This is a genomic window from Streptomyces sp. NPDC052043 (assembly GCF_044548235.1).
In the GTDB taxonomy this organism is placed as follows: Bacteria; Actinomycetota; Actinomycetes; order Streptomycetales; family Streptomycetaceae; genus Streptomyces.
This window is the reverse complement of record NZ_JBIUBT010000019.1, coordinates 56,103-139,941: the sequence shown is the minus strand read 5'-3', so window position 1 is coordinate 139,941 and position 83,839 is coordinate 56,103. Positions and strand designations below refer to the sequence as shown.

The 83,839-nt window shown below is 71.1% G+C and carries 67 protein-coding genes and 1 pseudogene (1 of these 68 running past the window's edge); 39 read left to right on the top strand and 29 right to left on the bottom strand.

The window, feature by feature from the left end; all coding sequences use genetic code 11:
• Nucleotides 1–110: 110 nt before the first annotated feature.
• Nucleotides 111–329: a hypothetical protein gene (locus tag ACIHCX_RS34825; RefSeq protein ID WP_400036793.1), complete on the bottom strand. Its 219-nt coding sequence runs from the start codon at nt 327–329 to the stop codon at nt 111–113.
• Between ACIHCX_RS34825 and ACIHCX_RS34820 the strand changes: the two genes are divergently transcribed.
• Nucleotides 328–582 carry a hypothetical protein gene (locus tag ACIHCX_RS34820; protein WP_400036780.1) on the top strand — a complete coding sequence of 85 codons (255 nt, stop codon included), beginning with the start codon at nt 328–330 and terminating at the stop codon, nt 580–582. The two genes, ACIHCX_RS34825 and ACIHCX_RS34820, sit on opposite strands and share 2 nt — an antisense overlap.
• Nucleotides 583–685: 103 nt before the next feature.
• Here the strand turns inward: ACIHCX_RS34820 and ACIHCX_RS34815 are convergent, their stop codons facing one another.
• On the bottom strand, nt 686–1,243 hold the full coding sequence (locus ACIHCX_RS34815; RefSeq protein WP_400036778.1) for a CGNR zinc finger domain-containing protein: 558 nt from the start codon (nt 1,241–1,243) through the stop codon (nt 686–688).
• A gap of 145 nt (nt 1,244–1,388) precedes the next feature.
• Here ACIHCX_RS34815 and ACIHCX_RS34810 point away from each other — a divergent pair, with 145 nt between their 5' ends.
• The gene (locus ACIHCX_RS34810; protein WP_400036776.1) at nt 1,389–2,081 is read left to right on the top strand and encodes a haloacid dehalogenase type II; all 693 of its coding nucleotides are present in this window, start codon (nt 1,389–1,391) and stop codon (nt 2,079–2,081) included.
• 213 nt (nt 2,082–2,294) lie between these two features.
• Here ACIHCX_RS34810 and ACIHCX_RS34805 read toward each other — a convergent pair whose 3' ends face one another.
• On the bottom strand, nt 2,295–2,654 hold the full coding sequence (locus ACIHCX_RS34805; protein WP_400036774.1) for a hypothetical protein: 360 nt from the start codon (nt 2,652–2,654) through the stop codon (nt 2,295–2,297).
• Between the two features lie 91 nt (nt 2,655–2,745).
• Nucleotides 2,746–3,495: a hypothetical protein gene (locus tag ACIHCX_RS34800; RefSeq protein WP_400036772.1), complete on the bottom strand. Its 750-nt coding sequence runs from the start codon at nt 3,493–3,495 to the stop codon at nt 2,746–2,748.
• 135 nt (nt 3,496–3,630) lie between these two features.
• Here ACIHCX_RS34800 and ACIHCX_RS34795 point away from each other — a divergent pair, with 135 nt between their 5' ends.
• Both ACIHCX_RS34795 and ACIHCX_RS34790 read left to right on the top strand, forming a co-directional pair.
• Nucleotides 3,631–4,248 carry an NUDIX hydrolase gene (locus ACIHCX_RS34795; protein WP_400036770.1) on the top strand — a complete coding sequence of 206 codons (618 nt, stop codon included), beginning with the start codon at nt 3,631–3,633 and terminating at the stop codon, nt 4,246–4,248.
• Between the two features lie 319 nt (nt 4,249–4,567).
• A complete protein-coding gene (locus ACIHCX_RS34790; protein WP_400036768.1) occupies nt 4,568–5,257 on the top strand; it encodes a response regulator transcription factor in 690 nt (229 codons plus the stop codon).
• A 265-nt stretch (nt 5,258–5,522) separates the two neighbouring features.
• Here the strand turns inward: ACIHCX_RS34790 and ACIHCX_RS34785 are convergent, their stop codons facing one another.
• A complete protein-coding gene (locus ACIHCX_RS34785; RefSeq protein WP_400036766.1) occupies nt 5,523–6,179 on the bottom strand; it encodes a class I SAM-dependent methyltransferase in 657 nt (218 codons plus the stop codon).
• Between the two features lie 207 nt (nt 6,180–6,386).
• On the opposite strand from ACIHCX_RS34785, the gene ACIHCX_RS34780 reads away from it, so the two are divergent.
• The 4 genes from ACIHCX_RS34780 to ACIHCX_RS34765 all read left to right on the top strand — a co-directional run bounded on the left by ACIHCX_RS34780 (nt 6,387) and on the right by ACIHCX_RS34765 (nt 9,945).
• Complete coding sequence (locus tag ACIHCX_RS34780) at nt 6,387–7,679, top strand: PP2C family protein-serine/threonine phosphatase (protein ID WP_400036764.1); 1,293 nt, start codon at nt 6,387–6,389, stop codon at nt 7,677–7,679.
• 56 nt (nt 7,680–7,735) lie between these two features.
• On the top strand, nt 7,736–7,975 hold the full coding sequence (locus ACIHCX_RS34775) for a hypothetical protein (protein ID WP_400036762.1): 240 nt from the start codon (nt 7,736–7,738) through the stop codon (nt 7,973–7,975).
• The gene (locus ACIHCX_RS34770; RefSeq protein WP_400036760.1) at nt 7,975–8,352 is read left to right on the top strand and encodes a fic family toxin-antitoxin system, toxin component; all 378 of its coding nucleotides are present in this window, start codon (nt 7,975–7,977) and stop codon (nt 8,350–8,352) included. Before ACIHCX_RS34775 ends, ACIHCX_RS34770 begins: the two co-directional genes overlap by 1 nt.
• 261 nt (nt 8,353–8,613) lie before the next feature.
• Nucleotides 8,614–9,945, top strand: a complete 1,332-nt coding sequence (locus tag ACIHCX_RS34765; protein ID WP_400036758.1) for an MFS transporter — start codon at nt 8,614–8,616, stop codon at nt 9,943–9,945.
• 68 nt (nt 9,946–10,013) lie between these two features.
• On the opposite strand, the gene ACIHCX_RS34760 is transcribed toward ACIHCX_RS34765, so the two are convergent.
• Nucleotides 10,014–10,997 (bottom strand): LuxR family transcriptional regulator, encoded by a 984-nt coding sequence (locus ACIHCX_RS34760; RefSeq protein ID WP_400036756.1) that lies wholly within the window; start codon nt 10,995–10,997, stop codon nt 10,014–10,016.
• Between the two features lie 145 nt (nt 10,998–11,142).
• On the opposite strand from ACIHCX_RS34760, the gene ACIHCX_RS34755 reads away from it, so the two are divergent.
• The 7 genes from ACIHCX_RS34755 to ACIHCX_RS34725 all read left to right on the top strand — a co-directional run bounded on the left by ACIHCX_RS34755 (nt 11,143) and on the right by ACIHCX_RS34725 (nt 20,616).
• Nucleotides 11,143–12,555 (top strand): aminopeptidase P family protein, encoded by a 1,413-nt coding sequence (locus ACIHCX_RS34755; protein WP_400036754.1) that lies wholly within the window; start codon nt 11,143–11,145, stop codon nt 12,553–12,555.
• Between the two features lie 233 nt (nt 12,556–12,788).
• The gene (locus tag ACIHCX_RS34750; protein WP_400036752.1) at nt 12,789–14,363 is read left to right on the top strand and encodes an ABC transporter substrate-binding protein; all 1,575 of its coding nucleotides are present in this window, start codon (nt 12,789–12,791) and stop codon (nt 14,361–14,363) included.
• Between the two features lie 2 nt (nt 14,364–14,365).
• Nucleotides 14,366–15,322, top strand: coding sequence for an ABC transporter permease (locus ACIHCX_RS34745; protein WP_400036750.1), 957 nt, complete (start codon nt 14,366–14,368; stop codon nt 15,320–15,322).
• The gene (locus ACIHCX_RS34740) at nt 15,319–16,212 is read left to right on the top strand and encodes an ABC transporter permease (RefSeq protein ID WP_400036748.1); all 894 of its coding nucleotides are present in this window, start codon (nt 15,319–15,321) and stop codon (nt 16,210–16,212) included. Before ACIHCX_RS34745 ends, ACIHCX_RS34740 begins: the two co-directional genes overlap by 4 nt.
• The gene (locus ACIHCX_RS34735) at nt 16,212–17,966 is read left to right on the top strand and encodes a dipeptide ABC transporter ATP-binding protein (protein WP_400036746.1); all 1,755 of its coding nucleotides are present in this window, start codon (nt 16,212–16,214) and stop codon (nt 17,964–17,966) included. Before ACIHCX_RS34740 ends, ACIHCX_RS34735 begins: the two co-directional genes overlap by 1 nt.
• Nucleotides 17,963–19,969: a CocE/NonD family hydrolase gene (locus ACIHCX_RS34730; RefSeq protein WP_400036744.1), complete on the top strand. Its 2,007-nt coding sequence runs from the start codon at nt 17,963–17,965 to the stop codon at nt 19,967–19,969. Before ACIHCX_RS34735 ends, ACIHCX_RS34730 begins: the two co-directional genes overlap by 4 nt.
• On the top strand, nt 19,936–20,616 hold the full coding sequence (locus ACIHCX_RS34725) for a TetR/AcrR family transcriptional regulator (protein ID WP_400036742.1): 681 nt from the start codon (nt 19,936–19,938) through the stop codon (nt 20,614–20,616). The genes ACIHCX_RS34730 and ACIHCX_RS34725 overlap by 34 nt, the downstream gene beginning before the upstream one ends.
• 88 nt (nt 20,617–20,704) lie before the next feature.
• Here the strand turns inward: ACIHCX_RS34725 and ACIHCX_RS34720 are convergent, their stop codons facing one another.
• The 7 genes and pseudogenes from ACIHCX_RS34720 to ACIHCX_RS34690 all read right to left on the bottom strand — a co-directional run bounded on the left by ACIHCX_RS34720 (nt 20,705) and on the right by ACIHCX_RS34690 (nt 26,889).
• Entirely contained in the window at nt 20,705–20,998 is a 294-nt protein-coding gene (locus tag ACIHCX_RS34720; RefSeq protein ID WP_400036740.1) for a hypothetical protein, read from the bottom strand.
• A 67-nt stretch (nt 20,999–21,065) separates the two neighbouring features.
• Nucleotides 21,066–21,176: pseudogene (locus tag ACIHCX_RS34715) on the bottom strand (helix-turn-helix domain-containing protein); the annotation flags it as partial.
• A gap of 10 nt (nt 21,177–21,186) precedes the next feature.
• On the bottom strand, nt 21,187–21,735 hold the full coding sequence (locus ACIHCX_RS34710) for a GNAT family N-acetyltransferase (RefSeq protein ID WP_400036738.1): 549 nt from the start codon (nt 21,733–21,735) through the stop codon (nt 21,187–21,189).
• A gap of 237 nt (nt 21,736–21,972) precedes the next feature.
• Nucleotides 21,973–23,895: a choice-of-anchor P family protein gene (locus ACIHCX_RS34705; protein WP_400036736.1), complete on the bottom strand. Its 1,923-nt coding sequence runs from the start codon at nt 23,893–23,895 to the stop codon at nt 21,973–21,975.
• A 649-nt stretch (nt 23,896–24,544) separates the two neighbouring features.
• Nucleotides 24,545–25,315 (bottom strand): sulfite exporter TauE/SafE family protein, encoded by a 771-nt coding sequence (locus ACIHCX_RS34700; RefSeq protein ID WP_400036734.1) that lies wholly within the window; start codon nt 25,313–25,315, stop codon nt 24,545–24,547.
• 120 nt (nt 25,316–25,435) lie between these two features.
• On the bottom strand, nt 25,436–26,176 hold the full coding sequence (locus tag ACIHCX_RS34695; protein ID WP_400036732.1) for a GntR family transcriptional regulator: 741 nt from the start codon (nt 26,174–26,176) through the stop codon (nt 25,436–25,438).
• 230 nt (nt 26,177–26,406) lie between these two features.
• Nucleotides 26,407–26,889 (bottom strand): GNAT family N-acetyltransferase, encoded by a 483-nt coding sequence (locus ACIHCX_RS34690; RefSeq protein WP_400036729.1) that lies wholly within the window; start codon nt 26,887–26,889, stop codon nt 26,407–26,409.
• A gap of 555 nt (nt 26,890–27,444) precedes the next feature.
• On the opposite strand from ACIHCX_RS34690, the gene ACIHCX_RS34685 reads away from it, so the two are divergent.
• Nucleotides 27,445–27,918, top strand: coding sequence for a hemerythrin domain-containing protein (locus tag ACIHCX_RS34685; RefSeq protein WP_400036727.1), 474 nt, complete (start codon nt 27,445–27,447; stop codon nt 27,916–27,918).
• Between the two features lie 49 nt (nt 27,919–27,967).
• On the opposite strand, the gene ACIHCX_RS34680 is transcribed toward ACIHCX_RS34685, so the two are convergent.
• The 4 genes from ACIHCX_RS34680 to ACIHCX_RS34665 all read right to left on the bottom strand — a co-directional run bounded on the left by ACIHCX_RS34680 (nt 27,968) and on the right by ACIHCX_RS34665 (nt 31,446).
• The gene (locus ACIHCX_RS34680) at nt 27,968–28,762 is read right to left on the bottom strand and encodes an amino acid ABC transporter ATP-binding protein (RefSeq protein WP_400036725.1); all 795 of its coding nucleotides are present in this window, start codon (nt 28,760–28,762) and stop codon (nt 27,968–27,970) included.
• Nucleotides 28,759–29,631: an amino acid ABC transporter permease gene (locus tag ACIHCX_RS34675; protein ID WP_400036722.1), complete on the bottom strand. Its 873-nt coding sequence runs from the start codon at nt 29,629–29,631 to the stop codon at nt 28,759–28,761. Before ACIHCX_RS34675 ends, ACIHCX_RS34680 begins: the two co-directional genes overlap by 4 nt.
• Nucleotides 29,628–30,476 (bottom strand): transporter substrate-binding domain-containing protein, encoded by an 849-nt coding sequence (locus ACIHCX_RS34670; RefSeq protein ID WP_400036790.1) that lies wholly within the window; start codon nt 30,474–30,476, stop codon nt 29,628–29,630. The genes ACIHCX_RS34675 and ACIHCX_RS34670 overlap by 4 nt, the downstream gene beginning before the upstream one ends.
• Nucleotides 30,477–30,591: 115 nt before the next feature.
• Nucleotides 30,592–31,446, bottom strand: coding sequence for a LysR family transcriptional regulator (locus tag ACIHCX_RS34665; RefSeq protein WP_400036720.1), 855 nt, complete (start codon nt 31,444–31,446; stop codon nt 30,592–30,594).
• A gap of 68 nt (nt 31,447–31,514) precedes the next feature.
• Here ACIHCX_RS34665 and ACIHCX_RS34660 point away from each other — a divergent pair, with 68 nt between their 5' ends.
• Entirely contained in the window at nt 31,515–32,417 is a 903-nt protein-coding gene (locus tag ACIHCX_RS34660) for an EamA family transporter (protein ID WP_400036718.1), read from the top strand.
• Nucleotides 32,418–32,542: 125 nt separating this feature from the next.
• Entirely contained in the window at nt 32,543–32,953 is a 411-nt protein-coding gene (locus ACIHCX_RS34655) for a hypothetical protein (protein ID WP_400036716.1), read from the top strand.
• Nucleotides 32,954–33,037: 84 nt separating this feature from the next.
• Here ACIHCX_RS34655 and ACIHCX_RS34650 read toward each other — a convergent pair whose 3' ends face one another.
• From ACIHCX_RS34650 to ACIHCX_RS34635, 4 genes are all read right to left on the bottom strand, one after another.
• The gene (locus tag ACIHCX_RS34650; protein WP_400036714.1) at nt 33,038–33,628 is read right to left on the bottom strand and encodes a TetR/AcrR family transcriptional regulator; all 591 of its coding nucleotides are present in this window, start codon (nt 33,626–33,628) and stop codon (nt 33,038–33,040) included.
• 167 nt (nt 33,629–33,795) lie between these two features.
• The gene (locus ACIHCX_RS34645; RefSeq protein ID WP_400036712.1) at nt 33,796–34,236 is read right to left on the bottom strand and encodes a DUF6010 family protein; all 441 of its coding nucleotides are present in this window, start codon (nt 34,234–34,236) and stop codon (nt 33,796–33,798) included.
• 115 nt (nt 34,237–34,351) lie between these two features.
• Nucleotides 34,352–34,555 (bottom strand): hypothetical protein, encoded by a 204-nt coding sequence (locus ACIHCX_RS34640; RefSeq protein WP_400036710.1) that lies wholly within the window; start codon nt 34,553–34,555, stop codon nt 34,352–34,354.
• 212 nt (nt 34,556–34,767) lie between these two features.
• Complete coding sequence (locus ACIHCX_RS34635; RefSeq protein ID WP_400036708.1) at nt 34,768–37,755, bottom strand: aminotransferase; 2,988 nt, start codon at nt 37,753–37,755, stop codon at nt 34,768–34,770.
• Between the two features lie 504 nt (nt 37,756–38,259).
• On the opposite strand from ACIHCX_RS34635, the gene ACIHCX_RS34630 reads away from it, so the two are divergent.
• Nucleotides 38,260–39,597, top strand: coding sequence for a phosphatase PAP2 family protein (locus tag ACIHCX_RS34630; protein WP_400036706.1), 1,338 nt, complete (start codon nt 38,260–38,262; stop codon nt 39,595–39,597).
• A 184-nt stretch (nt 39,598–39,781) separates the two neighbouring features.
• Here the strand turns inward: ACIHCX_RS34630 and ACIHCX_RS34625 are convergent, their stop codons facing one another.
• Nucleotides 39,782–41,302, bottom strand: coding sequence for an amino acid permease (locus ACIHCX_RS34625; protein ID WP_400036704.1), 1,521 nt, complete (start codon nt 41,300–41,302; stop codon nt 39,782–39,784).
• Between the two features lie 569 nt (nt 41,303–41,871).
• On the opposite strand from ACIHCX_RS34625, the gene ACIHCX_RS34620 reads away from it, so the two are divergent.
• The 9 genes from ACIHCX_RS34620 (at nt 41,872) to ACIHCX_RS34580 (ending at nt 52,822) form a co-directional block, all read left to right on the top strand.
• A complete protein-coding gene (locus ACIHCX_RS34620; RefSeq protein ID WP_400036702.1) occupies nt 41,872–43,503 on the top strand; it encodes an ABC transporter substrate-binding protein in 1,632 nt (543 codons plus the stop codon).
• A gap of 213 nt (nt 43,504–43,716) precedes the next feature.
• Nucleotides 43,717–44,589 (top strand): FAD binding domain-containing protein, encoded by an 873-nt coding sequence (locus tag ACIHCX_RS34615; RefSeq protein ID WP_400036700.1) that lies wholly within the window; start codon nt 43,717–43,719, stop codon nt 44,587–44,589.
• A gap of 1 nt (nt 44,590) precedes the next feature.
• Nucleotides 44,591–45,124: a (2Fe-2S)-binding protein gene (locus tag ACIHCX_RS34610; protein ID WP_400036698.1), complete on the top strand. Its 534-nt coding sequence runs from the start codon at nt 44,591–44,593 to the stop codon at nt 45,122–45,124.
• The gene (locus ACIHCX_RS34605; protein ID WP_400036696.1) at nt 45,121–47,493 is read left to right on the top strand and encodes an aerobic carbon-monoxide dehydrogenase large subunit; all 2,373 of its coding nucleotides are present in this window, start codon (nt 45,121–45,123) and stop codon (nt 47,491–47,493) included. Before ACIHCX_RS34610 ends, ACIHCX_RS34605 begins: the two co-directional genes overlap by 4 nt.
• Nucleotides 47,494–47,503: 10 nt before the next feature.
• Entirely contained in the window at nt 47,504–48,430 is a 927-nt protein-coding gene (locus tag ACIHCX_RS34600; RefSeq protein WP_400036694.1) for an XdhC family protein, read from the top strand.
• On the top strand, nt 48,423–49,331 hold the full coding sequence (locus ACIHCX_RS34595; RefSeq protein ID WP_400036692.1) for an AAA family ATPase: 909 nt from the start codon (nt 48,423–48,425) through the stop codon (nt 49,329–49,331). Before ACIHCX_RS34600 ends, ACIHCX_RS34595 begins: the two co-directional genes overlap by 8 nt.
• Nucleotides 49,324–50,496, top strand: a complete 1,173-nt coding sequence (locus tag ACIHCX_RS34590) for a VWA domain-containing protein (RefSeq protein ID WP_400036690.1) — start codon at nt 49,324–49,326, stop codon at nt 50,494–50,496. The genes ACIHCX_RS34595 and ACIHCX_RS34590 overlap by 8 nt, the downstream gene beginning before the upstream one ends.
• A gap of 171 nt (nt 50,497–50,667) precedes the next feature.
• Nucleotides 50,668–51,390, top strand: a complete 723-nt coding sequence (locus tag ACIHCX_RS34585) for a VOC family protein (RefSeq protein ID WP_400036688.1) — start codon at nt 50,668–50,670, stop codon at nt 51,388–51,390.
• Between the two features lie 154 nt (nt 51,391–51,544).
• Nucleotides 51,545–52,822, top strand: a complete 1,278-nt coding sequence (locus ACIHCX_RS34580; protein WP_400036686.1) for an aromatic acid exporter family protein — start codon at nt 51,545–51,547, stop codon at nt 52,820–52,822.
• Here ACIHCX_RS34580 and ACIHCX_RS34575 read toward each other — a convergent pair.
• On the bottom strand, nt 52,735–53,319 hold the full coding sequence (locus ACIHCX_RS34575; RefSeq protein ID WP_400036684.1) for a PadR family transcriptional regulator: 585 nt from the start codon (nt 53,317–53,319) through the stop codon (nt 52,735–52,737). The two genes, ACIHCX_RS34580 and ACIHCX_RS34575, sit on opposite strands and share 88 nt — an antisense overlap.
• A 111-nt stretch (nt 53,320–53,430) precedes the next feature.
• Here ACIHCX_RS34575 and ACIHCX_RS34570 point away from each other — a divergent pair, with 111 nt between their 5' ends.
• From ACIHCX_RS34570 to ACIHCX_RS34560, 3 genes are read left to right on the top strand one after another with little or no spacing between them, the layout of a single operon-like run.
• The gene (locus tag ACIHCX_RS34570) at nt 53,431–54,573 is read left to right on the top strand and encodes a Rieske 2Fe-2S domain-containing protein (RefSeq protein WP_400036682.1); all 1,143 of its coding nucleotides are present in this window, start codon (nt 53,431–53,433) and stop codon (nt 54,571–54,573) included.
• A gap of 7 nt (nt 54,574–54,580) precedes the next feature.
• On the top strand, nt 54,581–55,579 hold the full coding sequence (locus ACIHCX_RS34565) for a PDR/VanB family oxidoreductase (protein WP_400036680.1): 999 nt from the start codon (nt 54,581–54,583) through the stop codon (nt 55,577–55,579).
• A 48-nt stretch (nt 55,580–55,627) separates the two neighbouring features.
• Complete coding sequence (locus ACIHCX_RS34560) at nt 55,628–56,965, top strand: MFS transporter (RefSeq protein ID WP_400036678.1); 1,338 nt, start codon at nt 55,628–55,630, stop codon at nt 56,963–56,965.
• A 70-nt stretch (nt 56,966–57,035) separates the two neighbouring features.
• On the opposite strand, the gene betT is transcribed toward ACIHCX_RS34560, so the two are convergent.
• Both betT and ACIHCX_RS34550 read right to left on the bottom strand, forming a co-directional pair.
• Entirely contained in the window at nt 57,036–59,348 is a 2,313-nt protein-coding gene (betT, locus tag ACIHCX_RS34555; RefSeq protein WP_400036676.1) for a choline BCCT transporter BetT, read from the bottom strand.
• 463 nt (nt 59,349–59,811) lie between these two features.
• The gene (locus tag ACIHCX_RS34550) at nt 59,812–60,456 is read right to left on the bottom strand and encodes an NAD(P)-dependent oxidoreductase (protein WP_400036674.1); all 645 of its coding nucleotides are present in this window, start codon (nt 60,454–60,456) and stop codon (nt 59,812–59,814) included.
• 173 nt (nt 60,457–60,629) lie between these two features.
• Here ACIHCX_RS34550 and ACIHCX_RS34545 point away from each other — a divergent pair, with 173 nt between their 5' ends.
• A complete protein-coding gene (locus ACIHCX_RS34545) occupies nt 60,630–61,052 on the top strand; it encodes an Rrf2 family transcriptional regulator (protein WP_400036672.1) in 423 nt (140 codons plus the stop codon).
• Between the two features lie 73 nt (nt 61,053–61,125).
• Here the strand turns inward: ACIHCX_RS34545 and asnB are convergent, their stop codons facing one another.
• The 3 genes from asnB to ACIHCX_RS34530 form a co-directional block, all read right to left on the bottom strand.
• Complete coding sequence (gene asnB / locus ACIHCX_RS34540) at nt 61,126–62,979, bottom strand: asparagine synthase (glutamine-hydrolyzing) (RefSeq protein WP_400036669.1); 1,854 nt, start codon at nt 62,977–62,979, stop codon at nt 61,126–61,128.
• 222 nt (nt 62,980–63,201) lie between these two features.
• On the bottom strand, nt 63,202–64,104 hold the full coding sequence (locus ACIHCX_RS34535) for an NAD-dependent protein deacetylase (RefSeq protein WP_400036667.1): 903 nt from the start codon (nt 64,102–64,104) through the stop codon (nt 63,202–63,204).
• A 457-nt stretch (nt 64,105–64,561) separates the two neighbouring features.
• Nucleotides 64,562–65,377, bottom strand: a complete 816-nt coding sequence (locus tag ACIHCX_RS34530) for a class I SAM-dependent methyltransferase (protein ID WP_400036788.1) — start codon at nt 65,375–65,377, stop codon at nt 64,562–64,564.
• 142 nt (nt 65,378–65,519) lie between these two features.
• Between ACIHCX_RS34530 and ACIHCX_RS34525 the strand changes: the two genes are divergently transcribed.
• The 5 genes from ACIHCX_RS34525 (at nt 65,520) to ACIHCX_RS34505 (ending at nt 70,810) form a co-directional block, all read left to right on the top strand.
• Entirely contained in the window at nt 65,520–65,741 is a 222-nt protein-coding gene (locus ACIHCX_RS34525) for a ferredoxin (RefSeq protein WP_400036665.1), read from the top strand.
• A 116-nt stretch (nt 65,742–65,857) separates the two neighbouring features.
• Nucleotides 65,858–67,444 (top strand): ABC transporter substrate-binding protein, encoded by a 1,587-nt coding sequence (locus ACIHCX_RS34520; protein WP_400036663.1) that lies wholly within the window; start codon nt 65,858–65,860, stop codon nt 67,442–67,444.
• A complete protein-coding gene (locus tag ACIHCX_RS34515; protein WP_400036661.1) occupies nt 67,441–68,391 on the top strand; it encodes an ABC transporter permease in 951 nt (316 codons plus the stop codon). The genes ACIHCX_RS34520 and ACIHCX_RS34515 overlap by 4 nt, the downstream gene beginning before the upstream one ends.
• Nucleotides 68,388–69,248: an ABC transporter permease gene (locus ACIHCX_RS34510; protein ID WP_400036659.1), complete on the top strand. Its 861-nt coding sequence runs from the start codon at nt 68,388–68,390 to the stop codon at nt 69,246–69,248. Before ACIHCX_RS34515 ends, ACIHCX_RS34510 begins: the two co-directional genes overlap by 4 nt.
• On the top strand, nt 69,245–70,810 hold the full coding sequence (locus ACIHCX_RS34505) for an ABC transporter ATP-binding protein (RefSeq protein WP_400036657.1): 1,566 nt from the start codon (nt 69,245–69,247) through the stop codon (nt 70,808–70,810). Before ACIHCX_RS34510 ends, ACIHCX_RS34505 begins: the two co-directional genes overlap by 4 nt.
• A gap of 63 nt (nt 70,811–70,873) precedes the next feature.
• Here ACIHCX_RS34505 and ACIHCX_RS34500 read toward each other — a convergent pair whose 3' ends face one another.
• A complete protein-coding gene (locus ACIHCX_RS34500; protein ID WP_400036655.1) occupies nt 70,874–72,511 on the bottom strand; it encodes a (2,3-dihydroxybenzoyl)adenylate synthase in 1,638 nt (545 codons plus the stop codon).
• A 119-nt stretch (nt 72,512–72,630) separates the two neighbouring features.
• Here ACIHCX_RS34500 and ACIHCX_RS34495 point away from each other — a divergent pair, with 119 nt between their 5' ends.
• Both ACIHCX_RS34495 and ACIHCX_RS34490 read left to right on the top strand, forming a co-directional pair.
• Entirely contained in the window at nt 72,631–79,398 is a 6,768-nt protein-coding gene (locus ACIHCX_RS34495) for an amino acid adenylation domain-containing protein (protein ID WP_400036653.1), read from the top strand.
• Nucleotides 79,395–83,839: the 5' portion of an amino acid adenylation domain-containing protein gene (locus ACIHCX_RS34490; RefSeq protein WP_400036651.1), read on the top strand. The gene runs 1,129 nt beyond the window's last position; the window shows 4,445 of its 5,574 coding nt (coding positions 1–4,445); its start codon is at nt 79,395–79,397; its stop codon lies off the right edge, out of view. Before ACIHCX_RS34495 ends, ACIHCX_RS34490 begins: the two co-directional genes overlap by 4 nt.

Sequence of the window (83,839 nt, the reverse complement as noted above, 5' to 3'; positions counted from 1 at the left end):
CGGTCGACGACTTCGACGATCCCACCGCGCCCGAAGGGCCACTGCGTCCGAACGTGCTGTACCGCATCGCCCGTAGCGCGAAGACCTGACGTCTGCGCTGGATCGCCTGATCAGGCTGCGGTGGCGAGGGGGCGTCCGCCCCAGCGGATGCCTTTCTCGCTGCGGATGAGAGGGCGTTCCTTGCGTGGGGCGGCGAGGACGTGGGAGCGGACCGATGTGGTGTGCCCGTCCGCCACCAGCACCAGGTCACCGCACACCTGGCGAGCCGGGAGCGGATTGCCCGCTACGGTGCTCCTGCGGGCGCTGACCTCGGGCGCCATGTCCGGCATGGAGCGCGAGTACATCCGCGATCGCACCCTCGAAGGCCACGAGTCCGCCCGCAAGCGGGGCAAGACCATCGGCGGCGCCGGGGTCACCGACGACGACATGTTGTCCATGGCCCTCCACCTGCGCGACCAGGAGATGAGTCTGCGCGACATCGCCAAGCGCCTCGTCATCACCACCGGCGCGAAGAAGGGGCAACACCCCTCGCCCGCCACCGTCATGCGGATGCTGCGCGAACATGACGAGCAGACGACCTAGGCGCTCAAGATCGTCCCGTTGCCCCTTTGACGCGTGTCTCGGTCACGCCCCTACAGCAAGATCGTTGCGGGTGCCTCGACGCCCGGGGCGTCGAGGCCTGGTTTCAGCTGGGGTTGAGTCCCTGTTCGGCGGCTTGCCTGCGGGCTCGATAGGCCGCGGCTTTTACGCGATTGCCGCAGACCTCCATGCCACACCAGGTGCGGCGTGCACCACGGGAGCGGTCGAGATAGAGGCGGGTGCAGTCCGAACGTCCGCATTCCTTCAAGCACGCGTGGCGGTCGGCAAGCACGGCTATCCCGTTGCGTGCGATGTGAGTCAGCACGGCGCGGAGATCTCCGGACAGACGCAGTCCTGTGTCGCTCAGTTTGACCATGAGCGACGGCCCGGCGGCGGCGTTGTTGGCGATGGCCAGGCTGGTCGGCGTGAAGCGACGATTGCACATGCGTTCGAGCGCCAGTTGGTAGAGCGCCTCGCGGAGTTGCAGCGCAGAGGTGAAGGTCGCGGCATCGGCGGTCACCTGGTCGGGGAGCTCGTCGCATTCGAGGATCCACTGCTCGAGGTTGGCGGGGGCGGCCAGGAGGTCGACGGTCGTGCCTCGACGGGACTCAACGGTACCGACCAGGTCCAGAGCTGGGCTGCCACTCACGAATGCGAATTCCACGTCACCACCTTGACAGGTGATGGGAAGCCGAGCAAGGCTCGTCACCTGTTGAACAGGTGACGTGCATGAGACCTGGGGTTCGCGCACCGCCGGATGATCCGGGCTGTCACGCGTCCGACCGCCATGAACCGGAAGAGGAGACCAGATGCCTGAGGCACGCGACATCGAGGTCGTCGTCTTCGACGTCCTCGGAACCATGGTCGACGAGCCAGGCGGACTGCGGGCGGCTATTCACGACGCGGTGCCCGCGTCCGACGACGCGGCTGTCGACCAGCTGCTCACCGTGTGGCAAGAGCATGTCGAGCACGAGCAGCAACGCATCGAGAAGCACAACCGGACATACGTCAACTCCGAGATCATCGATCGCGAGGCAGCTCAACGTGTAGCCGACCGTGCGGGGCTCACCAGCCCGACGGTCATCAAGCGACTGGCCACCGCGAGCCAACGCCTCAAGCCCTGGAACGACTCCCTGGCCGGACTCACGCGCCTGGCGCGGCGATTTCCTGTGCTGGGCCTTTCCCACGCCAGTCGCGCGACCCTGCTCCGTCTCAACGCATACGCCGGGCTGCGTTGGCACCAAGCTTTGTCCGCCGAAGACGCCCGGGCCTACAAGCCCGCACCGGAGGTCTACCGGCTTGCGGTCGACGCGGCAGGATGCCCACCTGAGCGCGTGCTGATGGTGGCTGCCCATGCCTGGGACCTTCGCGGTGCTCAGACGGTGGGAATGCGGACCGCCTATGTTCAGCGGCCGGGCGGGGACGCTCCGAAGAACTCCGACACCTTCGACTGGCGGTCGAACAGCCTGGACGAGTTGGTCACCATGCTGGCGGCGACGTAGAAGCGCCGAACCGGTGAATGATTCAACTCCAGGGGTCGGGGCGACCCCGCACGGGCCTGCACATGATCACCCCGCTACCTTGCGGCTGGTGTCTGGGCTAGGACTCCGGGGCCAAGAGTCCCGTGGGTTCAGACGAAGTGAAGGACCTTCAACGGGAACCCGCGGGTCGGATCCTGTGCTGTGCGGAGGTGGCCCCGTGAGTTCGCTCCGAACTCACGGCGAGGGATCTGGTGCCGCGTGTGTCGTGACCTCGTGGAGATGCACCTCGACCGGGCCCAGGTGCTGGTCGTAGGCGAGGACGAGCTCGTCGGCGAGGTTGAGAAGGCGGATCTTTCCGCTAGGGAACTGAACGGTGATACCGACGGCGAAGTCCAGGTTCCCGTCCCGATACCCGATCTCTCGGACGGAGAGGACCTGCTCGCCGACGAACGGACTCGTCGGGAAGTCCCGTGGATCGTCCTCGACGGTGGTGCGGCCGTACTCGTCCGTATCGTAGGGGCCGTGGGGCTGGTCGATCTCCAGGGCCAAGCCGTCGCCAGCTGTGTGGAACCGGACGGGGCCAAGACCGTCCATGTGTAGCCACATGTGCAGGAGGGACGGCTCGCTTTCCGGGCAGTGGTGCCAGGACGTTGTCACCTGCAGCAGGCGCCTGCCGGCCAGGTCCTCAGCTTTGATCACCCTTCGATGCTTTCACGTCGTTCAGCGACTCGGAACTGGATTCCAGGAGGCGGCGAGCCGAGTCCGCGTAGCGGATGGCGGTCTTCTCGTCGATGCCGAAGACCAGTGCGAGGTGGAGCGGGTCGGCGCCGTGGGTGAGGGCCTCTTCGAGCTGGCGGTCGACGCGGAGCCGCTCGAGGGTGGCGGTGAGGTTGCGGGTGGCCCGGGTGGTCCAGAGCTTGCCGGCCGGGCCGAGTTCAACGGCGGTCTTCTGGGTGATCAACAGGTGGGGGTTCGCCGTGTTCGGCCAGCGGCTGCGGCGGTGGTCGAGCCAATCCAGGACAGCACGGCGGGTGAGGTCGTCGAGTGGGCGGACGTGGCCGCCCACGGTGATGCGCCGGTTGCCCAGGTCGACGTCGTCCAGCTGCATGGTGCGGATCATCTTTGGTCGTGCCGCGTGGACGGCGGCCAGGGCGACGATGAGTCGGATGTCTGGGGTGGTGGCGGTGGCGATGGCCTCGTCGATGTCCGCCTGGACGAGGGCTTGGAGGACGCTACCGGCCTGTCGGGGGACACGGATGCGGATCGTGGGGTTGCGGAAGATCTGGCCGTTCTTCTTCGCGTGCCGGAACAGCGACCGCAGCGCGACGGTCCGGCTCTCGCGCTGTTTGCCGGTGACAGCGTCCCGGGCCGCGATGATGTCCTCCCGGGTGACCTCTCGCAGGTGGTCGTAGCGGCTGGACCACTCCAGCAGCACCGGCTGGATCCCTCCCAGGTAGGCCCATGCCGCATGCCGGGAGCGAGGTGTCGACGGTCACGCAATTCCCCAGGTGCCCGCGGTGGACGGTGTCCGTGGATCACGGTTGTCAGTGGCTCCTGCCAGCATGCACAGATGACCTCAACTGACCGCCTGCTCACCACCCCTGACGATCGGCCGCGTGCCCGCCTTCTCGAGCTGGTCAGCACCATCGAACCGTGGGACGACCTGGAGCGCACTCATCTGGAGGCCGCCACGCAGTGGGTCGCCAGCGGAGCCCCGCTCTATCGGGTGCGCAAGCCGGATGTTCCGGCGACGCATTTGGTGAGCTACTTCGTCGTCCTCGACGACACGCGCGGGCAGCTGCTGCTCGTCGCGCACCGCAAGGCAGGCCTGTGGCTGCCGGCCGGAGGACACGTCGAGCCAGGTGAGGATCCGTGGGCCGCGGTGGTCCGCGAATGCCGTGAGGAGCTGGGCATCCAGGCCGTCGCATCGCCGGTCACCGGCGAGCGCCCCCTCTTCCTGACCATCACCCGAACGCGGGGACAGCGTGCGCACACCGACGTCTCGCTCTGGTACCTCCTCGAGACCGACGCCCACACGATCACCTCCTACGACCAAGGCGAGTTCAACGCAATCCGGTGGCTGACCGACGAACAGGTGATCGAGGAGTCGGCCGAACTGCTCGACCCCCACATGCACCGCTTCACCCGCAAGCTGCAGCACGCCCGCACCAGGAAGCATCGCGGGTAGCCTCCCCCAGCTGCCCACGGTGCTGCACGACCCCGCCACACCGGGGCCGACACCAGCACCGCTCACGTCCGCCGTTCCCGTGGGGAGCCATGACCGCGAGGGTGGGGAATTACGTGACGCTCGAACAGTCGGAAGTGGGGAATTGTGTGTGCCAGCCCCCAAAGAAGTGCTTTGAGGCAATCAGAGCGCTATCGCACGATGTGACACGGATGTTCCTCAACCGTCTGCTCACCGACGCCCTGCTGAACGGAGGTCTCCTCGCCGCGGAGCTGGAGATAAAGGAATCTCCGGGTCGGGCCTCCCGCATTAGAGTGCGGCCGTGCGCTTACTCCTGGTGGAAGACGACGAGACGGTTGCCGAATCGCTCCTGCGGGCACTGCCGGGCCGCCAGGTGGAACGGGTCACCACGGGCGCGGCGGCGCTGGCTCACCCCGGCCCGTACGACCTTGTACTCCTCGATCTCGACCTGCCGGACGGCGACGGCTTGACTTTGCTCAGGGAGCTGGTGCGACGCGGCGAGGCACCGGTCATCGTGCTGTGCGCGCGCGGCGACCACGCGGTCCAGCAGCTCGCCCACCAACTGGGCGCCGACGACTACGTGTGGAAGCCGATCGAGCTGAGCGAGGTGCTCGCGCGGATCAGGGCGGTGGTGCGGCTGCCCCGTTCGCTGAGGCAACCCGGCGACGGCCCGGAGCGGCATGGCACCCGGCTGACGATCGACCGCGCGACCGCGCGCGTCCTTGTGGACGGCGAGGAGGTCGCGCTCTCGCTCAAGGAGTACGACTTCCTCGCCTGCCTGGCCGAGGCACCCGGGACGGTGAAGACCCGCCGCGGGCTCCTGAAGGAGGTCTGGCGCACGGACTGGTACGGCCCGGCGACGGAGCTGGACGTGTGCGCGGCGCGGCTGCGCCACAAGCTGGCGGGCGCGGTCATGATCGAGCCTGTACGGGACGTCGGGTTCCGCCTGGTGGTTCCCGAAGGCGACGGCCTGCGGGAGTCCGCCGACTGACACCCGTCGAGGTCGCGGGCGACGTCAGGTGACCGAGCGCAGCCCCAGCGGTCCGAAGATCTCACCTACCTGTAACTGAAGGGCTCTGCGGCCCCGTCTGCGGCCGACGGTGCGGCGCCCCGGAATTCCCCTGGCGCTGCTCGTCGACGGTCCTGGATGGCTCCGAGCCGCTTCCGCGGCACGCTCGTCGCCGCGAGAGCCAGTTGGCGTTTTCAAACCGCCTGGCTTTCGCAGAAGTCACGTCCGTGGCCGAAGGAGGAGGTGATCAACGGTGATTCCATACGAGCGTGTAGCGCCAGAACAGCCGACGGCTTAGTCGTGCGCCGGGCAGGATCGAACGGGCCTCGCGGACGATGTCGGGGAAGCTCATGTCCGCTGGTCGGGTCGAGGCTGTCATCGAGACGGGACGAGGTGCCGTGCGGCCGCTGTTCTTGAGCCATCCCGTGGCGGCGTTGAGGGGGATGGCTACGGCTCCGAGCAGGTGGTCGCCTGGGGTCGTCGGACGCGACAGCCCAAGAACCACGAGGGTGCCTCCGGGCGCCAGGTGCCGGCGGAAGACGGTGAGAGCATCGGTGAACGGCAGATGGTGGATCGCGGCGACGCACGTGATGACGTCGTAGGAGTCAGCCGGGACCCCGGTCAGCGCGTCCGCGGTGGTGAAGGTGACAGGAGATGCCGGAGGGGTCAGCGCGCGTGCCTGGGCGATGATCCCCGGGTCGGAGTCGATGCCGTGCACCGTGCTTGCGCGCCTGGCCAAGAGCCTGGCCAGGTCGCCGCTGCCGGAGCCGACGTCCAGGGCGCTGTCGAAGCGGCGGGGGAGCTGCCGCAGGATCCAGGGGTGGTAGTGGGCGTTGTGGTCCCAGGGGTGGGCGGCATTGAACTGTTCAAGAGCTCCGAGGACGCGGTGCGGCAGTGTCGTCATACCGTCACCCCATCAAGATCTTGGTGCGCCTGTCATCCCAATGGCCGAACGACAGGGTTCACCGAGTGGATGTCCTGTCGCGGTGGAGACAGAACGCGGCCGCGCTGCTTCGTTCCGTCCTCGGAGACCGTCACCGAGGTCCCAGCCTGCTCGCGCCCGGGGACGGCTTCCTGTCGTGGCAGGCCGAGGGCGGGGAAGACGTAGGACATGAGCAAGGACGAGGACGGCAAGGCGCGGCTGGACCGTCTGACGTTGCTGGCGGACGCGGAGGCGGCACTGGCCAGCACGCTGAACCTGCTGGACGGGCTGCGGCGAGCGTGCCGCGTGCTGACCGGACGGCTGGGCGACTGGTGCGTGGTCGACCTGCTCGACGAATGCGGCCGGCTGGAGCGGGCCGTCGTCGTCCACCGCACACCCGAGGCGCTGGCTCCGGGCGGCTACGAAGGGCCGCTTCCGGTGGTGCCGCAGGATGCGGGCGGGCCGCTGCCGCGCGTACTGCGCGGGGCGGGTCCGCTGCTGATCGCCGACATGTCCCCGCCGGAGCGGGCGGTGAACCCGCTGCACGCGCGGCAGCTGGAACTGTTCGAGCAGCTGGCCGCGCACAGCGCCGTCGTCACCCCGCTGCGGGCCCGACGGGAGGTCCTCGGCGCCTTGACCGTGGCTCGCACCGACCCCGACCATCCGTTCACCGAGGAGGATCTCCCGCTCATCGAGGACCTCGTCCGGGGCCTGGCGGTGCAAGTGGACAACGCGCGGCTGTACCAGCAGACCCAGCGCATCGCCGAGCGGTTCCAGCGCGCCCTGCTGCCCGAGCTGCCGCACATTCCCGACCTTCGGATCGCCGCCCGCTACGCCTCCGCGCAGGCCGTCGCACAGGTGGGCGGCGACTGGTACGACGCCTTCGTCCTGCCGCAGGGGGACACCGCCCTGGTGATCGGCGACGTCACCGGCCACGACCTGCAAGCGGCCATCGACATGAGCGCCCTGCGCAACATGCTGCGCGGTATCGCCGTGGACCGCCAGGAGCCTCCCGGCGAGGTCCTGCGCCGCCTGGACATCGCCAGTCACACGCTGCAGCACGAGGCGACCGCCACGTGCATCTACGCCCTCGTCAAAGCCCCCCGTGCGGAGAGCGGCCCCTGGGGCCTGCATCACTCCTGCGCCGGACACCTGCCACCGCTGCTGACCACCTCCGACGGCGAAACCCGCTATCTGGAGACCGGCTCGGGACTGCTCATCGGCCTCGACCCCGGTCACCAGCGCCCCACCGCGGTCGACGAGCTGCCGCCGTACTCGACCGTGCTGCTGTACACCGACGGGCTGATCGAGCGCCGCGCCGAATCCCTCGACCGCGGGTTCGCCCGGCTGCGCCAGCACACCGCCGCGCTGTCCCGCGAACCCCTGGACATCTTCTGCGACGAACTGCTCCGTGGACTGGCCGCCGACAGCACCGACGACGCCGCCCTGCTCGCCCTGCGCCCCGCCCCGGCCCACACCTGACAGAGACGCGGCCATTCGGCGGCGCCAGTCTGGTAACAGCTGTTACCATCGGACCCGTGGCGAAGACACAGCTGGGCGTACGCGTCGATGAGAAGATCAAGGAACTGGCCGAAGCGCGCGCGAGGGACCGCGGCCTCAGCCTCGGTGACTACATCGCGGGCCTGGTGCAGGAGGACACCAGCGGGCTGCGGCAGCGGGGCCTGGATGCGGCGCGGCGCTTCCTCGACGAGCACCAGAGTCTCTTCGACGAGGCGGAAGAGGCCGATCGTCACCACCGGGGAGCACACGCCGCGTAATGGAACTGCATGTCGACGTCCCCTGGATCCTGCAGGTCGCCGAACTCGCAGGGGCAGGAGACCCTGCCCCCGACGACTACGGGGTGCCCGTGGCCGCGGTGGCCTGCCACCGCGCCGAACTGCTCGAGCAGCCCGTCTACGACGGCCCCTACGCCCGTGCCGCCGCCCTCGTGCACATACTCGGCCGCTGCCGCTGGCTGGAGCGCTCCAACATGGCCGTGGCCGCCGCGACGGGCGTGATGTATCTGGAGGCCTCCGGCATCGCGGTCAAGCCCACCCGTGAGGACGCCATCGCCCTGCGCGACCTGCTCAGGGATCCCGGCTGCACTGCCAAGGAGATCGCCGCACTGCTGCGCGCCTGGCCGCAAACCACCTGAACGGCGAGGCCCCAGGGCCCGCGCCCCGCCGAGGGGGAGCCAGCACGCGCGCAGCGAGTGACTCACGAGGAGCGAAGACATGGTCGGTCGTCCGAGCACGCGTTGACGTTCGAGGCCGTGAGCGGCCTGTCATCGCGTGCTGCCCTTGACGCGCGGCACAGCGAGCCTTCCTTTCCCGCTGCCTGACCTGGCAGGCGCACCTGTTGTGCGCCTGCTGGCGCCTGTTGGCGGGTCTCGTCTTCGGTCCTTCGAGGGGTCCCTGTGCCGTCCTCTTCCTCCGCTGTATCCGATTCCGGTCGGCCTGTTCCGTCGAGCCTGTGGCGGGACGGCGACTTCCGCAGGCTCTGGGTGGGCCAGACGGCCTCCCAACTGGGCGAACATACAAGTCTGGTGGTTCTGCCGCTCTTCGCCGTCCTGACGCTCGACGCCGGTGCCGGGCAGTTGGGCGCCCTGCGCGCGGTGGGACAGGCGCCGATTCTGCTGCTGTCGCTCTTCGCCGGCGCGTGGGTGGACAGGTGGCGGACGCGCACGCTGATGGTACTGACGGACGCCGGTCGGGCCCTGGCACTGGGCGCCGCCGCGGTGGTCGGCCTCCTCGGCGCGCTCGGCCTGCCGGCGCTGCTTGTGGTTGCCTTCGCCGTCGGGGCTCTGTCCGTGTTCTTCGACGTGGCCTACCAGGCGTCCCTCGTACGGCTGGTGAGACCCGATCAGTTGGTGCGGGGCAACAGTGCGCTCGAGGGCAGTCGGTCCGCCGCGCAGATCGGCGGCCCCGCCCTCGGCGGTGCGCTGGTGTCCGTGCTGTCGGCGCCGATCGCCGTCGCCTCCGGCGCGGCGTTCTTCGCGCTGTCGTTCCTGTCGATCCGACGGATCGGTCGCCGCGAATCCGTCCCGGAACGCTCGCAGCGCTCGCAGTGCTCGGAACGCTCGGAACGTCCTCCTCGGGTCTGGCGGCGGATCCACGAGGGCCTCCGCCATGTCATCGGCGACACCTCGCTGCGGACTGTGTGTCTCGCATCGGCCGCCTTCCAGTTCTTCTTCGCGGCGGTGATGACCGTCTATCTGCTGTTCCTGCCACGGGACCTGCACCTGTCGGGCACCGCCGTGGGGCTGGCCCTCGCGGCGACGGGGCCGGGCGCGCTCCTGGGCTCGCTGCTGGCCGCCCGCCTACCGAGCCGTTTCGGACATGGCGCTGTGCTCGTGTCCGCGGCAGTACTCGGCGACGGCGTGTTCCTGCTCGTGCCCGCACTGCACGGCACCGCTGTGGTGACGGTTCCCGCGCTCCTCACGGTCAACTTCGTCTTCGGGACCTTCAGCCAACTGGTGAACGTCACGGTCATGGCCGTCCGGCAGACCGTCACTCCGGCCGGGATGCAAGGCCGCGCGGCCGCGACGATCACCTTTGTCGGCATGGGCCTGACCCCGCTCGGCTCGCTGCTCGGCGGCTTCCTCGCGGACGTGTGGGGGACACGCACCACCCTCCTGGTAACAGCCGCGGGCATGCTGCTGTCGCCGGCGCTGATGGCCCTGTCCCCACTCGCCCGCCTGGGACGGACGCTTCCCGCCCCGCCGGAGACCGCGTTCCCGTCCGCGTGACGGCTTCTGTCGCCGCGAACAGGTGGTCCGTGTGGGCTCGGGCCGGGGCCGGCCGTCACAGGCAGCCGTCACAACCATCCGTTGCGCTGGGCCTGCAGGGCCAGCTGGAAGCGGTTCGCGGCGCCCAGCCGGGCCATCAGGACCTGCAGACGGCGGAACAGCGTGCGGCGGCTGATCCCCAGCTCGCGGGCGACGACGTCGTCGCTCGTGCCGCCGGCCAGGAGCCACAGCAGACGGCGGTCGGCGGGGTGCAGACCGCCCGGGCGGGTCGTGTCGCCGTGGAAGGGCAGAGCGTGCTGCCACGACTGCTCGAACAGCGCGATCAGGGCGGAGAGCAGACCGCACGGCTGCACGACCAGCATGGTGTTGTGCACGTCGGCCTCTTTGATCGACAGGGACACCAGGGCGAACGCCTCGTCGATGATCAGGAGTTTGACGGGGACGGACGGCAGCACTCTGGCCTGCTCACCGGCGTTGACGCACGGTTCGACGACTTGTCTGAGGTGGTCCGGGCGTTCCAGCGACTCGCGGGAGTACACGACGCGTTGCGTGACCCCGCGGGCCAGCGTGGCCAGGGCGTCGTCGACGGCACCCGCCACAGGGAAGTAGGGAGGCGACTCGAACTGCCGGATCTGGTCACGGGCGCTGGCCCAGGCCTGCCGCATCCTCGGGCCGACGGCGTCGCCGGTGACGATCTCGACGAGGTGGTCGTTGGGGGCCGCGAGCCGCCGGCGCCGGAACGCGTCGAAGGCGCCCGCGACCGCGATGCGGGATTTCTCGACCTCCGCCGCCCGGCGCCGGGCGAGGATCTCGAGCCCGGCCGCCGGAACCACCGGCGCCACCACGTCCTCGTCCCTCTCGGCGGCACCGGCGAGGCCGGCGTCGACGAGCTCGCCGTACGCGGCGGCCAGGCCCGGACCGTCCAGGCCGGCCGCGGCGGCGATCTCGCTCATCGGCGCAGGAGCCAGGTCCAGCAGGGTGAGATAGACCTGGGTCGCCACCCGACCGATACCCAGGAGCCGCAGTGCGTCGCCGAGACTCGCGTTCGTCATGAACCGCATTATCGACGGCCGCGGCCGGCCAGGTGTGGCCGATCTGTGCCAGTGGCACCACTGGGCGCCATACGGGGGCACCGCGGGATAACGTCGCCGAGCCGTCGGCACGCGGCGGTGCTCGACCCCCAGGAAGGCGGACGCAGTGGCGGAAGGCCGCAAGAACGGCGTGTACTCAGGGATCTCCGAGGAACTGTCCGCGTTGATGCGGACGGGGTGGGCGGACACCGAGAGGCGCGAGCTGACGCTCGATGAGCAGGCCCCGTACGCGGCCGCGCGCCGGGCCGCGCTCTCCGCGCGCTTCCCGGGCGAACGGCTCGTGATCCCCTCGGGGAACCTCAAGGTCCGTTCGAACGACGACACCTACCCGTTCCGGCCGTACTCGGGCTATGTGCACATGACCGGCGACCAGGCCCGGGACGGCGCCCTGGTCCTCGAACCCCGTGCGGACGGCGGCCACGACGCCTACTGCTACCAGCTCCCGCGGGACAGCAGGGGCGACAACGAATTCTGGACCGGTGCCACAGCAGAGCTGTGGATGGGCCGGCGCCGCTCCCTCGCCGAGGCGGAGCGCGTACTCGGCCTGGCGTGCCGGGACGTCCGCACGGCGGCCGGCGAGCTGGCGGCCGCCTCCGGCACACCGACCCGCATCGTCCGCGGTGTCGACCCGTCCCTGGAGGCCGCCGTCACCACCGACGCGGAACGCGACGCGGAGCTCGAAGAGGCCCTCAGCGATCTGCGCGTCGTGAAGGACGAGTGGGAGATCAAGGAGATCCGCTCGGCCGTGGACTCCACGGTGCGCGGATTCACGGACGTCGTCGGTGAGCTGTCGCGGGCGATCGCGTCGTCCGAGCGGTGGATCGAGGGCACCTTCTTCCGTCGCGCCCGCCTGGAGGGCAACGCCGTCGGCTATGGCACGATCTGCGCCGCGGGCGACCACGCCACGATCATGCACTGGACCGACAACGACGGACCCGTGCGCCCCGGGGAGCTGCTCCTGCTCGACGCGGGCGTGGAGTCGCGCACCCTGTACACCGCCGACGTCACGCGCACTCTGCCGATCAGCGGCACCTTCACCCCCGTCCAGCGCAGGGTCTACGACGCGGTGTACGAGGCCCAGGAGGCGGGCATGGCGGCCGTCAAGCCGGGCGCCGCGTATCGGGACTTCCACGAGGCGGCCCAGCGTTCCCTGGCGGCACGGCTGGTCGAGTGGGGTTTCATCGAAGGGCCTGCCGACCGCGCGTACGAGCTGGGCCTCCAGCGCCGATTCACGATGGCCGGTACGGGTCACATGCTCGGCCTGGACGTCCACGACTGCGCGCAGGCACGGACCGAGGAGTACGTCGACGGCGTACTGGAGCCGGGCATGGTGCTCACCGTCGAGCCCGGCCTGTACTTCCAGCCGGACGATCTGACCGTGCCTGAGGAATGGCGCGGCATCGGCGTACGCATCGAGGACGACCTGCTCGTCACCGCCGACGGCCACGAGAACCTGTCGGCGGGCCTGCCGAGGTCGGCGGACGAGGTCGAGGCGTGGATGGCCCGCTTCGCGGGCTGAGCGCACAGGGAACCGAACCGAGGACAGGGCCGCCGTTGGGCGGCCCTGTCCTCGTATGTACCGGCCGGGCCGCTGTGCGCGCTGCTGCGCGGCGGCCCGGGGACGCGTAACGACTGAGTCTCCGAAGTAAATTTCCGCACTCCAAGGGTTGGCGTGAAACTGTCCACTCGTTATCGTTCACGCACTTCACTCAATCGTTCCGCTGAACGAATAGCGAGAAGGACGGTCGGTTCATGCCCGACACCCATCACCCTGGACGGCGGTCGGTCCTCGCCGCGGGCGTCGCCTCCCTGGGCGCGTCCTGGCTGCTGACCGGCTGTTCGGGGGCCGCGTCCACCCCCGTCCTGCCCACCGCCGCGCACCAGGGCGCGCCCGCCCGCGGCGGCACGCTGCGGATCGCCCGGCCGCCCGCATCCGACGCCGAGACGCTGGATCCGGCCAGTTCCCTGTCGGCCTACGAATACCTGGGCGCCCTCTACAACCGGCTTGTGCGGATCGGCGCGGACGGCACGCTCGCCCCCGACCTCGCCGTGTCCTGGGAGCCCGACGACAAGGCCGCCACCTGGACCTTCCGCCTCCGCAAGGGCGTCACGTTCCACGACGGGCGCGCCTTCACCGCCGCCGACGCGGCCTACACCCTGCGCCACATCCTGGACAAGGCGACGGCGTCCCCGCAGGCCGCGGTCCTCGCCCCGCTCATCGACCCCGAGACGCTGCGCACCCCGGACCCCCACACGCTCGTGGTCCCGCTGAAGAGCCCGAACGCGGAGTTCCCGAGCCTGCTGACGCACTACAACTGCTACGTCGTCCCCGACGGCAGCGCGAAGTCCATCGGGCGCACGGGCATCGGCACCGGCCCCTTCAAACTGGAGTCGTTCGCGCCTGCGGGACCAGGGCGCATCACCGCGTACCAGGACCACTGGGCGGGCCGCCCCGTCCTCGACGCCATCGCCTTCTACTCGGTCGCCGACATGTCGGCCCGCTCGAACGCCCTGCTGGCGGGCCAGGTCGACCTGCTCTCCCAGACCAACCTCGACTTCGCGACCGCCCGAGTGGTCGCCGCCTCCGACCGGGCCACCGTCGCCCGGGTGAAGGACGCCCAGTGGTACGTGCTCCCGATGCTGACCACGGAGAAGCCCTTCACCGACGTCCGCGTGCGGCAGGCGATGAAGCTCGCCTACGACCCCGAGCACGTGGTGAAGGTGGCCCTGCAGGGCGCGGGCAGCGCCGGCTGGGACAACCCGGTGCCGCCCTCCGACCCGGTCCACATCTCCGCGCACCCCGCGCACGACCCGGAGAAGGCGCGGCATCTGCTGAAGCAGGCGGGTCACGAGGGACTCGCGGTCGATCTCTACACCTCCGCGTACGACCCGCTGTTCACGCCCATGGCCCTCGCCTACCGGGACTCGGCGGCGCGGGCCGGTATCCGCGTCCGGGTCAAGACCGCGTCCGCGGACTCGTACTACACGCAGATCTGGATGAAGAAGCCCCTCATGGCCACCTACTGGTTCACCGGCCGGCCCGTCGACCAGCTCTTCACCCAGATCTTCCGCAGCGGCTCCTCCTACAACGAGACCGCCTGGTCCGACAAGGACTTCGACGCGCTCCTCGACCGGGCCAGACGCGAGACCGACGACGCGTTGCGCCACGACCTGTACGGCGAGGCGCAGACGATGGTGATCGAGAGGGGCGGGGCGATGACCCCGATGTTCGCCGACCGACTCGTCGGCATCTCCCGCCAGGTGCGCGGATACGACGAGCACGGCTTCGAGTTCGACTACCTCGGCATCGGCCTGAAGGGAGCCTGACCATGCTCTCGTTCGTCGCCCGTCGCGTGGGCTCGGCCGTCGGCACGCTCGTCCTGTCCTCCGTGATCGTCTTCCTCGCCGTCCAGGCCCTTCCCGGCGACGTCGCCACCCAGATCCTCGGCAAGGACGCCACCCCGGACGCCGTCGCCGCCCTGCGCGGAAAGCTCGGACTCGACCAGCCCGCCTGGGAGCGCTACGCGCACTGGATGCGCGGGGCGCTGCACGGAGACTTCGGCACCTCCCTCGTCTCCGGCCGGCCCGTCGGCGGCGAGGTCGCCGCGTACCTCGGCAACTCGGCGCTCATCGCCCTGGTCACGGTGCTCTTCGCCGTCACCGGGTCGATCGTGCTCGGCATCCTCGCGGGCCTGTACCGGGACCGCTGGCCCGACCACCTGATCTCGACCGTCAGCCTGGTCGGCATGAGCGTCCCCGAGTTCGTGGTCGCCACCGTGCTGGTGCTCTGCTTCTCGATCGCGCTGCCGTGGTTCCCCGCCGTCGTCCTGTACGGCCCCGAGGCGAGCGTAGGCCAACTGCTGCCCGCCGTCTGGCTCCCGGCGCTCGCGCTCGCCGTGGTCATGGCCGCCTACATCGTGCGCATGGCCCGTACGTCCGTCATCGACGTGATGGCGAGCGAATACGTCACCACGGCCCGGCTCAAGGGCCTGTCCACCTGGCGGGTCGTCACCCGGCACGCCCTGCCCAGTGCCCTGCTGCCCACCCTGCACGTGATCGCGCTGAACGTCGCCTGGCTCGCCGGAGGCGTCGCGGTCGTCGAGAACGTCTTCAACTATCCGGGCATCGGCAAGCTGATGCTCTCCTCGGTGCAGAACCGCGACCTGCCCGTCATCCAGGCCATCGCGCTGATCAGCGCCGTCGTCTACGTCGTCTGCAACCTCGCCGCCGACCTCGGCGCCATGGCCCTCAACCCCAAGCTCCGTACCGGAGGGAGGACCCGATGACCACGCTCGACACCGCGCCGGTGGCCGCGCCGGCCGCCTCCGCGACACGTGCGGCCCGCGCCTGGCGCACGCTGCGCTCCTCGCGCACCGCCCTCGCCGGCCTGACGATCGTCGCCGTGCACGTGCTGATCGCCCTGCTCGCCCCGCTCCTCACCTCGTACGACCCCGTCGCGGGCGATGCCTCGCACGCGCTGCTCGGCCCGAGCTGGGAGCACTGGGCGGGCACGGACCAGTACGGGCGCGACGTCCTCGCCCGCGTCCTGTACGGCGGCCGCTACGCACTCGGCGTGTCGGTGGCCGCGACCGTCCTGACCGTCGCGCTGGGCACGGTCGTCGGATGCGCGGCCGCACTACGCGGAGGCTGGTTCGACGACGTCCTGGGCCGCGTGCTCGACGCGGTGCTGTCCGTGCCGTCGATCCTCGCGCTGCTCGTCATCGTGACGGCGCTGGGCACGGGCCCGGCGGTCATCGTCCTCGCGATCGCCGTGGTGTACGTGCCCCAGGTCGTCCGGGTGGTGCGGGGCGCGGCGCTCGCCGTCGTCCCCGCCGACTACGTGACCGCGGCCCGTGCCCGGGGCGAGCGGACCTGGTCGATCCTGCGGCGGGAGATCCTGCCCAACATCACCGACGTGGTGTGCGTGGAGTTCGCCATGCGGGCCTCCTGGGTCGTCCTGCTCATCTCCTCGCTGTCCTTCCTCGGCTTCGGAGCCGACCCGCCGACCCCCGACTGGGGCCTGATGGTCGCCGAGAACCGCACCGCCATCACCGTCGTCCCGATGGCGAGCCTCGCGCCGATCATCGCCCTGGCCACGCTGGTGGTCGGACTCAACCTCGCGGCCGACGGCCTGTCCAAGGCCTGGGGCGTGGACCGGATCAGGGAGGGCTCCTGATGACTTCGATCGTTTCCGTGAACTCCCTCTCCGTCTCCTACCGTTCGGGTGGCCGGGACGTGCCCGTCGTGCGCGAGGTGTCCTGGGAGGTCGCCGAGGGACACACGCTCGCCCTCGTCGGCGAGTCCGGCAGCGGCAAGTCGACCGTCGCGGCCACGCTGCTCGGCCATCTGCGGCACGGGTCGCGGATCACGGGCGGCTCGGTGCACGTGGACGGCAAGGACGTCTTCGCCCTTCCCGCACGGGAGCTCAGGCGGCTGCGCGGCGGCACCGTCGCCATGGTCGCGCAGAACGCCGGCCACGCGCTGACACCCTCCATGCGGATCGGACGGCAGATCGAGGAGGCGGGCGGCGACGTCCCGGTCCTCGACCTGCTCGAACAGGTCCGGCTGCCCCGCCCGGCCGAACTCGCCCGCCGCTACCCGCACGAACTCTCCGGCGGTCAGCAGCAGCGCGTCGCCATCGCCATGGCCATCGCCGCCCGCCCCAAGGTCCTCGTCCTGGACGAGCCCACGACCGGCCTGGACGTCGTCACCCAGCGCAGCGTCCTCGACCTGATCGGCGCGCTGCGCGACGAACTCGGCCTGGCTGCCGTGCTGGTGAGCCACGACCTCGGCGTGGTCGCGCACATGGCCGACGAGGTGACCGTGCTGCGCGCGGGCCGGATCGTGGAGTCGGCGCCGACCCGACGGCTCTTCACCGCGCCCCAGGACCCGTACACCAGACGGCTGCTGGCGAGCGTGCCGCGCCTGGACGACGCGGGTCTCGCCCTGGTGGGGGAGACGGGGGAGCGGGAGATCAGGCCCAGGGCGGCGCTGTCCCCCGAGGCCGAGGTCGCCGTCCGCGCGCGGGACGTGACGATCGACTACGGCTCCTCCCGGGCGGTGCACGGCGTCTCCTTCGACGTCCGGCGCGGCGAAGTCCTCGCCCTCGTCGGGGAGTCGGGCAGCGGCAAGTCCACACTCGCCTGGACGCTCGCCGGGCTGCGCGCCCCCTCCGGCGGAACGATGACCCACGAGAGCGGCGACCTCGCGCGCCCGGCGGGCAGACGCCCCCTCGATCTGCGGCGCCGCGTCCAGCTCGTCTTCCAGAACGCCGACACCTCCCTGAACCCACGCCGCTCGGTCGGCGACGCCGTCCGCCGGCCGCTGCGCTTCTTCGGCACGGTCCCGGGACGTACCGAGGCCGCGGCCCGCGCCCGTGAACTGATCTCCGACGTACGGCTCGACCCCGCCCTCGCCGACCGGCTGCCCGCCCAGCTCTCGGGCGGCCAGCGCCAGCGCATCGGCATCGCCCGCGCGCTCGCGGGCGGACCGGACGTGCTGATCGCCGACGAGATCACCACCGCCCTCGACGTGTCCGTCCAGGCCGACGTCCTGCGGCTGCTGGACGACCTGCGCCGCGAGCGCGACCTGGCCTGCCTGTTCATCAGCCACGACCTGGCCGTCGTCCGCGGCATCGCGGACCGGGTGGTCGTCCTGCGGCACGGAGTCGTGGTGGAGGAAGGACCGACGGAGGCCGTGTTCACGGAGCCCGGCCACCCCTACACCAGACAGCTGATGGCAGCCGCCCTCGAACCCGACCCGGACGCACAGCCGCTCGCCGCGGGCGTCGCCCAGTGGGCGGACGCCGCCGAACCGGACAACGTCTGGACAGACCACGGACACGGTCACCGGGTGCGCCGCTGGCGCCCGGTGACGACGGACGGACCCGTGCCGACGGAGCGCACGGCGACCACGGAAGGAGCCGCGTGAGGTACCGCGAGCAGTTCGAGCGCCAGGTCGTGCGCGAGGACGTCTGGATCCCGGTGGGCGACGGGAGTACCCGTCTGCACGCCCGTATCTGGCGCCCCGCCGACGCGGAGGCGGACCCCGTCCCCGCGCTGCTCGAATACCTGCCCTACCGCAAGAGTGACTGGACCGCGCCCCGGGATGCCCAGCGTCACCCCTGGTACGCGGGCCACGGCTACGCCTCCGTCCGCGTCGACATCCGAGGCCACGGCGACAGCGAGGGCACGCCCGGCGACGAGTACGACGCGCGGGAGCTCGCGGACGGCGTCGACGTCGTCAACTGGCTCGCCGCACAGCCCTGGTGCACCGGCCGGGTCGGCATGTTCGGCATCTCCTGGGGCGGTTTCAACTCCCTGCAGATCGCGGCCCTCGCCCCCGAACCCCTCAAGGCGATCGTCACGGTCTGCTCGACCGACGACCGCTACGACAACGACGTCCACTACACCGGCGGCGCCGTCCTCGGCATCGACATGCCCGCCTGGGCCGGCACCATGCTCGCCTTCGCCTCACGACCGCCGGACCCGCAGGTCGTCGGGGACGACCGCTGGCTGCCGATGTGGCGCGAACGCCTCGGCTCCCTCGAACCCTTCCTGCACACATGGCTGGACCACCAGCAGCGGGACGCCTACTGGCGGCACGGGAGCGTGTGCGAGGACTACGGGGCCCTGCGGGCGGCGGTGCTGGCGGTGGGCGGCTGGAACGACCCGTACCGCGACACCGTGCTGCGGCTCGTCGAGCACCTGCCGACCGACCGCGTCCGCGGCATCGTCGGTCCCTGGTCCCACCAGTACCCCGATCGCGGACTGCCGCCCGGCCCCGCGATCGGCTTCCTCCAGGAGACCCTCCGCTGGTGGGACCACTGGCTGAAGGACAAGGACACCGGTGTCATGGCGGAGCCCCTGCTGCGGGCCTGGGTCAACGACCCGGTCCCGCCCGCCACTTCGTACGACGTCATGCCGGGCCGCTGGGTGGGGGACACGGACCGGCCGTCGCGGGCGATCGCCTGGAGCGAGCGCCCGCTGGGCACGGACAGCGGCCCCGTTGTCGTCCGCTCCCCGCAGCACACCGGCGTGGACGCCGGCCGCTTCTTCCCCTTCGGCAACGCGAGCGACCTGCCGCCCGACCAGCGGGAGGAGGACGGACGGTCCGTCTGCTTCGACTCGGAGGTGCTCCAGGAGCGGGTCGAGATACTCGGCCGTCCGCGGCTGAGGCTGCGGCTCGACAGCGCGACCCCGCGCGCCAACGTGATCGCCCGCCTCTGCGACGTCGCGCCCGACGGCTCGTCGACGCTCGTGACCCGCGGGGTGCTCAACCTGCTCAGCAGGCACGGACGGGACCGGGTGGCCGAGTGGACGCCGGGCACGTACGAGGACGTCGAGTTCGAGCTGACCGGTATCGGCTACGCCTTCCCGCCCGGCCACCGCATCCGGGTCGCCGTCTCCGATGCGTACTGGCCGTGGGTCTGGCCGCACGGCGAACGCGGCGAGTTGACCGTGCTCCCCGCCGACAGCGCCCTGTTGCTGCCCGTGCGCGTGCCCGGCGACGAGCCGGAGATCCGCTTCGAGGAGCCCGAGCAGGCGCCACCGCTGCCGGTGACCTACGACGCCCTCGCCGAGCCGCGCCCCGAGCGGCTGGTCACGCACGACGTGGCGAACGGGGAGTGGACGCTGGAGGTCGACCCCAACTACGGGGGATCGCGCACGTACCCGGACGGACTGCGCTACGAGGAGAGCGCGCGCGAGACGTACCGCATCCGTCACGACGACCCGCTGTCCGCACGGGCCGTCTCCGAGTGGCACATCCGGTTGCGTCGCGGGGACGACTGGGACGCTGAGATCATGGCACGCACGGAGCTGCGGGCCACGGCCACGGACTTCGTCATGGACAGCCGCATCGAAGCACGGGCGAACGGAGAGACAGTGGCCACACGCGCATGGCACCGCACCACGCCGAGGACGTCGGGATGACGGCGGCGAAGAGCCCGCGCCGTGCCGTCGCCGCCGCGGACCGCACCCGTCAGCCCACCGAAGTGCGCCGCCGCCTCATCGTCGAGGCGGCGGTGCCGCTGATCGCCGAACGGGGCTACGCGTCGGTGGGGGTGCGCGATGTCGCCGGCGCGGCCGGGGTGTCGGTCGGCACCGTCACGTACCACTTCGGCAGTGTCCAGGAGATCCTCTCCGAGGCGATGATCCTGCACATCGAGCGGTACTACGCGGCGCTCAACGAGGCGGCGGAGCAGGCCACCAGCGGTGCCGAGGGTCTGCGGCTGATGGTCGACGCCCTGTTCACCGAGGACACCGACCGGCATTGGCGCATGTGGTTCGACTACTGGAACGCGGGGGAACGGGGCGCCGACGAGACCTTCGCCCGCGGCCAGGCCCAACGCTACGAGGCCTGGCACCGCCAGATCCGCCAGCTGATCGAACGGGGCGTCGCCGAAGGCGAGTTCACCTGCGAGGACCTCGACGGCGTCACGGTACGCTTCGCCGCCCTCGCCGACGGCCTGGCCCTGCAGCACCTGCGGCAGACACCCCCGCTGACGACGGAGGACGCCCGCCGGCATCTGAACCGTCTCGTCGAGACGGAACTCGCGCGAACGCCGAGCGACCGATGATGCCGGAGCCGATGACGTCGACCTGGCGCGGCCGACGGCACGCCCGATTCAGGTGCGGGGATCCGGTCACTCAGCGGTCACTAGTCCGTCACTCTGCGTGGATGCTCGGCCGGATCTCCACGATGGCGTCGGCGTCCTCCTGATCGCCCTCCTCGTCGCGCCAGAGGTAGACCCGCACGTGGTTCGCCCGGTGAAGGCCGCGCGCTTTCCACTCGGACATCAGGTCGGCGACGACGAGAGAGAGGGCGTACTGGGGGCCCTCGCTCACGTCGTCGACGGTGATCGTGCCCCGCCACCGTTCGGGGTTGCCGCCGTAGGGGCGCCATCCCTCCGAGCCGTGCGGTTCGAACACCCGGTACGTCCAGTCCGTCTCGGTGCCCATGGCACCGATCCTGTCACTGCGAGGAGCACCGCGCGCCGCATCACAGATGATGGAGCGGCGGATCATGGTCGACCGCCCCCTCGGCGACCAGGAAGTCCGCCGGCCTGGCCAGGCTCCAGGTCGAGCACGGCAGGCCGTGCTCGGCCGGCCTGGACTTGGCGATCTTCTTGATCTCCCGGCTCGCGTGACTATGCGTGGGAGTCACGGAGGCCGACTGCGTCATGGCGCCAGAACGGCTCTGCATAGACCAGCGTCCCCGTCATCCACGGCTCATACCCCGGGAGCCTGACGGCCTGGAAGGCACCGTCCGGAATGCGCAGGGACGGCTTTCGGAAGCCCAGGCCACCACCGGGCGCGAAACCGAAACGCGAGTAATAGCCCGGATCGCCCTCCAGGAAGACGAGGGGAACAGCCCGCTCGGCGAGGACACCCAGCCCGTGTCGGACCAGGGCCGAGCCGATACCGCGCCGATGGAACTCGGGCATCACGGCCAACGGACTGAGGACTTGCACCTCGACCAGCCGCCGAGGGGCATCGAGCAGACTACGGGTGAACATGACATGCCCGACGACCTGCCTGTCGTGCTCGGCGACCAGCGAGAGACCGCCCTCGGGTGCGACGGTGTCCCGCAGAGTATCGACCAGGTCGGCCACGACAAGGCCATGGTCACCGAACGCCCGCAGGTGAACATCCCGCACGGCCTGTCTGTCGCTCGGAAGTTCTTCGCGAAGGTCCATGCACGGAGGGTAGAGACCCCTCCGGGTAGCTCGCACACGGTTTTGGAGCAGGAAGGACACAGGGCCGGCGACCACTCGGTTGCACACCGGGCCAGCATCTGAAAGCCGAAGGCGGCGCTCGTGAGCCCGACGGCACCGGCCGGAGGACCGACGGTTCCTGGTGACGGCCGTCGAAGCGGTCGTCAAGCCGAACGTCGGTCCCCGGACGGTGCCGGGACGGTCGCTGTCGGGGGTGCGTCAGACGCAGTTGTGCGCGCCGCTCGTACTCGATGCGATGACGATGTCCACGCCGCCGAGGGCGGTCAGGTGGAACGCGTTCACGGTGAGGCCGTCGGCGGTCTCCGTCTGCTCGTTGATGATGATCTTCGCTCCGCCCAGATCGATGGTGTGGTTCGGGGTGTCCGGCACGGTGACCGGGGTTCCCGCGATGCTCAGGTCGAGGCGGGTGGAGCCCTTCCTCGCGGTGCAGTTGCTGGTCGATGTCGCGGTGGCGCCCGACACCTTCACGACCGGCAGCCCGGGCAGTCCGATGGTCGCCTTCGCGAGGGTCGCCGTGGCGGAGGCGGTGTTCGGGCCGACGGTGGTGGTGACCTCGGCGCACGGCGCCTGGGCGGTCAGCACGAGGACGTTGATGTTCCGCGTGCAGGGCGGGGCCTTGGACTCGGCGCCCGCGGTGCGTACCCGGCCCGTGTCCGGGGTCGGGGCGATGGACAGGGGCAGCGGCGCCAGTACGTCGGCGGAGAGGCCGAAGGCCCGCCCCGTCACGTACTGGAGCTTCAGCGTGGCGGAGGTGTCGGACGCCTTGTAGGCGTCGTCACCGGCGAACTGGGCGGTGACCGGGGCCGTGGCGTCGTCATCGAGCGGCTGATCGACCGAGGTGACCGTACAGCCCGCGCCGCCCTTGGCGTCCGTCGTCCCCTCGCAGGTCTGGGCGCCGTCCCCGGTGCCGAGCGCGAAGGCGACCTTGCGGCCTTCCACGGGTGTGCCGCCGTCCTTCTCGGTGAGCCTGGCCGACAGTTCCACCGGGGAGCCGTTGGCGGCGCCGGCGGGTCCGGTCCAGGTGAGCGTGGTGTCCTTCTTCGGCGGCGGCTGGACCACGCCCTCGCCGACGTCGAGCTGGTCGGTGTCGAGGTCCAGCGTCACACCGCCGTAGGTCTCCGTGACGTCGCCCGAGTACTGCTTGATGCGCTGATGGTTGGCCCACAGCCGGTCCGGGATGTCGGGATCATCGGTGACGCCCCTGTCGTCCCACCTCGCGAAGTCGATGACATCGGGCTGGCGGTAGCCGCCGCCGTCCGCCTTCACCAGGTCGGTGGCGAGCGACGACAGGCTGCCGTAGGCGCCGGAACGGTAGTCCAGCTCGTGGAGGGTCGCGGTCCACGACTGCAGGAAGGCCACCGCCGTCGCCGAGTGGGCGGGGTCGTAGTGCTCCATGTTGTAGTAGAGGACCGAGCCCTTGCCGAGGCCGAGTCCCGCCGCCTGGTTCACCGCGTCCCGGGCCGCCGCCGCACCGTCGGGCACCGGGTCGCCGATCACGGAACAGGTGCCCTGGCAACTGCCCGCGTCGGCCGAGGCCTGCGGGCCGACGTAGATCGGGAAGTAGCGCCAGCCCTTGTCGTACTGCGCCCGCATCCAGTCGGCGTCGACGGTGACACCGCACCCCGCGTTCTCACCGCCGATGTAGACGCCGACGGCGCCGTAGGGCGAGGCGTCCTTCCAGGCATCCATCTGGCCGGACGGCGGTGCTGCGCACCGGTCGAAGCCCTTGCCCTGGAAGGAGGTGGCGTCGGCCGGAAGCGCCGCCGCCAGGGCGGGCCGCGGCACGGGTGCCTTCGGCCGTGCGGCGTCGACCGGCAGGGAGGCGCTGCGCAGGACGTCCTGGATCAGTTTCCGGTCTTCGCCGTAGGACGCGGTGACGGCGATGCCGTCGGCGGCGGCCTCGTACAGACGGGAGACGCGGTCCTCCGTGACCCACGGCGTCCGTCCGGCCGCTTTGCTCCGGTCGGCGGGCTGGATCAGGAGTGCCTGGGTACGGCCGAACGCCTTTGCCGGGCAGTCCTGTCGGGTGCCCGGCGCACCCAGGTACACGGCCGGCCGGTCGAACCGGACGCAGGCGTCCGGGTTTTTCCGCAGATCCACGACGTCCCAGGACGCAGGCACGGTGAACGTGTGCCCCTGGTAGGCCACTTGTGTGGTGCCGGTCGAGCCGGAGGTCTCGGCCGCCTCCGCACGGCCGAGACCTCCCGCGGCGAGTGCCGCTGTCGTGGTGAGTGCGAGCAGAGCGTTGCGCAGGAATGCGCGCCCGCTTCGAGGATGTCTGTGCTGAGTGATGGTTCCCCCCAGAACCTGGCGTCGACCGCGAGAGCCGAACGCTTGAGCAGTGACCCGGCGAGCCTGCGTGAGTGACGCGTCCTGGTCAATCAAGGCTTTGCCGATCCGGCCGCGGCTACCGGAGGGTCACCCGAGCGTGCTGGACCGTACGGTCACAAAGTGTTCGAAGTCCGCATGTGGGGGGAGGGTGAAGTACCGGGACAGTGTTCCGGTCGCAACCGCCTTTCCGGCGGACGCCATACCTTCACCATGGTGTGTCCACACGTCAGGGTCGGCCGAAAGCCGACCGCGGTATCCGGCGTTCCGCGGCACGGGCCGCCGCCCGGCGGCAAGCACCGGATCCGTTTCGACAGCGACAAGGACCTGGTGCCGCACCGGCGCCGACCGCGCCGTGGCCGACACCGCACCGGTGTGCGTCCCGTTCGGCTCGGGCGCCGAACTGCTCGACAGCTGCGCCGTGTGCCCCGGGGGACCGTGGTCAGCCGTGCAGGGCGAGGTAGGGGCCCAGCACCAGCAGGGTGACGACAAGGGCGTTCTTCAGTCGGTGGGTGGGAAGTGATCGGGCGATCTTCCAGCCCAGCAGCACTCCGGCCAGTTCCGGGATGCCGACCACCGCCGCGAGGGGCCAGTCGATGGTGCCGTGGGCGAGGTATCCCAGCGTTCCGACGCCGGCGATGACGATCGACTGGGCCTGTGCGGAGGCCAGGGATTCCAGCACGGGGACGCCGAGAGCGACCAGCAGCGGCACGGTGAGCATGGGGCCCCCGATGCCCACCAGGCCGCTGGCGGCGGACACCGCGAGTCCGAGCCCGGCGACAACGGTCGCCGAGGGATGGGAAGGCGGTGTGACCGGGGGCCGGCAGTGCTCGCGGTACCACACCAGGACGGCGGCGGCGGCCACGAACAGCCCGAGCACGAAGCCGAAGGCACGCTGGGACACCTCGGTGTTGAGCAGGACGCCGACCGGGGTGCCGAGTACCGCGGTGCCGGCCAGCAGCAACGCCGTACGGCGGGTCGCGGGCTCGCGGAGCTGACCGGACCGGGTGTAGGCGGCGGTGGCCAACGCGCCGGTGGCCACGTGCGTGACGATGGCGGTGCCGGCCACTTCGGCGGGGGACAGACCGGTCAGGACGAACAGCCCGACCGTGGGGAGCACCCCGCCCGGGCCGAGCGCGGTGATCCCGATCCCGCCGCAGAGACCGATGAGCCCCAACGCCACCAGCACGGACGTGGACAGGTCGGCTGTCATCGCACCTCCCGGACACGGATGTGGAACGTTCTCGGGCAGCAGGAAGCCATGGTGATCTCCCGTCGGGAAGGGACTGCGGTCGCGCGTCCTTGCGGCAAGCGTCCGCGCGGGGCCGGGCGTTCAGTCGGCGAGGAGGGGGCGTTCGCGGTGCAGGGTGGTGTGCAGGGCCATCCGGTCGGCCCGGATGCGCAGCGACTCCACGTCGACCGGCCGCCCGTCGGACAGCCGGGTGAGACGTTCGATGGCGAACACCGCCGCCCCGACGGGAATCTCCAGCAGCGCGGCGGTGTCGGGGTCGGCGGTGACCGCGTGCACCGTCACTTCGGCGCGGCCCAGCAGGCAGCCCGTGGTCTCCTCGATCAGGGCGAACACGTCCCGGCCGGTCAGGTCGCCCTGGAGGACGCCGCGGCCGACCTCTGCGGGAAGGTGGCTGGTGTCCAGTGACAGGGGCCTTCCGTCCAGGCGGCGCAAGCGCTCCAAATGCAGCACGGCCGTACCGGCGGGAAGCTCCAGGCGTTCGGTGATCGCCGGCGGCGGGTCGGTGACGACTTCGGCGGCTCGGACCTCGTTGGTGACCGTGCCGTGTCCGTTCAGCGTCTCGGCCAGGCCTGCCAGACGGTCCAGCCCGTGTCCGTACTTGGACGTCGTCACGGTGGTGCCCACGCCGCGTCGCCGGGAGATCAGTCCTTCGTCCCGCAGGAGGCCCAGCGCCTCCCGGACCGCGTTTCGCGAGGCGCCCAGCTGTGTGCCCAGGAGGCGTTCGTCCGGCAGCACCCCGCCAGGGAACATGCCCGCCGTGATCCGTTGCCGGAGCACGTCCGCCAGCTGGCGCGCCCGCTCGGCGCGCGGCCTTGACGACACCCACTCCGCAGGGATCCGTCGGGTCGGCGGGCCGGCTGGCCGCAGCCGACCACCTGATGCCCGTCCGACGCCCTCGTCCGTGTCACCCATGGGTGAAAAGCTACGCCCATGGATGTTACGCCGGAGTTACGCCACCTGATCTGACCTGCGCACTCCTGTGGCCAGCCCGTTCGACCGACAAGCGGAGCGCTCCGCCACACGCGAAGCGCCTTCGAGCCGGCCCCTGGGCCTTATCCGTCCCCGGCGTCCGTGGGCAAGGTGAGCCGCAGGACGATCTCGCCGTCGTAGATCTCCCCGGTGGGCTCGAACCCGAACTTCCGATAGAAGGGCAGCGGTTCGCCCTCTCCGGTCTCGTAGCTGGTCAGCAGCTCGGTACCGCCGTCCGCGCGCACCAGGTCGGCGATCTGCGTGAGTGCGTCCCGGCCGATCCCTCGACCCTGGTACCGCTTGTCGACGAGGAGGCGCCAGAGGAAGTGCCGCCCTTTGAAAGGCCCGGTCGGCGGCTTCCACGACAGCATCACGAAGCCGACCGGCTCGTCGCCGCGATACACGGCCCGATACCAGGGATTGGCCTCCGCCGTCTTTGCCGCGTCCTTGAGCGAGCTGGACACGGAGGCGACGAATCGCTTCTGGTCCCGGCGGACGCGGAGGGCGCGAACGGCCTCCCGGTTGCCGTCGGTGATTTCCCGTAGGCGCACGCCTGGGGACCTCATGCCACGCCCCTTCCTGGATCAGGCAACCGCGCCATCCGGGCTGACGTGAAAGGGCTGCCGCCGCAGCGTATTCGACACAGGCGACCTGGAGCGTGACCGGCACGCCCGGCCGCGACGGCAAGCGCCGTCGGAGGGACTCTCGGCCCACGTCCGTGGGCTCTTCGGCCGCTGCACCAGGACCGTCCGATGCCGAATGCTGGCTTCCGACCGATCCGGAGGTATCCCGTGTACGACCGAACAAGGCGCCCGCACGGCCGTTTCCGCCCCCGTCCCCCGCGGCGGGCGCCGCGCGCGGACCGGACCGGTCACCGTCCGACCGCCCGTCACGTCTGCCCTGACTCCCGGGCGGTCGGACGCACGATCCGCACACATCCGGTACGGAGGCCGCGGTGAGCGGTGTGCAAGCGATCCGTCGGCAGCACCACTCCGGTCAGGTCGCCGCGTTCGGGCAGCCCGCCCCGCGGCGGTCACCCTTACCGGCACCGGCGTACGCCAGTCGGTCACCCGCTGGGTTACCGCGGCCCGTGCGAACCGAGCAGGAAGGACGGAGACATCATGTGCGAGTACTGCGGCTGCCAGGCGCTGGAAGCGATCGACGAGCTGACCCGGGAACATGACAGGGTCGTGACGCTCATCAGCCATGTCCGCGACGCCCACGCCGGCGGCAACGTCGCCCGCATGGCGGAGGTCGCCCGCGAGATCGCCGCCCTGCTCGGCCCGCACACCCAGGTCGAGGAGCAGGGCCTGTTCCCGGCCCTGGCCGCCGACTTTCCCGAGCAGATGGCCGAACTCCGAAGCGAGCACCGGCGCGTCGACGCCGTGCTGGCGGAGGCGGACGGACCGTTCCTGGCCGATCCCACCTGGCCGCGGCGACTGATCGAGACGCTCGACCTGCTGCGTCAGCACATCCTCAAGGAGCAGGACGGCGTCTTCCCGGCCGCCCTGGCCTACCTGACCACCGAGCAGTGGGAGGCCGCGGAGGCGCTCCGCGCCCGCACAGGCACCCGTATGTCGTCCCCGTCCCCCTGACCTGGTGCGGCACCGCGCGCTCGTTCAGGTACCGCACCTCGGTCCGGTGCTAGCCGCTCTGGCCCGTCCGGCTCGCCCTCTCCTCCTCGACCTGCGCTTTCGCGGGGTTCAGGAGCCGGGACAGAAAGTGCCGGGTGCGTTCATGGGCAGGGTTCCCGATGACCCGGTCCGGTGTGCCGTCCTCGACGATCCCCCCGCCGTCCATGAAGACGACCCGGTCCGCGACCTCCCGCGCGAAGCTCATCTCATGGGTGACGACCATCATCGTCATGCCCTCGTCGGCGAGCATGCGCATCACGGCGAGGACGTCGCCCACCAGTTCGGGGTCGAGCGCGGAGGTCGGCTCGTCGAAGAGCATCACCTCGGGGCCCATGGCGAGCGCGCGGGCGATGGCGACGCGCTGCTGCTGACCGCCGGAGAGGGAGGAGGGATGGGCGTCCGCCTTCTCGGACAGGCCGACGCGCTCCAGGTTCTCGGCGGCGACCTCCGCGGCCCGCGCCTTGCCCCGACCGAGGACCCGGCGCTGCGGCAGGGTGAGGTTCTCGGTCACCGTGAGGTGCGGGAAGAGGTTGAACTGCTGGAACACCATGCCGATACGGCGGCGTACGGCGTCGATGTCCACATCGGGGTCGGTCACCTCGGTGCCGCCGACGAAGACCTGTCCCTCGGTGGGCTCCTCCAGGAGGTTCACACAGCGCAGCAGGGTCGACTTGCCGGAGCCTGAGGGGCCGATGACACAGACCACCTCGCCCTGGCCGATCTCCAGGTCGATGCCGCGCAGCACCTTGTTGTCCCCGAAGGACTTGTGCAGGCCGCGGACGAGTATCTCGGGGACGGTGCTCACTTGACGGCTCCCTGGGCCTTGGCCTCCATGCGGCGGACCACGAATCCGAGCGGGATCGTGACCAGCAGATAGCACAGGCCCGCGACCAGGATCGGGGTGGAGTTGGCGGTCTGGCTGGCCAGGTCCCGGCCGAACTTGGACAGTTCGCGCTCCTCCAGCGTGACGCCGAGGAACAGCACCAGCGAGGAGTCCTTGAAGAGCAGGACGAGTTCGTTGGTGAGCGGCGGGAGGATGATCCGGAACGCCTGCGGAACGATGATGGAGATCATCGCCCGGGCGGGTGAGAAGCCCAGCGAACGGGCCGCCTCCATCTGCCCCTTGGGCACGGCCTGGATGCCCGCGCGGATCGTCTCCGCCATGTACGCGGCCGAGACCAGTCCGAGTGCGAGGGCCACCTTGCCGTACGTTCCCCCGATGATCTCCGTGCCGGGAAAGGCCAGCGGCACGGCCACACCGACGAAGATGAAGATCAGCAGGGCGGGCAGACCGCGGAAGATCTCGATGTAGATCCCGGCGACCCAGCGGTAGGGGCCCACGGACGACAGCCGCATCAGCGCGATGACCATGCCGAGGACCAGGCCGACGACGAAGCCGGTCACGGTGAACAGCACGGTGTTCTTCAGCGCCAGGGTGATGACGTCCGGGAACATCTGCCACGCGATGTCCGCCTGCGCGAACTGGTTTTGCAGCCGGCCCCAGTCGGCCGTGGCCGCGAAGGCGAGCACGGCGGCGACGAAGACGGCGTACTGGGCGCCGCGCGAGAGCGTGCGCCGCCGGCTCCGCGTCAGACGCCTTCCGCGGGGCCGGGCTTCGGCGCCGGTGGTGCCGGGGGTGCCGGTGGTGCCGGGGGTGCCGGTGGTGTCGCTCATGAGGCGGACGGTGAGGCGGCGGACGGGGTGTACGGGCCGATCCACTGCTCGTACAGCTTCTGGTAGGTGCCGTCGGCCTTCGCGTCCTTGATCGCCTTGTTGACCGCGGCGAGGAGCTCGGAGTTGCCCTTCTTCACCGTGAAGCCGTACTGCTCACCGGTGTCGAGGTTGCCGACCACCTCGAAGGCGTCGGCGTTGGCCTTGTCCTTGAGCCAGCCCTGGACCACCGGGTAGTCGATGACGACCGCCTGGACCTGTCCGGTGCGCAGGCCGTTGAGGACGGCGTCGGAGGACTCGAAGGAGACGGGGTCGAAGCCCTGACCCCGCACGTAGTCCTCCCCGGTGGTCTGCGCCTGGGCACCGAGCTTCCTGCCCTTGGCCTTCACCTCGTCCAGGGACCTGATGCCGCTCTTCTTGTCGACCAGCACGGCCTGGGTGGCGTCGAAGTACGGGTCGGAGAAGTCGACGTTCTTCTTGCGCTCGGCGGTGATGGTCATGCCCGCGGCGGCCAGATCGCACTGGCCGGAGTTGAGGAACGCGCCGGTCTTGAAGTTCTCGAAGGGCGTGTCGAGGATCTGCTGCTTCACCCCGAGGTCCTTGGCGACCAGGTCGATCAGGGAGACGTCGAAGCCCTGGACCTTGCCGTCGATCTCCGACTGGAAGGGCGGGTACGGCAGATGCGTGCAGGTCGTGAGCCGGCCCGCCTTGACGAGGTCGACCCCGCCGGCGGCCGACTTGGCCGTGCCGCCGCTGCCGCTCGACGTGCAGCCTGCCACGAGCACCGCCCCGGCCGTCGCGGTGATGGCGGCCAGGACGCGGACCCGGCGTCCGAGGAGCGTGTTCACGGGGGACCTCTCTGTGGGGGACATGCGGATGCAGATTATAAGAAGATCTTTGACTCCCTCAAAACAAACCTGAGACGCAGGTGATTCCGGGCCCGTACCCCTTTCCGACGTGGGGTCAGTCGCCTCGGTAGAGGGCGGTGAGCAGTTCGATCGCCGCCTGGGTCGCCGGATGCGGGTCGTCCCGCCACCAGGTGAGGCGTACGGCGATGGGCTCGGCGTCGCGGACCGGCCGGTAGACGATGCCGGGCCGGGGGTACTGGTGCGCGGTGGACTCCGCCGTCATGCCGACGCCGCGGCCACTGGAGATCACGGTCAGCCAGTCGTCGATGTCACCGGTCTCCTCCGTGGCCGGGCGGGAGCCGGGCGGCCACAACTCGGGGGTGGTGGTACCGGTGCGCCGGTCGATCAGCAGGGTGCGCTCACTGAGGTCGGCCAGGCGCAGGGACCGTCGTGCGGCCAACGGGTCCTCGGCGGACAGGGCACACAGGCGTCGTTCCAGGCCGACGATGGCCCCGTCGAAGCGGCGGTCGTCCAGGGGATTGCGTACGACGGAGAGGTCGCAGGCGCCCTCCGCCAGGCCGGCGGTCGCGGAGTTGACACGGATCAGGCGCAGCTCCGTGTCGGGGTGCGTCCGAGCCCAGCGGCGCTGGAAGGCGGGAGTGTGGCGGCCGACCGCCGACCAGGCGTAGCCGATCCGCAGGGTGTTGTGGCCCGAGGTGGCCTCCCGCACCAGGTCCTCCACCCCACCGAGCACCCGCCGGGCCTGCGCGACCACCCGCAACCCGGTCGCGGTCGGCGCCACTTCGCGCGAGGTGCGCCGCAGCAGCCTCACCCCCAGGGCACGTTCGAGCGAGGCCAGCGTCCTGGAGACCGCCGCCTGCGAGACACCCAGGACCACGGCGGCATCGGTGAAGGTGCCCTCGTCCACGATGGCCACCAGACAGCGCAACTGTCGCAGCTCCACATCCATGACTCAAGCGTATGGATCGTGCCGTCGACGCATTTTGTGCATGCACCGCCGAGCCGCACCATCACGTCATGCGTAACGCACCCGTCACGGCGGCCCTGTCGTCCGCCCCCTCCACCGGTCCCTCGACCCCTGCGCCGTCCGGTGAGCGGCTGGCCGGGATGGTCACGATGGCCGGCAGCGGCCTGTCGAACCAGGTCGGCGCCGCGATCGGCTCCCATGCCTTCCCCGTTCTCGGCCCGGTGGGCGTCGTCGCGGTCCGCCAGTACGTCGCCGCGATCGTCCTCCTCGCCGTCGGCCGACCGCGCCCGCAGGACTTCAGCCGGGCGCAGTGGTGGCCGGTGCTGGGGCTGGCCGTGGTGTTCGGGACCATGAACCTGTCCCTCTACACGGCCATCGACCGCATCGGCCTCGGCCTGGCGGTCACCCTGGAGTTCCTCGGCCCGCTCACCATCGCGTTGGCCGCCGCACGCCGCCGCGTCGACGCCGCCTGTGCGGTGATCGCCGCGACGGGCGTCGTCACCTTGATGCGCCCCCAGCCGTCGGCCGACTACGTGGGAATGGGCCTGGGCCTGCTGGCCGCGTGCTGCTGGGCGTCGTACATCCTCCTCAACCGCACCGTCGGCCGCCGCATCCCGGGCGCGCAGGGCTCCGCCACCGCGACCGGGATCTCCGCGCTGATGTTCCTGCCCGTCGGCATCGTCCTCGTCCTGCACCGGCCGCCGACCGCCACGGCCGTCGGGTGTGCCGTCGCGGCCGGCGTGCTGTCCTCGGCGGTGCCCTACCTCGCCGACCTGTTCACCCTGCGCCGCGTACCCGCCCAGGCGTTCGGACTCTTCATGAGCGTCAACCCGCTCCTGGCCGCCCTCGTCGGCTGGATCGGTCTGGGCCAGAACCTGGGCTGGACGGAATGGACGAGCATCGGTGCCATCGTGGCCGCCAACACCCTCAGCACCCTCGCACGGCGCGGCTGATGCGAAGAGGGGTCCAGGTGAGCGACCCGAGCAGCACGCGAATCAGGAGGTGGCGCTCACACCGCGTGACACACGGATCCAGGTCCTGACTATGCCTTCCGGCCACTGCGACGTAGGGTCCAGGCGTGGACACAACGGCCCTGACCCCTCGCGTCCTCGTGATCGGGCTCGACCCGTATCGGGTTCCCGGGCCCTGGGACCCCCAGCCGGTAGCGGACGCGATCCAGGTGGGAATCGCCGGATTCGCCGAGCGCGGCGTCGGCGTGGAGACGTGTCTGTTCGGCCTCGACGGCAGCGACGACGTGGAGGCGGTCGTCAGCGCCGCCTTGGCTGCGCGACCTTGGGAGTGCGTCGTCGTCGGCGGTGGTGTGCGAAAGCCGGAGGACCAACTCGAACTGTTCGAGCAGGTGCTCAACCTGATTCGACGACACGCTCCCGACGCGGCGATCGCGTTCAACAGCACCGCGGCCGACACCTTCGACGCGGCCGCCCGCTGGATCGACGTTCCCGGAAGACCGGCCGGCGCGGGCCAGTGAGTTCAACTCCGCGCCGCGGGGCCGCGGGGAAAAGGGTCGTTCAGGCGAGGACCCTGCCCTCCACGCTCTCCGCGGGTTCCACGGTCAGCACGGCCGGCGCAGTCCCGCGACGAGGAGCGTGACCAGTCGACGCGCGTCGTAGCGAGGATCGTTGTCGGCGCCTATGCAGAGGTTTCCGATGCCGCGCATGAACTGGTAGGCGTCGAGGCCGGAGTGGATCTCATCGGAGGCGGCGGCAGCGTCGAGGAGTTGGGTGCACACCGGCAGGAGGCGGTCGAGGAAGTAGGCGTGCAGCGTCTCGAAGCCGGCGTTGTCCGTCTGCAGCGCGGCCGCGAGGCCGTGCTTGGTGACCAGGAAGTCGACGAAGAGGTCGACCCATCGTTCGAGGGCGGCGTGAGGCGTCGGGCTGGTCGTCAGCAAGGCCGGCCCGGCTTCGGCACAAGCGTCGACCTGGTGACGGAAGACGGCGATGACGAGGTCCGCCCTGGTGGGGAAGTGGCGGTAGACCGTGCCCATCCCGACGCCGGCCTTCGCCGCGATGTCGCGCACCGGTGCGTCCACGCCAGAGGTGGCGAAGACCGTGGCGGCCGCGTCCAGCAGGGTCTGCTGGTTGCGTCGGGCGTCCTTGCGCCTGGGTCCGTCCGGGCTTCCCGTGCTCCGGCCGCGGTCGTTCACTGCGACGCTCCTTCCGTGAGGCTCACAAGCGGAACGTCGTTCCGTATCGTTGGCGGAGCGAGGTTCCGCTTCGCCCATGATGGCAGACCGGCGAACCGGCGACCAAGCCGCGCGTCGCCGCCCCGGCCTGCGGTACCACCTGGCGGCGGCCACCGGTCTACGCCCGCCTACGCCCCCGTGGCGTCGGACCCGGCGGCCGTCGTGGACGTGGGACCCCGCGAGAACCAGGAACTGATCAGGGCCGGCAGGGAAGGCCCGCCCCGCAGACACCAGAGGGCGATCACCGGGTCGCAGATCGCGCAGCCGAGCGACGAGTGAGACGCGAACGGGATGATCGGAGCGCCTCGCAGATGGTGCAGGACGTCCCAGGCCGCGTGGAGCAGCCAGGCGATGCCGATCCAGACGTACGAGTCGAGGCCGCGGTAGGCGCAGTAGGTGATCGCGGCGGTGAAGACGAACTCCCAGGGCCCGAAACTGCCGCTGCTGAGATAGGCGGCGCCGGCCCCGGCGACCATGACGGCGTTGAGTCGCCGCCTGGCGGGTTCCCGGAGCAGCGACATGAGGAACGCGTACACGGTGCCGATCAGTATCGGCGCGAGAACAGTCACGGGCCAGACGCTAATGCGCTGTTCGCGGCCGTGACAGCGGATGCAGTGCCAGGCGTCGACGGGATCCCGCCAGAGCCGAAGCCACCTGCGCAACAAGGAGGAGAGCATGAACGATTCACGTGACGTGTCCGCAGTGCCCCTGGCGCAGCTCGGCCGACGCACCTTCCTTGGTGGGGTCGGAGCAGCCGCTCTCGGCGCCGCCGGCCTCGGGGGTGCCGGCCTGTTCACCGGCGCGACCCTGAGCCCGGCGGCGGCCGCGACCGCGGTACCGGAGGCGGACAAGGACCCGCTCGACCTGCTCCAGCGGATGCTGTCCCACGACACACAGAACCGCGGCGAAGGCGCGAACACACGCCCGCACGCGGAGATGCTCAAGGCGGTGGGGGAGAACGCCGGGGTGCCCGCACATGTACCGGATGTTCTCCCTCTTCCTCGCCTGACGGGTCGGTCACCGGCGGGCTTGGGCGCCGGCGTGCAGCGGCTCGGACGGATGCCGCGCACGCCGGCGCCCAGGCCTTCGGATGCCCGACGTCAGCGGCAGTGGCCGAGTTGGCCGAGGGCGCGGTCCAGCATGTCGACGAAGAAGTCGGCCGCGCTGGTGTCGAGGCACAACGGCGGCTTGATCTTCAGGATGTTGAGGTGGTCTCCGGTGGGCTGGACGATGACGCCGAGGTCGAGCATGCGGTCGCAGAGTTCGGCGGTCTCTTCCGTGGCGGGTTCCAGGCTGACGCGGTCCCGGACGAGTTCCAGGCCGAGGTAGAGGCCCGAGCCGTGGACGGCGCCGACGATGCCGTAGCGGTCGGCCAGTGCTTCGAGTCGGCTCTTCAGACGGCCACCGACGCGCACCGCGTTGCCCTGGAGGTCCTCGTCGCGCAGGGTGTCCAGGACGGTGAGGCCCACGACGCTGGAGACCGGGCTGCCGCCGGTGGAGGAGAAGAAGTAGCCCTGGTCGCGGTACCGGTCCGCCACCGCCCTGGACGTGATGACGGCGCCGAGGGGGTGCCCGTTGCCCATGGCCTTGGCGACACAGACGATGTCAGGGACGACCTGCTGCTGCTCGAAGCCCCAGAACCAGTGTCCCAGGCGGCCGTAGCCGACCTGGACCTCGTCGGCGACGGCCAGACCGCCGTGGCGGCGGACCGCCGCGTACACCTCGGCGAGATAGCCGTCGGGCAGGGCGACTCCTCCGGCGTTGCCGTAGAAGGTCTCGCCGATGAACGCTCCGGCCGGTCGGCCGGAGGCGGCCAGCTCGTCGATCACGGCGACGGCCTCGGGCGCATAGCGCGCGGCATCCGCGCCGCGGTGCCGGCCGCGATAGGAGTTGGGCGAGTCCACGGTGTGGACCCAACCCGGCCGGGTCGCCAGGGCGTTCGGGTTGTCCTGGAGCGAGGTGGAGACCGCGTCGGAGGCGTACGTCCAACCGTGGTACGCCTCGCGCAAGGCGACGACGTCATGCAGGCCGGAGGCCCCGATGGCCAGCCTCAGGCCCAGATCCACCGCCTCGGAACCGGAGTTGACCAGGAACACCGTGTCCAGAGGCTCGGGAAGGAGGGCGGCGAGGCGCTCGGTGAACTCCACCACCGAGGCGTAGTGGAACCGCGAGTTGGTGTTGAGCCGCCGCAACTGCCGGGAGACCGCCTGCTCGACGCGGGGGTGGGCGTGTCCCAACGGGGTGACGTTGTTGACGATGTCGAGGTACGAACGACCGTCGGTGGACAGGAGATGGTGACGCCAACCGCGCTCGATGCGGGGAGGGTCGGCGTAGTAGTGCTCCTGCACGGTCGCGAACACGGCGTCACGCCGGTCGAGCAGGTCCCCGTGAGGTGTACGGCCGGTGGCCGGGAGGCCGAGGAGCGGAGCGGGGTCGGCGGTGAGCGCGAGCCATCCGGCCGCGTACTCGGGGCGGACCAGGGGAGGCACGGCGGGGCTGTCGGCGGTGTGCAGTGCGATGTGGACCGAGGTTCCGGAGGGGAGGTGGGCGATGTCCTGGCCCGCCTGGACCGTCGCACCGGTGGTGACCACCGGGTGGACCGCGTGGGGGAAGGACAGCGTCAGCACCTGCGGGCCGCAGGTGATCTCCACACGGCCCGGTGCCGCGGCGAGGACCTTCCCGGCGGCGGGGGCCTGCATCAGCGCGGTCCGGCCGAGCCACAGGTTGACGCCGGTGGGCACCGTGGCGGGGGAGACGGCGGACAACGCCTGCGCCCGAGTGAGCCGTGCCTGGGCGTACCAGGTGGCGACCGCGGCTGCCCCGCCCGTGAGCGCGGAGGCCGCCAGCCGGTCCTCGGCGGCGGCTTCGAGCCAGGCCCCGTCGTCCATGGAGTCGGCGTCGGCGGACAGGTCGAGGACGGTGATGTCGTCGCCCGCGAGATCGCGCAGCAGGCCGTGCGCCGGCGCGTCGGCCCGAGCAGGCGCGTCGGCGAGGCCGGTCGCGTCCTTGACGAGGTGGATCATCACCGGAAGGGGCAGGTGGGTGGCCCGCTCGAAGATGCGCCATTCCCGGTCGAGCGCGGCCTTGGCGTAGGCGTTGTCCTCGTCGACGGCGGCCTGCTGCCGCCCGCTGGCGACCAGGCCGGCGGCGCGCAGGACCACGAGCGGCCACAACGCCTCCGCCTCGTCCGGGGACAGCGGCCGCACAGCGTGGAAGGCGCGGACGGCGGGCAGCACGTGATGGGGCTCGACACCGTCGTGGTGGAGCATCGAGGAGAGCGACACGGCGAGTTCGCCGACCGCCCAGCTCATGGTCAGGTCACCGAAGTCGATGACCCCGTCGGGCATGGGCAGGCGGCCGTCGGGGCAGCGGATCAGATTGTCGTCGGTGAGGTCCAGGTGCACCGCCTGCGACGGCAGCACGGCGGCAACCTTCTGGACGCGTGCCCAGGCGTCGGCGGTCGCGGCCCGGACGGCGGCGCGCCGGTCGGGCTCGTCGATGTACCCGGCGAGCTTGGCGACGACGCGGTCGGCATGCCGCAGGTCCCACTGGAGAACGCGCTCGAGCCCCGGGTGGCGGAAGTCGCGCAGGGCGGTGCTGACCTTTCCGGCGATCGTGCCCATGGCCGCCACCGTGCTCGGGGACAGGTGCCGTGGACCCGACAGCGGGCCACCGGGCAGGTAGCGCAGCAGCCGCGCGACGGCCGGCCCGCTCTCGGTGTCCACCGTCGCGCAGCGCGGGGAGCCGTCGGGGCGGCGCAGGACGGTGGCGACGCGCAGTTCCGGGTGGGCCGAAGCGATCAGGTCGGCTGCCGTGTCCTGGGCTTCGACCTCCAGGGCGCCGAAGGCCGGGTTGGCGACCTTCAGAATCGCCGAGGCCGTGCCGTCCTCGGATCGCAGCAGGAAGTTGGCGTCCTGCTGGCTTCCCAGCCCCTCCGCACGCGCGTCGATCCCGAGGTGTTGAGCGGCGACGCGCTCGGCCTCGGCCGGCGCCATCCGCGGTGCCGGAAGGGCGTCCTCGGTGAAGAAGTCGATCGTGCGGTGCTCGGCGTGCGGCATCCGCAGCATGGCCGGGTCGATCGCGTCCATGAAGTATCTCTCTCCTGCGTGAACGGCAAGCCGTGCAGCTGTTCCAGGCATGATGCCGGATCAATACGATCGAATCAACTGTGCCAACGATCGAATCGAGTGAGCCGCAGGGTCTGGGCTCTCGTGAGTGCTCCACAGCACCTGACGGCAGACCCCGGGCGGTGGGCGAATCTCCGCGCGCAGTCGCGACGGCCGCCCCGCGGCGACGGCGCCCGGGCCCTCAGCTGGGGAAGCGGCGGTGCCTGTGTGTCCAACACACCTATTGACCTGCGTAGATCCCATGTGCTTCCCTCCCCGTGAGGGCCTGGGGGGCACCGCTGTCGACTGTGGCTGTCCGCTCTGAAGGGCACACCAAGGGCACGGGTGGCGTGCAGGGGCGGACCGAGGGGGTACGAGGTGTCTCGGGGCATGGGCAGACGTATCGGGATGAGGGACGAAGCGACCGCTCCGTCCCAGCGCAGACCCCGACCGGACCTGCCCCGACCACGGGCGAGACTCTGGGCCGTGGTGGCTGTCGCGGCCCTCGGATTCCTCGTCGTGCTGGAGTTCGCCGCGCGTCGCTACGGCCTGCCGGGGCCGATCACCAACCAGGTGCGCGAGGTGGTGTTCGCTCCCAAGTCGGGCGGCCTGTTGTACGCCGCCATGGCGTTGATGATGGTCGTCCTCACCTGGCGGCAACGATGCATCGCGGTGGCCGCCGCGATAGGCATCGACCTCGCCTTCTCGCTGGTCCGGTGGGCGGTGGGCGCCGAGACGACCGGCGGCCACCCCTTCGGCAACGGTGCGTTGTGGGTGATCCTGGGCTGCGCGGTCATCGCCGTCACCCGCCGCACCGGCCCGGAACGTGCCCTGCTGCTGAAGGGCGTCGGACTGGGCCTGCTGCTGGTGACCGGCCGCAAGACCGGCGACACATGGCTGCTCATCACCTCGAAGACCCGCCCCGCGGTGCTCGACCAGTACGTGGCGACAGCCGATCACGCACTGGGCAATCCGTCGTGGCTGGTGGGTCGCGCGGTCACGGCCACCGGACCCGTCGGCTTCAACGTCCTCGACGTCGTCTACGGCCAGCTCGCGGTGGCCGCGGTCGTCGTCGCGCTGTACCAACTGCGTGGCGTGGCGGTCGAGCGCCGCTTCCCGGGCCATCACCTGGTGCGCACCTTCCTGGTGATCGGCCTCCTCGGCCCGGCCTTCTACATGATCTTCCCGGTGGTCGGACCGATCTTCGCCTACGGCACCGGTACCGACTACTGGGCGACGGTCAGCCTGTGGTCGCCGGACATTCCGTCCAGCGGGCACTGGGCGGTGGCCGACCTGTGGCCACAGACGCCGTCGCCGATCAACGTCCCGCTCCCCATGCCCTTCGACGAGATCACTCCGCGCAACTGCATGCCCAGCCTGCACACGGCGTGGGCTGTCGCGCTCTTCGTCCATTCCCGCAAGGGCCCACGCGTTCTGCGGTACGCGGGCACGTTCTGGCTGGTCGCCACCCTCGTCGCGACGCTGGGATTCGGCTACCACTACGGCGTGGATCTCATCGCCGGTGTGGTGTTCGCGCTCACCGTCGAGGCGGCTCTGCGGTCGTTCGACCGCGGCTGGGATCGATCAGGGATCCGGCTGGTCGCCTACGGGGCAGCGGTCTTCGCCGCGCTCCTGGTGTCCTACCGCTTCCTGCCGTTGGAGATGGCCGAACATCCGTGGGTGTACGGACCACTGCTCCTGCTGGCGATGACCTCAGTGGTCTACGGCTACGTACGGACCACCACGGCGTGGGAACCGAGGGCCACCCCGCGGGGTCCAGCAGCACCCGCCGGCGTTCGGGCTGCGGCTGGAACCCGGGTTTGACGGCACCCACAGGCGGCGCCGAGCGTGGCGCGAGGCCGGCGGCGGACGTTCCGGGTCGACCGGGGACCGGGCCGACCGCCTCCAGCCCACCGGCCGGTCGGCGCATGGGCGGCCCGATCCGGAGGCCATCTGTGGATGCCACCGACCACCCGCTCGACCAACGGGGGCCGCAGGTGTCACGACGTCATAGCTCGTCCAGGTTGTCACGGCTGGTCATGAAGTGCTTGCGGCCGCCCGCGTACCACGACACCAGCGCGAATAGACCGACCACGGCGACCGCGATCGGCGCGTAGTTGAAGCTGTCGACGTTGACCGGGCGGGTCGGCGGCAGCACGAACAGCACGCAGATGACCACCACCCACACGACCGCGACCCAGCCGATCACGCCGCTCCACTTGCCCAGGTGCCACGGTCCCGGAACGAACTCGTTGCCGCGCAGACGACGCAGCAGCACCGGCGTGACATAGGCGATGTACAGGCCGATCACCGCGATCGAGGTCACGGCCAGGTATGCCGTGGTGTTGAACAGTGCCGGCAGCGTCAGGATCGCCGAGAGCGTCACGCAGAACCAGATCGAGTTCGTGGGCGTCCCGGTACGCGGGTTGACCTTCGCCCAGATTCTCGACCCCGGAAGGGCGTTGTCGCGCGAGAACGCATAGCTCATCCGGGAGTTGGCGGTCACCGAGGCCATCCCGCAGAAGAACTGCGCGGCACACACGATGAACAGCAGGAACTTCGCCGTGGCCGGACTGTTCAGCGAGTCCAGGAAGACCTGCGCCGGCGGCAGCCCGGTACTCGACGCGGCCAGCTTGTCCAGCCCCGCGGAACTCTTGTCCTGGATCGACGCGGTGATGGAGTAGAGCAGGATGAAACCGCCGATGACCGAGATCACCACGCTCATCACGATCCCGCGCGGCGCGCTGCGGGCCGCTCCCCTGGTCTCCTCCGCCACATGGGCCGACGCGTCGTACCCGGTGTAGGTGTACTGCGCCATCAGCAGGCCCATGAGGAAGACGTAGATGCCGGAGGTCCAGCCGGTGGCGTTGTGCCAGCCCGTCAGCGTCCACCCGGCGGACTGGTGGTGCTCGGGCAGCGCCCACAGCACGGCGACGATGACCAGGACGCCCACCACGTGCCACCAGGCGGAGACGTTCGACAGGAACGCGACGAGCTTCACGCCGAACGTGTTGAGCAGCGCGTGCAGAAGAATGATCGCGAGGAACAGCAGGAAAGTACCGCCGGCAGTGACCTCGGTGCCCCAGACGAGGTTCATGAACGCCATCCAGGTCGTGGCGCACCCGAAGTCGATCGCGGCGGTCACGGCGACCTCGCCCATGAAGTTGAACCAGCCCACGAACCAGGCCCAGGCACGCTTGTTGTTCCTGGCAAGCTCGCCGGCCCAGAAGTAGAGACCTCCCGCAGTGGGGTAGCGCGAACACACCTCGGCCATGGCCAGCGCCACACATGTCACGAAGACACCGACCACCGCCCAGCCGAGCACGATGGTCGACGGACCACCCGACTTCAGCGCGATCCCGTACGACGTGATGCAGCCCGCCAGGATCGAGATGATCGAGAACGATACGGCAAAATTCGAGAACGCGGACATACCGCGATGGAGTTCCTGCTTGTAGCCCATCTCTGCGAGACGGGCAGCATCCTCGTCCAGCTCTATCTCTGGCTGGACTTCTTCTTGCGCAGCCATCCGCGACTCCTCATCGACGAGGGACGACGGCGAACAAAGTCGCGTACGACACACCGGTTGTCAATGGCCTGATCTCAAACCTTTTCCGGCCGCGGCACACCGCCCGACCGGGCCGCCAGGGAGAGGTCCATGCCGGCAGACCCCGCTGACGTGCAGGACCAGGCCCCGGCAGCCGTCCCCGGCCAGGTGTACCTGATGGGACGTCAGACGGAAAACAGGCGGCGATGCAGCGCTGGGCCCAGTCGGCAAACGTGCGGGGCGCTCCACTCTTCGCGCACCTCGCGGAGTGGGCTGCCGTCAACCTGGACAAGGTCGAGCAGGCCCGGCACGACTACGACACCGGTCCGCGCTGACAGTGCGTCAGCGATGTGACCGACTGCGTGCGCACGGTGAATAGGACCCGAATCGAGACCTTGAAGGTGTGGTTCGTGCGCGTTGGGATGACACATAGTTAGGCGCGTAGAGCTCGGAGCAACGAGGGGGCAACTGATGCTTTCAGGCGCCGGTGACGGTGATGCGTCAGGTGTCCCTCCATGTGGTGAACCAATGGACTCATGAGGAGGAGCTCCATGCGTGGTGCCAAGAGCGCCAAGTGGGTTGCTGTGGCCGCGGTTGTGGCGCTGGGGGCGACAGCCTGTGGCGGCGGTGGCGGTGACGGCGGCAAGAGCAGTGGCAGCAAGGCCGGGATCGACCCGAGTGGCAAGTTCTCGATTGAGGTGGGTGAGCCGCAGAACCCGCTGCAGCCGGCGAACACCATGGAGTCCAACGGCAGCATTGTCATCAGATCCCTCTTCTCCGGGCTCGTCGACTACGACCAGAGCGGCAAGACGAACTACGTCAATGCCGAGTCGATCGACTCCCAGGACAACAAGACCTTCACGGTCAAGCTGAAGCCCGACTGGAAGTTCCACGACGGCACCCCGGTGACCGCGGCGTCCTACGTGAACGCCTGGAACTGGGCGGCGAACCCGGCGAACAAGCAGACCAACAGCTTCTGGTTCTCCGACATCCAGGGCTACGACGACGTCGCCCCGGCCAAGGGCAAGTCCAAGGCCGACAAGATGTCCGGTCTGAAGGTCGTGGACGACACCACGTTCACGATCACGCTGAGCACACCGATTCCGTACTACGTGTACAAGCTCGGCTACGAGGTCTTCGACCCGCTGCCGGAGTCCTTCTACAAGGACCCGAAGGCCGCGGGCGAGCACCCGATCGGCAACGGCCCGTACAAGTTCGTCGGCTGGCAGCACAAGAAGCAGATCGAGGTTGCCAGGTACGACGACTACAAGGGCCCGAACGCCGCCAAGAACGGCGGTGTGGTCTTCAAGAACTACAGCAACCTCGAGACGGCCTACGAGGACCTGAAGTCCGGCAACCTCGACGTGCTCCGTCAGATCGCGCCGAAGGACCTGTCGGTCTACAAGCAGGACCTCGGCGACCGCGCGGTGGACCAGGCCTACTCGGCCATCCAGACCATCGCCGTGGCCTTCTACAGCAAGCAGTGGAAGGACGTCGACCCCAAGGTCCTCCAGGGTCTGTCGATGGGGATCGACCGCGACACGATCACCAAGACCGTGCTCCAGGGCACGCGTGAGCCCGCGACCGGCTGGGTCGCCAAGGGCGTCCTCGGCTACACGCCGAACGCCGCCGGCGACGTCACCAAGTACGACCCGGCCAAGGCCAAGGCGCTCATCAAGGAGGGCGGTGGCGTTCCGGGCAACTCCATCTCCATCCAGTACAACGCGGACGGCAGCCACAAGGACTGGGTGGAGGCGGTCTGCAACTCCATCACCAACGCCACCGGTGTGAAGTGCGTGGGCGACTCCAAGCCCGACTTCCAGGCCGACCTGAACGCGCGCGACAACAAGGAAGTCAAGTCGCTGTACCGTTCGGGCTGGGTGCTGGACTACCCCTTCAACGCCAACTTCCTGCGTGACCTGTACGGTACGCACTCGGACGGCAACCAGGGCGGCTTCTCGCAGAAGACGATCGACCAGGGGATCGCCGCTGCCGACACCGCCGGCTCCGTGGAGGAGTCGGAGAAGAAGTACCAGGAAGTCGAGAAGAACCTGGTCAACTACATGCCGTCCATCCCGCTCTGGTACATGAAGGTCAACGCGGGCTACTCGACGAAGGTCACCGGCGTTCAGTACGACCAGCACGGTGACCCGGTCCTGACCGGCGTTCAGGTCAAGAAGTAACGGCAAACAGCCCGTTGGTCCCGGGGTGCGGAGTGCCGCGCCCCGGGGCGCTTTCCCGGCAGCGCGGTGAGCGCCTGCGAGGCGGCGGACTCGCTGTGGGCAGACGCGTGCATACAGGTAAATGAATACGGGCCGGTGAATACTTTTCCGCCTCTTGCGTGGCCGGTGGGGAAGGGCGCAGCCTGAAGGGGCGCGGCGTTTCAGGAGGGCCCGATGCAGGTTCCAGCTGCCTTCCAGTACGAGACGGCCACCAGCGTGGAGCACGCGATCGAGCTGCTCACACGCTACGGTCCCGAGTCCCGGGTGGTGGCGGGCGGGCACAGCCTGCTGCCGATGATGAAGCTGCGGCTGGCTCAGCCCGAAGCCCTGATCGACATCAACGGTCTCGGCGAGCTGGCGCTGATCAGTGTGGACGGGCACGACCTGGCCGTCGGAGCGATGGTCCGCCACGCGCAGCTGCTTGCCTCGCCGGTCGTCGGCGAGCACTTCCCCATCCTGCGGGACGCGGAACGGGTCATCGCCGATCCGCTCGTACGCAACCGCGGCACCGTGGGCGGCTCGCTGTGCCAGGCCGATCCGTCGGAGGACCTGTCCGCGGCGTTCTCGGCACTGCGGGCGACACTCGTCGCTCAGGGCCCCGGCGGCAGGCGCACCATCGGGATCAGGGAGTTCTTCCTCGGCCCGTACGAGACCGCACTGAACGAAGCGGAGCTTTTGGTGGAGATCCGCGTGCCCATCCGTTCGCACGCCAGCGCCTACCACAAGGTCGAGCGCCGGGTCGGCGACTGGGCGGTCGTCGCCGCGGGAGCGGTGCTGGAGATCTCCGACGGGGTCGTCACCGAGGCCGGGATCGGGCTGACCGCGGTGGGCGCCCCACGGTTCGTGTCCGAGCAGGCCGAGGACTTCCTGCGCGGCCGGCGCCCGGACGACGAGGACTTCGCGGAGGCAGGCCGGATCGCGGCCCGGGAGTGCAGGCCGACGGCCGACCAGCGCGGCCCGGTCGACTACAAGCGGCATCTGGCCGGGGAGCTCACCACGCGGGCGCTGCGCGTCGCCGCCGCACGCGCCCTGGGGCAGGAGGCGTGACATGCGGATCACCGTGACCGTGAACGGCGAGCAGCACACGAGGGACGTGGAGCCCCGGCTGCTGCTCGTGCACTTCCTGCGCGACGAACTCGCACTCACCGGCACCCACTGGGGCTGTGACACCTCCAACTGCGGGGTGTGCACGGTCTGGCTGGACGGGACGCCGGTCAAGTCCTGCACCGTGCTCGCGGTGATGGCCGACGGCCATGAGGTGCGCACCGTCGAGGGACTGGCGCACGGGAGCGAACTCGACCCGGTGCAACAGGGGTTCATCGCCTGCCACGGGCTGCAGTGCGGCTTCTGCACGCCGGGGATGATGATGACCGCCCGCTGGCTGCTCGACCACGCCGCGGATCCGTCCGAGGAGGAGATCCGGGAGGCCATCTCGGGACAGATGTGCCGCTGCACCGGTTACGAGAACATCGTGCGTTCCATCCGCTGGGCCGCCGAGCACGGGGGAGGGGCGCGGACCGCGGACGTGGCCACGGAGTCGGCCACCGAGCCGGCGCCCGGCCGTGAGGAGGTACGGGCATGACGACCACCGGGGAGCGGCCGGTCGGCTTCGGACGGATGCCCCGCAAGGAGGACGCGCGGTTCGTCCGCGGCCACGGGACCTACGTCGACGACGTACGGCTGCCCGGGATGCTGTACGGCGCGATCCTGCGCAGCCCGCTGGCGCACGCCCGGATCGTGTCCGTGGACACCAGCGCCGCCGAGGCGCACCCGAAGGTCAAGGCCGTGATCACGGGGGAGACCCTGGCCGGTCTCGGGCTGGCCTGGATGCCCACGCTCTCGTACGACACGCAGGCGGTGCTCGCCACCGACAAGGCGCGCTTCCAGGGCCAGGAGGTCGCCTTCGTCGTCGCCGAGGACCGCTACGCCGCCCAGGACGCCCTCGAGCTGATCGACGTGGAGTACGAACCGCTCCCCGCGGTCGTCGACGCCCGCCGGGCGCTCGACCCGGACACGCCGGTGATCCGCGACGACAAGGAACAGCAGACCGACAACCACGTCTTCGACTGGTCGGCGGGCGACAAGGAGCGGACCGACGAGGTCTTCGCGGCCGCCGACGTCGTGGTGGAGCAGGACATGCTCTACCCGCGGGTGCACCCGGCGCCGCTGGAGACCTGCGGCACCGTGGCGGACATGGACGCCATCACCGGAAAGCTGACGGTGTGGTCCACCACCCAGGCCCCCCACGCCCACCGCACGATCTACGCGATGGTGGCCGGCATCCCGGAGCACAAGATCCGGATCATCTCCCCGGACATCGGGGGCGGCTTCGGCAACAAGGTCGGCATCTACCCGGGTTACGTGTGCGCGGTCGTCGGCTCGATCGTCACCGGCAAGCCGGTGAAGTGGGTGGAGGACCGCTCGGAGAACCTGATGAGCACCTCCTTCGCCCGTGACTACCACATGCACGGCGAGATCGCGGCGACGAAGGACGGGAAGATCCTGGGCCTGCGCGTCCGTGTCATCGCCGACCACGGCGCGTTCAACGCAACCGCACAGCCGACGCGGTTCCCGGCCGGTTTCTTCGGCGTCTTCACCGGCTCCTACGACCTGGCCGCCGCGCACTGCGCCGTGACCGGCGTCTACACCAACAAGGCCCCCGGCGGTGTCGCCTACGCCTGCTCGTTCCGCGTCACCGAGGCCGTGTACCTCGTCGAGCGGATGGTCGACGTGCTCGCGGGCAGGCTCGGCACGGACCCGGCCGAGCTGCGGATGCGCAACCTGCTGCGGCCCGCGCAGTTCCCGTACACGACGCGGACGGGGTGGGAGTACGACTCCGGCGACTACCCGCGCGCCCTGCGGCTGGCCATGGACATCGCACACTACGAGGACCTGCGCCGGGAGCAGACCGAAAAACGCCGGCGCGGCGAGCTGATGGGCATCGGGGTCAGCTTCTTCACCGAGGCCGTCGGCGCGGGCCCACGCAAGCACATGGACATCCTGGGACTGGGCATGGCCGACGGTGCCGAGCTGCGGGTCCACCCGACCGGCAAGGCCGTCCTGCGCATCTCCGTGCAGACCCAGGGACAGGGCCACGAGACGACCTTCGCGCAGATCGTCGCCGAGGAACTGGGCATCCCGCCCGAGGACGTCGAGGTGGTGCACGGCGACACCGACCAGACCCCGTTCGGGCTCGGCACCTACGGATCCCGCTCGACCCCGGTGTCCGGAGCCGCGGCCGCGATGGTCGCCCGCAAGGTGCGCGAACGCGCGAGGACCGTCGCCTCCGCGATGCTCGAGGTGAGCCCGGACGACCTGGAATGGGAGAAGGGCCGCTGGTACGTCACGGGCGACCCCGACCAGGGACGCACCATGGCCGAGATAGCGCTCGCCGCACACTCCGACCTGGAACTCCCCGACGGCGTCGAGGGCCACCTGGACGCGACCTGCGTCTACAACCCGCCGAACCTGACCTTCCCGTTCGGCGCGTACATCTGCGTCGTCGACGTGGACGCGGACACCGGACAGGTGAAGGTCCGCCGGTTCATCGCCGTGGACGACTGCGGAAACCGGATCAACCCCATGATCGTCGAGGGTCAGGTGCACGGCGGACTCGCCGACGGACTCGGCATGGCGCTCATGCAGGTGATCGCCTTCGACGAGGACGGCAACTGCCTCGGCGGGTCGTTCATGGACTACCTCCTGCCCACCTCGGTCGAATGCCCTTCGTGGGAGCTCGGCGAGACCGTCACCCCCTCCCCGCACCACCCCCTCGGAGCCAAGGGCGTCGGCGAGTCCGCCACGGTGGGCTCGCCCGCCGCGGTGGTCAACGCCGTCGTCGACGCGCTGAAGCCGCTGGGCGTACGCCATGTCGACATGCCGCTGACGCCCGCCGCGGTGTGGCGGGCCACCCAGGGCCGGCCGCTGCGCACCGACATGGCCATCACCTGAGGGCCCCGTGATGACGAACGCCGAACTGCTGACCCGCGCGGACGCGCTCCGGCACGGCCGTACCCCGTTCGTCCTGGCCACCGTCGTCCACGTGGAACGGCCCACGAGCGCGAGGCCCGGGGACAGTGCACTGGTGCTGCCCGACGGCACCGTCGAGGGCTTCGTGGGCGGCAGCTGCGCCGAGACGACGGTGCAACTGCAGGGCCTGCGCGTGCTGCGGACCGGCGAGTCGGTGCTGCTGAGGATCACGCCCGGCGCGGACACCGGCGCCGAAGGCTCACCGGAGCCTGGCGAAGGCCTGGTCACGGTGGCCAACCCCTGCCTGTCGGGAGGGACGCTCGACATCTTCCTGGAGGCCAACCTCCCTCCAGCGCTGGCGTACGTCTACGGACACGCTCCCATCGCCCGCGCCCTGCTCGACGTCGGTCGTGTGCTCGGCCTCGACGCCCGACCGGCCTCGCCCGCAGGACCGCTGCCGCCCGATCTGGACGTCGTCGTCATCGCCACACACGGCCGCGACGAGGAGACCGTGCTGATCGATGCCGTACGCGCCGGGGTCCCCTACATCGGGCTCGTGGCCAGCCCGAAACGCGGCGCGGCGGTGCTCACCGCACTGGATCTCACCGAGGAACAACGCGCGCGCGTCCACACCCCGGCCGGGCTGGACATCGGCGCGCGGACCCCGGCGGAGATCGCGCTGTCGGTGTACGCCCAGATCGTCGCACTGCGGCCGCAGGCGGCCCGATCCGCGCCCTCCGCAGCCGAATCCACCGCGCCGCGGACCCTGACCGAGGACGTGGATCCCGTGTGCGGCATGACCGTGGCGATCACGCCGGACACCCTCTCGCTGGACCGGGCCGGCACCCTGGTGTACTTCTGCGGGCCGGGGTGCCGGCACGCCTTCGCCGACGACCCCTCCCGTTACGCGCATGACTGACCTCGACCCCCTCGTACCCGATGTCCCCGCCCTGCGCGCCCGTCTGGACGCAGTCGGCTACCTGGCCGACGACGCCCTGGTCACGGCGCTGCTCCTGGCCGTGCGCATGCGGCAGCCGATCCTGCTGGAGGGCGAGCCCGGCGTCGGCAAGACCGAGGCGGCCCGCGCGCTCGCCGCCGTGCTCGACACCCCACTGATCCGGCTCCAGTGCTACGAGGGACTGTCCTCGGCCGAGGCCCTCTACGAGTGGAACTATCCCCGGCAACTCCTGGCCATCCGGCTGGCCGAGTCCCGCGGAGAGACCCTGCGGGACGCCGACCTCTTCACCGAGGACTACCTGCTGCCCCGGCCGCTGCTCGCCGCGATCTGCCACCCGGGACCGAGGCCGGCGGTGCTGCTCATCGACGAGGTGGACCGCGCCGACGACGAGTTCGAGGCGTTCCTGCTGGAACTGCTCGCGGACGCCGCGGTCACCGTCCCCGAACTCGGCACCCGGACGGCTGTCGTGCCGCCGGTCGCGGTACTGACCTCCAACCGCACCCGGGACCTGCACGACGCACTCAAACGCCGCTGCCTCTACCACTGGATCGACCACCCGGACACCGCACGAGTCGCCGCGATCATCCGCAGACGGGTACCGGAGTCGGCCGAGTGGCTGGCCGAGCGCGTGGCCTGCGGGGTGGCGCGCCTGCGGGCCCGCCAGGAACTCACCAAGCCGCCCGGCATCGCCGAGGCGATCGACTGGGCGGGCGCGCTGCACACGCTGGGCTTCCGCGTACTCGACGCCGACGCCGCCGACCGCACCCTGGGGGCGGTCCTCAAGTACGCCGAGGACCTGGCGGCCGTGCGCCGGACCGGACTGGCGGAACTGGTCGACACGGAGGCCCACTCCGATGCCTGACCTGCCCGATCTGCCTGAACTGGCTGCCTCGTTCACCGCCTCCCTGCACGAGGCGGGGATGGCGGTGGGCCCCGACCGTACCCGGAGCTTCGCTCGGGCGCTCACCCTGCTGGGACCGTCGACGACGCGCGAACTGCGGCACTGCGCGCTCGCCACCCTGGTGTCCGACCCCGAGCAGATCGAGCTGTTCGACGGGGTCTTCCGCGAGGTCTTCGGCGGCCCGGCCGACCGCGGGGCCCAGCGCGGGCAACCCGGCGACCCGCCCCGATCGCTCCCGCCCCGATCGCTCCCGAACACCGTTCCAGGCCGCGTCCCCGGGGCCCGGACGGACATCGCGGACGGACGAGGCAGGGATGCCGACGCAGAGCCGCGGACGGCTCCCGTGCCCCTCGCCGCCAGCCCGGTCGACCGTCTCGCGGACCGCGACTTCGCGGACCTGTCCGCCGAGGAACTGGCGCAGCTCTCCGAGGTGATGCGCACCCTGGTGCTGCGCACCCCGACCCGGCCGTCCCGCCGGCGCCGCACAGCGCGGCACGGTGCGCGCGTCGACGTGCGCCGCACGCTCTCCGCGAGCCGCCGCACCGGCGGACACCCGCTGCGACTCCACCGCTCCGCGCCCCGCGCCCGCCCCCGCGACCTCATCGTGCTCTGCGACATCTCCGGGTCGATGGAGCCCTACGCCCGCGCGATGCTCCAACTGCTCTACTGCGCCGCCCGCGCCACCCGTGCCGAGGTCTTCACCTTCGCCACCCGGCTCACACGCCTCACACCCGTCCTGCGGCGGGGCGGTCCCGACGACGCGCTGGCACGGGCCGGACGGGCGGCTCCTGACTGGTCCGGGGGCACTCGGATAGCGGACTGCCTGGCGGAGTTCAACGAGCGGTTCGGCCGGCGCGGAATGGCGCACGGCGCCGTGGTCACCCTCATATCCGACGGCTGGGACACCGGCGCGCCCGCCGACCTCGCCACCCACATGGCGCGGCTGTCCCGGGTCGCCTACCGCATCGTATGGGTCAACCCGCGTACGGCAAGCCCGCGTTACCGTCCGCTCGTGGCCGGTATGGCCGCGGCACTGCCCTACTGCGACGCCGTCGTCAGCGCCCACAACCTCGCGGCCCTGAACGACTTCACCGCCGCTCTGCACGCCCGGCGCCGTCGCCGATGACCCTGCCCGTCGGGCGCGGTTGTCCGTCCCGTTGGCCGGACGGAGGACGTGGAGGCCCCCGCGGCGGAAACTCGGATGCGGGTGCCGCACGGCCACCCGTAGTCTGCGCTCGCGGGGTGGACGAGGCGTCGGCGCCGTATTGACCGTCAGCGGATCGGAGATGCACGGGGTATGACCAGTCGACTGTTCGCGATCTGCTTCAACGCGACCCGGCCGTCGGACCTGGCGCGGTTCTGGTCCGGGCTCCTGGGCTGGGAGTCGGCCGACGGTCCGCACGACGACGTCGCGATCCTGCCCCCGGATTCCACCGGGTTCCGCATTCGTTTCCTGCCGAGCCAGGAGCCGAAGGTCGGCCAGAACCGGGCGCACTTCGACCTGACGAGCACCTCCCCGGAGGGTCAGCGGCAGACGGTGGCCAGGGCGCTGGAGTTCGGCGGGAAACACATCGACGTGGGCCAACTCCCGGAAGACGGGCATGTGGTGCTCGCCGATCCGGACGGCAACGAGTTCTGCGTCATCGAGGCGGGCAACCAGTTCCTCGCCGACACCGGCTTCATCGGAGCGCTGGCCTGCGACGGTACACAGGAGGTCGGTTACTTCTGGAGCGAGGCGCTGCGGTGGCCGCTGGTCTGGGACCAGGACCAGGAGACCGCGATCCAATCGCCGGACGGCGGTACGAAGATCACGTGGGGTGGTCCTCCGGTGGCGCCGAAGACGGGCACGAACAGGCTGTACTTCGAGCTGGCGGTCCCCGCCGACACCGACTGGGAGGCGGAGGTGGACCGTCTGATCTCGCTCGGCGCGACGCGCACCGACCCCAGCGAGAGCGACAGCGGCCAGGTGCTGATGCTCGACCCCGACGGCAACGAGTTCTCCCTGCAGAGGCCCCGGTAGTCCGGTAGTCCCCCTGCGGCGATCATGTTTGTGGCCCGACCGGCAAGGCCGGGGCGACAGCGGCGGTGTGGTGAGCACCACTGCGACCAACCGGGCAAACCATGCCATCATCGCCATCGTGCAACATTCAACCATTTCGGCTCGGTGGCGCGCCGTGACCACCCTGGTGGCGCGGCGATTGCCGCACACCCTGCGGGCACCGCGTCCCCGGCAGGCAGTCGACGTGTCGGTGCGGGTGGGTAAGGCGCTGATCGCGGCGCTTCTGGCCTGGGAGATCGCATCGTGGTGCATCCCCGGACGGCAGCAGTACCTGGCCGTGGCCACCGCGCTACTCATGGTCAACGCCCCGACCGTCTACCGGTCGGTGACGCAGGCCGTCCGCAGTCTGGCCACCCGGGTGGCCGGCCTGTCGCTGGCCGTGGCCGTCGTGTGGCTGTTCGGCTCCACCGCGGGAAGCATGGTGGCGGTCCTCGCGATCGCACTGGTCGCCGGTGGCCGCCGGAGCTCCGACAACAGGCTGCAGGTCGTCTCCACCGCGGTGCTCGCCCTCACCGCCGCCACCGCCGCCCCGGTGGGCCAGACGGCCGTACTGGCCCTGGAGGCGCTGGTCGGCGCGGCGGTGGGCATCGCCGTGAACGCACTCGTCCTGCCGCCGCTGCACCTGGACGCCTCCCACGCCTCGGTGCGCGGCCTCGCCACGGCCGTCGGCTCGCTCCTGGACGACATGGGCCGCGGGCTGCGGGAACGGGAACACGCCGACCGTGCGCACGCGTGGCTCGAGCGGGGCCGACGCCTGGAGGAGCTGGTGGGGCAGGTCCAGGAGGACGTGCATCGTGGCGAGGAGAGCCTGCGCTGGAACACGCGGTGCGCCGCGGTGCGCGGGGGACGGGAGTCGGCCCACTGCGAGGTGCTGCGCGCCCTGCACCGGATCTCGTTCCAGGTCCGCGGCATCGCCAGGACGCTGGCCGACAACGTCGACGACCGGCACACCGACCACCGCCTGGGCCGGCTCTTCGTCGACCGGTACGCGGCGACCCTCGAGGCGGCGGGGCGGGCGGTCGAGTCGTTCGCCGTTCCCGGGCAGGCCACCGACTTCGGCGGTGCCAAGACCCGCGAGCGGCTGCGCGAAGCCATCGGTGAAGCCACGGCCTGGCACGAGACGATGACCGGCCTCATCGAACGCGGCGCGCTGGCCGAACCGGGAGCCTGGCACGTGTACGGATCGCTGATGACCGACATCGAGCGCCTCCTCGCCGAACTGGACCACGCCGACCGGTCGACCGCACCGGCCGGAGCGCGCCCGGGAACCGGAATCGCCGGGGTGTTTCCGGACGGCGAGGGGAGTCAGGAGTCGTACAGCTCGTCGACGAGGGCGAAACCGTCCGCGATCCAGGCCAGTTCGGTGCGGGCACGGGCGATGAGGCCGTCGTAGGCGTACACCTTGTAGCGCACCGCGAACTCGGCCTCGCGCTCGGTCAGCTTGGACAGGCGGGCCGCCAGGGTGGGGTGGGTGCGGTCGACGAGCGCGGCCCGGGTGCCTTCGAGCATGCTCAATTGCTCTTCCCAGTACGCCTGCTGTTGCCGGAGCTGCTCACGCACCGACGCGGGGTCGGCGAAGTCGAAGTAGGCCGCCTTCAGGTACGCCGGGTCGCGCTGTCGCTGAGTCACTAACGGGGACCTCATCCACGCCCGGAAGTCGGCGAGGCCGGCGTCGGTGACGTGGTACTCCTTCTTCGTCCCCTTCTTGCCCCAGGGCACCTCGACCGAGGTGAGCAGCCCGTCGCGCTCCATCCGGTTGAGCTCGGGATAGATCTGCGAGTCCGGGGCGTGCCAGACGTGGGCCACCGAGCGACTGAAGCTCTTCGAGATGTCGTACCCGGTCATCGGGCGACCGGTGAGCAGCGCGATCAGCGCGTAACGCAGGGACAAGGCACCTCCCCTTCCGAACAGTCAGGCTACTCACCCTTGCCATCTCACTATATCGATAGTTAGTTTGTGATCCGCACAACACATACCTCTCTTCATAGGGAGTTCGTTTCCATGTCTCATGCCGTCTCCCCTTTGTCCCCGTTGGTGGACACCGCACCACCGACCACCGCGGCCGCGAAGATCTTCAACCACCCCCGCAACGCCTGGTACGTCGCCGCCTGGGACCACGAGGTCACCGGCAAGCAGCCACTGGCCCGCACGGTCGCCGGCGTACCGCTGGCGTTGTGGCGCAACAGCGAGGGCCGCGCGGTTGCCCTGGCGGACGCCTGCTGGCACCGGCTCGCGCCGCTGTCGAAGGGCAAGATCCTGGGCGACGAACTGCAGTGCCCCTACCACGGTCTGCGCTACAACGCGGCCGGGCGCTGCACCGGAATGCCCGCGCAGGAGACGATCAACCCCAGCGCGGTGGTGCCCTCCTACCCCGTCGTCGAGCGCTACCGGTACGTCTGGGTCTGGGTCGGCGATCCGGACCTGGCCGATCCGACCACCGTGCCCGACATGCACCAGATGGACGATCCGGCCTGGGCCGGCGACGGCGAGACGATCCACGCCGACTGCAACTACCAGCTCATCCTCGACAACCTCATGGACCTCACCCACGAGGAGTTCGTGCACTCCTCGAGCATCGGCCAGGAGGAGCTGTCCGAGGCCGAGTTCGACGTGACGCACGAGGGCAACACGGTGACCGTCACCCGGTGGATGCGCGACATCGACGCTCCTCCGTTCTGGCTGAAGAACATGCGCGACAAGTTCCCGGGCTTCTCCGGCAAGGTCGACCGCTGGCAGATCATCAAGTTCGAGGCGCCGGGCACGATCCGCATCGACGTCGGTGTGGCGAAGGCGGGTACCGGTGCGCCCGAGGGCGATCGCAGCCAGGGCGTCAACGGGTACGTGATGAACACGATCACCCCCGAGACCGACCGCACCTCCCACTACTTCTGGGCGTTCATGCGCAACTACCGCCTGGACAGCCAGACCATCACCACCCAGCTGCGCCAGGGGGTGCACGGGGTCTTCGGTGAGGACGAGGAGATGCTGCGGGCCCAGCAGCGCGCCATCGACGCCAACCCGGAGCACGAGTTCTACAGCCTCAACATCGACGCCGGCGGGATGTGGGTACGCCAGATCCTCGAGCGCATGCTCGCGGCCGAGGGGCGCCCCTCCTCAGCGCCGGCCGCCGGTCAGGGGGTCTGAGGTGGCGGTGCAGACACAGACCCGCTGGCAGCGGGCCCGGGTGGTCGAGGCCTCCGACGTCGCCGACGGCATCCGCCGCATCGTCCTGGCCCCCGAGCAGCCCGAGCACGCCGCGCCCGGCACGCACATCGACGTCAAGATCGGGGACGGCGTCCGCGGGGTGCGTTCCTACTCCGTGGTGCGCTCCGAGGACGGCGGCCGCCGGCTGACGCTCAGCGTGCGGCTCTCTCCCACCTCGTCCGGTGGCTCGGCGGCGATGCACCGACTGCGGGCCGGGGACGAGCTGACCGTCACCGGGCCGCTGCAGAACTTCCCGCTCGCGGTCGGCGCCACCCGCTACGTACTCGTCGCCGGCGGCATCGGCGTCACCGCGTTGGTGGCGATGGCCTCCGCGCTGCGCCGGCGCGGCGCCGACTACAGTCTGGTGCTCGTCGGTCGCAGCCGCGCTGTGATGGCGTACGTCGACGATCTGGTCGCCGAGCACGGCGACCGCGTCCGGGTCCACGTCGACGACGAGGGCACCTCGCTGGCTGTCGACGACCTCGTCGCCACAGTCGCCCGGACACCCGCCGCCGCGGGCACCGAGCTCTACATGTGCGGCCCGATCGGGCTCATGAACGCCATCTCGCAGAGCTGGGCCGGGCACGACCTGCCGACGACCAACCTGCGCTTCGAGACGTTCGGTTCCAGCGGCCGGTACCCGGCCGAGGAGTTCCGGGTACGCATCCCCGAACTCGACCGGGAGATCACCGTCGCGCCCGACACGTCGATCCTCGACTCCCTCGAGGCGGCCGGCATCGAGACGCTCTCGGACTGCCGCAAGGGCGAGTGCGGGCTGTGTCTGGCGAAGGTGGTCGGCTCCTCCGGCACCATCGACCACCGCGACGTCTTCCTGAGCGAGTCCCAGAAGGAACGCTCCAACAGGCTGTGCCTCTGCGTCTCCCGCGCAGTGGCAGCCGACAGCGGCTCGGGCGAGCCCGCTGTCCTCTCCCTCCGCCTCACCTGACCCGGTGCACCTCCGCGTACGCACGGATCCCTCACCATCTGGACACCCATGAACATCACCGCACGCATCTCGCAGGCGCCGATGAGCGGCTACCAATGGCTCATCGTCGCGCTCTGCACCTTCATGAACTGCCTGGACGGCTTCGACGTCATGGCGGTCGCCTTCACCGGGCCGTCGGTCACCAAGGAGTTCGCGCTCAGCGGGTCGGAGTTCGGCCTGCTGGTCTCGGTCGGCCTGATCGGGATGGCGATCGGCTCGATGCTGCTCGCCCCCTTCGCCGACCTCGTCGGTCGACGCCCGCTGATCCTGACAAGCCTCCTCCTCGGCACGATCGGCATGTTCGGCGCGGCGACGGCGTCGTCGGTGACCGTGATGGGCGTCTTCCGCCTCGTCACCGGGATCGGTGTCGGCGGCATCCTGGCCAGCACCAACGTGATCGCCAGCGAGTTCTCCAACGCCAAGAACCGCGGACTCTCCATCGGCATCTACACCGCCGGGTACGGGATCGGCGCCACCGTGGCGAGCCTGGTCGCGAAGACGGTCGTGGGCGGCGACTGGCGAATCGTCTTCTACGCCGGCGGTGTCGGGACCCTGCTCGCCCTGATCGTGATCGCCGTCATCCTGCCCGAGTCGGTCGCCTTCCTGGAGCAGCGCCGTCCGAGCGGCGCGCTGGAGCGGATCAACCGGACGCTGGCCCGGATGCGGATGGAACCCGTCACCGACGCCGACCTCGACCGGGCGGCCGCCGCCCGGGTCGACACCCAGCGGGCCGGCTCGGGATGGCTCAAGCAGCTGCTGACCCCGACCATCCTGCTCTGGCTCACCTTCATCACGATCATGTTCGGCTTCTACTTCGTCAACAGCTGGACCCCCACGCTCCTGGTCGAGGAGGGCCTCTCCGAGAGCGCGGCGGTGACCGCCGGGATGGCGATCTCGATCGGCGGCACGGTCGGCTCGGTCCTCTACGGCGTCGCCGCCCGGGTGCGTACGCCGCGGGTGGTGCTGATCGGGTTCTCCCTGCTCTCCGCCGCGATGATGATCGTCTTCATCGTGAGCACCTCGACTCTGTGGCTCGGGTTCGGCATCGGCGTCGTCGTCGGCGCTCTGATCAACGGCTGCATCGCCGGTGCGTACACCGTCGGTCCGCCGCTCTACCCGGCCAACGTCCGCAGCGTCGGCATGGGCTGGGCACTCGGGATGGGACGCATCGGCGCCATTCTGTCCCCGACCATCGCCGGCATGCTCAAGGACGCAGGTGCCTCCGCGACGCAGCTCTACGTCGGTGCCGCCCTGGTGGTCGCTGTCTGCGCAGTCGTCCTGGTGGGCCTGCGCCGGTACGACCCCGAGTCCAGTCCCACGCCGAAGGAGGCAGCACTCGCCGTCTGACCTCTGCTCGGCCTCCTCGCGACGCGGGCCGACCGGATTCTCCGGTCGGCCCGCGTCGCCACTGCGGTTTTCACCCCGGTCCGTCGGGACCAGGTCGTGCGGCTTCCTGAGGGCCCCCTACGGTGCCCGCCGTGTTCGCACCGGCGTCGTCCAGTGGCTCGCGGGGCTCCACCACCGGGACGGCGCCCGTGGCGGTCACGATCGGCGGTGTGAGCACCGAGGCGTAGTCGTGCTCGGCGGAATAGGTGAGGAAGCCCAGGTGCGCCTCGTAGCGGTCCAGGACGTCGTCGATCACCTGCTGGTGGGACAGGCCCATGAGGTCGTAGCCCTCCGAGCCGGTCTGGGTGAACACCTCGACCCGGTAGTAGACGTCCGTCTGACGGGCCATGCGTCCGCCGAACATCGGCACCGGGGCCTCGACGGCCTGCACCTGGTAGTGGAAGTCGCGGTGTTCGGGGATCCTGACCACCAGCGCGTGGCTGGAGATGCCGGTGTTCTCGTTCGGGACCTGGTCCAGCGTGGCCTGGTAGCCCTGCTTGGCGAATTCGGAGGCCACGTCGGCCAGCGCCGGCCGCACGGTGCGCTCCATGAACTGGGCCACCTGCTTCTTCGAGGGGTAGGAGCGCATCCGCTCCAGCCGCTGGCGCCAGGTGCGCTCGGGCACGTGGCCGCCGTGCGCTGCCGTCGACTGGCGGCGCAGGACCTGGCCCTCGCGCTCGGCCCGCTCCATGCGCAGGACCTTGGAGAAGGAGGCCATCACCAGCCAGGCGATGACCGTCACCGGCAGGGCGAAGATGAGTGTCGCGTACTCCATGGTGGTGACCCCGCCGGCCACCAGCATCGCGATGGTCAGCACCGCGGTGAGCACCGCCCAGAAGATGCGCAGCCACTTCGCCCCGTCCTGGGACGGGTTGGGGATCGAGGAGGAGAAGTTGGACATCACCATGGCGCCGGAGTTGGCGCTGGTGAGGTAGAACAGCAATCCGGACAGTGTGCCGAGGCCGATCAGGAAGCCGGCGCCGGGGAACATCTTCAGCAGCGCGTACCAGCCCTCCTCCGGACTGTGCATGGCCAGCTGGGCGAACTTCGTGTTCCCGTGCAGGACCTGGTACATGGCGCTGTTGCCGAAGATGCTCACGATCAGGAAGTCGCAGAGCACCGGCGCGGTGATCGCGGCGATGACGAACTCGCGCAGCGTCCGGCCGCGGGAGATCCGGGCGAGGAACAGGCCCACGAACGGGCCCCAGGCCAGCCAGAACGCCCAGAAGAACAGGGTCCAGCCGGCCATCCACTTGGAGCCCCCGTCCTGGTAGGCGAAGGTCTGCAGGGTTCGGTCCGGCAGCGTGAAGACGAACCGGCCGATGTTCTCCACCAGCGCGTTGAGCAGGAACGCCGACTTTCCGGTCACCAGGATGTAGAGCAGCATGGCCGCCGCGCTCCAGATGTTCAGCTCGGAGATCAGCCGGATCCCCTTGTTCACACCCGAGGTGCAGGCGGCGATGGTCATGATCACGGCCACGACCACCAGCGCGATCTGCAGGGACAGGCCCTCCTGGAGGCCGAACAGCGTGGCGAAGCCGACGTCCAGCAGCACGACGCCGATGCCCATGGAGGTAGCGACGCCGAAGACGGTGCCGACCAGGGTGACGATGTCGATGGTGTCGCCGATCCCGCCGCGGACGCGCTTGCCGAGCAGGGGGTACAGGGCGGCCCTGATGGACAGCGGCATGCCCCAGCGGTAGGCGAAGTAGCCCATGGCCATGCCGAGCAGCGCGTACATGGACCAGCCGGCCACGCCGTAGTGGAACATGGTCCAGACCACGGCGTCCTCGGCGGCCGCGCCCGTCCGGCCCGCGCCCGTCGGCGGAGCCATGTACTGGGTGATGGGCCCGGTGACGGAGTAGAAGAGCATGTCGATGCCCACGCCGGCGGCGAACAGCATGGCCACCCAGGTGAAGAGCTTGTACTGCGGCCGGGAGTGGTCGGGGCCGAGCCGGACGGAGCCCTCCTTGGACAGCGCGACCCACAGGACGAACACGATCACCGCGGTGACGGTCAGGACGTAGAACCAGCCGAGGTTCTCCGCGATCCAGGCCACCATCGCCCGCATGGTGCCGGAGGCATGCGCGGGCACGAGCATGGCCCAGAGGGAGAAGGCGACGATGACGGCCGAGGCGATGACGAAGACGCGCCAGTTGACCCTGGGGCCGGGCTCCTCGATGAGTTCCGCGGGGGCCTTGCTGAGCTCCTGGCTGGAGACGGGAGGACGGTTCTCGGTCTCCTGGCCGTGGCGCCGCCGTTCGGTGCCGCCGAGGTGGCGGCGTTCGATCGGGGCCTTCGGCGGCTCGCCGGCGGGGCGGGGGGTGTCTGCGGCTTCGACCATACGGTCCTCCTCCTGTCGGCGACGAGTCAGGCGGGCGTCAGCGCGGGCAGACGTCCGCGGCCTCGATCCGAAGAGATGGGGGAGGCCGTGCAGTGGGCACCCTGATGTGGGGGCCTACCCAGCCATGTTAGAACCACTGACAAAATGATCTCCCTGAACCGCTTCGGGGTGGGCGGAGACCTCAGATAGTGGCTGTGACCTGGGCTTTCGTGGTGCTGGTCGGCTTCGTGTGCGGCGGCCGGGATGTGCCCCATCTCACCGTGGAGCCGGGTGGGGGCACACCGTCGCACCAGACGGTCCGCTCTGTGGCCGCCGGCCTCGACCCGGGCCAGGGATCGTCAGGGCCGCTGCGGCCTGATCACCCTGCCAGGCGAGCCGCCACCGCCTGGCCGATCGGCGCGGGCACCGCCCCCGACCCGTCCCGCGTCTCGCGCGGCGGCGGACGGCCCGGGTCACGCCCGGCTCAGTAGGCGACGGTGAACCGGGCCTGGTGGTGAGCCGGCTTGTCGATCTCGTCGAGGAAGGCGATGGCGTAGTCGGCGCCGGAGATGAAGGACCTGCCTTCGGTGTCGGAGACCAGGATGTCGCGGCCGAGGCGGAAGGTTCCGGTGCGCTCGCCGGGAACCCAGGCGCCGAACTCGGCTGCCGGGCTGACGTAGAACCAGTCCACGTCGGTGTCGGCGGCCCGCAGTGCGTCCAGGACCTGCGCGTGCGAGCCCGCTTCGGCCTTGTACGCGTCCGGGAACTCGGGGGTGTCCAGCAGCAGCGGTCCGCCCTCGGCCACTCGCAGGCTGCCCGCGCCGCCCACCACGCCGAGCCGGGCGCTGCCCTCGGCGGCCGCCTTGAGGAGCGACGGGACGAGCGGGAGCAGGAACGGCTTGCCGTCCACGCTGCCGTGGACCGCGACGACCAGCACATCGGACTTGGCCGCCAAGTCGCGCACCAGGGCCTCGTCCTCGAGGGACCCGGCGACCGGGGTGAGCCCGGGGCGGGCCTCGGCGGAGCCGGAGCGGTTGACCGCGACGACCTCGTGCCCGCGGCGCAGGGCCTCGTCGCTGATGTGGCCGCCGGCGTAGCCGGTGGCGCCGAAGACGGTGATGACCGCCATGTCTGGTCTCCTTCGGTGGGTGTGTCTGTGCGTACGAGCGGGCCGGGACGGCGCCGTGGCGGGTACCCGCCGCGCTCCCGTCCAACGCGGCCGGATTCGCAACCGCCGCGCTTACGAATTGAACTGTAACAGTCGTAGATACGATTTCGCGGCGCAGGCCGTACCATGAAGCCATGGCCCAGCCCACGAACACCCAGTTCGCGGTCGGCGTCCACCTGCTCACCCTGCTGGCCGGCACGCCCGGCCAATGGCAGGACTCGCAGTACCTGGCCGGCAGCCCCGCGACCAACGCCGCGCATGTGCGCCGCATCCTCGGCCGTCTGCGCGAGGCCGGGCTGGTCCGTTCCCAGCCCGGACCGCGCGGCGGCTGGATGCTCGAACGCGAGGCCGCGGAGATCGACCTGGCGCTGGTCTGGCTCGCGGTCAACGGCGAGGACCCGGTGCTGGGCGTGCACGTTCCGCAGCCCGACTGCCACGTCGGCCAGCGGGTCCACCGCAACCTCCTCGCACTGGACCGCCGGGCACGCGATGCCATGCTGGCCGAACTCGCCCGCACCACCGTCGCCGACGTACTGCGCGAGGACGCCACGGCGTAGTCGACAGCCGAGCCCACCGGCACCGCCTTTTCGAAGCCGACAGGGCGTCAGCCCGTGCGTCCGCGGGGAGGTGTCAGCCGGTGGAGTCGAGCGCGAGCGTGGGGCGCTCCAGCTCGAACCACACGGCCAGGTCCAGGGTCCGTTCCAGACCGTTGCGGTCCGCCGTCGTGATCCGGCCGGGCTCAGCGGCGGTGACCTCCCGCAGCCGGCCTCGGTCGAGCAGGTCCAGAGCGGGACTGCCGTTTGACGAGAGCAGGTCGCGGACCTGCCTCTGCAGTGCCACCACGTAGGCCGGGTCCTGAGTCGAGGGGTAGGGGCTCTTGACCCGCTCGACGACCGAACGCGGCAGAAGATCCTCGGTGGCCGCCCGGAGCAGGCTCTTCTCCCGGCCGTCGAAGGTCTTCATCGACCACGGCGTGTTGAAGACGTACTCGACCAGGCGGTGGTCGCAGAACGGGACGCGGACCTCCAGCCCGGTGGCCATGCTCAGCCGGTCCTTGCGGTCCAGCAGCATCCGCACAAAGCGCGTCAGGTGGAGGTAGCACACCTCGCGCATACGGCGCTCCAACGGGTCGCTCTCTCCCTCCAGGCGTGGTACCTCTGCCAGTGCCTCCTGATAACGCCCCTGCAGATAACCCCGCAGGTCCAGACGTTCCCGCAGTTCGGGTTCGAGCAGCGAACTGCCGCCGCGGCCGTGCTGGCGCTCCAGAGCCGCCAGCCAGGGGAAGGTTCCGGCGTCCCGCACGGCGGGATCGTGGAACCACGCGTAGCCGCCGAAGACCTCGTCCGCCGACTCACCGGACAGCGCCACGGTGGAGTGCTCCCGGATCGCGCGGAAAAGCAGCAGCAGCGACTGGTCCAGGTCTCCCAGGCCCATGGGCAGGTCCCGGGACCGTACCGCGGCGGCGCGCACGCTTGGATCGGCCAGGCCTTCGGGGTCGAGCACGATGTCCTGGTGCTCGGTACCCGCGTGCTGCACGACGTCGTGGACGTAGGGGGTGTCCGGCGTGGAGCGCAGGCCGTCGGGGATGAAGTTCTCGCTCTGGCCGACGAAGTCGACGGCGAAGCTGCGCACCCTCTCCTTTCCGCGCATCTGCTCGACGGCCAGTGCCGTGATCGCACTGGAGTCCAGACCCCCCGAGAGCAGGACGCACCGAGGCACGTCGGAGACCAACTGGCGGCGGACGATGTCCTCGAGCAGCTCGCGCACCCGCGCCACGGTGTCCTGGCGGCTGTCGGTGTGCTCGGCAGCACGCAACTGCCAGTAGCGGCGGGCGCGCAGACCCGAGCGTTCGACGGTGACCACCGTGCCCGGCTCCACCTCCTTCATCCCCGCCCAGACGGCGTGGCCGGGGGTCTTGGCCCTGGAGAACAGCTCGCGCAGGCCTTCCATGTCGACACTGCGGGGCACCATGGGGTTGGCCAGGACGGCCTTGGGCTCGGAGCCGAACAGCACGCCGTCCTCGGTCGGGAAGTAGTACAGGGGCTTGATACCCATGCGGTCGCGGATCAGGAGCAGCGACTCCGACCGTCCGTCCCAGATCGCGAACGCGAACATGCCGTTGAGGTGTTCGGGGAGTTCGGCACCCCATTCCAGATAGCCCCGCAGCACGACCTCGGTGTCGCTGTCGGTGCGAAAGCGGTGCCCGCGGTGGCGCAGCTCGTCACGCAGCTCCGTGTAGTTGTAGGCCTCCCCGGAATACACCAGCACGACATCGCCGTCCGGGGTGTCCTGCGTCATCGGCTGGACGCCGCCGGGCAGGTCGATGATGGCGAGCCGGCGGTGACCCATGGCAGCGTGGCGATCGAGCCAGAGGCCCTGTGCGTCCGGTCCGCGGCAGGCCATCGTGGCGTTCATGGCCTCGGCGACGGGGCGTTCCTGCCGCAGGTCGCGCCCATAGGACACCCAACCGGAGATTCCGCACACGAGGGCCTCCTCATCGTGGAGAAGCACGGAAAAGTATCCGGCTTCCTGAAGATCCACCCCCGCAAGACGCTAACAGCGCCCCCGGACCCGCGCAGCTCATGTCCGTGCGTCGACGGGCACGCCGGGTGGGCGACGCGTACGGCGACGGCGCAGAGCCGGCGTCCCCCGGGGGCGCAGGCTCCTCCCACCAGATGCGTGTCTGCGGCCGACTCAGGCCATCGCTCAGGCGGCTGTCGTCTGGTCGTCGACGGGGATGTCCAGGCGGTCGGCCACGGTGGTGAGGGTTGTTCCCAGGGGGAGCGCGATGCGGGTGAGGGCGTGCTGGTCGCCTCGGGTCGGGTCCTGGTTGATGATCAGTACGGGCTTCCCGGCCTGGGCTGCCTGGCGGACGAACCTGAGCCCGGACATCACCGTCAGTGAGGAGCCCAGGACCAGCAGCGAGGCCGCCTCACGGACCAGGCCGCGGCAGTGTTCGACCCGCTGCGGCGGAACGGCTTCGCCGAAGAACACCACGTCCGGTTTGAGGATGCCGCCGCAGATCGTGCAGGGCATCACGCGGAAATCTCCGACCTGTTCGTCGGTGAGGTCGGCGTCACCGTCCGGGTTGATTCCGGCGGCCACCGGCTCGAAGCCCACGTTGGCCTCCTCCAGCCGCCCGGCGAGTTCGCGGCGCGGGCTGAAGACGCCGCAGGAAAGGCAGACGACCCGGTCCAGGCTTCCGTGGAGTTCCACGACGCCCGCACTGCCGGCGGCCTGGTGCAGGCCGTCGACGTTCTGGGTGATCACACCCGAGAGCAGGCCGTGCCGACCGAACGCGGCCACGGCCCGGTGCCCGGCGTTGGGGCGGGCGCGGCCGAAGGTGCGCCATCCAAGGTGGCTGCGCGCCCAGTACCGGCGGCGGGCCCGGGGGCCGGCGGTGAAGTCCTGGTAGGTCATCGGGGTGTGCCGGCTCAGGCTGCCGCCCTCGCTCCGGTAGTCGGGGATGCCCGACTCCGTGGAGAGACCCGCCCCGCTGAGCACCAGCACTCCGCCGGCGCTCAGCGCTTCGGCGACCGGCTCCAGGTCCGTGGTGCCCGGCGGCAGATCCTTGGCAGGGGTCCAACTCACAGTGGGGCGCATGCGCATACCCGCCAGGGTACGGAACAGGCTGCCGGCCCCCGCTTCCGCCGTCGACGGTGTCGTTGGCTCGGATGTTGGCCCCGCACGATCCGCGGCGGGGGAGCGGTGCTCTCCGGTTCGGGCTGCGGTGCCTTCTGCGGTGTTTGGCCGGTGGGGCGTGGGCCGCCTTGGCGGCTCCACGCCCCCCGGGCGGCGGACGGTGTAGGAGGGCCCGGCTCGTGTCACCGCGGCGTGCGGGCCTGCCGTGGTCGCAGCCGGGTTCAGGCTTCCCGCGTTCACCCGGCCGACGCGCTGGGCGGGCGCGGTGGGGTGCTGGGGTTTTAGCGTCGTATTGCCTTGCGCTGTGACAGGACCGCAGGGCTCGGGCGGCCCTTGCACGCAGCGCCCTGGGCAGGGGCCGCCGTCCCACCTGCCATGTGGTGGCAGGAAGGGGAGCAGACAGCGGCGTGCCGCCTCCACCGGTCTACCGGCGGACCGCCGAGATCAGTCCGCCCGGCCGCTCCTCGCGCTGCGGCGGGGTGTTGATCGGGCGGCCGTAGGCGGCAGCGCGCTCGCGCAGGGTGCGGCTGTCGGCCTCCCAGCCGTGCCCGGCCAGCCAGGCCACCGGGTCGTCGGGCATCTCCGAGACCCACATGGACGCCGCCGATCCCGGCACGGCGTCCGCGCCGAAGCGCTCGAGCACGCCGCGCGAGCCCAACGTCAGCCCCATTCGACTGCCCGCCGCCGACCGCGCGCCGATCCGGGCCAGCAACAGCTCCACCGCGTCCTCGGGCAGATAGATCAGCAGTCCTTCGGCGATCCAGACGGTCGGCGCCGCCGGGTCGTGCCCCGCGGCGGCCAGCGCGCCCGGCCAGTCCTCACGCAGATCCACCGCGACCGTGATCCGCTCGCAGCGCGCGACGGCCCGCTCCTGGCGCAGCACCGACGCCTTGAAGTCCAGTGGCGCGGCGGTGTCGACCTCGAACAGCCGGGTGCCCTCGGGCCAGTCCATCCGGAAGGCCCGGCTGTCCATGCCGGCGCCGAGCAGCACGACCTGCCGGACCCCGGACGCGGAGGCCTGCTGCAACAGGTCGTCGAGGAACTTCGTCCTGATGACGATGGAGAACGACACGGCCAGCCGGCGGCGTCGCGCGGCCTCGTCATCGGGCCGCGGCGGCGGGGTGGGCCACAGGCCGCCGGCGGCGGCGAAGGCCTGTGCCAGTGGGTCGCGGAACAGCGCGTTCTCCCGCTCGGTCTCCAGCGCCCGCACCCTGGCCACCCCCACCGCCGTGGCCCACACTCCCGACGGCTGCACCCACTCCTGCTCATCAGTCACCGCGCCAGCCTAGATGACACAGCTTATTGAATATGGAAGTCGTTTTCGATTAGTGTCTGAGTGTCGTAACGGCGGCCGCGTGCGCGGCCGTAGGGGAGGGGCCCTCATGACCTTGGCAGACCAGGAACCCGGAGCCGGGACAGTCGGCGCGGAGCGGGATCGGTGCGTGGGGGCGGGGCAGTGCGTGCTCGCCGCGCCGGCCGTCTTCGACCAGGACGAGGAGGACGGGCTCGTGCTCGTCCTCGCCGAGAGGCCGTCGGCGTCCCAGTCGGACGCCGTACGCGACGCCGTACGGGCCTGCCCGTCCGGGGCTCTCACCCTGCGGTAGCCCGCTGCCGCTGCCGCAGCCGTCCACCAGCCGCCTGCCCCTGTTCCGGCATCACTTCACGCGCCGCGGATGTCTCCCGGTGCTCGATTCAGCTCAGCAGAACGTCAAGGAGAAGCATGTCCAGACAGATCGACCGCCGTGCCTTCCTCCGCCGCGGCGCGGCGGGAGCCGCGGCTCTGGCAGTGGGGCCCGGCCTGCTGGCTGCGTGCTCCACCGACGAGCCCCGCTCCGACCGCGAGCCGGGCTCGGGTGCCTCGGCCCGCTCGGGCGGCACGCTCCGGGCGGCGTTCGTCGGAGGCGGCGCCTCCGAGACGCTCGACTTCTTCAACGGCCCTTCCGCACTGGATCTCGTGCGCGCCCGGGCCTGGCACGGCACCCTGGGCAACCTGGACCCCAGCGGGCCCGACGGGGTGCGCTACGGCGTGCTCGAGGGCATCGACATCTCCGACGACCTGTCGACCTACACGCTGCATGTGCGACCCGGCGTCCGCTTCACCGACGGCTCCGAACTGACCTCCGCCGACGTCCTGCACTCGCTCGGCGCCCTCGCGGCCCAGAGCAAGCTGCCCGTGTACCGGCTCGCCGCCGCGAACTTCGACCTCGCGCGCGCCAAGGCCGACGGCGATCTGAAGGTCGTACTGCCCACCCTGCGGCCCATCGCCGACGGCCGCATGATCCTCTGCCAGGGCAACTTCCTCGTCGTCAAGGACGGCACCAGGAACTTCCGTAAGGGCATGCCCAGTTGCGGCCCCTTCCGGCTGACCGAGTTCACGGCGGGACAGGGCGCGGCGTTCGAGCGTTACGACGACCACTACGGTCACGTGCCCCAACTGGACGGCCTGGAGCTGCGGTCGATCGCGGACTCGACCGCCAGGGCCGGGGCACTCACCAGCGGTGAGATCGACTTCGCCCACGACCTCTCACCCGTCACCGCCCGCACGCTCGCGGGCGACGCGAAGGTCGAACTCGCCCCCACGAAGAGCCCCTACCTGGTCGGCCTCTCCTTCCAGATGAACATGAGCGCAAAGCCCTTCGACGACCCGCGGGTGCGGGAGGCGTTCAAGCTCGCGGTCGACCGGGAGGCCATGGTGCGGACGGTCTTCTACGGCAACGCCGAGATCGGCAACGACCTGCCCTCCATCGGCTTCCCGGACTACGCCGAGGGCCTTCCCCAGCGCGCCCACGACCCGAAGCGGGCCCGCGAACTCCTCAAGAAGGCCGGCGCCGAGGGGATGAAGGTCCGGCTGACCACCGGCCCCGAGACGCCGGGCATGGTGGAGATGGCCACTCTCTTCGTCGAGGACCTGAAGAAGGTCGGCGTCCAGGCGTCGGTCCGCGAACTGCCCGCCGGACAGCTCTACGCCGACTTCCCCGCCTACGCGGCCCTGCCGCTGGCCGGGTCGTACCAGATGCCCATCCCCGCGTTGTCGACCTACCAGATGAGCACGGCGGGCGGCTCGCCGTCGGCGTTCGGCTGGAAGGAGTCCGGGACCGACGCCCTCGTCGCGAAGGCCCGCGCCGAGAGCGACCCGGCAGAGGCGAAGAAGCTGGGCACGCGGGCGCAGCGCACGCGGTGGGCGGAGGGCAACCAGGTGCTGCCGGTCTTCAAGCCGAACCTGAACGCCCAGGCCAAGGGGGTCGACGGGATACGGGACGACCTCTTCGAGCAGTTCCCCGGCTTCTCCCGGGCGTCGCTGGCGTGAACCTGCTCGCGTTCGCCGCCCGTCGCCTCGCGGGGGCCGCCGTCCTGCTGGTGCTGCTGTCGGCCGCGGTCTTCGCGGCCACGGCGGTCCTCCCGGGAGACGCCGTCAGCGCGGTCGCCGGCGTGGACGCCTCCGAGGCACAACGCGCCGACGTCCGTGCCGAACTCGGACTGGACCGGCCCGCCGCCGAGAGATACGCGCACTGGGCGGCCGACGCGGTCCGCGGGGACCTGGGCCGTGGCTTCGTGGGGGAGCGGCCGGTCACCGACGTCCTCGCCACCCGCCTGCCCAACAGCCTCCTCCTCGCCGGACTGACGCTCGCGGTCACCGCGCCGCTCGCCGCGCTGCTCGGCCTGTGGACCGGGCTGCGCGGCGGCCGCGCCGACCGTGTGGTGTCGACGTCCGCCCAGATCCTGGCCGCCGTACCCGAGTTCGTCGTCGCCGCGCTGCTCGTCGCGGTACTGGCGGAATGGCTCGAGGTCCTCCCGCGCGTCTCCGTCATCCCGCTGGGAGGTACGCCGCTCGACGTCCCGCGCGCGCTGATCCTGCCCGTGCTGACGCTCGGCGCGGTCGGTCTCGCGGTGGCCACCAGGCTGCTGCGGGTCTCCGTCGCGGACACCGCGGCCACGCCGTACTGCGAAGCGGCACGGCTCAATGGCGTACGCGGGGTGCGGCTCGCGGTGCGTCACATCCTGCCCAACGCCGCCGGTCCCGCCGTGCAGGCGCTCACCCTCACGACAGGGGCGCTGGTCGGCTCGGCGGTGGTGGTGGAGAACGTCTTCGACTACCCGGGTATCGGCCGGGAGCTGCAACTGGCCGTCGCGGCGCGGGACGTACCGATGGTGCAGGGCATCGCCACCGCCCTCGTCGCGGTGATGCTGGCGGTGCTGCTGCTGGGTGACATCTGCGCGCGGCTGCTGGGAGCACGGGAGGGACACCGCCCATGACGACGGTCCTGACACCACCGCGGAGGCGGGCACGCGCGGCCCGTCCCGGCACGCCTGGGCGCCGCCGACCGCCCCTGCTCACCGCGGCGGGCACCGTGCTCCTGCTCCTGCTCGCCGTGCTGGGCCCGCTGGCCGCGCCGTACAGCCCCACCGCGCAGCTCGCCGCGCCCTTCCAGCCGCCGGACGGTCACTTCCTCCTCGGCACCGACGTGCTGGGCCGGGACGTGGCGAGCCGGGTGCTCAGCGGCGGCCGCACCCTCGTGCTCACCGCGCTGGCGGGGACGGCGGCGGCCGGTGCCGTCGGGATCACCGCCGGCGTCCTGGCGGCCATGGTGTCCCGCCGCCTTGGCGATCTGCTGGTTCGCTGCGTGGACGCCCTCGCCGTCCTCCCTGCCCTTCTGGTCGTCCTCGTCCTGGCCGCCGGATTCCCCGGCAGTGAGACGGCGCTCGTGACCGCCGTCGTCCTGGCCACCGCCCCCTTCTCCACCCGGGTGCTGCGCGCCGCGGCGGACACGGTCCTGAACAGCGGGTACGTCGAGGCCGCCCTGGCCCGGGGCGACACCCGGCGGGCCGTGCTGCGCCACGACGTACTGCCCAACATCGCCGGCCCGGCCCTGATGGACACCGCGCTGCGCCTGGTCGCATCGCTGCACCTCAGCGCCACCGCGGGCTTCCTCGGCCTCGGGCAGGGAGGAGCGGCGCCCGACTGGGGGCGCATGGTCAGCGAGAACGTCCCCGGGGCGTCCCTGTCCGCCACGCCGTTCCTTGCCCCGGCCCTGTTGCTCGTCCTGCTGTCCGTCTGCGTCGGTCTGCTGGCCGGACGGCTGGCGGACACGGTGGGACGGGGGGCCGCATGACCGGTCACGCGACCGCCCGTCTGTCACCGGCGGACCCGCTCGCCGAGATCAGCGGTCTGTCGCTCGGCCCGGCGGCCGGTGGCCCGCCCGTCCTGCACGACTCCTGCCTGTCGGTGCCGCGCGGGCAGGTGCTGGGGGTGGTGGGCAGGTCGGGATCCGGCAAGAGCAGCCTGGCGTACAGCCTGCTCGGACATGTGCGCCCCGGCCTGGAGGTCCGTGCCGGGACCGTCCGGGTGGCCGGCCTCGACCCCTTCGACCGGGCGAACGCCCGCCGGCTGCGGGGGCGCGTGGTGTCGTACCTGGGGCAGGACCCCGCCTCCTCGCTCAACCCCGCACTCCGGATCGGCACGCAGCTCGCCGAGGGGGTGCGGCTGCGCTCGTCCGCGAGGCGTGCGCACGACGTCCGTGCGCGGGTCGAGGAGCTGCTGCTGTCCGTGCGGCTGCCGGCCGACCGGGCGTTCCGGCGACGGCTGCCGCGCCAGCTGTCGGGAGGGCAGGCCCAACGGGTCGCCCTCGCCCTCGCGTTGGCGGGTAGGCCCGGCCTGCTGGTCCTCGACGAGCCCACGAGCGGTCTGGACCCGGTCCTGGCGGACGGGATGCGCGGCCTGCTGGCCGAGGTCCTGTCCGACGGGGACCGCGCCGCGTTGCTGGTCAGCCACGACCCGGCGTGGATCGCGTCCGTGGCGGACGACGTGATCCGCCTGGAAGGAGGCCGGATCGTCGCGGCCGGGACGCCGAAGGCGCCGGGGCCCGTCCCGCCGTCCGCGGTTTCCCCGACGGGCGGCCCCCGCTCGGAGAACCCGCGGAGTACCGGTACCTCCTCCGTCGGAGGCCTGTCCGTGCGAGGTTTGCACGCCGCCCACGGGCGTGCTTCCGTGCTGTACGACGTTTCTCTCACCGTCCCGGCGGGCTCCTGCACCGCTGTTGTGGGTCCCTCGGGGTCGGGGAAGACCACCCTCGCCCGGTGTGTCGCGGGGCTTCACCGGCCCGCGCGGGGGAGTGTCGAGTGGCGGGAGGACGGTGCGGAGCGAGGGCGCGGTGCCGCAGTGCAGCTCGTCGCACAGGACGCCCGCGGTGCCCTCAACCCACGGGAATCCGTGGGCGGCGCGCTCATGCGCCCCCTCAGAAGCGTGCGGTGCCACTCCGCCCAGGACGCGTCCCAGGAAGCCGTACGGCTGCTCGGCCTGGTCGGGCTGGACGCGGACGTGCTGGCGCGGCGGCCGGGGGAGTTGTCGGGCGGCCAGCGTCAACGCGTCGCTCTGGCCCGGACGTTGGCCGCGGAGCCGCGTGTCCTGGTCTGCGACGAGATCACCTCGGCGCTGGACCCGGAGACGGCGAGTGGGGTCCTGAACCTGCTGGACTCGCTGCGCCGGACACGGGGACTGACGGTCGTGATGGTGACGCACGACCTGTCGGCCGCCGCCCGCCGCGCGGAGCGGATCGTCGTCCTGGACGCGGGGCGGGTGGTCGAGGCCGGTCCCGTCGACCGGGTGCTGGTGGCCCCGGAGCACCCCGTCACCAGGGAACTGCTCGCCCACGCCGACGGGCCGGTCCCCGCCTGAGTGACTCCCTGGGCCCGGCAGGAGGAGCGCCCCCGTTCACCGGGCGCTCCTCCGGACCACGCCCTACGACCGGAGCAACTCCTCTGCCAGCGCCGCCTTGTCGACCTTCCCGACGGCGGTGAGCGGAAGGCCGGGAACCTGGACGACCTCGTCCGGTGCCTTGTGACCGGCCAGCCCGCGCTCCTTCAGATGGGCGGCGACCTCCCGCGCGCCGGGAGCCGCGCCCACGCAGACGACGAAGGCGACGGACCGCTCACCCCACCGCTCGTCCGGCACACCGACCAGCGCCGCCCCCGTGATCGCCGGATGCGTCAGCAACTGCTCCTCCACCTCGACCGCGGCGATCTTCTCGCCGCCACGGTTGATCTGGTCCTTGATGCGCCCCACCACCACGAGGTGTCCGGTGGGCAGACGCCGCACCACGTCGCCGGTCCGGTAGTAGCCGTCCGGGGTGAACGCCGTGCGGTTGTGCTCCTCGGCGCGGTAGTAGCCACGCAGCGTGTACGGGCCCCGGGTGAGCAGTTCACCCGCCGTACCGTCCGGCACGGGCCTGCCGTCGGCGTCCACCACGAGAACCTCGTCGTCCGGCGAGACGGGCCGGCCCTGGGTGGCGCAGACGAGGTCCTCGGGGTCGTCGAGGCGGGTGAGGTTGATCAGGCCCTCCGCCATGCCGAAGACCTGTTGCACGGTCACCCCGAGCGCCGGTCCGAGCTTGCGGGCGTGGTCCTCCGGCAGCCGCGCCCCGCCGACCTGCACCACCGAGAGGCTCCCGAGGTCCCAGGAACCGGACGCGGCCTCGTCCATCCAGTGGGGAACGAGCGGCGGGGTCAGGGACGTCAGGGTCACGCCCTCCCGCTCGACGAGGGCGAACGCCGTCTGCGGGCTGGGGTCCGGCGCGACGACGACGGTTCCTCCGGCCATCAGCGTGCCCAGCACACCGGGGCAGGAGAAGGCGAAGTTGAACCCGATCGGCAGCACCGCCAGGTACACGGTCCGCGCGTCGAGCGCGCAGACCTCTGCGCAGGCGCGCGCGTTGTAGGCGTAGTCGTCGTGCGTCCGCGGGATGAGCTTGGGAAGTCCCGTGGTGCCGCCGGACAGCAGCAGGAGGGCGATATCGCCGGGGTCCGCTCCGCCGTCGTCGGGGCCGGGTCCGGACGCGGACGGCGGGTTCGTCCGCAGCGCCTCGAAGGGGACGAAGCCGTCGTCCGGACCGGGATCGCCGACCACGACGACGTGCCGCAGCGTGCCGTCCGGCCCCTGCTCCGTCCGTACCTCGCGGATCAGTTCCCGGTGGTCGAACCTGGCGTGCCGGTCGGGCACCACACAGGCCACGGCGCCCGCCACCCGCACCAGATGACCGATCTCCCGCCGCCGATGGCCGGGCATGGCGTGCACCGGGACCGCGCCGAGCCGCTGCAGGGCGCACCAGACGAGCACGAACTCGGCGCAGTTGGGCAGCTGGATCACCACGCGGTCGCCCCGCCCGATCCCGAGTCCGCGCAGTCCTTGGGCGACACGGTCCGCCTCGGCGTCCAGCTCCGCGTGGGTCCACCGCCGGTCCCCGTCGACCAGGGCGAGGCGCCCTCCATGGCCGGCCGCTCCTTGGCGCAGGCGGGCGCCGAAGGTCACCCCCTGCCAGTGGCCGGCGGCTCGGTAACGCGCCGATTCGGCCTCGGACCAGGCCTGTTGAGTCTCGGTCATGGCGTTCTGCCTCTCCTTGCCGGGCCTCGGGCGCTGGCGCCGAGTCCCGTCATGTGGTTACGATGCGACTGAGGAGAAAATGATAATCATTTCTATCTGGCGACCGGAAGGCAGCACCAGTGACCGATGAAGCAGTCGTCCAGGCACGGACAGCGGAAGGTGACTTCGGCCGTCGTGACCGCCACGCGCCTGCGGCGGTGCGTGAAGCGGTGGCGCGTGCGCTGGAGATGGCCCCGCAGGACTTGGACGACGACCGTGACCTCTTCGAACTCGGTCTCGACTCACTGGTGTTGATGGCCCTCGTCGGCGCCTGGCGGCGCGAGGGCAGCACGGTCACCTTCCAGGACCTCACACGCGTTCCCACCCTGCGGGCCTGGACGGCTCTGCTCGGGCGGGTACCGCGCGACGACGCACCCGCCGGCGCACGCCCCGCCCCGCCCGCGCCGCCCGAGGCGGCGGCCGTCGAGGCGGAGCCGGACACGTTCCCGCTGGCCACGATGCAGCACGCCTACTGGATCGGACGCCAGGACGGACAGCCCCTCGGCGGCGTCGCCGCGCACTTCTACGTCGAACTCGACGGCCACGAGGTCGATCCGGCCCGGCTCGACACCGCCCTGCGGGCCCTCGTGCGGCGGCACGGCATGCTCAGGGCCGTCTTCGACGAGGAGGGCCGCCAGCGTTTCGGCGCTCCGGGCGTGTCGCTCACCGTCCACGATCTGCGGGAACGCACCCCTGACGAGGCCGAGTCCGAGCTGGAACTGCTGCGTGAGCGCCACACCCACGCCCGCCCGGACATCACCGCGGGTGACGTCTTCCGAGCCGCCCTGTGCCTGCTCCCCGACGGCAGGACCCGGCTGCAGATCGACCTGGACATGATGGCCGGCGACGCGCTGAGCCTGCGGGTCCTCCTGTCCGACCTGCGCCGCTTCTACGAGTGCCCCGACGATCCGCCGCGCGAACTCGACCTCGACTACCGCCGGTACCTCGCCGAGCACGACGTCCGGCGAAGGGCGGAACGCGAGCAGCACGCCGCCTGGTGGCGGGAGCGCCTGCCGGAACTGCCGCGCGCCCCGCGGCTGCCGACGGCCGTCGACCCGCTCACCCCGGTCAGCGCGGACGACGTCACGCTCACCCACTCCCGCCGCCTGCACCACTGGCTCGGCCCCGCCGACAAGGCCGCGCTCATCAGTGCGGCCCGCCGGCACGGCATCACCCCCGCCGCCGCCCTCGCCACCGCCTTCGCCGAGGTCATCGCCGCCTGGAGCGACAGCCGGCGCTTCCTCCTCAACCTCCCGCTGTTCGACCGGGAGATGTTCACCCCCGAAGTGGCCCGACTGGTGGGGGACTTCAGCAGTTCGGTGCTGCTCGACGCGGACATGAGCGCGACCCTTCCGTTCTCCCGGCAGGCCCGGGGCCTCCAGGAACGCCTGCAAGAGGGGATCTCCCACGGTGCGTACGGCGGTGTCGAGGTGCTGCGCGACCTCGCCCGCGTCGAGGGCGCCCCGGTGCTGGCTCCCGTCGTGTACACCAGCGCCATCGGCCTGGGGGAGATCTTCGAGCAGGACGTCCAGAAGTCCTTCGGCCGCCCTTCCTGGATCATCTCCCAGGGCCCGCAGGTCTACCTGGACGCCCAGGTCACCGAACTCGACGGTGGCCTCCTCCTCAACTGGGACGTGCGGGACGGCGTGTTCGAGGCCGGCGTGCCCGACGCCGCCTTCGACGCCTACCGCCACCTCATCACCCGTCTGGTGTCGGACCCCGACGCCTGGGCCCGGCCGGTGGACGGCCTGCTCGCACCCGACGTCCTGCCCCGGCGCGCGGTGGCGGCCCTGCCCCCCGGGCCCGTCCCGGACCGTGCCCTGCACACCCGCTTCTTCCGGCTCGCGGAGACCGAGCCGGGCCGCACCGCGGTCGTCCGCACGACCGGTGACATCCTCACCTACGGCGAACTGGGCGACGCGGCACGGCGGATCGCCGGGATGCTGCGCGACCACGGCGTGCGGGAGGGCGACACCGTAGCGGTGACCCTGCCCAAGGGCGCCGACCAGATCACCGCGGTCCTCGGCATCCTGGCCGCGGGCGCGGCCTACGCCCCCGTCGGCGTGGAACAGCCCGCCGTGCGCCGGGAACGCATCCACGCCGTGGCCGGCGCGTCCGCCGTGCTCACCGACCGGGACCACGCCCCTCTCTGCGAGGGCGTCTCCTCGGCCCCGGTGCTGCTCCTGGAGGACGCGTCGGGGTCCCGGCCCGCACCGGTCGCCCAGCCGGACCCCGTCCTGCCCGCCTATGTGCTGTTCACGTCCGGCTCGACCGGACTGCCCAAGGGCGTCGAGGTGTCGCACCGGGCGGTCGTCAACACCGTCGAGGCGATGGAGGAGCAGCTCGGCCTCGGTCCCTCGGACCGCACTCTCGCGATCTCCGCGCTGGACTTCGACCTCGCCGCCTGGGACATCTTCACTCCGCTGTCCCTCGGCGGCCAGGTGGTTGCCGTGGGACAGGAGCACCGCAGGGACGCCCACCACTGGGCGCGGCTGGTGCGCACGCACGGGGTGACGCTCGTGCAGTGCGTGCCCGCTCTGCTGGACCTGCTGATGGCCGCGGGAACGGACGAAGGCCTCGGAGACTCCCTGCGCATGGTGCTGCTCGGCGGGGACTGGGTCGGGCTCGACCAGCCCCGCAGGCTGCGCGCCCTGGTGCCCGGCTGCCGTTTCGTGGCGCTCGGCGGCATGACGGAGGCCGCGGTCCACTCCACGGTGTTCGAGGTGGAGGAGGTCGACCCGGCCTGGAAGTCCGTCCCCTACGGCGTTCCGCTGCGCAACATGCGGGCCCGTGTCGTGGACGGACGGGGACGCGACTGCCCCGATCTCGTCCCCGGCGAGCTGTGGATCGGCGGCCCCGGTGTGGCGAACGGCTACCGCGCGGACCCCGAGCGCACGGCGCAACGCTTCGTCGAGCACGACGGCGAACGCTGGTACCGCAGCGGTGACCTGGCCCGCTACCGGCCCGACGGGGTGCTGGAGTTCCTCGGCCGCGCCGACCACCAGGTGAAGTTCGGCGGCCACCGTATCGAACTGGGCGAGGTCGAGTCCGCGCTGGAGGACGACCCCACCGTCCTGCACGCGGTCGCGACCGTCCTCGACGCGCCGGCGCGTCACCTCGCCGCGGCCGTGTCCGCCCAGGGCGGGGTGACCGACCCGGACAAGGTCCGTCTCCGGGCGGCGGAACGACTCCCCGCCTACATGGTCCCCGAGCGTGTCCTCGTCCTGGGCGACCTGCCGCTGACCGCCAACGGCAAGCTCGACCGGGCGGCCGTCCGTCGGGCGCTGACCGAGGCCGCCGACCAGGACGGACCCCGCACCTCGGCACCGGTCGGTCCGGTGGAGACCGTCGTGGCGGCCGAGTGGGCCGACCTGCTCGCGGTGGCCGACGTGGGACGCGAGAGCAGCTTCTTCCTGCTGGGCGGCGATTCCCTCGTCGCGACGCGCATGATCGGCCGGCTGCGCGCCGCCGGCTTCCCCGGCGCCCGCGTGGCCGACCTCTTCGCCCGCCCCGTGCTCCAGCACTTCTGCGAGACGCTGCACCCCGCGCCGACCGCCGACGACGACGAGCCGGATCCGGCCACCGCTCCCGTCCTCGTGCCCGACCCGGACCAGGCCCACGAGTCCTTCCCGCTGACGGACGTCCAGGCCGCCTACCACACCGGACGCGACCCCCGATTCACCCTCGGCGGCGTCGGCACCTGGCACTACACGGAGTTCGACGGCACGGACGTCGACCTGGACCGGCTGGAACGCGCCTGGAACACCCTCGTCCGGCGGCACGGCATGCTCCGCGTCGTCGTCGAGGACGGACACCAGCGCGTCCTGCCCGATGTGTCGCCGATACGCATCCCGGTGTCGGATGCCCGTCCCGGCGGTGCGTCCGAGGCCCTGGCCGGCCTGCGCGCCCGCCTGTCCCACCAGGTCCGCGACCCCGCCCGGTGGCCGCTCTTCGCGGTCGAGGCGGTGCGCTACTGCGAGGACGAAAGTGCCGGGGAGAACGACGGCGAGGTACGGACCCGCATCGGCATAGGCCTCGACTACCTCGTGCTTGACGCGCTCTCCATCACCACGCTCTACGCCGAACTGAGCGCGCTCTACGCCGACCCGGACCACGAACTGCCGCCCGTGGACGTGTCGTTCCGCGACTACGTGACCGGACTCACCGCCGACCCGGAGTCCGCCGAGCGGGGCCGCGCCCACTGGCAGGCCCGCCTGTCCGAACTGCCGCCCCCTCCCGCCCTGCCCTTCGACCGGGACCCGGCCACGCTCGACGCGCCCGTCTTCACCCGGCGCCGGCTGAGCCTGCCCGCCGAGGACTGGCAGGCCGTCAAGCGGGACGCGGTCCGGCACGGCCTGACCCCCTCCACCGTGCTGCTGGCCCTGTACGCGGAGGTTCTGGAGGCCTGGAGCGGGACCGACGCCGTGACCGTCACGCTCACCCTCTTCAACCGGCGCGACGTCCACCCCCACATCCACCGGGTGCTGGGCGACTTCACGTCCCTGTCCCTCGCGGGTCACCGGCGCGAGGGGACGTCCTGGCCGGCGGCGGCCACCGCGCTGCAACGCCGTCAGGCGGAGGACCTCGACCACGCCGATGTCCCGATCGACTGGCTGCTACGGGAGTTCGGCCGTCGCACGGGCACGGTGGACGCCGCCGCACCCGTGGTGTTCACCAGCGCCATCGGCGTCGGTGACGCGACACTCGCCGCACCGGGCACCGGCTTCCCCGCGAAGGTCTGGGGCATCTCCCAGTCCCCGCAGGTCTGCCTGGACAACCAGGTCACCGAGGAGTCCGGGAACTTGGTCGTCACCTGGGACGCCGTCGAGGAACTGTTCGCCGAGGGCGTGCTGGACGCGATGTTCGCCGCCTACGAACGGCTGCTGAGACACCTCGTCGCCGGTGACTGGGACGCGCCGCTCCCCGACCTGCTGCCGGCCTCCCAGTACGAACGGCGGGCCGCCGCGGCACGCGAGGCCGCCCTGGACCCGGTGGCGCCGCGCACGCTGCACGGGACCTTCTTCACCCACGCGACGGCCGCCCCCGACCGCACCGCCCTCGTCACGACGGCAGGGGAGGAGGTGACCTACGGAACCCTCGCCGGACAGGCGCTGCGCACAGCCGCCGTGCTCGGCGACGCGGGCATACGGCCGGGCGACCTAGTCGCGGTCACCCTGCCCAAGGGCCCGGAGCAGATCGCGGCGGTCCTCGGCGTCCTCGCGGCCGGCGCCGCCTATGTTCCCCTGACCCTCGTACAGCCCGCCGCACGCCTGGAGCGGGTGCGCGCCACCGCCGGATTCGAGGTGGTCCTGGGGAGTTGGCCCGCCCCGGCGGGAACCGGCCCTCGCACCCTGTCCTTCGCGGACACACAGGGCAGCGAGCCCCTGCCCGCACCGTGTGGGACGTCCCCTCGGGCGCTCGCCTACGTGATCTTCACATCGGGTTCCACGGGCGAGCCCAAGGGGGTCGAGATCACCCACGCCGCCGCCTGGAACACGATCGCGGACATCAACGCCCGGCACGGCATGTCCGGGGACGACCGCGTCTTCGCCCTGTCGGCACTGGACTTCGACCTGTCCGTGTACGACGCCTTCGGCCTGCTCGCCGTGGGCGGCTCCCTCCTGCTGCCCACCGAGGACCAGCGCCGTGAACCGGCCCGCTGGCCGGGCCTGCTGGACGAGTACGGCGTGACCGTCTGGAACACCGTCCCCGCCCTGCTCGACCTGCTGCTCGACGCCGACGAACTGGGCGGACGGGAAGGCGGCGGGACAGGGAAGCTGAAGCTGCGGACCGCACTGGTCTCGGGCGACTGGATCGGCCTCGACCTGCCCGCCCGGCTGCGGGGCCGGACCGCGCGGCCCTGCGCCTTCGTCGCCATGGGCGGAGCCACCGAGGCCGCCATCTGGTCCAACACCCTCACCGTCACCGAGCCGGACCCCCGGTGGGTCTCCATCCCCTACGGACGTCCCCTGACCGGGCAGCACTACCGAGTGGTCGACCGGGACGGCCGGGACTGTCCCGACTGGACGCCCGGCGAACTGTGGATCGGCGGCGAAGGACTGGCGCGCGGCTATCTGGCCGACCCGGTCCGCACCGCCGAGAAGTTCGTCGAACAAGGCGGACGACGCTGGTATCGGACGGGTGACCTGGGTCGGTTCCGTGGCGACGGTTTGCTGGAGTTCCTCGGCCGGCTCGACAGCCAGCTGAAGATCGCCGGCCACCGGATCGAGGCGGGCGAGATCGAGGCCGCGCTGGAAGCACACCCGGCCGTCGCGCGGGCCGCCGTGGTGGCCGTGGGGGAGCGCACCGCCAAGCGCCTGGTCGCCTTCGCCGTACCGCAGGACCTCACCGTGGGCGGCGCACCCGCCGACGAGCCGGCTCCCACCCAGTCCCTCACCCCCGCCGAGAACCCCGAACTCACCGAAGAACTCCTCGGCCTGCTGTCGGAGCGGGTGCCGGTCTACGCCGTCCCGTCCCGCATCCTCCTCCTGCCCGCCCTGCCCCTCACCGCGAACGGCAAGGTCGACCGGGGAGCCCTGGCCGACCTGGCGGGACCGGAGACGGCAGCCGTCGACGCCGAACCGCCACGGGGCGAGACCGAGAGGGCCCTCGCCGCGCTCTGGCACGAGTACCTGCCGCACCGGGTACCCGACCGCAACGCCAACTTCTTCACCGTCGGCGGCGACAGCCTCACCGCGCTGCGCCTGCTCACCGCGATCGAGCGCCGCCTCGGGGCCACCGTGCCCGTGCGCCGCTTCTTCGCCGCACCGACCATCGCCGCGCTCGCCGCGGACGTCACCCGAACGCTCGCGGCCCACGAGACCGCCTACGAGACCGGAGAGCTGTGAACATCGCTGAACTGCTGGCCCGATACGCCGACGAGGGCGTGGTGCTGTGGGCCCAGGACGGACAACTGCGTTTCCGGGCCCCCCAGGGCCGGCTCACCGACACGCACCGCGCCGAACTGCGCACGCACAAGGAAGCCATCCTGCGCCACCTGGAGGCCGGAGAGCCCGCGCTGCGCGCCGACCCCGAGAACCGCCACGAACCGTTTCCGCTGACGGACATCCAGGCCGCCTACCTCATCGGCCGCACCGACGCCTACGCCTACGGGGGCGTCGGCTGCCACGCCTACGTCGAGCTGGAGTACCCCGACCTGGACGTGGACCGCGTCACCGCCGTGTGGCGGGAGCTGGTCCAGCGGCACGACATGCTCCGCGCCGTCATCCACCACGACGGCTACCAGCAGGTCCTGCCCGACGTGCCCGCCCTCGACGTCGCAGCCGACGACCTGACCGCGCTCCCGGCCGCCACCGCCGAGGCGGAGGTGGAGCGCACCCGGGCGCGTCTGTCCGCACGCGAGGCGCCCACCGACCAGTGGCCGCTCTTCGACGTGCACGTGACCCGGACCGCCGAACGTGCCGTACTCCACCTCGCCTTCGACATGCTCGTCGTCGACCACGCCAGCCTGCGCATCCTGCTCGCCGAGTTCCAGCGGCGCTACCGCGGCGCCGCCCTGCCCGAGGCACCGCGGATCACTTTCCGCGACCACGTCCTGGCCCGCCGGGCCCTCGCCGACACCGAGGGCCACGCCCGCGACCGCGCCTACTGGACCGAACGGCTCGACACCCTGCCGCCCGCCCCCGAGCTGCCCCTCGCCGAAGCCTGGGAGGCCGCTGTGAGCGACCCGGGGGAAGCGGACCGCACCCCGGCCTCCGGCGACGCGGTGACGTTCCGCCGACTGGAGGTCCTGCTGCCCGCGGCCGACCGGGACCGGCTCACCGAGCGGGCCGCGCGGCGCGGGCTGACCGTGTCGACGGCCCTGCTCGCGGCGTACGCCGAGACAGTCGGCACCTGGTCGCGGACCAGCCGGTTCACCCTCAACGTGCCCACCGTCGACCGGCCCGCCCCGCACGAGGACATCGACCGCCTCGTCGGTGACTTCACCTCGCTCGAACTGCTTGCCGTCGACCTCGACGCCCCGGCCACCTTCGCCGAGCGGACCAGGGCCGTGGGGCAGCAGCTCCTCGAAGACCTGGCCCATCCGCTGTTCACCGGCTCGGAGGTGCTCGCCGAGCTCTCCCGCAGGGCCGGCGCCCCGGTGCTGATGCCGGTCGTCTTCACCAGCGCCCTGGGCAGCGGCGCCACCTCCCAGGGCGTACCCCCCGAGGTGACGTACGCGGTGACCCGGACGCCACAGGTGTGGCTCGACTGCCAGGTCATGCACCGCGGTGACACGCTGAGCCTGTCCTGGGACATCCGGGAGGGCGCGCTCAGCCACGGGGTGGCCGACGCCATGTTCGAGGCGTACACGGCAGTCGTGCGGTCGCTGGCGGCCGAGGGCAAGGCCGGAGAGGCCGCCTGGGACGCACCGGCCCGCATCGCCCTGCCCGAGGCGCAGGCGGCACGCCGTCACGCGGTCAACGCGACCGAGGGTCCCCTGCCGGACGCCCTGCTCCACGAACCCGTACTCGCCCAGGCGCGGGCCACCCCGGACGCGATCGCGGTCCGCACACCCGAACTGGCCTTCTCCTACCGGGAACTGCTCGCCCGTGCGAACGGTCTCGCCGAGGCGCTGACGGCGTCCGGACTGCGCCCCGGGGAGCCGGTGGCCCTCTGGATGGACAAGGGCTGGGAGCAGGTCGTCGCCGTCCTCGGCACCCTCATGGCGGGCGGCGCCTATCTGCCCGTCGACACGGCCCAGCCGCCGGCCCGCCGGGACACGATCATCCGGGACGCGGGCGTCCGCACGGTCCTCACCCAGTCCTGGCTCGCCGAACTCGAAGACCTCCCGACGAGTGTGTCGGCCGTCGCCGTGGACTTCGTCGGGGAAGCCACCGCGGACGGTACGACACTCGCCGTCCGCCGGGATCCGGACGACCTCGCCTATGTCATCTACACCTCGGGCTCCACCGGCACGCCCAAGGGCGTGATGATCAGCCACCGGGCCGCCCTCAACACCGTCGAGGACATCAACCGCCGCTTCGCCGTCACCGAGCACGACCGCGTCCTCGGCATCGCGGGACTCGGCTTCGACCTGTCCGTCTACGACCTGTTCGGGCCGCTCGCCGTGGGCGCCACCCTCGTCCTGCCCCGGGCCGACCGGCGCGGCGACCCCTCCCACTGGGCCGAACTCGTCCGCGACTTCGGCGTCACGGTGTGGAACTCCGTGCCCGGCCAGCTCCACATGCTCTGCGACTGGCTCCGCTCCGAGCCCCCCGCCGAGGACGGTTCGCTGCGACTCGCGTTGATATCCGGCGACTGGATACCGGTCGCCCTGCCCGACCAGGCCCGTGAACTCCTGCCGGGGCTCGAGATCGTCTCCCTCGGCGGAGCCACTGAGGGTTCCATCTGGTCCATCGCCCACCCGATCGGGGAGGTGGACACCGCCCGCCCGAGCATCCCGTACGGCACGCCCCTGACCAACCAGACGTTCGCCGTGCTCGACCGGCACCTGCGGACACGCCCCGAATGGGTTCCGGGCGAGCTGTACATCGGCGGCGCCGGCGTCGCCCTGGGCTACCTCGGCGACGAGGAACGCACCGCACAGCGGTTCCCCACCGACCCCGTCACCGGAGAGCGGCTCTACCGCACGGGCGACCTCGGGCGGTACCTCCCCGACGGGACCATCGAGTTCCTGGGCCGGGAGGACGCCCAGATCAAGATCCGCGGCTACCGGGTCGAACTCGCCGAGGTGGAGGCCGCCGTACAGGCCCACCCGGCGGTCGCCGCGGCCGCGGTCGTCGTCGACGACTCGGCGGCGGGCGGGCGACGCCTGGCCGCGTTCGTGGAGACGGCACGCAAGAACGGCGAGACGGCACGCGCAGAGGGCGAGCCGGCACACAAGGACGGCGGCGACCCCGCCGTGACGAGCCGGGCCCAGGCACGCGCGGCTGCCGCCGACGCCGTACGCGAAGCCTCCGCGGCCGTCGACGCCGCACGGCTGGGGGACTTCCTGGCCGCCCTCGACGAGGTGGCGCTCGCCGAGATGACCCGCGTCCTCGCGGCCTCCGGGACGTTCGACGAGGGCGCAGCACGCACGGCGGAGGAGGTGGGCACGGCGCTGCGCGCCACGTCCCGCCACCGGCACATCGTGCGGCGCTGGCTGCGCGCCCTGGCCGCCCGGGACCGGCTCACCCACCGGGACACCGACGACACCTACGCCGGCCTTGTCCCCGTCTCCGCGCCCGAGGCGGAGCGCCGCTGGCGGCTGGCCGCCGAACTGGAGCACGAGATCGGGTGGAGCACCGAGCTGCTCACCGTCATGCGCACCTGCGCCGAGCGGCTGCCCGAGCTGATCTCGGGGGAGGTGGGCATCCGGGAGCTGCTCTTCCCCGGCGCAGCGACGGAGGCCGCGGACGCCGCCTACCGGGACAACCTCGCCATCCGGCACCTCAACCGCGCGGTGGTCGCCGCGTTGCGCGAGATCGCCGCGAGCCACACCGGCGAGGAGCGGCTGCGGGTCCTCGAGGTCGGCGGCGGCGTCGGCGGCACCACCGGCGAACTGGTGCCCGTCCTCGCCGAGTACGGGGTCGACTACCTCTTCACCGACGCCTCGGCGTTCTTCCTGGGCGAGGCCCGCGAGCGCTTCGCCGACCACTCCTGGGTCCGCTACCAGCGCTTCGACGTCGACGAGGACCCGCGCACCCAGCACCTGCTGCCGAACACCTTCGACGTCGTGGTCTGCGCCAACACGCTGCACGCCGCCGCCGACGCCGACGCCGCCGTGGGCAGGCTCCGGGAACTGCTGGTGCCGGGCGGACAGCTCGTGTTCGTGGAGAACACCCGCGACGAGAACCTCCCGCTGCTGGTCTCCATGGAGTTCCTCGAGGTCTCCGGCCGGGCGTGGACCGACGTGCGCGAGCACACCGGCCAGTCCTTCCTCACCCACACCCAGTGGCGTGAACTCCTCCACGCACACGCCGCGTCCGAGGTCACCTCGCTGCCCGAGGCCCAGGGCGCCCTGGCGCTCACCGGGCAGGAGGTGTTCATCGCCACGATGAAGGACGACCGGCACCATGTGCCGGTGGGGGAACTGGCCCGCACGGCGGCCAACCGGCTCCCGGAGTACATGCTCCCCTCGGTGTGGCAGGTCGTCGACTCCCTGCCCCGCACCGCGAACGGCAAGACCGACCGGGCGCGCCTGCGGTCCTGGCTGCCCCGGGAGAGCGCACCGGTCGTCGTGGACGAGCGGCCGAAGGACGAGCTGGAGAACAGCCTGGCCGACCTGTGGACGGAACTCCTCGCGGTCGAACGCGTCGCCCGCAACGACGACTTCTTCGACCTCGG

What these genes read in the sequence shown, in the direction of transcription:
- ACIHCX_RS34820 (WP_400036780.1), top strand. Translation starts at nt 328, where the DNA reads ATGGAGCGCGAGTACATCCGCGATCGCACCCTCGAAGGCCACGAGTCC.
- ACIHCX_RS34825 (WP_400036793.1), bottom strand. Translation starts at nt 329, where the DNA reads ATGCCGGACATGGCGCCCGAGGTCAGCGCCCGCAGGAGCACCGTAGCG.
- ACIHCX_RS34810 (WP_400036776.1), top strand. Translation starts at nt 1,389, where the DNA reads ATGCCTGAGGCACGCGACATCGAGGTCGTCGTCTTCGACGTCCTCGGA.
- ACIHCX_RS34805 (WP_400036774.1), bottom strand. Translation starts at nt 2,654, where the DNA reads ATGGACGGTCTTGGCCCCGTCCGGTTCCACACAGCTGGCGACGGCTTG.
- ACIHCX_RS34795 (WP_400036770.1), top strand. Translation starts at nt 3,631, where the DNA reads ATGACCTCAACTGACCGCCTGCTCACCACCCCTGACGATCGGCCGCGT.
- ACIHCX_RS34785 (WP_400036766.1), bottom strand. Translation starts at nt 6,179, where the DNA reads ATGACGACACTGCCGCACCGCGTCCTCGGAGCTCTTGAACAGTTCAAT.
- ACIHCX_RS34780 (WP_400036764.1), top strand. Translation starts at nt 6,387, where the DNA reads ATGAGCAAGGACGAGGACGGCAAGGCGCGGCTGGACCGTCTGACGTTG.
- ACIHCX_RS34770 (WP_400036760.1), top strand. Translation starts at nt 7,975, where the DNA reads ATGGAACTGCATGTCGACGTCCCCTGGATCCTGCAGGTCGCCGAACTC.
- ACIHCX_RS34760 (WP_400036756.1), bottom strand. Translation starts at nt 10,997, where the DNA reads ATGACGAACGCGAGTCTCGGCGACGCACTGCGGCTCCTGGGTATCGGT.
- ACIHCX_RS34750 (WP_400036752.1), top strand. Translation starts at nt 12,789, where the DNA reads ATGCCCGACACCCATCACCCTGGACGGCGGTCGGTCCTCGCCGCGGGC.
- ACIHCX_RS34745 (WP_400036750.1), top strand. Translation starts at nt 14,366, where the DNA reads ATGCTCTCGTTCGTCGCCCGTCGCGTGGGCTCGGCCGTCGGCACGCTC.
- ACIHCX_RS34740 (WP_400036748.1), top strand. Translation starts at nt 15,319, where the DNA reads ATGACCACGCTCGACACCGCGCCGGTGGCCGCGCCGGCCGCCTCCGCG.
- ACIHCX_RS34735 (WP_400036746.1), top strand. Translation starts at nt 16,212, where the DNA reads ATGACTTCGATCGTTTCCGTGAACTCCCTCTCCGTCTCCTACCGTTCG.
- ACIHCX_RS34725 (WP_400036742.1), top strand. Translation starts at nt 19,936, where the DNA reads ATGGCACCGCACCACGCCGAGGACGTCGGGATGACGGCGGCGAAGAGC.
- ACIHCX_RS34720 (WP_400036740.1), bottom strand. Translation starts at nt 20,998, where the DNA reads ATGGGCACCGAGACGGACTGGACGTACCGGGTGTTCGAACCGCACGGC.
- ACIHCX_RS34710 (WP_400036738.1), bottom strand. Translation starts at nt 21,735, where the DNA reads ATGGACCTTCGCGAAGAACTTCCGAGCGACAGACAGGCCGTGCGGGAT.
- ACIHCX_RS34700 (WP_400036734.1), bottom strand. Translation starts at nt 25,315, where the DNA reads ATGACAGCCGACCTGTCCACGTCCGTGCTGGTGGCGTTGGGGCTCATC.
- ACIHCX_RS34690 (WP_400036729.1), bottom strand. Translation starts at nt 26,889, where the DNA reads ATGAGGTCCCCAGGCGTGCGCCTACGGGAAATCACCGACGGCAACCGG.
- ACIHCX_RS34685 (WP_400036727.1), top strand. Translation starts at nt 27,445, where the DNA reads ATGTGCGAGTACTGCGGCTGCCAGGCGCTGGAAGCGATCGACGAGCTG.
- ACIHCX_RS34675 (WP_400036722.1), bottom strand. Translation starts at nt 29,631, where the DNA reads ATGAGCGACACCACCGGCACCCCCGGCACCACCGGCACCCCCGGCACC.
- ACIHCX_RS34665 (WP_400036720.1), bottom strand. Translation starts at nt 31,446, where the DNA reads ATGGATGTGGAGCTGCGACAGTTGCGCTGTCTGGTGGCCATCGTGGAC.
- ACIHCX_RS34660 (WP_400036718.1), top strand. Translation starts at nt 31,515, where the DNA reads ATGCGTAACGCACCCGTCACGGCGGCCCTGTCGTCCGCCCCCTCCACC.
- ACIHCX_RS34635 (WP_400036708.1), bottom strand. Translation starts at nt 37,755, where the DNA reads ATGGACGCGATCGACCCGGCCATGCTGCGGATGCCGCACGCCGAGCAC.
- ACIHCX_RS34625 (WP_400036704.1), bottom strand. Translation starts at nt 41,302, where the DNA reads ATGGCTGCGCAAGAAGAAGTCCAGCCAGAGATAGAGCTGGACGAGGAT.
- ACIHCX_RS34620 (WP_400036702.1), top strand. Translation starts at nt 41,872, where the DNA reads ATGCGTGGTGCCAAGAGCGCCAAGTGGGTTGCTGTGGCCGCGGTTGTG.
- ACIHCX_RS34615 (WP_400036700.1), top strand. Translation starts at nt 43,717, where the DNA reads ATGCAGGTTCCAGCTGCCTTCCAGTACGAGACGGCCACCAGCGTGGAG.
- ACIHCX_RS34610 (WP_400036698.1), top strand. Translation starts at nt 44,591, where the DNA reads ATGCGGATCACCGTGACCGTGAACGGCGAGCAGCACACGAGGGACGTG.
- ACIHCX_RS34605 (WP_400036696.1), top strand. Translation starts at nt 45,121, where the DNA reads ATGACGACCACCGGGGAGCGGCCGGTCGGCTTCGGACGGATGCCCCGC.
- ACIHCX_RS34600 (WP_400036694.1), top strand. Translation starts at nt 47,504, where the DNA reads ATGACGAACGCCGAACTGCTGACCCGCGCGGACGCGCTCCGGCACGGC.
- ACIHCX_RS34595 (WP_400036692.1), top strand. Translation starts at nt 48,423, where the DNA reads ATGACTGACCTCGACCCCCTCGTACCCGATGTCCCCGCCCTGCGCGCC.
- ACIHCX_RS34590 (WP_400036690.1), top strand. Translation starts at nt 49,324, where the DNA reads ATGCCTGACCTGCCCGATCTGCCTGAACTGGCTGCCTCGTTCACCGCC.
- ACIHCX_RS34585 (WP_400036688.1), top strand. Translation starts at nt 50,668, where the DNA reads ATGACCAGTCGACTGTTCGCGATCTGCTTCAACGCGACCCGGCCGTCG.
- ACIHCX_RS34570 (WP_400036682.1), top strand. Translation starts at nt 53,431, where the DNA reads ATGTCTCATGCCGTCTCCCCTTTGTCCCCGTTGGTGGACACCGCACCA.
- ACIHCX_RS34560 (WP_400036678.1), top strand. Translation starts at nt 55,628, where the DNA reads ATGAACATCACCGCACGCATCTCGCAGGCGCCGATGAGCGGCTACCAA.
- betT (WP_400036676.1), bottom strand. Translation starts at nt 59,348, where the DNA reads ATGGTCGAAGCCGCAGACACCCCCCGCCCCGCCGGCGAGCCGCCGAAG.
- ACIHCX_RS34550 (WP_400036674.1), bottom strand. Translation starts at nt 60,456, where the DNA reads ATGGCGGTCATCACCGTCTTCGGCGCCACCGGCTACGCCGGCGGCCAC.
- ACIHCX_RS34545 (WP_400036672.1), top strand. Translation starts at nt 60,630, where the DNA reads ATGGCCCAGCCCACGAACACCCAGTTCGCGGTCGGCGTCCACCTGCTC.
- ACIHCX_RS34535 (WP_400036667.1), bottom strand. Translation starts at nt 64,104, where the DNA reads ATGCGCATGCGCCCCACTGTGAGTTGGACCCCTGCCAAGGATCTGCCG.
- ACIHCX_RS34525 (WP_400036665.1), top strand. Translation starts at nt 65,520, where the DNA reads ATGACCTTGGCAGACCAGGAACCCGGAGCCGGGACAGTCGGCGCGGAG.
- ACIHCX_RS34520 (WP_400036663.1), top strand. Translation starts at nt 65,858, where the DNA reads ATGTCCAGACAGATCGACCGCCGTGCCTTCCTCCGCCGCGGCGCGGCG.
- ACIHCX_RS34510 (WP_400036659.1), top strand. Translation starts at nt 68,388, where the DNA reads ATGACGACGGTCCTGACACCACCGCGGAGGCGGGCACGCGCGGCCCGT.
- ACIHCX_RS34505 (WP_400036657.1), top strand. Translation starts at nt 69,245, where the DNA reads ATGACCGGTCACGCGACCGCCCGTCTGTCACCGGCGGACCCGCTCGCC.
- ACIHCX_RS34500 (WP_400036655.1), bottom strand. Translation starts at nt 72,511, where the DNA reads ATGACCGAGACTCAACAGGCCTGGTCCGAGGCCGAATCGGCGCGTTAC.